This is a genomic window from Flavobacterium sp. YJ01, assembly GCF_029320955.1.
Lineage (GTDB): Bacteria > Bacteroidota > Bacteroidia > Flavobacteriales > Flavobacteriaceae > Flavobacterium.
The window spans coordinates 57,672-173,014 of the sequence record NZ_CP119757.1 but is presented as its reverse complement, the minus strand read 5'-3'; the positions used below and the strand labels follow the sequence as shown (position 1 = coordinate 173,014).

Genomic DNA, 115,343 nt, shown 5'->3' with positions numbered 1-115,343 from the left:
GGCACGGTTTGGTGTCAATCCGATTTCGAAAACTTCATCATTCGCTATTTGAAAAACTTCAGAAGCTGGAGTTCCAGGCACTAAATCTTCAGCCAAAACCATAATTCCGTCATGGCTTGTTCCTAAACCTAATTCATCTTCAGCACAGATCATTCCGTGACTTTCTTGTCCGCGGATTTTTCCTTTTTTAATGGTGAATTCTGCACCATCTTTATCATATAAAATTGTTCCGATTGTAGCAACTGGTACTTTTTGTCCCGCAGCCACGTTTGCAGCACCGCATACAATTTGTACAGGAGCTTCTAAACCAATATTAACTGTAGTAACTTTCAATCTATCAGCGTCAGGATGTTTTTCGCAAGTAATAACGTGTCCAACAACAACTCCTTCTAAACCACCTTTTATTGATTGGTATTTTTCAACAACTTCAACTTCCAGACCTAAATCTGTAAGTAATTCTGAAGTTTGTTCAGATGTCCAATCTGTTTTAATAAATTGTTTTAACCAATTGTAAGATATTTTCATTGTAACGATTTAATTCTTGAATAAGGTTACAAATATAAGGATTGCGCTTTGGAGTAAGAAAAAATTATTGGCTTTTTTCTAGCTGATTTTTATTGGAAAGAAAATGCTATCTGCTAAGTTTTTGATAATTTATCTATTAAAATTTTATTAATTAAATATTATAATTAGCTAAAAAAATCGAATGTGTAATTTTTGTGCTACAAGATGAACGAATAGTGCTATTCTGTTTCTTATTATGAAACTAAATTTGGAGTAAATCAAAAAAAGAACATTATGAATACCACAGCAAAAAGACCTGAATTTAAGGCACAATACGATAATTATATTGGTGGAAAATTTGTAGCACCAATTGCAGGAGAATACTTTGATGTAGTTTCTCCAATTGATGGAAAAGTGTTTACAAAAGCAGCACATTCTGGAAAAGCGGATTTAGAATTAGCAGTAGACACGGCTTATGAAGCATTTAAAACGTGGGGAAAAACTTCTGTAACCGAAAGAAGTATTTTACTAAATAAGATTGCACAAAAAATTGAAGATAATTTAGAATATATAGCAACAGTTGAAACAATTGATAACGGAAAACCAATTCGTGAAACACTTGCAGCTGATATTCCATTGGCAATAGATCATTTTAGATATTTTGCTGGTGTAATTCGCGCAGAAGAAAGTTCAATCGCCGAATTAGATTCGCAAACCGTTTCTATCGCATTAAGCGAACCTCTTGGTGTTGTAGCACAGATTATTCCGTGGAATTTCCCAATTTTAATGGCCGTTTGGAAAATTGCGCCAGCACTTGCTGCAGGAAATACAATCGTTTTAAAACCTGCTGAAAGCACGCCAATTTCTATTATGGTTTTAATGGAATTAATTGGAGATATTCTTCCTCCAGGAGTTCTAAACATCGTTAATGGTTTTGGAGCAGAATTAGGACGTCCGTTGGTTACTAATAAAAAAGTAGCGAAAGCAGCATTTACAGGTTCAACTACTACAGGACGTTTAGTAATGCAGTACGCGACTGAAAATATTATTCCAGTTACTTTGGAACTAGGCGGAAAATCACCCAATATTTTCTTCCCTTCTGTGGCAGATCACGACGATGATTTCTTTGATAAAGCGATTGAAGGAGCAGTTTTATTTGCTTTAAATCAAGGTGAAATCTGTACTTGTCCTTCAAGATTATTAATTCACGAAGATATTTACGATAAGTTCATTAAAAAAGTAATCGAAAGAACAGAAGCGATTGTAGCGGGGAATCCGTTGGATAAATCCACTATGATTGGTGCGCAGACTTCGATTGTTCAGAAAGAAAAAATCATGTCCTATATTAAATTAGGAAAAGAAGAAGGTGCAGAGGTTTTAACTGGAGGAGATGAAAACAAATTAGGCGGAGAATTAGAAGGCGGTTATTATATTAAACCAACGCTGTTTAAAGGTCATAACAAAATGAGAATTTTTCAAGAAGAAATTTTCGGACCTGTTCTAGCAGTTACGACTTTTAAAACTACTGAAGAAGCAATTGAAATTGCTAATGATACGATGTATGGTTTAGGTGCAGGAGTTTGGACTCGAGATGCACATGAAATTTATCAGGTTCCAAGAGCAATTCAATCGGGTCGTGTCTGGATTAATCAATACCATTCTTATCCGGCAGGAGCGCCTTTTGGAGGCTATAAACAATCTGGAATTGGTCGTGAAAACCACAAAATGATGTTAAGCCAATACCGTCAAACTAAAAACATGCTGATTTCTTATGACAAAAAGAAATTAGGATTCTTCTAAAGAATATAAACCTGGGAATAGAAAATTAATCAGGTTTTCTATTCTCGTAAAACCATAGAATTATGCTTCCTAAAACAATGAAAGCCGCGGTCGTTAGGGAATTTGGATCTCTTTTAAAAATTGAAGAGGTTGAAGTAAAACGTCCAGGCAGAAATGAAATTCTTGTAAAAGTAATTGCAAGTGGCGTTTGCCACACCGATTTACATGCTGTAGATGGAGACTGGCCTGTTAAACCAAAAATGCCATTAATTCCTGGACACGAAGCTGTTGGTTATGTTGCCGCAGTTGGTCAGGATGTAAAAAATGTAAAAGAAGGCGATGCCGTTGGTGTGCCTTGGCTTTACAGCGCGTGCGGTGGATGCGACCATTGCATTACAGGTTGGGAAACTTTATGCGACAGCCAGCAGAATGGAGGTTACAGTGTAGATGGCGGATTTGCAGAATTTGTTATTGCAGATGCCAGATATGTTGGAATTTTACCTTCAAATGTGAATTTTATCGAAATGGCTCCAATTTTGTGCGCTGGTGTTACTGTTTACAAAGGATTGAAAGAAACTGAAGTTAAACCTGGCGAATGGGTAGCAATTTCTGGAATAGGAGGTTTAGGGCACGTTGCAGTGCAATATGCAAAAGCTATGGGAATGAATGTTGCAGCAATAGATATTGGTGATGATAAATTGGAACTGGCAAAAAAATTAGGTGCAGATTTGGTTGTAAATGCCAAAAATCAAAACCCTGGAGAATTCTTAAAGAAGGAAGTCGGTGGTATGCATGGGGCATTGGTTACTGCAGTTTCTCCGATAGCTTTCAAACAAGGGCTTGAAACATTGAGAAGAAAAGGTACAATGGCATTAAACGGACTTCCTCCAGGCAATTTTGATTTGTCTATTTTCGATACGGTTCTTAATAGAATTACCATTAGAGGTTCAATTGTGGGAACTAGAAAAGACATGAAAGAAGCAATAGAATTTGCTGTCGACGGAAAAGTCAAAGCGACAGTTACTACTTCTAAATTAGAAGATGTAAATACTGTTTTTGATAAAATGAAGAAAGGTGAAATTGAAGGTAGAATTGTGTTAGATATAGCACAATCTTAACTAGTTGGTTATGTTGAAGCAGTAGACTCCTAAAAAAAGTTTACTGCTTTTTTTAAATATGAAAATGATGATTAGACGAATTGATGCCACAGAAAAAGCAATAGAATTAATAAAAGTTCTAAAAGAGAAACATGGAGATTTAATGTTTTATCAAGCTGGAGGTTGTTGCGAAGGAACACAGCCACAATGTTTTGAAAAGGGAGGTTATTACCAAAGAACCGGAGATGTTTGTATTGGAACTGTAGAAGATACCGAGTTTTGGGTAGACAAAGATCTATTTGAATATTGGAAACATGCACATTTTACTTTAACTGTAATTGATGCATTTGGAGTTGGAGGTTTTTCCTTAGAAACGCCATTGAAAAAAACATTTCAAATAGAGTATAGAATTTTCACTCCAGAAGAAGAAAAAGATTTAGAATCTGTTTTTAGGATTGAATAGTTTTTTTTTAAGGCTCAAAGGTTCAGAGTTACAAAGATGCAGAGGTTTTAAGTAATGAGAAAAAAAGCCTTCATTATAGTTTACATTATATTTTATAAATTGAATTTTTGACAAAGAAATAAACCTTTGTACCTATGAACCTATGTCCCTTTGTACCTAATTAATATAAAGTAACTGATACTGTTTCGGTGTGATTCCTTCATATTTTTTAAATAATCTGATAAAGTAATTGGCATCTTCAAAACCAGCTAAATAACAAACTTCGTTAATTTGTAAAGTTGGATTTTTCAATAAATTTTTAGCACATTTTATTTTTTCATTCAAGATATATTCAATCGGACTCATCCCAAGTTCGCGTTTGAAGAAACGATAGAAAGAAGTGGTGCTCATGCAAGCTTTTTCGCTCAGCGATTTTAAGCTCATATTTTCTTTTAAATTCTGTTTAATATATTCTGTAACTTCTTTGATTGGATTGTTACTTTCAATAAATTTTCCTTCGTCTAAAGATTTTACTGTTTGTGTCTGAATAATTCTAATCAATAATTCTTTTAAAGTCAAATCGGCTAAAACATCTTTGGTAATCGACGTACTCATACATTCTTTAATAAGCTTATTTATGGTTGTCGCCATTTCAACATTATTATAAAAGAAATAATTTTGATAGTTTAATTGCCAAAACATATTATTTCCTTCTTTAGGATATTGTTCGTTAAGGAAATTTAAGATTTCGGTAATTTTTGCGTGATCAATAGCTAAAGCAAGGCATTGTGTCGGGTTATTTTTAGAAGCTTCAGGAAAATCTATTTTCATTTCTACATTCGAAGGAACAATCACTGTTTCGCCTGGCAGATATTCAAATTCTGGATCATCAAAAAGATGCATGACTTTTTTGCCGCGAAGCATGCTTGTCACAACCAAATCATTAAATTTCAGAGGAACCATTTTGGTTGATTCGTATGTTTCAAATAAATTTAATTCACAATGGCTCAAATTGTAAATTGTTCGATTTTCAACAAGAGTTTTTAATGATTTTTCTTGTGATAATTGAAGTGGATTAACTAGAAATCGCTGGCTATTCATCGAAATTTAAATTTTTGGTGAAGACTTTAAATTTAATGAAAATAAGAATATAAAAGGCAGATTTAACGTTTTATTAAATCAGTTCTTCTACATGTTTTTTGATGTTTTCCGATATCTTTTTCGTCGGAAGATCATTTTCATCGTCGCCAAACGGATCTTCAATTTCTTCGGCAATTAACTCCAAACTCGCCAAAACGTAAAAGATAAAAACTACGACAGGAGCAACAAAATATCCTAAACTTACAGAATATCCAAATGGAAGTGTCATCGTATAAAAAAAGATGAATTTTTTGATGAAAGCGCTGTAAGAGTAGGGAATAGGTGTATTTTTAATACGTTCGCAAGCACCACAAATATCTGTAAAAGCAACCAACTCATCATTTAAAGTAATCAGCTGATCGCCAGAAATCTTTTCAGCATCATACAAATCATTAATTTTGTGATACATGATTCTTTTTAACTGATTTGGTTTGTGTTTGTGATTATCCAATTCTAGATAAACATCTTCAAACAGCATTTTACTAGTTTCTTCATCTTTTAAATGTTTGTGCAAAATGTCAGCATACATCGGAATGTATTTTCTAAAAAACTTTCTGTCATTTTCTTCTTTTAAAATTGCCGAAAGTTTAATAGCAAAATTACGGCTGTTATTTACAAGTCCACCCCAAAGTTTTCGGCCTTCCCACCAGCGATCATAAGCAGTATTGGTTCTAAAAACAAGTAAAAGAGAGATAACAAAACCAAGCATTCCGTGCATGATTGGAATGTTGTGGATATAATCGTTTTTTGTAACCTTAAAATATTCAACTTCAAGATATCCGACAACAGCAGAATAAATTCCGATGGCAATCATAATCGGAAACAGTTTGCGAACGGTATCTGATTTATGAAAATGAAAAATAAAAGTAAACCAATCCTTGGTGTTGTACGAAATCATTTAAGTTTGTTTTGAAACAAATTTAAATTAAAAATCGACCTAATTTGGCTTAGAGTAAAAAAAAATCTGCTAAATCTGCGAGAGTAAATTTAGCTCGCAGATTTAGCAGATAATATGATAAATTAAAAACTAACGGAAATCAAAAAGTAATATTTCCAGCTAATTCCTTTAAGGCAATTTCAGATAATTTTGCTTCGTATTGCGCATTGCTATAACGTACTTTTGCATTGACATAATTCAACTGAGCGGTTCTAAAATCTAGAGTGGTAATGGTTCCGATTTTGAATTTATCAAGCGTAATATCTAAATTTTGTTTCGCTATTGCTTCATTATCTTCTTCCAAATCAATTAATTCTAAATTGGTTAAATACGTTTGAAAAGCCGTACTCAATTGTGTATTTAAAATCATGTTTTGCTGTTCTATGGCAATTTGCGTATTTTCTATCTGCATTTTAGCCACTTTTTCATTTCGATGCTGATTGAAACCATCAAATATGTTCATTGAAGCATTGAATCCATAATTTAAACCTCGTGATGAATTTTCACTTGTAAAACCTAAACTTGATTGGCTTTCGGCAAAGTTATAACCGGTAGTTAATCTAAGAGTAGGGTATCGGTCAGCTTTTACTTGTTTTAATTGTAATTCAGCTATACGTTTATTGATGATTTGCGATTCTAACGCTGGATTTTGTTTTTGCGCCAGATCCATTAAATCTGCTAAAACTAATTTATTATCAACAGTAACTTCGTTTGTTACTTTGAAATCAATTTTTGGATCTCGAGCTAAATATTGATTTAATAAGATTTTTGCGTTGGCATAAGATTCTTTTTGTCTCAGCATAGCTACTTGATCAGTATTTAAATCAACTTGTGCGTTTAAAACTTCTAATTTGGACGCTTTTCCAATGCTAAATCTATTCTGAGCCAAAGTTAATCTTTGCTTAGAAATTACAATTGTAGTATCTAAAGCCGCCAATTGATATTGTTGCTGTACCAAATCATAATAAGCGGAGTTTACTTGACCGATTTTAACTAAAATAGTTCTTTTAAGTTCTGCGTCGCCTAATTTTTGAAGTTCCTGCAATTGATCATATTTAGCAAACATTTTCATTCCATCAAAAACGGTCCATCCTAAACTTACACCATAATTTAAGCTATTATTTTTGGCGTTATTTAATGTAGTTGAAGTACCATCTTGACGAACCTGCGTTGAGTTTGTAAGGTTATTATTGTCAACAATAGAAGCAGTTGCTGTTGGCAGCATTCCAGCATTTCCAATAGTTACGTTAGTTTCGTTTATTTTGGAATTATTTTTAGCGATTTTAATCTCAAAATTATTTTCCAAAGCTATAGTCATAGCTTGTTCAATAGTTAGAACTTCCTGTGCATTCGCCTGAATAATGCAAGCAAACAGAATTAGTAAAGTGAAGTATATATTTTTGATATTCATGTTTATTTTCTTTTACCAGAGAATCACGAGTTTTATTTTGTAAAAATCGTGATTTTTAGGTTTCTATTTTATACTTTCTTTTTCGTATTCGTCAATATGGTCAAATTCTGGATAATGTTTTCTAGCTCTAGACCACATAAAATAAATGGCAGGAATTACGAAAAGTGTTAGTGCAAGTGAGAAAATAGTTCCTCCCACAATTACAACTCCCATACCAATTCTACTTGTTGACGCAGCACCTAATGACATAGCAATTGGAAGCGCTCCCAAAGCAATTGCCAAACTCGTCATTAAAATTGGACGTAAACGTGCTTCTGAAGCTTCTAAAATAGCTTCTAATTTCGGTTTTCCTTGTTCTCTTAATTGGTTGGCGAATTCTACAATCAAAATACCGTTTTTAGTTACCAGACCAATTAACATTACGGTACCAATCTGACTAAAAATATTCCACGTTTGGTTGAATAACCATAAAGAAAATAAAGCTCCAGCAACCGCCATTGGAACCGTCAAAATGATAATAAAAGGATCAATAAAGCTTTCAAACTGTGCAGCTAAAATTAAGAAAATCAATAGTAAAGCTAATCCGAAAGCGAAAGAAGTATTAGAACTACTTTCTACGAAATCTCGAGATTCTCCAGCTAAATCGGTTGTAAAAGTTTCATCTAATACCTTAGCTTTAATTCTGTCCATTTCCTGAATACCGTCGCCCATACTTTTTCCTGGCGCTAAACCAGCGGCAACTGTTGCAGACATGTAACGATTGTTGTGATATAATTGTGGCGGATTACTTTGCTCGTATACATTTACAACGTTATCCATCTGAATCAATTCTCCATTTTTGTTTTTCACAAACATTGATGTCAAATCCAAAGGTTTCGATCTGTCTTTTTGATCGAACTGACCAATTACCTGATATTGTTTTCCATTTTTAATGAAATATCCAAAACGCTGTCCACTCAAGGAAAGCTGCAAAGTTTGCGCAATATCTAAAATCGAAATTCCTAAACTTTCTGCTTTTGCACGATCAATGGTTACGTTGATTTCAGGTTTGTTAAACTTCAAGTTAACATCTGTTGTAGAAAAAACGTCGCTTTTTCCAACTTCTGCCATAAACAACGGAATTTTTTCTCTTAGTTTATCAAAATTAGGAGCTTGAATAATGTATTGAATCGGTAAACCTCCACGTCTGTTTACAGCAATTGTTGGCTGTTGTGTAACCGAAGTTTTAGCATTTGGATATTGTTTAGTCCATTTAGTTAATTTGTCGGCAATCTCTTTTTGAGATTTTTCTCTTTCATCAACATTTTTCAAAGTCAAACGAACCAATCCGCTGTTTACAGAATTCGAACTAAATCCTGGAGATGTAATTACTAAAGCTACTTTTTTCTCTGGAATTGAATCATCAATCAGTTTTGAAATTTCCTGCATAAAACGGTCCGTATACTCGTATGAAGATCCTTCAGGAGTTGTCATACGCATGGTTACAGAACTTCTATCATCATAAGGAGCAGTTTCTTTTGGAAGAATAGTAAAAAATAGATAAATCAATCCAAAACAAGCAATAAGAATCGGAAAACTAATCCATTTTCTATCCATAAATTTCGTTAGCGCTTCAGCATAACTACTATTCATTTTTTCAAAAAACGGTTCTGTTTTAATATAGAATTTTGATTTTTTCTGCTCGCCGCCTTTCATTAAATAAGCATTCAACATTGGCGTTAAAGTCAATGATACAAAGGCAGAAATTAATACAGCAGAACCAATTACAACACCGAATTCCCTAAATAATCGTCCGACGAATCCTTCTAAGAAAATTACAGGTAAAAATACCGCAGCCAAAGTAACTGAAATAGAAATTACAGCATAAAATATTTCATTGGAACCTTTAATAGCGGCTTCAATAGGAGACATTCCTTCTTCAACCTTTTTGAAAATATTTTCAGTAACAACAATACCATCATCCACGACCAAACCTGTGGCCAATACAATTGCAAGTAGTGTTAAGACATTAATAGAAAAACCAAACATCCACATAATGAAGAATGTAGCAATCAAAGAAACGGGAATATCAATTAAAGGTCTGAACGCAATTGCCCAGTCTCTAAAGAACAAATAAATAATAATAATTACCAGAATAATCGAAATTCCTAAAGTTTCAGCAACCTCAAGTACTGATTTCTTTACGAAAATGGTATTGTCAAGAGCGATATTCAGTTTAATGTCTTTCGGAAGATCTTTTTGTAAAGCTTGGTATTTTTTGTAAAATTCTTTAGAAATATCTAAATAATTTGCTCCAGGCATTGGCACAATCGCCAAACCAATTAAAGGAAGTCCAGATTGGCTTAATTTTGTTTCTAGATTTTCTGGACCTAATTCGGCACCTCCAATATCACTCAAACGAATAATTTTATCTCCGTCTGTGCGAATGATAATGTTGTTAAATTCCTCTGCTTTAGAAAGATTGCCAACTGTTTTAACGGTTAATTCAGTGCTGTTTCCAGTTAATTTTCCTGAGGGCAATTCAACGTTTTGAGCATTTAAGGCCGTACGAACTTCTGCAACAGTACAACCATAAGCGGCCAATTTAGCAGGATCAATCCACAAACGCATGGCGTAGCGTTTTTGCCCCCAAATTTGAACGGCACTTACTCCAGGAATTGTTTCTAATCTTTGCGAAATAACATTTTCAGCATAATCACTTAATTCTAAAGAACTTCTTGTGTCACTTTGAACGGTCATCGAAATAATCGCCTCACTATCAGCATCTGCTTTTGAAACAACAGGCGGGGCATCTATATCTTGCGGTAAACTTCTGATGGCTTGCGAAACTTTGTCACGAACATCATTTGCAGCTTCCTCCAAATCTTTATCAAGATTGAATTCGATTGTAATATTGCTGCTTCCTTGGTTACTAGAAGAAGTAATATTTCGAATTCCGTCAATTGCATTTACTGCTTTTTCAAGAGGTTCTGTAATTTGTGATTCAATAATATCAGAGTTCGCACCAGTATAATTGGTACGAATGGAAACCTGTGCAGGATCAATCGAAGGAAATTCTCGAACACCCAAAAAAGTATAACCAATAAGACCGAAAAGTATAATTAACAGATTCAGTACAATGGTTAAAACAGGTCTTTTTATACTTGTAGTTGATAAACTCATATATGATTTATGATTTTAGAGTTCAGATTTTAGATTTGTTAATGAGAATTTTAAAACTCTTAACTCATAACCCAAAACTGATAACTTAAATGTTATTTAGTAACTTTTACTTTAATTGGCGCTTCGTTTTTTAAAGACATAACGCCACTTGTAATTAAAGTGTCTCCAGCTTTCAATCCTGCTAAAATCAAAATAGAAGAATCGGTTCTTGTTGTTGCGTCAACCATTACTTCTTTTGCTTTTCCGTGATCTGCTACAAAAACTTTTTTACCGTCTTGGACAGGAATGATAGCCTGAGAAGGTACAACAATTGCATCTTTAATAATATTTAATGGCAATTTAATATCTGCGAAAGTTCCAGGGAAAAGTTTTCCATCTGTGTTGTCAGCAATTGCACGAATTTGCAACGTACGAGTAGCAACAGCAACTTCTGGTTCTATAGCGTAGATTTTTGCAGAGTACGTTTTATCAGATCCAGAAACGGTAAAATCAATTGTAGAACCTGATTTAACTTGTGATGCATATTTTTCAGGAATCGAAAATGTGATTTTTAGTTTACCCGTATTTACCAATTTTGCTACTAAAACAGTCGGCGTAATATAAGTTCCAGGTGAAATAGAGCGCAAACCGATTTTTCCGGAAAAAGGAGCTCTTACAGATGTTTTAAAAATTTGAGCTCTAATTAATTGACTTTGAGCTTGAGCCGACGCGTGATCTGCTCTTGCAATATCGGCTTCTTCTTGGCTAATTGCCTCTTTTTGAAGAAGTAATTTTGCTCTTCTTTCGTTTTCTGCTGCTAAACCTTCTTTGGTTACAGCCTGTCTCAATTGAGCTTTTAGTTCAATATCATTTACTTTAAAAAGCACTTGTCCTTTGTTTACAAAAGTACCTTCGTTAAAAAATATTCCTTCAACAATTCCAGAAACCTCACTATGAATTTCTATTTGTTCGTTTGCTTCAATAGATCCCGTAAGTGATAAATTATTGTCAAAAGTGGCAGTTTTTATTACGATTCCATTAACAGTTGTTGGAGAATCTTTATCATTAAATTTTTTAGAGTCATCGTTTTTACTCTTGTTTGATATAATTCTGTAACTGATAAAACCACCAATTGCAATAATTAAAAAGGTGTAAATGAGGTGTTTGAGTTTCATAAAATTGAGGTGAATATAGATTTTAGGTTTGTGTTTTTAGTAAGCTTGCAAATTTAACTTTTTGTTGTGAAATCAAAGGCTCTTGGCTTTTATTTAACATTTGTATGTACAAAGGTTTGCATTTAGACTAATAGTAGAATAAAAGGTTTAATTAATGGTTAATTTTTTTTCTTTGAATAAAAGTTTGTAAGATAATTTATTCAGCTTTGAATTAGACTTTATATTCCTGCTTAAGTCAGAGATTTTCTATCTAAAAATAAATTTAATGTATTTTGTCTGATTTTTTTTGCACTTTATCGATTTTATTTGTAACATTGATACGTTAAACAAAAACATCGATTTTAACAGAAATGCTCGTGTTTAGCACCCTTATTTATGTTAAAATGTAAGAATGGAAATTGGTTTTTAGATTTTTTAATGAATTTACAGGTTTTTATTGTTAACAAGTGTTTACTTTTTTGGTGTTTTGATAATTAAAAAATAATTTATGAAGAAAACATTACTCTTAAGTTTATGGTTTACATTATTAGTTCTTGCAATTGGATATTTGTTTTGGCAGAATGAATTCAAATATAGTCTTCCAACACCAATTCCGAAAAATTATCACGCAATAGCAATGGGTTCTAAAATTGAGTTAGGCGCATGTTGTGCATTTGATAACAAACCTGTTTTTATACATTTCTTTAATCCAGATTGTCCTTGTTCCCGTTTTAATGTTCCTCATGTTAGTGATTTGATTAAAAAATATGGGGATCAGATCAATTTTAAAATTGTGGTTTTAAATAAACAAAAGAATTTTACTATCGCTGAAATTCAGGAAAAGTTTGATGCTAAAATCCCTGTTTATTTTGACGAAGCTATTGCTAAAAAATGTGGAGTTTTCTCAACGCCTCAGGCAGTTTTACTCGATCCTTCTCATAATTTATACTATCGCGGAAACTACAATAAAACCAGATATTGTACAGATACCAAAAGCAATTATGCCCAAATGGCAATTGATTCTTTATTGAGAAAAAAATACAGCCCTACTTTTAATGCTTTGGCTCTTAAAGCCTACGGATGTTCGTTACCAAAATGCACTAAATAAATCTATCCAAAACCCAAAAACTTAAATCTATGAAACCAAAAGCTAGTTTGAATGAACAGGATTACCTGCACAGTTTTATGTCTACAATGACACAAAAGTCAGATACAATTATCAATTATGTTCTTGCCGTTTATTTTCTTCTCGGTATAGGATTGTCTTTTAAATACGATACTTTTGAAATTGGTGTCGGAGTAGGAACACTGAATCTTCTTGCGTATTATTCGGCTAAATTTTTCATGAAAAACTCTAAGTTTTATCAATATGTTTTGTCTGTTGTGCTAGCTATTTTTATGGCGCAATATATTTACCAGATGCACGGAATGTTCGAAATGCATTTTACAGTATTTATTGCTAGTACAATTCTAATTATTTACCAAAACTGGAAACTTCAGATTCCTTTAACCTTACTAGTTGTATTGCATCACGCGGGATTAGCCTATTTACAGAATTATATTTATAATGATGCAACAGGGCTTCAAGTGTACTTTTCTCAAGTTAATTTTGATATTGAAACTCTTGCAATTCATACTGTTCTGGCAGCTGTTGTGTTTTTTATGAATGGTTATTGGGCTTATTATTTTAAAGAACATAGCGAAAATCATATTTCTAAAATTTCAGACGAATATGAATTGGAAAATATGAAATTGGCTTCTGCAAAATACAGCTCAATGTCGGCTACAAAAGATTACAACGATTTTATTCATAGAACAACTTTAGATCTTAAACTTCCAGTTAATTCAGTTTTAAAACTTATCGATGTTTCTAAAGGACATACAGATAATGATAAATTGCTTTCTTACCTTGAAATGATGCGAGAAAGTGCCAAAAAAATTGATGATTTGGTTAATGATATTCATGTAAAATCTACAAACAGTAGAAATTCAAATTAAAAACATTTCCCAAACCAACAATTAATTATATAACCGCTGTATGTTTAAGCATGATTTTCCGACAGCAGTGCCAACGCTGCATAATTTAAAGAGAACTATTGATGATTTTTTAAGAGAAAGTATAACGTTAAATTCAATCGACAAAATTGGTGCTGAAACCGAATTTGCTCATGAAGTTGCTGAAATTTTAAAAATTCATAAAAATAATTCTCAAGTACAAAATCTAGATTTTCAATATAAAAAGTTAATTCAGATTACCAGCGATATTCATCGTCTTGATTTGTTAGTTGATAATGAAATACCGGAATGGCTTGAAAATGAGTTAGAAACTGTTTTTCATAAAATCAGAAATATTCTGCTTGTTTTAGAAATTGAATTGAACTAAATCTTGTTATTAATGGTGTATTAACTTAAATACAAAAATTTATGGATACCAGAATAAATCGTCCAACGCCTTCAGACAGAGAAGTAGATTGGAATAAGAATAAAGTACTGCTTAGTAAAACCGACAAAAAAGGAACCATTTTATATGCCAATGAAGACTTTATAGATGTTTCTGGTTATGACGAATTTGAACTTATTGGCCAGCCGCATAATATTATTCGACATCCAGACATGCCAAAAGTTATTTTTAAATTTCTGTGGGACAGTATTAAATCGAGTGAAAATATTCATGTAATTATTAAAAACATGGCTAAAACGGGCCGTTATTACTGGGTTATTACCGATTTTAAAATCGTTGCAGATACTGATGGCGAAATAGTAGGCTTTTTTGGAACAAGAAAATCTGTTCCAAATGAAATTATCGTAAAATTTATAGAACCATTGTATAAAAAATTATTGCAAATCGAGGAAACTAGCGGTATTCAGGCTTCTGAAGAATATCTTGTTGGTTTTCTAGAAGAGCGAAAAAAAACTTACATGGAATACATCGATCATTTGATAGCCACTGGAAAAGACGACAAAAACAAGATAAGCAAAGGCTTATTCAGTGGTCTTTTTGAAAAGAAAAACGATTCCAAAAAATAAATAGAAATACTTCATTGTGTCAGCTGAAATTATTCAACCTTAAATTTGCCCCCCAACAAATCTAAATCACCTGAATAAAAACTTAACAAATGTTTTGAGTCTGATGCAGTGAAGTTTTTTTTTGAAGTTGCAAAGCGACAAAGGTTCAAAGGTTCAGAGGCTTACTAGTTTGACTTGTAACTTTGTCCCTTTGAACCTTTGTTCCTTTGAACCTTACGAAATATAATTCCAAATATTTTTCTTCTTAGTCAATTCGATGAAAATAGCTCTTAGAATGGCATTTTCTGGTTTTTGCAATGCAGAATCTTCTTTTAAGATTTTCATAGCGTAGTTACGAGCTAAAGATAAAATTTCTCTATCTTTTACAATATCTGCAATCTGAAGATTTAGAACACCGCTTTGCTGGGTTCCCATTAAATCACCTGGTCCACGAAGTTTAAGATCTACTTCGGCAATTTCGAAACCGTCATTGGTCTGAACCATAGTTTCCATTCTGGTTTTGCTGTCAGAACTTAATTTATGGCCTGTCATTAAAATACAATAACTCTGTTCGGCGCCACGTCCGACACGTCCGCGTAATTGGTGCAATTGCGAAAGTCCAAATCTTTCTGCACTTTCAATAATCATTACACTGGCATTTGGTACATTTACTCCAACTTCAATAACCGTTGTGGCAACCATGATATTGGTTTTCCCTTCAGAAAAACGTTTCATTTCAGAATCTTTGTCGGCAGGTTTCATTTTTCCATGCAAAATGGAAATCGAATATTGAGGAAGCGGAAAATCACGAGAAATACTTTCATAACCGTCCATTAAATCCTTATAATCCATTTTTTCAGATTCCTGAATCAACGGATAAACAATGTAAATCTGTCTGCCTTTTGCAATTTCATCACGAAGAAATTTCCAGACTTTCAAACGATTCGAATCAAATCGATGAACGGTTTGAATTGGCTTTCTTCCAGGCGGTAATTCATCGATTACAGAAATATCCAGATCGCCGTATAAACTCATTGCCAATGTTCGCGGAATCGGCGTTGCTGTCATTACTAAAACGTGTGGTGGAATATCATTTTTCTTCCATAATTTGGAACGTTGTTCAACTCCAAAACGATGTTGCTCATCAATTACGGCAAGTCCCAAATTCTGAAATTTTACTTTATCTTCCAATAAAGCATGAGTTCCGATTAAAATTTTAAGTTCGCCACTTTCTAATTCTTCATGAATAATCTTTCTTTCTGAAGTTTTAGTAGAGCCAGTCAGGATTCTAATATTGATATTTAGTGTTCGAGCAAATTCCGACAAACCAAGAAAATGCTGATTGGCCAAAATTTCAGTTGGTGCCATCAGGCAGGCTTGAAAACCATTATCAATTGCTAATAGCATGCTCATAAAGGCGACAATTGTTTTTCCAGAACCAACATCTCCTTGCAAAAGACGATTCATTTGGGCATTGCTTCCCATATCGGTTCGAATTTCTTTGATTACTCTTTTTTGAGCATTTGTTAAATCAAATGGCAAATGATTTTGATAGAACTCATTAAAAAGTTCTCCAACTTTAGCAAACGGATGTCCCTTTATTTTATGTTTTCTAATTAGATTTTTAGTAATTAACTGAAGCTGAATGAAAAATAATTCTTCAAACTTTAATCGGAATTGTGCTTTAGCTAAAATTTCTGCACTCTTCGGAAAATGAATATTAAATAATGCCGCTCTTCTCGGAATCAATTTTAGTTCTTCGATTAAAAAAGGAGGAAAGGTTTCTGTAAACAAAGCTTGTGTTTCTAGAAAAAGCTGTTCCATTATTTTATTAATAGTCCGGTTTGAAATGCCTTTATTCGCCAAAGCTTCCGTTGAAGGATATACGGGTTGCATTGCCGAACGAAGGCTTTTTTCATGTTCGCTTAATAATTCAATTTCAGGATGCGCCATACTAAATTGGCTTCCGTAAAGAGAACATTTTCCGAAGATTACAATCGTTTCATTTAGTTTTAAACTTTCTCGAATCCATTTATGGCCTTGAAACCAATTTAAATCAATTTGCCCCGTATCGTCTACAAAAGTAGCAACAAGACGCTTTTTGTTTTTAGCAAATTCAACCGTCTTGATGTGAATTATTTTTCCAATAATCTGAACTTCAGAACCTGTATTCTGCAATTCATTAATCTTATAATAACGTGTTCTGTCAATGTATCTATTTGGAAAAAAATTGACTAAATCTCCGTATTTATGAATGCCCAATTCCTTACGAAGCAATTGCCCGCGACTCGGACCAACGCCTTTTAAGTATTCAATTGGAGTTTCAAGGAGATTATTAGACATGGAAAAATTTTAGTTTTTTTGACTTTAGATTTTAGATTAAAGGGAATTGGGATTTAGATTTTTTTATTGGAATTTAATTGGAAAGCGAAGATAGATTTTAATTAGGAAATTTGAAAATGAATTCTATTTTCAGAACTTGAATCTTTCATTGTTAAAATTTTCATTTCAGACGCAACCTTTTGTAAACAGTGCAATCTTAACAATACATTATTTAAACAATGCTTACTAATTCAAATTGTTTAAGGCTCCGTTAATTTTTTTTGGCGGAGTTTTTTTTTGATTCAATTTGAAATGCAAACGAGATTTTCAACTACTTGAATATTATCTTATTGTTAAGTTGCAATGTAGTGACGCAACTATTTTAAGGAAGTAAAATCTTAATAATAAACGAATCCTTAAAACTTGTAAAAATGAAAAAAATTGGACTATTAATTGTATTACTGATTTCACTTATCTCTTGCTCTAATGATGATAATGACAATACGCCAACTGCAGATTACCATGGTAAATGGAACTTAACAAGCATGAGTAGAAATAAAAATCCCTCAGCAAATTCGATAGATATTATGGAATGGCAGGAAAGCTATATTTTTAGTTCTAGCGGTAAGTTTTCTAAAACAAGAATTAAAGACAATAAAAAAACTACTGTTTTTGGCACTTATACTGTTGTTGAAACTTCAGAACAAACTCAATTGACTTTAATTTATGGTGCGCAAAACGATATAATAGGAACTTGCACTGGAAATTTAACAGAAAATCTATATATCATTAAAACCGTTGGAAAACTATTCAGCACTTGGGGGATTTGCGATGGACCTTTGCTTAGCTATGATAAATCAAACTAAAAACTAGTAAAAATGAAAAAAAATGGACTATTAATTGTATTACTGATTTCACTTATCTCTTGTTCTAAAGACGATGCCTCTCCTAATTCAATTTATTACGGAAAATGGATGGAGGTTCCAGATCCTGCTGCTAATTCTATTGCTGGTTTCGAGGTTTATTATGTATTTAAAAAAGATAAAAAGTTTGTTAAAACAATACCTTCTACTAATGGTAATAAATCTCTATCGGGGCAATATGAGATTATAAAAAATGAAACTGGAACCAGTTTTGTTTTAACTTATCCGAGCGCTAACGAATCGATATCAAATTGCACGAGTGGTGCATTAATTGAAAATTATAAATTACAAGAAACTGATTATTTGGTGGATCAGGCATCAGTATGCGGGAGATATAAGGCATTTAAGAAAGCAAAATAAAAACCGTAAGTTTGCGTAGAATTAAAAGTATTCAGTTTAAGAATTGAATACTTTTTCTTTTTTAATAAATTTAAGATCATGACAACACACTTAGCACTTTTACGCGGAATAAACGTTTCGGGACACAATATGATGAAAATGGAAGCTTTGAAAGCAATGTTAGAAAATATTGGTTTTCAAAATGTTAGAACGTATATGCAATCTGGAAATGTTTTTATTGATAGTGAAGAAGAAGCTTCGAAAGTGGGTTTTATGATTAAACAGGAGATTTTTAAAGTTTTCGGACATGAAGTTCCTGTTGTTATGGTTACCAAAGAAAACCTGGAATCTTGTTTTGCAAATAATCCTTTTTTGAAAGAGAAAGATATTGATAACAAAAAGCTTTACGTTGCTTTTGTTTCTACAAGTTTAAAAAAAGAAATCATAAATGATTTAAAAATCAGTCAGTTTAAACCAGATGAAGCAAGTATTGACGAAAACAGAATTTTTGTTAAATATGCTGTTGGAGCCGGAAAAACTCGATTTGATCAAAAATATATTGAGAAAAAACTAAACGTAACTGCTACAATGCGTAATTGGAATACAGTTACTAATTTGCTTAAAATGTATTCAGAATAAATACTATTTAGAAACTAAATCGCAATACCAAAATCCAAAATCAAAAGCAGTTTCTTCATTTGTGTCGCATGCAGTATTCGAAGAATCTGTTTTTGGTTTTTCATATTTACGATACACAATTTCACCAATTTCAAACTCAATTGGTTTTGAAAAAATAGGTCCGTCGAACGCAAAAGTGTGAAATTCACCATTTTCGCCGCAAACATCAACATTTTCAGGCAAATCATTTATGAAATCCTGATCGATTATTCTGCCAACAAAACTTTTGTCCAAATATTTTTCGTTTACGCAAACCACAATAGTTTTAAATCCTAGCGAAATAAATTCTTGAATTAATTCTTTTGTTGGAATTTTCCAAATTGGAAAAACGTCTTTAAAATCGATTTTTGCTAATTGATTTTCTCTATATTGACGTAAATCTTCCAAAAAAATATCACCAAAAACAGAATGTGTTATGCCATTATTTTTTAATTCGGATAATGTTTCGGTCATTACATTTTCATAAATTTCCATTGTTGGCATTTCTGGAATTTCCATTATTTTTAACGGAATTCCAATACTTTCTGCTTGTGCCTTTAATAAGTCAACACGAACGCCGTGCATAGAAATTCGCTGATAATGTTGGTTTACACTTGTTAGTAAACATTCAATTTTATAAGCAGGATTTTGAAGAATTTTATACAAAGCAAGAGCAGAATCTTTTCCGCTGCTCCAATTAAATAAGGCTTTTTGAGGTACAGACACAATTTGGAATTTTAATACGGTAAACTTACAAATTTCATTCTATTTGTTGATGAAAGGTTTGTAACTTTGGAATTTCGCCTTCAAAATTCTTTTCAATGAAATACATTTTTCTATTATTTACCAGTTTTCTTTTTGCACAGCAAACTCAATGTGTTGATTTTAAATCTGTTTCAGGTCAATTGTCTTTAAATTCAAAAGAAAAAACAATTTCTGGAACGGTTGATTTTGAATTTGAGGTTTTAAAAGACTGCGATACCATTTCGCTTGACGCAAAAAACATGGAATTTTCAAATGTGAAAATCAACGAAAAAGAGATCGTTTTTATAAATACAACAAAGCAATTAAAATTGGTTTTTCCTTTCAAAAAAGGACAAAATAATTTGACTTTCAATTATATTGCAAAACCAAAACAGGCGTTGTATTTTGTTGATATTGAAAATAATGAAGTACAAATCTGGACACAAGGACAGGGCAGATACACCAGTAATTGGTTTCCAAGTTTTGATGACGTGAATGAAAAACTAATTTTCAATCTCGGAGTTTCTTATGACAAAGATTATCAGGTGGTTTCAAACGGACTTTTAAAAGAAAAAACAACAAACGGAAACCTGAATTTTTGGCAATATCAAATGCAAAAACCAATGAGTTCGTATTTATTAATGTTGGCGATTGGAAAATTTGATAAAAAAGAATTTAAGTCGAAAACTAGAATTCCGTTAGAATATTATTACGAGCCTAAAGATTCAGATCGTTTTGAGCCAACGTACCGTTATTCTAAACGAATTTTTGATTTTTTAGAAAAGGAAATTGGCGTAAAATATCCGTGGCAGATTAATAGACAGCTTCCAGTTAGGGATTTTTTATATGCAGGAATGGAAAATACAACATCAACACTTTTTGCAACGCGTTACGTGGTAGACTCCATCGGATTTTGCGATAGAAATTACACCAACGTAGACGCGCACGAATTGGCACATCATTGGTTTGGAGATTTAATTACAGCCGAAAGCAGCACGCATCATTGGCTTCAGGAAGGTTTCGCGACTTATTTTGCTTTGCTTGCCGAAAAAGACATTTACGGAGAAGACTATTTTTATTCAAAATTATACGATACAGCGCAACAGATAAAGTTTGCTTCAAGAACAGATACAATTCCGGTTTTGAATGCAAAAGCAAGTTCACTTACTTTTTATGAAAAAGGAGCGTGGACATTATTCGTTTTGCACGAATCAATTGGCGATAAAGCGTTTAAAAAAGCTATTAAAAATTATTTAAACAAATACGCTTATCAAGCGGTAAACACTCAAAATTTCTTTGATGAAATACGAAAAGTTTCAGATTTTGATTTGGATAAATTCCAAAAAACTTGGTTAGAATCTACCGCTTTTGATACTCCGACAGCCAACGCTTTATTGAGTAAAAATAAAACGATTCAGAAACGATTAGAAATCGACAAATTGAAAAAAACGCCTTTAGCAGATAAAATAGATGTTTTGAAAAATGTTCTAGAATCTGATTTTTATGAGTCTGTTAAAGAAGCGGTTGTTGATCAGTTGGAGAATGAAAAATATGAAGCCAAGAAAGATCTTTTGCTTTTAGCTTTAGAAACGAATAATGTAAAAGTTCGTCAAAACGTGGCAGAAATATTAACTAAAATTCCAGAAGATTTTAGACAGAATTACGAAACTTTATTAAACGATAAATCATATCAAACTCAAGAAATTGCATTGTATTGGTTATGGAGAAACTTTCCCGATCATAGAACAGAATATTTAGACAAATCAAAAAATTGGATTGGATTCAACGACTTTAATCTGCGTACTTTATGGCTTTCTTTGGCCTTGTCAACAAACGGTTACAGTAATGATTCAGAATCTTTAATCAATGAATTAATAGCATTTTCATCCACAAAATATGAAGCTACAACAAGACAAAATGCGTTAGAAAAACTTATTGCTTTTAAAATTATTAACGATCAGGTTTTGAGTAATTTAGTAAAAGCCACAACGCATCATATGTGGCAATTTTCAAAGTTTGGAAGAGATACAATTCGACTTCTGTTAAAAAATCCTGAAATGCGTGCGTCATTTAATAGAATTTTGCCTAATTTGACACCCGATGAACAGTTTCAATTAAATCGTTTGTTGAAAGAATAGAAAATAGAGAAAAGAATATAGAAAATAGAGCGAGTTGAAGTCTTTATTCTATTTTCTATATTCTTTTCTCTAAAATAAAATCCAAAAACAAAACCTACATTACAATTTATGAGAGCATTGGTTATTTCTGGTGGTGGCAGTAAAGGCGCTTTTGCTGGCGGTGTTGCCCAATATTTAATTGAAGAAAAAAAACACGAATATGATTTGTTTTTAGGCACTTCAACAGGAAGTTTATTAATTCCGCATTTGGCTCTCGGTCATATCAAAAAAATTCATTCTGTTTATACCAACGTTACCATGGCAAGTATTTTTAATATTTGTCCGTTTGTGGTAAAAAATAAAGACGGTGTCGACATTGTCACTATCAATCACTTTAATGTTCTGCGTCAGTTTTTTAAAGGAAAACGAACTTTTGGCGAAAGCAAAGGATTGAAAAAATATATTCAGAATAATTTTCTGCTTTCAGATTTTAATAAGCTTAAAAAATTAAAGACCGATGTCATTGTAACCGTTACTAATTTTACAACAAACGAATCAGAATATAAATCGATAAAAGATTGTACTTACGAAGAGTTTTGCGAATGGTCTTGGATATCAAGTAACTATGTTCCGTTTATGAGTTTGGTCGAAAAGAATAATTGCGAATATGGTGATGGCGGATTTTCTAGCTTGGTTCCGATACGCGAAGCAATTAATAGAGGCGCTACTGAAATTGATGTAATTGTGCTTGAAACAGAAGTGAATACAACAAAAACTGTAATTGGTAAAAATCCGTTTTCATTAATGATCGATTTGTTCCGAATTGCTTTAGATCAAGTCGAAAAACATGATATTGCTATAGGAAAACTTATGGCAAACAATAAGAATGTGAAACTTAACTTATATTACACGCCAATAAAATTAACCGATAACGCTTTGATTTTTAACAAAGATGTTATGAAAGAATGGTGGGAACAAGGTTATGAATATGCTCAGAATAAATCGGAAGTTATGAGTGATAACAAGATATTGATTTAAGATTATAGTTTTTCCCATTCGATTAATTGCTTTAAAACTAAAATACAAGTTGCGTAAAAAACAAGTATAAAACCGAATTGGTATCTAATATTTAAAAGTTTTAAATGGTTGAATTCTGTTTCACTAATCTTTCTAATAATTTCACCTCTGTATTTTAGAACAAACTCATTGTTTAGAAAAACTGGATCACCACTTTCCATGCTAAACATAAAAGAAGCACTGATTGCTGTTCCTATAAAACTAACAAAGAATATTGTTAGCAACCACATCGAACAATTCTCAAAAAATGGAATTAACGAAATTGAGTTTGAGTTAAACAAACCATTGCTATTGTTTTCATTGAATTCTTCTAAGCGAGAATTGTTTTTGGCTATAAAAAAGGAAGGAATAAAAACCACAAAAACAGCTGGAAGTAAAATCAATAAAAATGGCATTGTTTTTAGCAAATTAATGTTTAGAAAACTCAAGGCAACTATAATAATACATAGCGACCAGCCAATAATTGAGATTAAGAAAAGCGTCTTTTTCATTTTTTAATTAATACCAAAGGTCAGCAACTTCACTTTTTATAAAACTCAAAGCAGCATTACTTGGCGATTGTTTCTCTAATAAATCGTTTAAAATTACTTCTCGAAGTTTGTCTGCATTATCCACTTTATCGCTCATAGCAGCTTTACGTATCATTTGGATTGTTGCATTTTTTGCAGTTGTAATAATTGTCCAACATTCGTCAGACATATAAATTTGTTGAGTCAAATTATGTTCAAATTCTTGTTCGATTTGATCGATTACGAAGTTTTCATAATCGTGTTTATTTTGTGAAATCGGAGAAACTCGAATCAATAATTTCGTCAAATTAATACGTTCCAAAAATAAAGTCATACGCTCGTAAGCTTGTAAACGAACTGGAAGCGATTCTTTATGAGCTTGTTTGTTTAATAAAAAAGCGCGTTTTCTGTCATTATTTTTAATATGCAATTCGAAAAAACGATATGCTACAACTCCTGTAACTAAAGCTGGTAAAGTATAACTTGCAAGTTCTATAATCTTATTGAAATCCATTTGAATAATTTTTGAACAAAAATATACTTTTTGAGGAGAAATCCACTTTAAATTTATGCTAATAAACAAAAAGGAACACCTACTTTTGCAACTTGTTTTTTGTATGTTCGAAATATCTTTATAATGGATTTGTACATAATATTTTTTCTTTGTTTAGCAGCTTTTGCAGCAGGATTTATTGACGCCATTGTTGGCGGCGGCGGCTTAATTCAGACTCCAATGGGATTAATTCTTTTGCCAAATCTTCCCGTTTCAACAGTCATTGGAACCTTAAAAATTCCAGCTTTTAGCGGAACAGCTTTTGCAGCTTTTCAATATTTGAAAAAAGTTGTTATTCAATGGAAATTATTAATCATAATGATGTGTTTGGCAGTTCCTTCTGCTTTTCTCGGTTCTACAATTTTAACGCTTGTCAGTAACGATTTTATGAAACCACTTTTGTTAGTCGTTTTGTCGTTTTTGTTTATTTATACTTACGCAAAGAAAAACTTCGGACAGCATGTTGCTAAAGATCATTCAGAAGCCACTCAAATAATTTACGCGGTTGTAATTAGTATAATTATCGGTTTTTATGACGGATTTATTGGTCCAGGAACGGGAAGTTTTTTTGTTGTGGCTTTTATTGCACTTTTAGGTTTTGATTTTCTTCACGCTTCCGCGAATGCGAAAATGGTGAATCTGGCTACGAATTTTGGTTCGATTTGCTTGTTTATGATTAAAGGAAAAATAATTTGGACAATCGCAATTCCGATGGCAATTAGCAACGGACTTGGAGGTTGGCTTGGAGCAAAACTAGCAATTAATAAAGGAAATGGTTTTATTAGAATTTTCTTTCTAGTTGTCGTTGTCGGAACTTTGATCCGTTTTGCTTATGATGTGTTTTTTAAGTAAGTTACTAAGGTTCTAAGATATTAAGTTGCTGAGCTTTTCCTTTTGAACTTATAGTTAAAGTTGTTTTTTGTAACTATAAATTGACTATTTTTGTGTCATATTTTGATAATTTAATTTACATGAAATGATAGAAATAGTTGAAAATTATGAGAAATATGTTAATTCATTACCTGAACTAATAGATAAATCATATTACAAAACGGAATTTTTTATTCAAAAACTAGGATTAAAACATGCAACTTATTATAGAAAATTGAAGGCGAATAGTTTTACACATCAAGAAGTAAAGCTAATTACTTCTTTACTGTTTCCCGAAGAAATTTTAATGCAAGAATTACAGAAAAGCCAAGAAGATATAAAGGCTGGAAGAACAGTAGACTTTGAAGATTTTAAACAAAAATTAAGAGCTAAGTATAATATCTAATTCTAGCGGATTTCTTTTATTGTCCCAGAATAAAGCAATGTAAATTGTTTGTTCTTCTATTAGATAAAATAAAAACACTTGATTTGATATTGGAAACTTTCTATAGGAAGTTTTTTTATATTTAGAACCTATGAAATTATTCTGAATAATTACTTCTATTGTGAAGATGGTTTGATTTGAAAACTTAGCAGCTTTTTGATCATTATAGTTGCTAATAATTTGCGAAAATGTTTTTTCGGCATTTTCTGTTAATTTTACTTTCATTTGCTTCTGCATAAATTTGGAAATACAAGATAATTTTAAAGAATTTTCTTTCAATAAATTCCAGAAAAAATGTTTGAATCTAGCCCCGATTGAGGCGATATCCTCGTAGCGGAGCGAAGAGATAAAGCCGAAAGCGGGAAACCATGTCTAATAAAATGCCAATTGTTTGGCTTCAAAAAAAACTTAGTTCCTTAGCGTCTCAGCATCTTAGGAACTTTCTTTTTTAATTCTTATTTTTGCATAAAAGGAGAAAAATTACATGCAGAAATATATTGACCAGCTCAACGAAGCGCAGAGAGCGCCTGTTTTAAAGAAAGACGGGCCAATGATTATTATTGCTGGTGCAGGTTCGGGAAAGACTCGTGTTTTAACAATTAGAATTGCTTATTTAATGCATCAGGGAATTGATGCGTTTAATATTTTGTCGCTGACTTTTACCAATAAAGCGGCAAGAGAAATGAAACACAGGATTTCGGATATTGTGGGAGCATCTGAAGCAAAGAATCTTTGGATGGGAACTTTTCACTCTATTTTTGCACGTATTCTTCGTGCAGAATCTGATCATTTAGGATATCCTTCCAATTTTACTATTTACGATTCTCAGGATTCGGCGAGACTGATTTCTTCCATTATTAAAGAAATGCAGTTAGACCGTGATATTTACAAACCTAAACAGATTTTAGGACGAATTTCGAGTTATAAAAACAGTTTGATTACGGTTAAAGCCTATTTTAATAATCCAGAATTGGTTGAAGCCGATGCAATGGCGAAAAGACCACGATTGGGAGAAATTTATCAGCAATATGTAGAGCGTTGTTTTAAAGCAGGTGCGATGGATTTTGATGATTTGTTGTTGAAAACCAACGAATTGTTAACTCGTTTTCCAGAAGTTTTGGCTAAATATCAAAATCGTTTCCGTTATATTTTGGTTGATGAGTACCAAGATACAAACCATTCTCAGTATTTGATTGTGAGAGCTTTATCTGATAAATTTCAGAATATTTGTGTGGTTGGAGATGATGCACAGAGTATTTATGCTTTCCGTGGTGCGAATATCAACAACATTTTGAACTTCCAAAAGGATTATGAAGGCGTTGTAATGTTCCGTTTAGAGCAGAATTACCGTTCGACTAGAAATATTGTGGAAGCTGCAAATACAGTAATGGAGCACAACAAAACGAAACTGGATAAAGTAGTTTGGACAGCCAATGACTTTGGCCCGAGAATTAAAGTCCACCGAAGTTTGACAGATGCTGAAGAAGGACGTTTTGTAGCGAGTACCATTTTTGAACAGAAAATGCAGAATCAATTGCATAATGGTGCTTTTGCAATTTTATATCGAACGAATGCGCAATCGCGTGCAATGGAGGATGCGCTGAGAAAACGTGATATTCCTTATAGAATTTATGGAGGATTATCTTTTTACCAACGTAAAGAAATTAAAGACGTTTTATGTTATTTGCGTTTGGTTCTGAATCCGAAAGATGAAGAAGCTTTGATTCGTGTTATTAATTATCCAGCACGTGGAATTGGTGATACAACTGTTGAAAAATTGACAATTGCCGCTAACCATTACAAGCGCTCTATTTGGGAAGTAATGGTTAATATTGATAAAATTGATCTTAAGCTAAACGCTGGAACTAAAAACAAATTGAAAGATTTTGTTACGATGATTCAGAGTTTTCAGGTTATCGATCAGAATCAGGACGCTTTTTATATTACAGATCACGTTGCTAAGAAAACGGGTTTAGTTCAGGAATTGAAGAAAGATGCAACTCCGGAAGGAATGGCAAAAATTCAGAATATCGAAGAGCTTTTAAATGGTATTAAAGATTTTACCGAAGGACAAAGAGAAATTGATGGAGCAAGAGGTGCACTTTCTGAATTTATGGAAGATGTAGCTTTGGCAACAGATTTGGATAAAGATACAAATGATGAAGATCGTGTCGCTTTGATGACGATTCACTTAGCAAAAGGGCTTGAATTTCCACATGTTTTTGTGGTGGGAATGGAAGAAGATTTATTTCCAAGTGCCATGAGTATGAGTACGAGAAGCGAATTGGAAGAAGAACGTCGTTTATTTTACGTGGCCTTAACACGTGCAGAACATCAAGCGTATTTGACTTATGCTCAGTCTCGTTACCGTTGGGGAAAATTGACAGATAGTGAACCTTCTCGTTTTATTGAAGAGATTGATGGGCAGTTTTTAGAATACTTAACACCATCTGAAACTAATTACAGATACAAATCGCCAATTGATGGTGATATTTTTGGAGATGTAGATAAATCTAAATTAAGATTGTCAAAACCGGTAGGAGGAACGCCACCAAAACATATTACAGATAATAATCCGAAACCAGATCTTAATATTAGAAAATTAAAACCCGTTGCCGGAACGAATCCTAATGCAGTAAGTGCGCCAAATTTATTTGATAGTAAACTGACTGTTGGAAATATTGTTATGCACGAACGTTTTGGAAAAGGAGAAGTGATTAATCTTGAAGGCGTTGGAGCAGATAAAAAAGCAGAAATTAAATTTGAAGTTGGTGGAATTAAGAAACTTCTGTTGAGATTTGCTAAATTAGATGTTGTTGGTTAAAAGAATAAAGAATATAGAGAAAAGAAAATAGATAGTTAATATGTTGGATAAAGCACTTTCAAAAAGGCTCACTTTTATTGAAATTTACCAGTTTTTTGGAGGACTTGTTGGTTTATTACTAACAACTTATTTATTATTGACAACCAATCCTGGTAAATACAAAAATCCGTTTTTTGTTCCTTTAATTCTTCCTTTTATTTTTTTTGCTTTTTGTATTTATTCAGCATGGTTATTAAATAAGAAAAAATATTTGAGAGGATTAAATTTGGTTCTCGTTTCATTAATTTTACAACTGGTTGCTTTCGAATTTTGCGGAATATTTTAGAATAGCTGTAAATTTCACTCTAGATCTAACTAATGATTTGTTAGCAGGATTCGACTTTCAACCTTCACAATTTTTTGCAACATTAAATGGCAGCAACGAAACTTTGAAGTTTAAAATTAATCTGCTTGCTTTTGCAATGTTGTTTTTTGTGTCAAAAACTAAAAAAGAAATAAAGAGTAGTCTTTATTCTATTGTCTAATGTCTTTATTCTAAAAATAAAAATGGCCGAATTCATAAAAATATACCCAGATAAACCTAGTGAAGCTGCAATTGCAAAAGTTGTAAAAGTGCTTCAGAATGGTGGATTGGTAATTTATCCAACAGATACTGTTTACGGTTTGGGTTGTGATATTACCAATTCGAGAGCTTTAGAAAAAATTGCAAAAATAAAAGGTGTCAAATTGGAGAAAGCAAATTTCTCTTTTATTTGTCATGATTTAAGTAATCTATCAGATTACGTTCGTCAGATCGATACCTCGACTTTTAAAATTTTAAAGAGAGCATTGCCAGGTCCTTATACATTTATTTTGCCAGGTAATAATAATTTACCTAAAGAATTTAAAAAGAAAACTACGGTTGGTATTCGTGTGCCGGATAACAATATAATTTTAGAAATTGTCCGTCAGTTGGGAAATCCTGTTGTTTCTACTTCTATTCGTGATGAAGATGATGTAATTGAATATACAACTGATCCAGAACTAATTTTTGAAAAATGGCAAAACCTTGTAGATTTGGTTATCGATGGCGGTTACGGAGATAATGTCGGTTCAACTATCATTGATTTGTCTGAACATGAACCTGTAATTGTAAGAGAAGGAAAAGGCGATGTGGATATTTTGTAAAAAAAAACTTTAATTGTATTACAGTTTAAAAATTATGCCTAACTTTATTATAGTTAAAATTTAGTTAGTTAATTTAAAATAATGCATTCTTGATTTGTATTTAATTGGTTATTAAAAGGTAAATTAAGAATACAAAAAAAGCAGGTCAATCGACCTGCTTTTCTGTTTTAAAGCTATTTGAAAACAAGAATTATTTAGCTTGTTTTTTCATTTCTTTTTCAATCATATCATAGAATTGATCGATTTTTGGCATAACCACAATACGAGTTCTTCTGTTACGAGCTTTATTCTCAGCAGAATCATTAGCAACTAATGGTACGTAAGAACTTCTACCTGCAGCAATTAATTTAGCTGGGTTAACACCAAGATCGTTTGTTAATACACGAACGATAGAAGTAGAACGTTTAACACTTAAATCCCAGTTGTCTAAGATAACTCCGTTGCTTTTGTAAGGAACGTCATCTGTGTGTCCTTCAACCATACATTCGAAATCTGGTTTGTCATTTACAACTTTAGCAACTTTAGCCAAAACAGATTTGGCTTTATCACTTACGTCGTAGCTTCCGCTTTTAAATAATAATTTATCAGCGATAGAGATAAATACAACTCCTTTTTCAACATTGATTTCGATGTCTGGATCGTTGATTCCAACTGCTCCTTTTAAGCTTGTAACTAATGCTAAAGTAACACTGTCTTTTTTAGTTAAAGCATCTTGAAGTCTAGAGATTTTTAAATCTTTTTCTTTTAAGCTTTCAAGAGATTTTTCAAGGTTTTCAGCACCTTTAGTAGTTAAGATAGTTAAATCTTTTGAACTATTGATTAAGTCTTGATTATGTTGTTTGTAGCTTTCAGCAGTAGCAGCTAATCCAGCTTTTTCTTCTAAGCACGTATTTAATTTTACAGTACAAGAGTTTAACAAATCTTGAGTCTCTTTGTTTTTTGCTTCCAACTCAGCATATTTCTTTTTAGAAACACATGATGTTAGGGCCATTAATACTGATAGTGCGATAACTATTTTTCTCATAAATTTAATTTTAATTAGACTTGATTACAAATTTAGTTTTTAATATTTTGAATACTGTTAAAGATTTCTTTAAATACGGTCAATTTCCTTATATAATAAAGGAAAACGATGCTTTTTACCATATAGTATTGCTGTATTTGAAAATCTTTTCGTTTTCCGAGATATTTTAAAGATAAGCAATAAAATGAAAAATGTGCCTTTAAAATGGCAAAAGTATGCCCAAATTTTCCTTGTGTAAGAAAACGGATACCCGCAATTCCGTCTAAAACCATTCTGAAAAAAATCACCCAGAATAATCCTCTTTTTGGCAGATTTTTGACAAGCATTAATAATGAATTTCTAAAATTCAAATAGGTTTTTTTAGGATTACCTTGTTGTAAAGTTGCTCCTCCAACATGATAAACTACAGATTGAGAATTATACTTTATAATATGACCTTCATTTGCGGCGCGCCAGCATAAATCAATTTCTTCTTGATGAGCAAAGAAGCTTTCGTCAAAACCTTTTAATTCGTGATAAACATTTTTACGGATGAAGAAACAGGCGCCTGAAGCCCAGAACAATTCAATGTTATCATTGTATTGTCCATTGTCTTTTTCGACTGTATCAAATATTCTTCCTCTACAAAATGGGAATCCATATTTATCTATGAAACCACCCGCGCCTCCAGCATATTCAAAATATTCTTTGTTCTTAAAATCGAGGATTTTAGGCTGGATAATGGCTGTTTGTTTTTCGCTATCGAAAGTTTCGAGAATAGGTTTAAGCCAATTTTCGGTAACTTCAATATCCGAATTTACTAATGCATAGATTTCGGCATCAATATGTTGTAAAGCATCATTGTAGCCTTTTGCAAAGCCATGATTACCCGAGTTTTTTACAATTTTTACAGTAGGAAAATTTTCTGCGACGAATGCAATAGAATTATCTGTAGAAGCATTATCTGCTACATATATTGATGCACCTTCAGAAAATTGAATAACAGAAGGTAAAAACTGCTCAAGCAATTTTACCCCGTTCCAATTTAAAATGACAACTGCTATTTTATCCAAAAGTACCTAGTTCTTTATTATTTATTAATGGTTTTCTTTATAGTCAGGCAGGTTTCTCAAAAACTCATATTTTTCGTTTTCAAAATCCATTTGACAATAAAAATGGTTTAGTCCGTTTGTGACATTCAAAAACCGTGCCTGCATTGTCATATTGTAACGTGCAATTTGATCAAAAGTTGCTTGAGAGATTCTAACTTCGGGCGCTTTACATTCTACCAATATATGTATAGAACCATCTGAGTTAAAAACGACAACATCATATCTTTTTCTTAACCCGTTGACTTTTAAAACTTTCTCTACGTTAATTAGCGATTTTGGATATTTTTTTTCGTAAATTAGGTAATGAACAACGTGCTGACGAACCCATTCTTCGGGAGTAAGAATTATAAATTTTTTTCTTATTTCATCAAAAATAGACACTTTATTTTCGTTATTTTTGAACCGAAAACTATAGATTGGGAAATTTAATCGCTGCATAAAGCAAAAATATAAAATAGTTTCAGGTTTCTCCCGAAGTCTCGGGATAAAGTTTCAAGTTTTGAAACTACAACTGAAACTTTAAACTTGAAACAAAATTTAAATGGACGAAGTTGTAAAAATCGTTAATGATATAAAAGCCGGTAATATTAAGCCGATTTATTTTTTAATGGGTGAAGAACCGTATTATATAGATAAATTGTCTGAGTATATTGAACAAAATGTTTTAGCAGAAGAAGAAAAAGGATTTAATCAAACTGTTTTGTACGGAAGAGATGTTTCTGTAGATGAAATAGTTTCAACAGCTAAACGCTATCCGATGATGGCTGATCGTCAGGTTGTTATTGTTAAAGAAGCACAAGATTTATCGCGAACAATTGATAAAATTGAATCGTATGTAAATAACCCAATGGAAACCACGGTTTTGGTTTTTTGTTACAAATACAAAACGTTAGACAAGCGTAAAAAAGTAACCAAATTATTGGCTCAGAACGGAATTGTTTACGAAAGCAAAAAATTGTACGAAAATCAGGTTGGAGACTGGATTAAAAGGGTTTTAGCCGGAAAAAAATATACAATTGATCCAAAAGCAAATGCAATGTTAGTTGAGTTTTTGGGTACAGATTTGAGTAAAATTAATAACGAATTAGAGAAGCTTCAAATTATTTTACCGCAAGGAACCATGATTACTGCGGAACATATTGAAGAAAATATTGGTTTCAGTAAAGATTATAATGTTTTTGAACTTCGAAAAGCAATTGGAGAACGTAATCAATTGAAAGCATATAAGATAGCAGAAAATTTTGCTCATAATCCAAAAGAATATCCATTGGTAATGACAACTGGTTTGGTTTTCGGATTTTTTGTTCAGCTTTTAAAATACCACGGATTAAAAGACAAAAATCCTAAAAATGTTGCCACTGCACTTGGTGTAAATCCTTATTTTTTAAAGGAATATGATTTGGCTGTCAAAAATTTTCCTATGAGAAAAGTAAGTCAGATTGTTGGAGCTTTGAGAGACATCGACGTAAAGAGTAAAGGTGTGGGAGCCAATGCTTTGCCACAATCAGATTTACTTAAAGAAATGCTTTATAAAATATTTAATTAAGCCGTTAAAATTCACGATATTTGCGTTTCTAAAAATTTTACTACTTTAAAATAATTACACAATTATGGGAATGAATAAAAACACCATTTTAGGATGGGCTACTTTTATAATGGTACTTATGGGATTGTTGCTTATCGCTCTAGGAATCTTTAGATATAGTGATGTTTCTGGTTGGGGATTTGGTGCTGTTGGAGTTGGTTTTTTTGCTAATGCATGGGTATTCAACGCATTGAAAGGTAGAGTTTAGTTTAGATTTAAATTGAAAATTATAATAATTAACATAATAACATAAAAATGTCAGACGATAAGAAAGTAATTTTCTCAATGCAGAAATTGAGTAAAACCTATCAGGGAGCAGACAAACCAGTGCTTAAAAATATTTATTTGAGTTTCTTTTACGGAGCTAAAATTGGTATTTTAGGTCTTAACGGTTCTGGAAAATCTTCTCTTTTAAAAATTATTGCAGGAGTTGATAAAAATTACCAAGGTGATGTGGTTTTTCAACCTGGCTATACAGTTGGTTATTTGGAGCAGGAACCAATTCTTGATGATTCAAAAACGGTTATCGAAATTGTTCGTGAAGGAGCTGCCGAAACTATGGCAGTTTTAGAAGAATACAATCAAATTAATGATTTATTTGGTCTTGAAGAGAATTATTCAGATCCAGATAAAATGGATAAATTGATGGATCGTCAAGCCGCTTTACAAGACAAAATTGATGCTCTTGGCGCTTGGGAAATCGATACAAAATTAGAAATTGCGATGGATGCATTGCGTACTCCAGAAGGAGATACGCCAATCAAAAACCTTTCAGGAGGGGAGCGCCGTCGTGTAGCTTTATGCCGCTTGTTATTGCAACAACCAGATGTATTGTTACTAGATGAGCCTACCAACCACCTTGACGCTGAGTCAGTTCTGTGGTTGGAGCAACATTTAGCGCAATATTCAGGAACTGTAATTGCAGTAACGCACGACCGTTATTTCTTGGATAATGTAGCTGGATGGATTTTAGAGTTGGATAGAGGAGAAGGTATTCCATGGAAAGGAAACTATTCTTCTTGGTTAGATCAAAAATCAAATCGTTTAGCTCAAGAAGAAAAAGTAGCATCTAAACGTAGAAAAACTTTAGAGCGTGAGTTGGACTGGGTTCGTCAAGGAGCAAAAGGTCGTCAGACAAAACAAAAAGCTCGTTTACAGAACTATGACAAATTGTTAAATGAAGACCAAAAACAATTGGATGAGAAACTAGAGATTTATATTCCAAATGGTCCTCGTTTAGGAACAAATGTTATTGAAGCCAAGAATGTTGCAAAAGCTTTTGGTGATAAACTACTTTATGATAATTTAAATTTTACGTTACCACAAGCTGGTATTGTTGGAATTATTGGACCAAACGGTGCTGGTAAATCTACTATTTTCAAAATGATTATGGGCGAGCAAGCTACTGATAGCGGAGAATTTTCGGTTGGAGAAACTGTAAAAATCGCTTATGTGGATCAGTCGCACTCTAATATTGATCCAAATAAATCTATTTGGGAAAATTTTGCCGATGGTCAAGAATTGATTATGATGGGAGGAAAGCAAGTGAACTCTAGAGCTTATTTATCTCGTTTCAATTTTGGTGGTGGCGAGCAAAATAAAAAAGTTGCTATGTTGTCAGGTGGTGAGCGTAACCGTTTACACTTAGCAATGACTTTGAAAGAAGAAGGAAATGTACTTTTGCTGGATGAGCCAACAAACGACTTAGATGTAAATACACTTCGTGCCCTTGAAGAAGGTCTAGAAAATTTTGCTGGTTGTGCCGTAATTATTTCTCACGATAGATGGTTCTTGGATAGAATTTGTACACACATTTTAGCTTTTGAAGGAGATTCTGAAGTTTATTTCTTTGAAGGAAGTTTTACAGATTACGAGGAAAATAAAAAGAAACGTCTTGGTGGTGATTTAACTCCAAAACGTTTGAAATACAGAAAATTGATTAGATAATTTTTCTAATAAATTTAAAAATAAAAAAATCCCAAATTCCAATTGATGAGAATTTGGGATTTTTTTTGAGACAAAGTATTGTCTTTTCGAGGAACGAGAAATCACACTCGGGACTATACAAAGATTAGAGATTGCTATACGGAATTTCTATTGTGATTTCTCGTTCCTCGAAATGACAATATTGAGCTAAATTGGAATTTGTAATTTTCAGTTTGGAATTTCTCTTAAAGAAATTTAGATTTCAATTCCGGAGTAGGAATCATACAACTTTCTTTTTTACCATACCAATTGTATCTATTTTTAGCAACATAATCATAAACTCGGTCACTTATGAAAATCGGTACGATTCTAAAAATCAAAAGCAGTTTCCAAAAGCCGCCAAAATTTTTCGCGATTTCTATAACTGCTGAAGATTTATAAAAATAAGCTGTTCCTGGATTGTATAAAATAATGCTATCCATTTTTGAAAAACTAATTCCTAGATTTTTACAAATTTTGATTCCTAATTCTGATTGCAAAGCGACAAATCTGAAAACATCTTTTTTGTCATGTTTAATTATAAACTGTACAGCTGAATCACAGAGGTTGCAAACTCCATCAAAAAGAATAATTTTTTTATTTTTTGGAAGATTTTCCATTGCAAACAGAATTTAAATTTGAAATTTCAGGCTTTATTCCATTGAAAAAGCACAAGAATGAACGTGAATAATAGTTTAAAAATCGTGGTATTTTAAAAATTTATAAATATTTAAATTTGTATAAATTTTACTTATCAAAATAGACTTCAATAAATTGTTTTAAATGTGTTTTTAAAAATAATTGAACTGTTATATTATCTGAAAAATTATCTTTTCTTAAATCGCTTTATTTTAATTTTTACCGTTTTTTGCTAATTTTTAGATAAAAACTGCTACTGCGACTGAAAAACTTATTTTTTAACAGCTTCAACTAATTCTAATTCCTCTAAACTAACTTTCGAAGTGAAAATGCCATAATTTACAGTTGCTTTATTTTTTTCGATCGAATCGATACTTCCAACAGATCTTCCATCAAGCATTCTAACTCTGTCACCAACTTTCAAAATTGGTTTTGGTTTTTCAATTACAGGTTTTAATTTTTTTTCTTTTTTCTCTTTTCGAATTTCTTCAACTTTTACCTGTACTTCAGCAATAATTTCTTTTTGTTTTTCAACTTTTGCTTTTACTTCTTTTGGTGTTGCTTTTTTACGTTTTGAATTTTCAATCTCAACAATTTTCAAAAATTCACCAATAAGTTCTTTTTTATTTTTGTTGTTGAAATATTTCTCAGCAATGTCATCAATCTTTTGTCCGATGTAAATTATCTTTTGATTGCTATCGTATAATTCTTGATAGCTTTCTAATTTTTGCTGGATTTTAGTATTGATGTTTTCCATCTTTTTACTTTCTTCGCGTGCACGAGTTTCCTCCTCTTTTAAATTCAAAGAAGTCTTTTCTAATTTTGAACGCTCTTTTTGAAGAGTAGCAATAGTTTTGTCAAAACGAACTTTTCCAACTTCGATTTTCTTTTTTGCACGATTGATCAATCCAAAAGGAATTCCATTTTTTTGTGCAACTTCAAAAGTAAACGAACTTCCAGCTTGTCCCAAAGCTAGCTTATACATTGGTTCCAAAGATTTTTCGTCGAACATCATATTAGCATTTGTCGCGTACGGTAATTCGTTTGCTAAAATTTTTAGATTTGAATAATGTGTCGTAATAATTCCGAATGCTTCACGGTGGTAAAATTCTTCTAAGAAAATTTCTGCCAATGCACCTCCCAATTCAGGATCAGAACCTGTACCAAACTCGTCAATTAAAAACATGGTTTTCTTATTGCATTTTTTTAAGAAATAGTTCATGTTTTTTAATCGATAACTGTAAGTGCTCAAATGATTTTCAATAGATTGATTATCACCAATATCAGTTAGGATTCTGTCGAACAAGAAAGTTTCGCTTCTTTCGTGAACCGGAATCAAAATTCCAGATTGCAACATTAATTGTAATAAACCAACTGTTTTTAAAGAAATGGTTTTTCCTCCGGCATTTGGCCCAGAAATTACAATAATTCTATTTTCTTGTTTTAACTCAATGGTTTGCGGATAGGTAACTTCTTTTTTTTGCTTGTTATTCAAATACAAGATTGGATGATATGCTTCTCTAAAGAATAATCTTCTTTCTTCGGTAATTGTTGGCAAGATTGCATTAATACGATTTGCATATTTTGCTTTTCCTGCAATTACATCAATATCACTTAAAAAGTCTTGATACTCAATTAACAAAGGAAGATAAGGTCGAATTACATTTGATAAATTTTTTAAAATTCTTGTAATTTCTTCTTTCTCTTCGTATTCTAAATTTGCCAATTCACGCGAATATTTTAAAGTCGCTTCTGGCTCAATATAGGCAATACTTCCCGTCTTGGAACTTCCTAAAATTGAACCTTTTACTTTACGGCGATACATTGCTAAGACAGCTAAAACTCTACGGTTTTGCACAAAACTTTCTTTAATGTCGTCCAAATATCCTAGGCCATTGTATTGTGTTAAAGCTGAACCAAAACTTTGATTGACTTTTCCGCGAACCAAATTCATATTTTGGCGAATACCGGAAAGGGCAGGAGAAGCATTGTCTTTTATTTCTCCATATTTATCTACAATTGCATCAATTGCAGAGATAATATCTTTGGTCAATTCTACTCGAGAAGCTCTTGCATTTAAGTTTGGATAATAGTCATCGAATTTTTTAAGGAAATTCAATAAAACATTTGTCGTCGCAGAAAGATTGGCAATTTTTCTGAAACTTCCTACTTCAAGAAAGCTGTCTTCAATAGCTAAGAATTTAATTTCGTGAGAGATCGCATCAAATCCGTGATTCGGAATTGCGTTGTTATTTTGAAAAGAAGAAACATATTCTGACGTCTGCATTAATGACTGCATCAATTCTTCTTTGCCTCTAATTGGTTTTATTTGTAAAGCCTTTTCTTTTCCAATATCAGTATTGCATCCTTCTGAAATGGTTTCTAATACGGTTGGAAATTGTAAGTCTTGTAATGTTTTTTCGGTAATACTGATCATTTAATAACTTTATGAAAGTAAAGGCAAAAGTACAAAAACATTATCATTGAAATCTAAATTTATATCTGTATAAATATGATTTTTAGTATTAATTCCTGAAATTCGCAAAAAAAAGTTATGGACGTAAAAATGCATTTTTCTTGGAAACCTATTTTGAATGAAGAATTTGAAAAACCATATTTCAATACATTAATTGATTTCGTAAAATCAGAGTACGCGACTAAAGTTTGTTATCCAAAAGGCAACCAAATTTTTTCTGCTTTTGATCATTGCCATTTTGACGAAGTGAAAGTTGTTATTATCGGACAAGATCCTTATCATGGACCAAACCAAGCAAATGGATTGTGTTTTTCTGTAAATGACGGAATTCCATTTCCGCCATCTTTGTATAATATTTTCAGAGAAATAGAATCTGATTTAGGAAAACCAATGCCAAAAACAGGAAATTTGGAACGATGGGCAGATCAAGGAGTTTTTCTTTTAAATGCAACTTTAACAGTTAGACAATCGGAAGCGGGAAGTCATCAAGGAAAAGGATGGGAAAAATTTACTGATGAAGTTATCAGGCAAATTTCTGCTGAAAAAGAAAATGTTGTGTTTTTACTTTGGGGTGGTTTTGCTCAAAAGAAAGCTTCTTTGATTGATGCGTCAAAACATCATATTTTGAAATCGGGACACCCTTCGCCTTTGAGCGCCAATAGAGGATTTTGGTTTGGAAATAAGCATTTTAGCCAAACAAATGAATTTCTGAAATCTAAAGGATTGAAAGAAATTGAATGGTGATTCTTTTAAAGAAACAAAGTTTCAAAGTGACAAAGAGGCAAAGTGAAAGGCTTTGTGAAAAATACTTTAGTTGAAATTAGATTAATTGTCATTTCGACTGAAAGGAGAAGCACTAGAAACGCTACAAAGAATAAATTTTACTTTGCGAAAATTCTAGTGCGATTTCTCCTTTCATTCGAAATGAAAAAACTTTATTTTTTAATAATTTCTTCTAAAACAGCTTTATTTTCATAATTAACCACTTTTAGAATAATCTCTTGATTTTTTACAGTTTTTCCTTCAATAATATAAAGTTTTCCTTTGTTCATTGGAACATTGCTTTTATCAAAATCAACATCTCCATAAGTTAATGTGTTTTTAATATCTGCAGTATCAACCCATTTTTCATTTAAAGTCTGAATAGCTTTTTCGGAATATTGAAAAGGTTTTGTTCTTAGATTGTTTAAAACTCGGGCATTTGGAAAATAATTACAACGAGTGTCTTTTCCGCTAAAAATAGCTGCTACAACAAAACATCCCATTACAAGACCAATTAAATAATATGCAAAACGGTGTACGAACTTCATGAAATAATTTTTTTGCAAAGGTACATTAAAGTTCCTTTAAAAAACAAGTAAATTAATATCGTTGTCCGGAAGATCAAACCAGTCGCCAATAGCTTTATTTGTTAGAATTCCATGATATAAATAAATTCCGTTTTTGAGACCTTTATTGCATCTAATAGCACTTTCAATTCCACCATCTTCGGCTATCTGATGAAGATATGGCGTTAAGATATTACTGATTGATAATGAGGCAGTTTTAGAATATCTTGAAGGTATATTTGGTACACAATAGTGTAGAACGTTGTTCTTGATAAAAGTTGGTTTTTCGTGAGTTGTCACTTCTGAAGTTTCAAAACAACCACCAGTATCAATACTAACATCGACAATTACGGCTCCTTTTTTCATATGTTCTACCATAGTTTCGTTGACTACAATCGGACATCTTTCTTTTCCGCGCATAGCTCCAATTGCGACATCACAACGTCTCAAAGCTTTTAAAAGTCCTTTTTGCTGAATAGTAGAAGTGAAAATTCTTTGATTTAAATTGTTTTGCAAGCGACGTAATTTTGTAATCGAATTATCAAAAACTTTTACGTTTGCACCAAGTCCAATTGCAGTTTTTGCAGCAAATTCGCCTACAGTTCCAGCTCCTAAAATTACAACTTCAGTAGGAGGGACGCCTGTAATGTTTCCAAATAAAAGCCCTTTTCCAAATTCATCAGTAATCATTAATTCGGCGGCAATTAGGATAGAAGCTGTTCCTGCAATTTCGCTTAAAGATTTTACGGCAGGATAAGAACCGTCTTCGTCTTTAATATATTCAAAGGCTAAAGCAGTAATTTTCTTTTTTGCTAAAGCTTCAAAGTATTCTTTCTTTTTGGTTTTAAGCTGAATGGCTGAAATGATAACAGTTTCTGGATTTATCATTTCTATTTCTGCTAATGTTGGCGGTTCAACTTTTAAAAGAAAAGGACAGCCAAAAACTCTTTTTGCGTCTTTTGTAATTTCTGCGCCAGCATCTGCATATTCCTTATCAGTATAACTCGAACTTTCTCCAGCTCCAGATTCAATCATAACGCGATGACCAGCATAAGTAAGTGAATTTACAGCGTCTGGAGTTAAGCAAATACGACGTTCTTGGTAACTTGTTTCTTTAGGAATTCCTATAAAAAGTTCTCTTTTAAAACGACCAACCTCAAGTTTTTCTTCTTGCGGCAGTAATTGTTGTTTTGTAAATGGAGTTAATGTGATTGACATGGATTGTGCAAAAAATTAAGAGTACAAATTACGTAAAAAGTTTTAGAATTAGTGTAAAAATTCTGCTAATACTATATATTGGAATGTTAAGATATTTTTTGTGTTTCTTTATTAAAATTGTTCAAGATATCTAAACGTTGTTTTATTTTGTAAAGATTCTCAAAGTTTTTATAAAATTCACAAATATTCTAATTCAGTTGCAACTCTCTTTTTCCGTCTTCTAATAATTGAATATTTATTGTAGAATGGTCTTCGGGAATTAAACTTGCTATTTTTTCAGACCACTCAATAAAGCACCAATTACCAGAATACAAATAATCATCAACTCCCATATCAAGAGCTTCTGTCTCTTTGTTTAATCTGTAAAAATCGAAATGATAAACTATTTGATTATTAGAAGTATAATATTCATTAACTAAAGAAAAAGTCGGACTGCTTGTCGCATCTTCAACACCCAAACTTTTGCATAATTGTTTAATTAATGTTGTCTTTCCAACTCCCATTTCTCCATTAAAAAGAATGATTTTTTTAGGATTTGAATCGATAATCTGCTGCGCAACTTCTTGAATTTGATCTAATGAAAAAACGATGTTCATTGTATGTTTTATTTTTGCCACGAATTTCACGAATTTTCACGAATTAATTTTTCTTTTAAATTAAAATTAGTGGAAATTAGTGAAATTTGTGGCGATATACTTTTATTTAGGATTAAAAACAAGAAACGGAATAATCATTTCTTCTAACGAAATTCCGCCGTGCTGATACGTGTTTTTATAATAACTCACATAATGATTGTAGTTGTTTACATATGCTAGAAAGAAATCATTCTTAGCAAAAATAAACGAACTGCTCATGTTTATAGCAGGAAGACCAATTGTTTTAGGTTCTTTAACTACATATACATCTTTTTGTTCGTATGTTAAACTACGTCCAGTTTTGTAACGCAAATTTAGACTTGTATTTTTATCTCCAACAACTTTAGACGGATTTTTTACATTAATTGTTCCATGATCGGTTGTTAAAATCAGTTTGAAACCTAAAAGTTGTGCTTGCTGAATAATTTCTAACAAAGGCGAATTTTTAAACCAGCTCAATGTTAGCGAACGATAAGCTTTATCGTCTGAAGCTAATTCTTTAACAACTTCCATTTCGGTTTTAGCGTGCGAAAGCATATCAACGAAATTGTAAACTACCGTTACTAAGTCGTTTCCTTTTAAGGCCTTGAAGTTTTCGGCTAGTTTTTTGCCACCAGAATAATTAGTGATTTTAAAATAATCTTCTTTAATATTTAAGCCTAATCTTTTTAATTGAGCAGATAAAAATTCAGCTTCGTAAAGATTCTTTCCGCCATCCTCAACATCATTTTTCCAATATTCCGGAAATTGTTTTTCCATTTCTAAAGGCATCAAACCAGAAAAAATTGAATTTCTTGCGTACTGCGTAGCGGTTGGAAGAATAGAATAATAAGGGACTTCTTTTTCTAATTTGTAATAATTTGACACAACAGATTCAAAAGATTTCCATTGATCGTAACGAAGATTGTCAATTACAACAAAAAGAATTGGTTTGTCTTTCTTTTTAAGTTCAGGAACAACCAATTCTTTAAATAAAGTATTGGATTGTATTGGTTTATCTGCTTTTGGCGCGAACCAGTCTTCGTAGTTTCTTTCGATAAATTTACCGAACTGAGAGTTGGCTTCTACTTTTTGAGATTCTAGAATTTCGATCATCGCTGTATCATTGATGTCTTCTAGTTTTAATTCCCAAAAAAGTAATTTTTTATACAATTCAATCCAATCTTCATAAGAATTTACCATGGCTAATTCCATAGCAATTTTCCTAAATTCTTTCTGGTAATCTAAAGTCGTTTTTTCGGTAATTAATCTAGAATCATCGAGATTTTTCTTCAAACTTAACAAGATCTGATTCGGATTTACAGGTTTAATCAGATAATCGGCGATTTTAGAACCAATGGCTTCTTCCATAATATATTCTTCTTCGCTCTTGGTAATCATAATCATAGGAATAGCAGATTTTTTTTCTTTCATTTCAGAAAGTGTTTCCAATCCGCTCATTCCAGGCATGTTTTCATCCAAAAAAACAATATCGAAGTTATTTTCTTCAAACAAAGCAATAGCGTCAAGTCCGTTATTGCAGGTTGTAACTTCGTAATTCTTTTTTTCTAGAAATAATATGTGGGGCTTTAAAAGATCGATTTCATCATCAACCCAAAGTATTTTTATCTTATCCATAAATCAATTATAATTTTTACTGCAATTTAAAGTTATAGAACTTAAAAAGTATTAAAAATAGTATAAAGTTCTCAAAGTCTGGCTATGAATTTATTTTAAATTTTAACATTTTTTAGTCTATTTTATTGATAATCATTATAATTTCGACTTTCATTTTTAAATAAAAAACACCAATCTCTTTATACTTATTTACTTATATTTGTTGACCTAAAAAATATCGCAATAGTGACTCAGATCAATAAACTAAAAATATTCAACGATCCCATATATGGTTTTATAACGATTCCGAATGAGCTTGTTTACGATTTAATTCAGCATCCTTATTTTCAGCGTCTTCGTCGAATCTCACAAATGGGATTGTCTTATTTGGTATATCCAGGCGCTAATCATACTCGTTTTCATCATGCTTTAGGATGTATGCATTTGATGAAAAAAGCAATTGATACGCTTCGTTTTAAAGATGTTGTCATTTCTGATGAAGAAGAAAATGCCTTATTGATAGCAATTTTATTGCATGATATTGGACACGGACCATTTTCTCATGCTATGGAAAGAAGTATTGTTGAAGATGTTCATCATGAGGCGATTTCATTATTATTTATGAATCAGCTAAATGAAGAATTTGATGGAAGATTGAGTTTAGCAATTCAGGTATTTAAAGGAGAATATCATAGAAAATTCATGTTGCAATTGATTTCAAGCCAATTAGATATGGATCGAATGGATTACTTAAAACGTGATAGTTTTTATACAGGAGTTGCAGAAGGAAATGTGAATTCTGAACGCTTGATTCAGATGATGAATGTTGAAAATGATGTATTGGTTATTGAAGAAAAAGGAATTTATTCTGTAGAAAAATTTCTGCTTTCAAGAAGATTAATGTATTGGCAGGCTTATTTGCATAAAACGAGTTTAGTTGCCGAATTAATTCTGATGAAAGTTTTGAAAAGAGCCAAAGAATTAATCTTAAAAGGAATTGATCTTCCGTGCAGCGAACCACTTTCTTATTTCATGCATAATAAAATAACACTTGAAGATTTTGATGCAGAAAAGCTTGATTTGTTTGCGCAATTAGATGATTTTGATATTATAAGTGCCTTGAAAGCTTGGCAGAGAAATGATGATTTTGTGTTAAGTACTTTGAGTAAAATGATCATAAATAGAGATTTACTGAAAATTAAAATGAGTGCTGAAAAAGTTTCTGTAGAAGAATCTCAAGCTTTAAAAGAGAAATTTGCAAGTCAGCATCATATTAGTCAATTAGATGCAGGTTATTTTATTTTTAGAGGAAAAATAAAAAATCAAGCCTATAGCAAAGAAGCAGAACCTATTCGAATTTTGAAAAAAGATAAAACAATTGAAGATGTTGTTGAAGCTTCTGATCAGCTGAATTTGAAATCGTTATCTAAATTGGTAACAAAATATTATATCTGTTTTCCAAAACAACTTATCTAAAATTAACATTTAAAATCTATTTTTTATATTTTTGTCGCGATGAAATTTACAGCAGAACAAATAGCAGGAATTTTAGAAGGAGAAGTTGTTGGGAATCCCAATGCAGAAGTTTCTAAGCTTTCCAAAATCGAAGAAGGCGAAAATGGATCGCTTACTTTTTTGGCTAATCCAAAGTATATCAATTATATATACAGCACAAAAGCGACTGTTACAATTGTTAACGAGAGCTTTGTTCCAGAACAAGAAATTACTACTACATTAATAAAGGTAGAAGATGCTTATGCGGCATTTTCTAAGCTTTTACACTTTTATAATCAGGTTAAATTAAATAAAACGGGTATCGAACCTCAGTCGTTTATGTCTGAAGGAACTAAATATGGCGAAAACTTGTATTTAGGAAGTTTTAGTTATATCGGACAAAATGTTGTTCTGGGCGATAACGTGAAAATTTATCCAAACAGTTTTATTGGAGATAATGTTGTTATTGGTAACAATGTATTCATTTTTGCTGGTGCAAAAATTTATTCAGAAACTGTTATTGGTAATAATTGTACAATTCATTCAGGCGTTATAATTGGAGCTGATGGTTTTGGCTTTGCTCCAAATGAAAATGGAGAATATAGTAAAGTACCTCAAATCGGAAACGTTATCCTTGAAGATAATGTTGATGTTGGTGCTAATACTACAATAGACAGAGCAACTCTTGGTTCTACAATTATTAGAAAAGGAGTGAAATTAGACAATCAGATTCAGATTGCTCATAATGTAGAAATTGGAAAAAATACTGTGATAGCTGCTCAAAGTGGTGTTGCAGGTTCTACTAAAATTGGAGAAAACTGCATGATTGGGGGGCAAGTAGGTATCGCAGGTCATTTAATTATAGGTAATAATGTTAGACTTCAGGCACAGTCTGGAGTTGCTAGAAACATTAAAGATGACGAAGTTCTGCAAGGAACTCCATCACTTGGATATACTGATTTTAATAAATCGTATGTTCATTTTAAAAATTTGCCTAAAATTGTGGCCGAAGTTGAAGAATTAAAAAAACAAATAATAAACCCAAAAAATGGAAATAATGGTTAAACAGAAGACCATCAAAAATGAAATTTCGCTAACAGGAGTTGGTTTACATACTGGAAAAGAAGTTACAATGACTTTTAAACCTGCACCCGTTAATAATGGTTTCACTTTTGTAAGAGTAGATTTGCAAGGTCAACCAGTCATTGAAGCTGATGCTAATTATGTTGTTAATACTCAAAGAGGTACTAATCTTGAGAAATTAGGAGTTAAAATTCAGACTCCAGAGCACGTTTTAGCTGCAGTAGTTGGCTGCGATTTGGATAATATTATTATTGAATTGAATGCCTCTGAACTTCCAATTATGGATGGTTCATCAAAATATTTTGTTGAAGCGATTGAAAAAGCGGGTATTGAAGAGCAAGATGCTCAACGTAATGTATATGTAGTTAAAGAAGTTATCTCATTTACGGACGAAGCAACAGGAAGCGAAATTCTTGTAATGCCAAGCGATGAATATCAAGTAACAACAATGGTAGATTTTGGTACAAAAGTTTTAGGTACTCAAAATGCTACACTTAAAAGTCTTTCTGACTTTAAACAGGAAATTGCAAGCTCAAGAACTTTTAGTTTTCTGCATGAATTAGAATCTTTATTAGAACATGGTTTAATTAAAGGTGGAGATTTAAATAATGCAATTGTGTATGTAGATAAAGAAATCTCTGAGTCTACAATGGAAAATTTGAAGAAAGCTTTTGGTAAAGATGAAATTTCTGTAAAACCAAATGGAGTTTTGGATAACTTGACTTTGCACTATCCAAACGAAGCTGCAAGACACAAATTGCTTGATGTGATTGGAGATTTATCTCTTATCGGAGTTCGTATTCAAGGAAAAATCATCGCAAATAAACCAGGACATTTTGTAAATACTCAATTTGCTAAAAAATTAGCGAAAATTATTAAAATTGAGCAAAGAAACCATGTTCCTACTTATGATTTACATCAAGAACCTTTGATGGATATTCATAAAATTATGGCAATGCTTCCTCATAGACCACCATTCTTGTTGATTGACAGAATTATAGAAATGTCTGATCGTCATGTAGTTGGTTTGAAAAATGTAACGATGAATGAAAATTTCTTCGTAGGACATTTTCCTGAAGCACCAGTTATGCCAGGAGTTTTAATTGTTGAAGCAATGGCGCAAACAGGAGGAATTTTAGTTTTAAGCACTGTTCCAGATCCTGAAAATTACTTGACTTACTTTATGAAAATTGACAATGTGAAATTTAAACATAAAGTATTGCCAGGTGATACGTTAATTTTTAAGTGCGAATTAATTTCTCCTATCAGAAGAGGAATTTGTCATATGCAGGCAAATGCCTATGCAAATGGTAAATTAGTAACTGAAGCAGAATTAATGGCACAAATAGCAAGAAAACAATAATAAATTATCAAATTTATTGTTTAGGTTTGTTGCCTCAAATCGAAATATTTTAATTAAAAATATAAAACATACAGATGAATCAACCATTAGCATATGTTCATCCAGGCGCGAAAATCGCTAAAAACGTTGTAATAGAGCCATTTACAACAATTCACAATAATGTTGTTATTGGTGATGGTACTTGGATTGGTTCAAACGTGACCATTATGGAAGGAGCTCGAATTGGTAAAAATTGTAATATTTTTCCAGGAGCAGTAATTTCTGCAGTGCCACAAGATTTAAAATTTGGAGGTGAGGATTCTCTTGCTATTATCGGTGATAATTGTACAATTAGAGAATGTGTAACTATAAATAGAGGCACAATTGCTTCTGGTCAAACTGTTATCGGAAATAATTGTTTAGTAATGGCTTATGCGCACATTGCACACGACTGCGAAATTGGAAATAATGCAATTATTGTAAATGGTGTTGCTTTGGCAGGTCACGTTGTTGTTGGTAATCATGCTGTTATTGGAGGTTTAGCCGCGATTCATCAATTTATTCATATTGGAGATCATGCTATGATTTCTGGAGGATCATTGGTTAGAAAAGACGTTCCTCCATTTACAAAAGCAGCAAAAGAGCCGTTATCTTATGTGGGAATTAATTCTGTTGGTTTAAGAAGAAGAGGATTTACAACTGAAAAAATTAGAGAAATTCAGGAAATCTATAGAATTTTATACCAAAAGAATTACAATACAACTCAAGCTTTAAGCATTATTGAAGCAGAAATGGAAGCGACTCCAGAAAGAGATGAAATTCTAGATTTTATCAGAAATTCTTCTCGAGGAATTATGAAAGGTTACTCAGGGAACTATTAATTTTAGAGTTTAGATTTCTGATTTTAGATTTCTAAGCTATAATTGAATAATAAAAAATAAAAAAATGAAGATTGATTCTTTAGCAGAATCTAAAATCTACATTCTAAAATCTAAAATAAAAAAAAATGGCATCTACATCAGATATTAGAAACGGATTGTGTATTAAATTTAATCACGATATCTATAAAATTATCGAATTTCTTCACGTAAAACCTGGAAAAGGTCCAGCTTTCGTAAGAACGAAATTAAAAAGTTTAACTTCAGGAAAAGTATTAGATAATACATTTTCTGCAGGTCATAAAATTGACGTTATTCGTGTTGAAACACATACATTTCAGTACTTATATCCAGAAGGTGATGAATTTCACTTTATGAATGCTGAAACGTTTGAACAAATTTCTTTGAATAAAAACATTTTGGATGCTCCAGATTTGTTAAAAGAAGGAACAAACGTAATGGTTCAAATTAACACAGAAACAGATTTACCATTATCTGTAGATATGCCTACATCTGTAATTCTTGAAGTTACTTATGCTGAGCCAGGTGTAAAAGGAAATACAGCAACTAACGCTACAAAAAATGCAACTGTAGAAACTGGTGCAAATATCAATGTTCCTTTGTTTATCAATGAAGGAGATAAAATTAAAATTGATACAGCTTCAGGTTCTTACATGGAGCGTGTAAAAGAGTAGTTTCTTAATTAAGATAATTTGACAATGAGTCAGTTAGATAACTTGTGAATCGACAAAATTTTGTATATTCATATTCTAATTGACTCATTTTCTAATTGACAAATTCTCTAATTATAACATATGAAATTTCAAAAGAGTCATTCTTTACAAGAAATTGCAAATTTGCTTAACTGCAAATTTATTGGTGACAAAGACTTTCAAGTTTTAGGCATGAACGAAATACATGTAGTTGAGCCTGGTGATATTGTTTTTGTTGACCACCCAAAATACTACGATAAAGCTTTACAATCGGCAGCTACTATTGTTTTAATAAATAAGGAGGTAGAATGCCCAGAAGGTAAAGCACTTTTAATTTCTGATGATCCATTTAGAGATTTTAACATTCTAACGAGACATTTTAAACCTTTTCAGTTTGCGAATGTAGCAATCGCTCCTTCTGCAGAAATAGGAGAGGGTACAGTGATTCAGCCGAACAGCTTTATTGGTAACAATGTTAAAATTGGGAAAAACTGTTTAATTCATTCTAACGTTTCGATTTACGATCATACTGTAATTGGCGACAATGTAATTATACATGCTGGAACAATTTTAGGAGCCGATGCTTTTTATTACAAAAAACGTCCAGAAGGTTTCGATCAGTTAATTTCTGGCGGGAGAGTTGTTATTGAAGACAATGTTGGCATTGGTGCACTTTGTACTATTGATAAAGGTGTAACTGGAGATACAACTATTGGCGCAGGAACAAAATTAGATAATCAAGTTCATGTTGGTCATGATACTGTTATTGGAAAAAAATGTCTGATAGCTTCGCAAACTGGTATTGCTGGATGCGTAATTATTGAAGACGAAGTAACTCTGTGGGGACAAGTTGGAACAACAAGCGGAATCACAATTGGTGCAAAAGCTGTTGTAATGGGACAAACAGGTGTTACTAAATCAGTTGAAGGAGGAAAATCGTACTTTGGTACTCCAATAGAAGAGTCTAGAGAAAAATTGAAACAATTAGCCAATATTAAGAAGATTCCTGAAATTTTAAGTAAATTGAAGTAATATGTCTATCAAAGAGTTTGTTCAGAAATTTTATAAGTCAGATGCCTTAATCGATAGTGAAATTTTAAAAACATATCTGCATCCCGACGTGATACTTGAGTGGAACAGCAGTAAAGGTTTCATTCAGATGGATTATGATTCGATAGTAGAAATGGCAAATGAACTAAGTCGAGCATATGTGCGTTCGAAAGTAAGAATTAGCCATATTATCAGTGAAAATGATTTAGTATCAGTACGTTACTCTCATTTTGTAAAAACTATCGAAAATCCAAGAGAAGAAATGCTTTTAGCTCATTTTTCAACCATTTGGCAGATTAAAGATGATAAACTTTACAGAGGTTATCAAATGAGTCAATTTTCTTAATATTTTTTTGACAATAAAAGAGGCAAAATACATTACAAAACCTTATTTTTGCAACACAAATTTAAAAACTACATAAAATATATATCATGAGTGTTTTAGTTAATAAAGATTCCAAAATAATTGTTCAGGGATTTACAGGAAGCGAAGGAACTTTCCACGCTTCTCAAATGATTGAGTACGGTACTAATGTTGTTGGTGGTGTTACTCCAGGAAAAGGAGGGACTAGCCATTTAGATCGTCCGGTTTTTAATACAGTAAAAGACGCTGTTGATCAAGCTGGAGCTGACACTTCTATCATTTTTGTTCCGCCAGCTTTTGCTGCTGATGCAATTATGGAAGCTGCTGATGCTGGAATTAAAGTAATTATTGCTATTACAGAAGGGATTCCTGTAGCAGACATGATTAAAGCAAATAATTATGTTAAAGAAAGAAATTCAAGATTAATCGGCCCTAACTGTCCAGGTGTTATTACTCCAGGTGAAGCTAAAGTTGGTATTATGCCAGGTTTCGTTTTCAAAAAAGGAACTGTTGGAATCGTTTCTAAATCAGGAACTTTAACTTACGAAGCTGCTGATCAAGTTGTAAAACAAGGTTTAGGAATCACTACAGCAATCGGTATTGGTGGAGATCCAATTATTGGAACTACTACTAAAGAAGCTGTTGAATTATTAATGAACGATCCAGAAACCGAAGCAATCATTATGATTGGTGAAATTGGTGGTCAACTTGAAGCTGATGCTGCAAGATGGGTAAAAGCTGATGGAAACCGTAAACCAGTTATTGGATTTATCGCTGGAGAAACTGCTCCTGCTGGTAGAACAATGGGGCACGCAGGTGCTATTGTTGGTGGTTCTGATGATACAGCTGCTGCTAAAAAACAAATCATGAGAGACAACGGAATTCACGTTGTTGATTCACCAGCTGAAATTGGTAAAAAAGTAAAAGAAGTACTTGGATAATTTCCAAATATTTAAAATAATACATTCAAAAAAGTCTCAATTTATGTTGAGACTTTTTTACATTTTGTAATACTAAGGATATAAAGAAAAAACTTAGCATCTTAGATCCTTAGTATCTTAGAAGCTTAAAAGAAAAATGATGAGTAAAGATTTAGAAAAATTTAAAGTGAGCAACAGTTTTGCTTTTACAGTAGAAGATAGTTTAGAACAAGCTTGCAATGCTCCAGAAGGAAGTGCTGGAATTTTTATTGTTTATGCAGTTGAAGGTGAAGAAAAAGAATTAATTATGGTTGGTTCTACGGGAACTGTTCAGAATGATGGAACTTTAAAAAGCAAAAATGGTGGGTTATACGATAAAATTGTAAACGGACACCAGTTTGCAAAAACGGGTAGAAAATATTCTTGGCCAGCACAGATGAAATTAGAAAATATTTCTGAGTTAGAAGTTGTGTGGTATGAAACTTTTACCGGAGATGTAAAAGCAATTCCAACAGCGGTTGAAGGGCAGGTTTTGCAAAATTTCTTAGATGAAAATGGAAAATTACCTAGATGGAATGTAGCTTTTTAAAGTTTTTATTTTATTGAAATATTTAAAGCCTTACTAGTTTATTAGTAAGGCTTTTTTTTATGTGAATATTTATATTAAATGAAATAATAAGCATTAATTGTTTTAAGATATAATTTTTAAAAACTAAGTTTCTTTTAATACATCAATTTTGTAGGAATTGAAATTTAGGTAGCAAAGAGCTTTTTGGAGCCCAATTAAACAATCCTTTTTAGTTAATTAAAACTTAACATATAGTAAATTTAAGATTAAGTAAAAAAAATACCGCAAATACTGATAAATTTAGAAAAAGCTTCTTTTTTTTATAGCTAATTGGTTTTTTAACATTTGCTTTTCTATATTTATCACACAAAAACAAAAAATATTGTTAAAATTTGATTCATTTTGTATGAATTTAAGCTACTCAGAAATGTAAAAATCCTGTTTAATTTTTGTTAAATAAATGATTGCGTTTTTAAGGTTTATTTTAAATGAATTTGAAATTTTATCAGCATTAATTTCTTCAATAGAATTTATTTTATTTTAAGAAACATTTTTTAAGATGATTTGATTTTTACATCTCAAAGTTGAATTTAATATGAGCCAAATTTTAAAAAACAAAATGCTAGATGATTTTATTCTTTGGAATAATTTAAAGAATGGTGATGAAAGATCTTTCTCATTACTTTTTGAGAAATATTATCGTGATTTAATTAATTACGGCAACTCACTTTGTCCATTTGCTGAAAAAGTACAAGATTGTATTCAGGACGTTTTTGCTGATATTTGGCTTTATCGTAATTCATTGCAAGACAATGTTGTCGTAAAAGCTTATTTGCTTTCTAGTGTTAGAAAAAGAATTGCTCGTCTTCACGAAAGAGATCATGTATTTAGAAAAACTGCAACTACAGATGTTTTAGAATTTTTATTTGATTTTTCTATAGAAAACAATTTAGTAGAAGATGAAATAACTGCTGAACGAGTTTTGCATCTTAATAAATTACTAAATGATTTGCCTGAACGTCAGAAAGAAGCTTTGTATTTACGCTATCATCAAGGTTTGAGCGTAGACCAAATAGCAGATTTGTTAGACGTTAATTATCAATCTGCAAATAATTTATTGCATCGTGGTTTATTAAGTTTGCGTAAAGAGTGGAAGGGAAGTATTCCTTTGTTAATCCTTATATATTCAGGGGTTTTGTAAAATTTTAAGAAAAAATCAAAAAAAAATCTTAAATAGGTGAGTATATAATAAAAAAAGTGTCCTCTATGTTTTTGTAACCTTAATAGTAAGATGCAAAAACGTAACAATTTTACCGAAATAGAAGACTTCTTAGCTGATGAATCTTTTCAATTATGGATTTTATCTAAAGTTGATGAGCAAGGCTGGGAAGAATGGACTTTAGAAAATCTTGAAAGAGCCAAATTGGTCGAAGATGCAAGACTTTTGTTGTTAGCAATGAAAGTTCCTGATTCTAAATTAACTTCAAATGATGTTCATGAAGCTTTAAAGAAAACTTGGCTAAAGATTGAACATAGAGAATTAGCTTCTCTAAAAACTTTAAAAATTAAAAAACTAAAAATACAGCGCTACTGGATAAGTGGTATTGCTGCTGCTATTCTTGTCGGTGTTTTTTCGGCATGGTTTTTCAAAAGCGATATGTTGCCACAGGATAATGTAGTTACATACAAAGAACTTGTCGAAGAAAACGATGAAGGTTTGGTAGAACAAACCAATAACACTGAAAAATCTCAAACTGTTACTTTATCTGATGGAAGTTCAGTTTTATTACAGCCAAATAGTAAATTAAGTTACCCTAAAATCTTTACCGGAAATGAAAGAAAGGTGTATTTATCCGGCGAAGGTTTCTTTGAAATTAGTAAAAATCCAAAAAAGCCTTTCTTCGTTTATGCTAACGAGATAGTGACAAGGGTTGTTGGTACAAGTTTTAGAATTAAAGCTTTTCCAGACCAGCAAAACGTGGAAGTTCTAGTTCGTACCGGTAAAGTAAGGGTAAAATCTAATGATTTAATTGGCTCTGATAAGTCCCAAGAGATTGTTTTGCTTCCTAATCAAGCTTTGCGTTTTGTTCGTAAAGATTTTGTTTTCAGTAAAATAACAAATATTACCGAAGATCCGATTTTGGTAAATAGCGTTAGAAATATTGAGCAATTGAGTTTTGAATTTACGGATATTCCAGTTGCACAAATTTTAGAAACTATTGAACAGGCTTATGTGGTTGATATTGATTATCCGAAAGATAAATTAAAAGATTGCCGACTAACAACTTCTTTAAGTGACCAGCCTTTGGCAGAAAAACTTAAAATTATCTGTAAAAGCATTGGCAATGACAGCAATTATGAAATGAATGGAAATCAAATTGTAATTACTACTTCTGGTTGTAATTGATTTTTGAGATTCAATAAAATAAAGAAACCAAAACCGAACTGATTGTCCAAAAAAAAAATATTTAACTGCCTATGTAAAAAATCGATACATAAAAAAAGTGCCGAAAATGCTGTAACATGATCGACACTTAAATAGATTAAATCACTCTCTGTAAAGAGTAATTTATGATGTTTCTTAAAATACACTCGAATAGTATTAATCAAAACAAACCAAAATTATGAAAAAACCTGTTGTCAAGCAACGATTACTTCACCAAATCATGAAAATAACGCTGTTTCAGTTTGTGTTAGCACTTGTCTTTTCAAGTGTTACATTTGCAAATAATGTAAACGGGCAGAAAAAACTAGATACTAAAGTTACAATTACACTTGAAAATCTAACTTTAGACAATGCTTTATCAAAAATCGAAAAATCTGCTCGTGTAAAATTTTCTTATAATTCTAGACTTCCTCAACTTGCAGAAAAAGTAAGTATAGAAGCGAATCAAGAAACTCTAGCTAGTATTCTTAGCAGAATATTAGTGCCTTTTAATATAACTTTTTCGGAGGTTAGCAATCAAATTGTGCTTCAAAAAAGTTCGGTTGCTTCTTTTTCGAATGCCAATAATCACGATTCATTATTTGAACTTTTGACTTTTGGTCCGATCATTAAAGGAAAAGTAACAGATCAAACTGGAAGTCCGCTTCCTGGAGCAACTGTTATGGCAAAAGGAACAAAAACTGCTGTATTAACAGATTTTGATGGAAATTTCGTTATCGAAATGCCAGCTAATGTTACGCGTCTTGTAATTTCTTATGTTGGTATGGAAACTAAAGAAATTGGAATTGAGAATAATACACCAACTGTTGTTTTAACAGAAGCTGGTCAAGATCTTAAAGAGGTTGTAATTACAACTGGTTACGAAAAGACTTCAAAAAGAACGTTTACAGGAGCTATCAGTAAAATTTCTGGTGCTGAATTAAAAGTTGATGGAGTAGTAGACGTGAGTAGAATGATTGAAGGAAAAGCTGCTGGGGTTACTGTACAAAACGTTACAGGATCTTTCGGTGCAACTCCTAAAATTACTGTCCGTGGTTCTTCTTCAATTTTTGGAGATACAAAACCATTATGGGTTATTGATGGTGTTGTTCAAGAAGATATTATCAATGTAACTTTTGCAGATTTAGCTTCTGGTAACTCAGCGACATTATTAAGTTCTGCTGTTGCGGGATTAAATGCAAATGATATTCAAAGTATTGAAATTCTTAAAGATGCATCTGCTACCTCAATCTATGGTTCAAGATCTTTAAATGGAGTTGTTGTTGTAACAACTAAACAAGGAAGAAGAGATTCTCCTTTAAAAATTAATTATTCTGTTGAAAACACGGTTAGAAGCGTACCAAACTACACGCAATACGATATCTTAAATTCTCAAGAATCTATGAGTGTTTTTCAAGAAATGAGAGCAAAAGGCTATTTGGATCAAAGCTCTTCTTTAACGGCTAGATTCAGTGGTGTTTATGGTATTTTGGCTAAACAAATTAATTTATACGATAGTTCTAATGGTCAATTTGGTGTTAGAAATGAACAGCCTTATATCAATGAATTTTTGAAAAAATACGAATTAGGAAATACAGATTGGTTCAAAGTTTTGTTTAGACCATCTATTACTCAAAACCATTCATTAAGTTTTTCTGGCGGAGGAAAAAATAATACATTTTATGCTTCTTTAGGTTATTATACAGATCCAGGATGGACTTTGGCAGATAATGTAAAACAAATTTCTTCTAATATTAAAGGAACATTTTATATCAATGACAGATTAAACATTACATTATCTACACTAGGATCTATTCGTGATCAAGAAGCTCCTGGTACTTACGAAAGTAAAAATGATGTTGTATTTGGTAAAATTACTAGAGATTTCGATATTAACCCATTCAATTATGTTTTAAGTACAAGTAGAACACTTAGACCTTATGATGAAAATGGTAATTTAGAATATTACCAAAACAACTGGGCTCCAATGAATATTCTTAATGAGTTAAAAAATAATACTCTTGGAATTAAAGTAAAAGACATTCGTTTTCAGGCAGATTTAGAATATAAATTAGCTAAAAATTTAACTTACAACTTTACAGGTTCTGCTCGTTATGCTAATACTTCAAGAGAACATAAAATCTACGAAGGTTCGAATGTTGTAGGAGCTTACAATGCGGGTGTTGGAGAAACTTTAAATACTCAGATTCAAAGAGATAACGTATTTTTATACCAAAATCCAAACGATTTAACTGCACCTAAAGTTTCAGTATTGCCTTACGGTGGTTTCTTAAGAAAATATACTAATGATATGACTTCATATAATGTTAGAAATAGTGTTACTTATAGAAATACATTTAGCGATAAACATGAATTAGAAGGTTTCTTTGGAACAGAGTTTAGATCAGTTGATAGAAATAATGACAACTTTACTGCTGCTGGAATTCAATTTGAAAAAGGACTTAGTGCTTTTATCGATCCTAAAATGATTGAAAAATTGGTAAATGAAGGAAACTCTTATTATGAATTTGGAGCTGAAAGAGAGCGTACAGTTGGTTTCTTCGGAAAAGTAGGATACACATACGATCGTCGTTATACAGCTTCTGTTACAGGTCGTTATGATGGTTCTAACAGACAAGGTGATACAGGATCTTCAAGATGGTTGCCAACTTATACTGTAAGTGGTAAATGGAACATCAAAGAAGAAAATTTCATGAAAAATGTTGAAGATATCAATACTTTGGCACTGAGAGCTTCTTATGGTTTAACTGCTACTGCGGGACCTGCAACTAACTCATTAGCAATTTACAAAAGTTATATAGCTAATCGTTTTCAAACTAGCGATAGAGAAAATGCAATTCGTATAGAAGATTTACAAAACAAAGATTTGACTTGGGAAAAACAATATGAAACAAATATTGGTTTAGATCTTGGAATGTTCAACAACAGAGTACAACTTACTACAGATGTTTACCAACGTAAAGCTTTTGATTTGATCGATTACGTAATTACTTCTGGAGTAGGAGGAGAATCTGTTAAACAAGGTAACAACGCAGACATGGAAACTAAAGGGGTTGAGCTTGGTATTACAACTCAAAACATTAGTTCAAAAGATTTTAAATGGTCGACTACATTAAACTTTTCTGTTTACGACCAAAAAATTACTAAACTGGCAAACAAACCAGCAGTATTTGATTTAATTGCGACTAATGGTGGAAATACAGTTGGGCATCCTAGAAACTCATTGTATTCTTATCAATTTACAGGATTAAACAACGAAGGATTACCAACTTTTAAATTACAAGATGGTGCTGATAATAACATCACAGATGCTAATTTCCAAGATACTAACGATGTAACTAAGTATTTGAAATATGAAGGTTCTGTTGAGCCAAATAAATCAGTTGGTCTTGCAAATACATTTACTTACAAAAGCTGGTCTTTATATGTATTTGTAGTTGGATCAGGTGGAAACAAAGTGAGATTAAACCCAGTTTACAGTAATACTTACAATGATCAAACTGTTTTTACGAAAGATTTTGCTAACAGATGGATTAATCCTGGTGATGAAAACTTTACAAATGTTCCAGTTATCGCGGATAGATTACTAAATAGAAATTATGGAGCTAATGATTTACAAATTGCTTATAATACTTATAATTTTTCTGATGCTAGAATTGCAAGCGGTGATTTCGTAAGATTGAAAAATATCTCTCTTAGCTGGGAATTTCCAAGCGAATACAAAAGAAAGTTAGGTTTAGCAACATTTAATTTAAAAGGTTCTGCAGTAAATCCATGGTTGATTTATTCAGACAAAAAATTAAACGGACAAGATCCTGAATTCCGTAATACTGGTGGGGTAGCTTTCCCAATCACGGCACAATATACTTTTGCAATTAATCTTTCATTCTAAATAATAAATTGATTATGAAAAATATAAAAATAACACTATCATTATTATTGCTAGTTGGTTTTAGTAGTTGTGATGATTTTCTTTCAGAAATACCAGACAACAGAACACAAATAGATACTCCTGAAAAAATATCAGAATTATTAGTAACTGCTTATCCAAATAGATCTTATTTCCCTATTGCAGAAGTTATGTCTGACAATGTTTACGATACAGAAGTTCAATCTACAAGTATCATAAACGAAGAAAGTTACAATTGGGAAATGCAATCTCAAATTGGATTGGATAGCGAAAATGCATTCTGGATGGCGTCTTATGAAGCTATTGCCGCGGCAAACCAAGCATTAGATGCTATTGAAAAATTAGGAAGTCCAGCAACTTTAAATCCGCAAAAAGGTGAAGCTTTAATTGCTAGAGCTTACAATCATTTTATGTTGGTTTCATTGTGGTCAAATCGTTATAATCCTGCAACAGCAGCGACAGATTTAGGTGTTCCGTACATTACAAAGCCAGAAACAGAATTGTTGGTAAAATACAAACGTAATACTGTTCAAGAGGTATTTACTTTTATCGAACAAGATCTTACGGAAGGTATGAAATATGTAACAAATGAGTATAAAGAACCTAAATACCACTTTACGATTGATGCTGCAAAAGCTTTTGCTGCTCGTTTTTATCTGATAAAAGGAGACTGGGATAAAGTTCTTGAATTTACCGAAGGACTTGGTTCTAAACCAACAAAACTTAGAAATTATCCAGCTTTTTATGCTGCTGCTTTTGCTCAAATGCCTATTGAATATTCAAGAGTAGAACAAGAAACTAATTTATTGGTTGATTACCCGAATTCAATCGCTAATAGATCAGCTTCTTACAGATTTGCTCTTCCAGGAAATAAATCAGATGAGATATTTGGTGTTCAAACTAATATTTGGGCTAAAGCGAATGTTATTAGACCAAATGGGCAATATTATGGAGGTATAAATGTATTTGTTCCTAAACTTTATGAGTATTTTAAATATACCAATTTAACTTCACGTACTGGAGAACCTTACACTGCTACAGTATTGTTTAGTAATGACGAAATGTATTTAAACAGAATCGAAGCTTTAGTGATGAAAAACAGATTTGCTGAAGTGAATACAGAATTAGGATACTTTTTAGGAACTAGAACTACTGGTTATAATGCAACAACAGATATATTGAATGAAACTGTTGTAACAAATAAATTCCCTGTAATTGCAAACGAATTTACGCCATATTATTCATTAACACCTCTTCAGACTTCTTACATTAAAGCAATTGTTGAAGCAAGAAGAAGAGATTTTATTCGTGAAGGTTTAAGATGGTTTGATATTAAGCGTTTTAATCTTGTTGTAACACATAATACTCTTGAGTTTGGAAAAGTGGTAAGAAGTAATGTCTTGGAAAAAGATGATAAAAGAAGAGCATTGCAAATTCCGCTTAGAGCGTCTGATAATGGCATTGAAAAAAATCCTAGATAATTTTTAATTTGAAAGTAGTATGAAAATATTTAAAACATATAAAACAGCAATAATCGCAGGAGCTTTATTAATGGCTTCTTGTGCTCACGAAGATCAACCAAAAGAAAGTCAATTAGATTTTTCTACTCCAGTAAAAACAGATTTGGATAAATGGATTGGCACTAACTTTTTAGATCCTTACAACATTAATGTTTATTACGAATGGAATCAGAATTTGGTAGATAATAATAAATATTTGTATCCGCCTCTTGTTTCAAAAGTGCAACCAGCAATGGAAGTGGTTAAAAAAATCTGGATTGATAGTTACACGACTATTGGAGGAAAAGAATTTGTTAAGAAAATCGCACCAAGAGAATTTGTACTTGTAGGTGGTGTAAACTTAAATACAAATGGTACCGTAACATTAGGACTTGCCGAAGCTGGTCAAAGAGTTTCTTTGTTTCAAATAGACAATTTAAACAAAAAAAGTAGAGCAAGCGTGACACAATTTATTCATACAATTCAGCATGAGTATGTTCATATTTTAAATCAAACAAAACCTTTTGATGAGCAAGCTTGGGCAAAGTTAACTCCATCAGGATATACTTCAAGCTGGTATGTAGAGGCAATTGCAACTTCAAGATCTTTAGGATTTATAACCAGTTATGCTAGATTGAATATTTACGAAGATTTTGCAGAAACTGCTGCAACAATCTTAACAAGTTCAAAAGCAGAATATGATGCAATTTTAGCAGGTGTTACAGATGCAACCGCAAAAGCAAATATTAAAGCAAAAGAAGCACTTGTAGTTAAATATTACAAAGAAGCATTCAATATCGATTTTTATGCTTTAAGAGATGAAGCTCAGAAAAACACAGATATCGTAATAAATAATTAAGGACGAAAAATTATTATAAAAAATACTATTATGAAAGCAAAATATATATATAAGTGCTTATTGATTTCTTTCGTAGCCTTGCTTTTGGGATCATGTTCAAGTCCGGAAGTAGATGCAAAATTTGATGAAAATGCAACAGACAGATTAAGCGGGCGTCAGAAAGAATTAAACGATTTATTACTTTCATCAGCAGATGGTTGGAAAGCAGTTTATTATACTGATAGTACACAATTAGGAGGATGGACACATTTATTTAAATTCTTACCAGGAGGAAAAGTAGATATGGCATCAGACTTTACAGGTAGAGATGGCGAAATTGACACGAAAACATATCAAAGTCAATACAATATTCAAGTTGGAAGCACAGTAAGTTTAGTTTTTTCGACACAAAATAGAATACATCTTCTTTCTGATGCAAATAATTATCCAACAGCTGCACTTTTGGCAAAAGGATATTTAGGAGATTTCCAGTTCTATTACTACGGACAAAAAGATGGCAATATCATTTTTAAAACAAATAGAAATGGCCACATGCTTCGTTTTATAAAAGCAACACCAAAAGACTGGACTGATTTGCCTAAAAATGTTCCGATTATCAAAAACATTACTGGAGATATGAATAGTCCATTATTTAGATTGTTAGAAATAAATGATGGTACAGCAACCAAAAACTATGATTTTAGTTATAATACTAGCGCACGTTTTGGTACAGGATATTCTTTAGATCCTGCAGTTAATACAAGTTATGATCTTGCGCTTTCATTTAATCCTTTAGGCGTTTATTCAAAACTTCCATTGGATGTAAAAGGTCAAAAACTTACAGATTTTGTTTATGATACTCCGACAAATTCTTTTGTGGCAACTGGAAAAGATGGTGTAAAAGCAACTATTAAATATACAAATGCACCGCCAAGACTTACAGAAGATTATAAAGTAACGTTACCAGCAGCAGGAGCTCCATCAACAGCTTACGGTTATATTGCGGCGAATTTATCTGCTGCACCAACTAACTCACAATTGTGTCTGTTCTTGCTTAATGAGATTAATAATGCATCGGCTGCAAAAGTAAACAGAGTACAATTTACTTTCTTCAACAATCGTACTGTAGACATTATGTACAGCTTTACAGGTGGAAAAGCAACTGTTTATCATAGAGCAACTATTACAGAAGATGCAGTTAATAAAACAATCATCTTAAAGCATTCACTATGGCATAATGGAACTACTGTAATTGCAGCAGATCCTTTAGTGAAAAATCTTGATGATAAATTAATGGATCCTAAAGGTTTATATGTAACTAGAGAAAGCTTTAGAATACAGTTTAGTAATACAATTTACACTTTTACAGCTGCATCAAGCAGTTTTAGAATTACAACTTACGCATTCCAATAATATAGAATAATTTTTATTCATAAAAAGCAACTCATTTTTTTGAGTTGCTTTTAAAATTTTAAACTTGGTTAGCCCCTTATTGATAAATTATGATTAAAAAAAAATTAACTCCTGCAACAATTGCAATTTTTTTCTGGGGAATAGGTCTTCTTATTGTTAATCAGCAATATTATGAATACCTCAGATATTATTTGTATCTATCTATTATCATAGCTTTTCCAATTATGATATTGAATATGATAAAACAAAGAAAAAATGATAAGGTAAATGGAACAAAAGAGTTTCATCACTCGATTAATAGAATGATGATTTTTGCAGTAATTCTAGTTATTATGTTTGCCATAACAAAACAGAATCACATTTAATAATTTTTAGTTTTTATTTTTTTATTCAGGTGGAAACAGCTCATTTATTGAGCTGTTTTTTTTATTTAATTCTAAACCAATTTTTGTATCACAAATTTTATTAAACGCCCAAATACGCTATATTTGTATTTCAAAAAATAAAAACGAATACCTTAATATGAAATTACTAGAAGGAAAAGTTGCAATTATTACTGGTGCAAGCCGTGGAATTGGAAAAGGAATTGCTGAAGTTTTTGCTAAACATGGCGCAAACGTTGCTTTTACATATAGCTCATCTGCTGCATCTGCAGAAGCTTTAGAAGCAGAATTGAATAGTTTAGGAGTAAAAGCGAAAGGATACCAATCAAACGCAGCAGATTTTAACGAAGCTCAAACTTTTGTTGATGCTGTTTTAGCTGATTTTGGAACTGTAGATATTTTGATCAACAACGCCGGAATTACAAAAGATAATTTGTTAATGCGTATGTCTGAAGCAGATTTTGACCAAGTAATTGATGTGAATTTGAAATCGGTTTTTAATATGACAAAAGCGATTCAAAAAACTTTCTTGAAACAAAGAGCAGGTTCAATCATTAATATTAGCTCAGTAGTTGGAGTTTCTGGAAACGCTGGACAAACAAACTACGCAGCTTCTAAAGCAGGTGCAATCGGATTTACAAAATCTGTTGCTCTTGAACTAGGTTCTCGTAACATTCGTTGCAATGCAATCGCTCCAGGTTTTATCGAAACTGAAATGACTGCAAAATTAAGCGAAGATGTAGTTAAAGGATGGAGAGAAGGTATTCCGTTGAAACGCGGAGGAACTACAGAAGATGTAGCAAATGCTTGTCTTTTCTTAGCTTCAGATATGAGTGCTTACATTACAGGTCAAGTTCTTAATGTTTGCGGAGGAATGCTTACTTAATAAGTTGATTGTTGATGGTTTTTAGTTTATAGTTAACAGCCATAAACCATAAACTAACAACCAATAACTAAAACAAATATGACTACAAACACAATTCTTTTATTATTGCTTTCTTTAGTAATTGCTGGTGGTTTGTCGTATTTTCAATATTTTTTCAAAGCCAAAAGTAAATCCAATGTGGTTATACTTTTGGCTTTTTTGCGTTTTTTGGCCATCTTCGGATTATTGGTTTTGCTGATCAATCCGATAATTTCTAAGAGTTCGTTAGAAATTACAAAAACGCCTTTGGCAATTTTTGTCGATAATTCGAGTTCGATAGTTGCTTTAAAATCAGATAAAAAAGCTGTTGAATTATATCAAAAATTAGTTTTGAATCCCGCTTTAAAAGAAAAATTCGAAATTCAATCCTATCAATTTGATAACGATTTTAAAACTTCTGACAAATTTGATTTTAAAGGAAATCAAACCAATTTAGATGAAGCGGCAAAAAATCTAAAAAGCATCAATAAAAATCTGATTTTCCCAACAGTTATTATTACCGATGGAAATCAAACTACAGGAAACGATTATGTCTATCGTTTTGATCCTGTCAATAAAGTTTATCCTTTGGTTGTGGGAGATACAACCACTTTTCTCGATTTAAAAATCAATCAGTTAAACGTAAATAAATACGCTTTTCATAAAAATAAATTTCCAGTTGAAGTTTTTCTGCAATACGCTGGAGATAAAACTACAAACGCTGAATTTACCATTTCACAAGGAAATACAATTGTAGCAAAAGAAAAACTTTCTTTTTCAGCTTCCAAAAAAACAGCTTCTCTAAACTTGCTTTTACCAGCAGATAAAGTTGGATTGCAAATTTATAAAGCAAGCATTCAATCTTCTGCAAAAGAAAAAAACAGCTATAATAATATAAAGAATTTTGCAGTCGAAATAATAGATCAAAAGTCTACAATTGCAATTGTTTCGGCTATAAATCATCCAGATATCGCAGCTTTAAAACGTTCTATTGAAGTTAACGCACAACGTAAAGTAATATTAGTTAAACCGAATCAAATTAATGATTTACAAGACGTATCTGTTTTGGTTTTGTATCAGCCAACAACAGCTTTTAAAGTTATTTTTGATAACAGCAAACTAAAGGGAACAAACACCTTTATTATTACAGGAAACAATACCGATTTTAATTTCTTAAATCAACAGCAGAATAATTTAGTTTTTAAAATGAGCGGGCAACGCGAAGATTTTTTAAACGAATTTCATTCTGATTTTAATCTTTTTGCAATTGACGATATTGGCTTTGAAAATTTTCCACCATTGCAAAATCCATTCGGTAATATAAATGTTAATGGAAACGTATCAATTTTACTTTCATCAAAAATTAGAAACGTTTCTACAAATGCGCCATTATTGGCTTTCGCCGAAAATCAAGGAAAAAGAACCGCTTTTCTTTTAGGAGAAAATAGTTGGAAATGGCGTTTGCAAAGTCACATTGACAATCAATCCTTCGAAAAATATGATATTTTTATTGACAAAATTATTCAATATTTAGCATCTTCAAATTCAAAAAAATCTTTAGTGGTCACACATGAAAGTTTTTATAATTCTGGAGAAGAGATTATTATCAACGCGCAATATTTTAACAAAAATTACGAGTTTGATGAAAAAGCGAGACTTACAATTAGTGTTGTAAATGCTGCGACCAAACAAACCAAAAATTACGATTTACTAAAGGGAAGCAATTCTTTTTCAGCGAATTTAGAAGGACTTCCAGCTGGAAAATATAACTTTATAGTAAAAGAAATAAACTCAAATACTTCATACACAAGTCATTTTGAAATTCTAGATTTTGATATTGAAAAACAATTTGTAAATCCTGATGTCGTAAAACTACAGCAATTAGCACAACAGACGGGAGGAAAAGCTTTCTTTGAAAATCAAGCAGATCAATTGATTAATACACTTTTAGAAAATTCAGAATACAAATCAATTGAAAAGAATATTTCTAGCAAAACGCCAATTATTGACTGGGTTTGGTTATTAATTTTAATTGCCATTTTATTGACTATAGAATGGTTTGTTAGAAAATATAATGGATTGCTTTAATTAAGTTGCAAAGGTTTAAAGAAGAAAAAAAATTGTGTCGTTTTTGAAATCGCATTTAAAGACGAAATGAAGATAAATCGAGAATGAGTTTTATATAACTTAAATATGAAACATATGGAAGGAATACAGTTGTTTGAGGAGAAAAAAGTTAGAACCGTTTGGAATCAAGAAGAAGAAAAATGGTATTTTTCAATTATTGATGTTGTTGCTGTATTAACAGAGAGTGTTGATGCATCTGCCTATTGGCGTAAGCTGAAACAACGATTAAAAGCAGAAGGAAATGAAACTGTGACGAATTGTCACGGTTTGAAAATGAAGGCTGCTGATGGAAAAATGCGAATAACAGATGTTGCAGATACTGAACAGCTTTTTCGTTTAATACAATCTATTCCATCAGCAAATGCGGAGCCGTTTAAATTATGGCTTGCTCAAATTGCATCAGAGCGTTTAGATGAAATGCAAGATCCTGAACTTTCAATAGATAGAGCATTAGAACAATATCTAAATTTAGGTTATTCTGAAAGCTGGATTAATCAGCGATTAAAAAGTATAGAAGTTAGAAAAGAATTGACTAACGAATGGAAAAATAGAGGTATTAGCGAAGGAATTCAGTTTGCTACTTTAACAGATATTATTTCTAAAGCTTGGTCTGGAAATACAACTAAAGAGTATAAAATACTTAAAGGACTAAAGAAAGAAAATCTTCGTGATAACATGAGTAATACGGAGCTGATTTTAAACATGTTAGCAGAAGCTTCTACTACAGATATTTCAAAAGCAATAAATCCGGAAAGTTTTGAGGATAATATGTTAGTTGCGGAACAAGGAGGAAATGTAGCAAAGGTAGCATTAAAAGAATTAGAATCTAAAACTGGAAAAAAAGTAGTTACATCCTTAAATGTTAAAAGTTCTTTAGGCCAAAAAAAATCAGATGATAATTCTGAAATAGAATAATAAAAATAAAACCAATGGATTTCAGGCTAAAAGTATTTTACACCGTTGCGCTCCGCCTTAATTTTACTAAAGCGGCAACAGAATTGTATATTACCCAGCCAGCAGTTTCCAAACATATCCAAGAACTTGAAGAAACTTATAAAACCAAACTTTTTGAACGAAACGGTTCTAAAATTGCTTTAACTCCAGCAGGAAAGATTCTGCTAAAATATACCAAAAGTATTTTTGATATTTACCGAGAAATAGACTTTGAAATGAGTTCGTTTAACAAAGAACGTCAAGGTTTATTGAGATTAGGAGCGAGTACAACTATTTCACAATACATTATATCTCCAGTTTTGGCGAGTTTTCATCAAAAGCAAAAAGACATAAAAGTCAATTTGCTGAATGGAAATACGGAACAAATCGAAAATGCCTTAATCAACAAAGAAATCGAAATCGGAATTGTTGAAGGACAATCTAAGAATCAGTCGATAAAATATATTCCCTTTTTAAAAGACGAATTGGTTTTGGTTTGCAATAGTAAAAATCCATTCGTAAAGCAAAATGAAATTTCAATAAACGACTTAAAATCAATGAAATTCATCACTCGAGAACGTGGTTCTGGAACACTTGAAGTTATAGAATTTGCATTAAAAAAAGCTGGAGTGAAATTTACAGATTTACAAATCGAAATGCAGTTAGGAAGTACAGAAAGCATAAAATCATATTTGCTTAATTCTGATTGTTTTGCGTTTATGTCAATTCATGCTGTAAGTAAAGAATTGAAAAATAAAGAATTAATCGTTTTAGATGTAGAAGATTTATCAATCGAGAGATATTTTTACATCATCACTTTACAAGGAAAATCAGATTCTTTATCAGAGCTTTTTATTCAGAATTTAGCAAGTCATTATAACTTGAAGTTATAGTCAATTGTAATTTACGATTGGCGTTTTCAATATAAACGATGGAACTTTGCAGGGTAAATATCAATTACCTTTATTTTGAAAACAAAACAACACTCAGCATCACAATTATTCGAAATTAATCACTTTTTGCAGCAAGCGCTTTTTTTGGCTGTAATTCTGTTAAGCATTTTTTCAATAATTTCACCTCCAATAGCATTATTATTGGGAGTTGTACTTGTGAACGTCTTCGGAAATCCTTTTGCTGAATTTAATAGCAAAGCCATCACATTTTTATTGCAGTTTTCTGTTGTCGGTTTGGGGTTTGGTATGAATGCAAATAGTGCAATATCAGCAGGAAAAGAAGGATTTGTTCTAACAATATTCTCAATTTTCAGTACTTTAGTCTTCGGTTTTCTATTAGGCAAATGGTTGAAAACCGATAAAAAAACATCTCATTTAATTTCTTGCGGAACTGCAATTTGCGGTGGAAGTGCAATTGCTGCAATTACACCGGTTATAAAATCAAATGAAAATCAGACTTCTATTGCTTTGGGAGTGATTTTTATATTGAATTCTATCGCTTTGTTTGTTTTTCCTTTTATCGGACATCAATTAGATTTATCTCAAAAAGATTTTGGTTTGTGGTGCGCGATAGCCATTCATGACACGAGTTCGGTTGTTGGAGCGGCAAATAAATACGGTGCAGAAGCTTTGCAAGTGGCAACAACAGTAAAAGTGGCAAGAGCCTTATGGATTATTCCGATTTCTTTGCTGACGGCTTTTCTCTTCAAGAAACAATCCCGAATCGTCGGAACAAAAATAAAAATTCCATATTTCATTGGTTTGTTTATTCTGGCAATGCTCTTAAATACTTATTTTCCCGCAACGGCAATTTTTTCTGCGCATCTTGTAGGTATTGCTAAAATCGGATTAACAATTACGCTCTTTCTGATTGGAGCAACTTTAAATTTTACAACTTTAAAAAAAGTAGGAGTGAAGCCTTTCTTGCAAGGAGTTATGCTTTGGATATTTATTGCTGTTTTAGCTTTGGTATCAATTGTTTATCTAGGGTAATTATTTCACATTAGAGAATTTGACAATTGGTTTGTCTATCATTTTATAAAATTTACTTTTAAACACAAAACGTCTTTCAATCTCAAAATTAAATGCCTTTTTGGTTTTTGCCATAGTTGCAATTTCTTCAGGAAATTCAACGTCAAATTCATCTTCGCCTCTTGCCTTTATGTTATAAGTTCCTTTTGTGGTAATGATGATGTCTCTAAAATGTTTCTTAGAATTATCATTTACAACTTTATAAGATCCGCTCCAAGCGATAAAAGAAGAATTGGTTAACTGATAATTATTGACTTCTAAAATTGGTTGATATTTTCCGCCAAAACCAGCAATGAGGTAAAGATAACCTTCGTAAGCGCCGCCAGCACCACCATTTGCATGAATTAAAGTAAAAGCAAACTGATCTTCTCCGATTTCAACTAATTTTGGAGTCGGACATTGTGCAAAAGCACCAAAAGCAGCAACTGCAGGCTGAAAAGATCTCATTTCCCAAGAATTGCCATTTTTTGCAAATTTTGCCAAACCTAGTAATCCGCCAGAAAAACGTCCAGTTTGAAGTCCGTCTTCATCATGAACAGAATGGTTGAAAGCTAATATTTTGAATTGATTTCCCTTAGAATCTGAATAATCAATCGTAGTACGAAGTCTCGTAGCAACACCTTCTGTATATGGAAATAATTGATCGCCTTCGACACCATTTACATCTAGAAAAGGTGATGGACTGCAGGATTTGCATTTCCAGCTTACAAAAGTATTTTTATCGGCAAGATGGTATAAGTTGCCAGGAAATAGCATTTGCATTGTCTTTTCACTATTTAATGGATCGGAAACTTTGAGAATTCTTTTTGGGTTTAATATAGTGTCGCTGACGTTTTTAAGTTGTAAATCATTTTCTTGTGCAAAAGATAGAGCAGAAATTAGCAGAAATAAGTTTAAAATAATCTGGCGCATAAAATGGTGTCATTTAATCAAAACAAATGTATGAAGAAAATTATTGTTAATTTGAACTTATGCTACTTTCAGGAATCAAAAAACTCAAAAAGTGAAATTAATATAATCTTAATAACAGTATTTTTTGCGTATTCTCTAATTAAAGCTAAATTTGCTCCCTCTAATAAAAAAAACAAATGAAAAAAATCCAAATGAGACCAAAATTAATAGCGTTGTGTGCTTTAATTGTTGGTTTTTTTACTTTATCCTGGGGAATTGTAGGACATGAAAGAATTAATAAAGCAGCTGTAATGGCATTACCGCATCCTCTTCAGACTTTCTTTTATAATCACATTGATTTTATCACACAGGAAGCTTCAGTACCAGATATCCGTAAATACGCTTTAAGTTATAAAGATGAAGGTCCAAGACATTATTTTGATATGGAAAATTTTGGCTCGGCAGATAGTTACCCAAAAAATTTAGAAGAAGCAAAGAAAAAATATGACGCTAAATTTTTGAGCGATAACGGAATTTTACCTTGGTATATTGAAGATATGATGGTGAAATTGACAAAAGCTTTTAAAGACAAAAATAGAGCGGAGATCTTATTTTTGGCAGCAGATTTAGGCCATTATATTGGTGATGCGCACATGCCACTGCATACTTCTGCAAATCACGACGGGCAATTAAGCGATCAAAAAGGAATTCATTCTCTTTGGGAGAGCAGACTTCCAGAATTATTTGCTAAAAATTATAAACTGAATGTGCCTTATGCTCATCATTATGAAGATGTTCACAAAGCAATTTGGGATATGATAAACGATACACACAGTTTGGCGCAACCTTTATTAGATATTGATAAAAAACTGAGAACCGCGACGCCAGAAAACCAAGTTTTTAAAATGGATGCGGAAGGCAAAGTATTGAAAAGTAAATACAATACAGCTGTTTTCTCTGATGAATATGCTAAAAAACTGCATGAGCAATTAAACGGAATGGTAGAAAGCCAAATGAAAAAGGCAATAACAGCAACGGCAAGTTTCTGGTATACTGCGTGGGTAGATGCTGGAAAACCTGATTTAAGTGATTTAGATTCTCCTGAAGTAACAAAAAGAAATGCTAAAGCATTAAAGGAAGACTGGGATCTTTTTCAAAAAGGAGATTTGTTCGGAATGAGAAATCAAAATGATTAATTTTTATTTCTAGTCTAACTGAAAATAAAAATAAAAGCCTCAAATTCTTAATGATTTTGAGGCTTTTTCTATTAATGAAGTTTTGCGTATAACTTAGCATTTTTGGCGTTTAAACTTAAGTCTTTTAGCTGATATTCTTTTTCTTTCAATACATAAGAAGCTGATTGATAATATGAAATGGTTTCATTTATTAAATCTTTGTTTTCAACTTTTAACGGAATTTCGTTGTAATGGATTTGATATTCAGGAGAAAGATTAACATCGGGTTTTAATTCTAATTGAAATTGTTTTATTTGCTGTTTAGGAGATAAAATCGTCAAAATATTGTCTTTTATCAATCCTAAATCCTGATAGGTCGCAATAAAAGCCCTAGGTTTATAATCAGATTCAAAAACATCATGTCCGAAAAACTTACTTTGGTAATCAAAATTTAATAAACCAAATAAAGTTGGCATAATATCAATTTGCGACATTAATTTATTGCATTTTTCAGGTTTAGAAGTCGGATCGTAAATTAAAGCCGGAATTCGATATTTATCTAACGGAAGTTCTGTTTTTCCAGCACTTGACGCGCAATGATCTGCAACAATCACAAATACAGTATTTTCGAACCATGCTTGTTTTTTAGCTTGATTAAAAAACTGGCGCAAAGCATAATCAGTATATTTTACACCGCCATTTCTTGATTTAATATCTCCAGGAATATCAATTTTATTGTTAGGATAAGTAAAAGGTCTGTGGTTGCTAACCGTCATTATATGATTGAAAAAAGGCTTATTTTGCTTCGCTTCAACGTTCATGATTTTGATTGCTTTGTTGTACATATCTTCATCACAAACTCCCCAAACATTAGAAAACGTAATTTCGTTTGGCTTAAAACTCGATTTGTCTATAATTTGATAACCGTTTCCAGAATAAAAATCCTGCATGTTATCAAAAAAAGCATCTCCGCCATACATAAATTTTACATTATAACCCTTTTTTTGAAAAACAGATCCTGTAGAAAATTTATTTTTATTGTCTTCTCTTTTCACAACACTTTCACCAGCCGTCGGAGGCAAACACAAAGTAACCGCTTCAAGTCCGCGAACGGTGCGGTTTCCTGCTGCGTATACATTGGTAAACAATAAGCTTTTTTGTGCTAAACTATCCAGAAATGGCATGATATTTTCTTTGTTTCCATACATTTTCATGAAATCAGCACTTAAACTTTCCACTGTAATTAGAACTACATTTTTACATTTTTCGATAGAATCATCTTTTATTTCACGTAAAGTATTTTGTCCAGAAATCGCTTGTAATTGCTGTTTTAAAAGTGCAAAAGCTTCATTATTTGGGATTGTTTTGTAGAATTTGAAATAGTCTAATTTGTTATTCTGAAAGGCTAAATAGAATTTGTAAATACCATTTGCCTGCAATTCATTCACAAAAATATTTTTAGAATTTTCCGTCTTTGCCAATGATGGAATCGCAAATATAGAGGCTAAGAATAAAACACCATAAATTGCTGTAATTTTAAGCTTTTCTTGAATTGTCGGAATCTCTTCAATATAGTTCTTTGATTTCTTAATAATGAAAAAAGTAATAATTCCAGTGATAATAAATAATGCAGAAAATATTGGAATAACCGGATAAGACTGCATAATGTTTCCAATTACTTCATTTGTGTAAATCAAGTAATTAACTGCAATAAAGTTGTATTTTACTCCAAATTCATTCCAAAAGAAAAACTCGCTTATAGCATTTTGAAGAATTATCAAGACGTATAAAAAGATCACAAAAGCAAAAAGCCAAAATCTTATTTTATTTTTAAATTTTGGCGCAAAAAGAAAAAGTGCAAATAAAGCAGTTTTGATTGAAATAAAAATCAGAACGATTTTAGGCAAAGCGCCTCCATATTCATCAAAAATACTTTTTCCCGAAGCCACATAAATTAACGCTAGAACAAAACCAGCTAGAATAAAATAACCGTAAGGTTTGTTGTATTTTGAATTTGAAATAAAAATAAGATACAGCCATAAAAAGGAAGCAGAAAGTACAAATACAAAAAAGTCTGAAATTAAACCTAAACCAAAGATTTTCAAACTTTCAGAAAAAGTAAAAGAACTTTGCGTTATAGGATGAAACAAAAGAACTATTCGAAGGGTGAAACTTACAATAAAGTACAATAGGGCTAGATTGTAAAAAGGTGAAAGTTTTTTGAAAATATTCATTGTATTTATTTTTTTACAAAATTAATTTGTATTGATTAACGTCAGATTAAGTTAGACTTTAACCTTACTTAGCATTATCTTAAAGTTTGCTTAAGATTATGATATTATTAGGTTCATCAGTTAAATCTTAATTTTCAACTTTAAAAATCTTTATCTTTGACTTACAAAAAATGAAAACGAATCTTAATTAAATACGATAGATGCATATTTTAATAGTAGAAGACGAATTAGGAATTGTTCAGTTTTTAAAGCAAGGTCTACAGGAAGAAGGTTATCAAATAACCACTGCAAATGATGGTTCTAAAGGTTTTGAACTGGTTCAAGAACAGAAATTTGATTTGATTCTTTTAGATTGGATGCTTCCAAAAATAAATGGATTGGATTTGTGTAAAGCGATTCGAGTTAAAGATCAAATTACTCCAATTATTTTTTTGACTGCAAAAGATACTGTTCAAGAAACAATTGAAGGTTTAAAAGCAGGAGCAAATGACTACATTAAAAAACCATTTAGTTTTGAAGAACTTGTAGAACGCATAAAAGTTCATTTTAGAAATAAAATCAAAACGGAAATCTTAACGCTTGGAACAATTACGATTGATTTATCAAAACATATTGTCTTGAAAGGCGAAGAAGAGATTTCTTTAACGCAAAGAGAGTTTGAATTGCTAACATATTTGATTCAGAATAAAGGGAAAGTATGTACTAGAAATCAGATTTTGCGAGATGTCTGGGAAATTAATTTCGAGTATGATACTGGTGTTATTGATGTTTTTATGAATGCGATTCGTAAAAAACTAAACCTTAAAATTGAAGAAGATTATATCAAAACTATTCGCGGCATTGGTTATATCGCCAATGATTAATAAATGACATCACTATCTTTTAAAAATCGAATTGCTTTAAATTACATTGTTGGAACCGGACTTTTGGTTTTGGCTGTTTTTTCGGCTATTTATTTCATTGTAAAACTTACTGTTTACAATCATATTGACGAGAATTTAAGAATCGAAATTGAAGATCACTTAAAAGAAATCAGAATTGAAAAAAAAGTAATAGTCTTTATGGATGCCGAAGAATGGGAGGAAAGGGAACATAATTCTGTTGATGTAAATCCTGTTTTTGTCCAATTTTTAGATTTGAATAAAAAGATTATCGAAAAGTCTCCTAATTTGAAAAATGAAAAATTAGTTTTTCATGAAAATAAAGACCATTTTCAGCTTTTTGATACCAAATTATTAGGCAATAAAATTCGTCAAATTCAAGTTCCGCTTCATTTAAAATCGAAGAAAATCGGTTATCTGATTATTGCGATGTCTCTTTCTGATTCTTCAAAAGTTTTAGAAAATCTGTTGGATACTTTGATGATTACTTTTCCAATTATTCTTTTAATACTGTTTTTTCTAGCTCGATTTTATGCAGGAAGAAGCATAAAGCCAATTAATGATATAATTTATACTTCTAAAATTATCACAAAAGATAATCTGAAATCTAGAATTCCGCTGCCAAAAACAAGAGATGAATTGTTCACGCTTTCTAAAACAATTAATAATCTTTTAAATCGAATTGAAGACGCAGTAGAACGTGAAAAACAGTTTACTTCAGATGCTTCGCACGAACTTCGAACACCTTTAACAGTTATTAAAGGAACACTTGAAGTATTGATTCGTAAAACGCGCGATAGTAAAGAATATGAAGAAAAAATTAATTACTGTATAAATGAAGTTGATCACTTAAATTCTCTTGTAGATCAATTGCTTTTAATGGCACGTTTTGAAAATCAAAAGCAAAATATCAAGAAAGAAAATGTTTATTTAAATGCTGCAATTCTAGACGTTCTGACATTGAATGCTGAGAAAATTAAAGTTAAAAAGCTCAATGTTGAATTAGAAGCTGTTGAAGAATTTGGTGTTTATTCTGATAACTATTTAACCGTTACAATTCTTCGAAATATTATTTCAAATGCTGTGAAATATTCTAAAGATGGAACTAGAATTAAAATTTCTTTATCTAGAGAGAAAAATAAAATAAATTGTCTTGTTTCTGATGAAGGAATTGGAATTGCAAAAAAGGATTTGGAATCAATTTTAAATCCATTTTTTAGATCTGATTCTCTAAATCATTCTGAAATTAAAGGAACTGGATTAGGTTTGTTTATTGTAAAAAGAATGACAGATCTTCTACAAATTAAATTTAAAATAGAAAGCGAAATAGGAAAAGGAACCAAAGTTTTATTGGTTTTTGACGAATATGATAATTCATTAAAATAATTTCAAAATCATTGCAATATAAGCGGCTCAAAACGTTTTTTAACAATAAACTATCGTTAAGTTAAAATAAAAATTGCTTTTTAATTAATTTATCTATTATATTTGCAACCGAATCAAAGAAGTAAAAAACAAAACAAAATCATGATTTCAATTCAATTACATCATCATCATTTACATTATTGCTCTCAAGCGATGTGTTAATGATATGCGTGTAAATCATCATATTTTAAAACCCGTTTGAGTACATCAAACGGGTTTTTTAATTCTAACTCTCTTTGTACTCAAACTATAAACCAACAAACAACTAAAAAAAATGAGTACTTTAAAAATTGCAATTCAAAAATCAGGTCGTTTAAACGAAGACAGCATTCAAATCTTAAAAGATTGCGGTATTTCAATCAACAATGGAATCGATCAATTAAAAGCCGAAGCTTCTAATTTTCCTCTAGAAGTTTTATACTTAAGAAATTCTGATATTCCTCAATATTTAATTGACGGAGTGGTAGATTTAGCAATCGTTGGCGACAATCTTTTGGTAGAAAAAGGAAAAGGTATTGAAGTAGTTCAGAAATTAGGATTCTCGAAATGTAAAGTGTCAGTTGCTGTTCCTAAAACTTTCGAATATAATTCAGTTCAGGATTTAGCTGGTTTGCGCGTTGCGACTTCTTATCCAAATACAGTTAATGAATTTTTTGGTAAATTTGGATTGACCGTAGATATTCACCAAATCTCTGGTTCTGTAGAAATTGCTCCAAATATTGGTCTTGCCGATGCTATTGTAGATATCGTTTCTAGCGGTAGCACTTTGTTCAAAAATAACTTAAAAGAAGTTGAAGTTATTTTGAAAAGTGAAGCAGTTTTGGCAGTTTCTCCAAAAGTTTCTCCAGAAATTCAAAAACACATTGATACTTTAAAATTCAGAATTCAAGCGGTTTTAAGAGCTAGAAATTCAAAATATATCTTAATGAACGTTCCAAACGACAAAATTGATGCCGTTGGAAAAATTCTTCCAGTTTTAAGAAGTTTAACCGTTTTACCATTAGCACAAGAAGGCTGGAGCAGCGTTCACTCTGTAATTGATAAAGATACTTTCTGGGACGTAATAGATCAATTGAAAGAAGTTGGTGCAGAAGGAATTCTAGTTTGCCCAATTGAGAAAATGGTTCTTTAGGGCTTCGCCCGCTTTAGGCTTTAGGCAGTAAGCTTTAAGCCAAAAAAATATAAAGTAAGGAAAGCTTAAAGCCTAAAGCTTATAGCATAAAGCATAAAAAAATGAATAAAATAGATAATCCAAAACCAGAAACCTGGTCAGAAATACTAAAAAGACCAACTCAAACCATTGATGATATTGAGGTTACGGTAAAAGAAATTTTTAGAGAAGTACAGAAAAAAGGAGACGAAGCAGTAGCAAAATACACTTCTATTTTTGACGGAATTTCTCAAGATAATTATGAAGTTTCTTTAGAAGAAATAAACGAAGCAATTGCGTTGATTCCGAACGAATTAAAAAAAGCAATTCAATTAGCGAAAGACAATATTTATAAATTTCACAGAGCGCAAAAAACAGATCGAGTTGAAGTAGAAACAATCGAGGGCGTAAATTGCTGGCAAGAAAAAAGACCGATTCAGAAAATAGGTTTGTATATTCCTGGAGGAACAGCGCCTTTGTTTTCTACGGTTTTAATGTTGGCAGTTCCTGCAGAAATTGCGGGATGTAAGGAAATTGTATTGTGTTCGCCTCCCGATAAAAAAGGAAAAATTAATCCAGCTATTTTGTATGCAGCAAATTTATGTGGCGTTACTAAAATTTTAAAAGTTGGCGGAATTCAAGCCATTGCTGGAATGACGTTTGGAACACAATCTATTCCGAAAGTATATAAAATCTTCGGACCTGGAAATCAATTTGTAACAGTAGCAAAGCAATTAGCGACACAATTTGGCGTGGCGATTGATATGCCGGCAGGACCATCAGAATTACTAATTGTAGCTGATGACACAGCGGTTCCAGCTTTTGTTGCGTCAGATTTGCTTTCTCAAGCAGAACACGGAACAGATAGTCAGGTGATTTTGGTTTCTACTTCTAGAAAATTAATCAGCGAAGTAGAGCAAGAAATTCAGTCACAATTAGAAGTTCTTCCTAGAAAAGCTATTGCAGAAAAAGCGATAGAAAATTCGAAATTGATTTATGTAGAAAGTGATCAAATCGCTTTGGATTTAATTAATGAATACGGGCCAGAACATTTTATAATCTGTTCAGAATATGATGATTTCTATTGCAACGGAATTGTAAATGCTGGTTCGGTTTTTATTGGAAATTACACTCCAGAAAGTGCAGGCGATTATGCTTCTGGAACCAATCATACGCTGCCAACAAACGGTTATGCAAAGAATTACAGCGGTGTAAATCTGGATAGTTTTATGAAATCAATGACTTTTCAAAAAATCTCAGAAAAAGGAATTCAGAATATCGGAAAAGCAATAGAATTGATGGCTGAAGCTGAAGGCTTGCAAGCGCATAAAAACGCAGTTACTTTAAGATTGAAGAGTTTAGAATAAATAAAAAGAACAAAGAGTATAGAACAAAGAATATAGAAAAATTTTCAAATCAGATGACTAGTCTATTCTCTTTATTCTGTTTTCTATATTCTAAAAATTAAGATAATGAAATTCGATATAAATACAATAACACGTGAAAACGTAAAATCATTAAAACCGTATTCTTCAGCAAGAGATGAGTTTGAGGATTTTGACACAGCCGAAATGATTTTTTTGGACGCAAACGAAAATCCTTTTCAAAATGGAGTAAACCGTTATCCAGATCCACAACAGAATTCTGTTAAAGCAATTTTGGCTAAAAATAATTTAACAAAACAAAGTCAGATTTTATTAGGAAACGGAAGTGATGAAGTTTTGGATTTGCTTTTTAGAGCTTTTTGCGAGCCAAATAAAGATAATATTATTTCGCTGCCACCAACTTACGGAATGTATGGTGTTTTGGCAAATATTAATGCTATAGAAAATAGAGAAGTTTTGTTAACAACTGACTTTCAGCCACAAGTAGAAAAGATTTTAGAAGCAGTTGATGAAAATACAAAAATCATCTTTTTATGCTCGCCAAATAACCCAACAGGAAATTCTTTTTCAGACGAAAGTGTGGTAAAATTGCTTCAAAACTTTAAAGGCTTAGTGGTAATTGATGAAGCTTATATTGATTTTTCAGATAAAGAAAGCTGGTTAGTAGAAATAGATGCTTATCCAAATTTAGTGATTACCCAGACACTTTCTAAAGCGTATGGTTTGGCAGGAATTCGTTTAGGAATTTGTTATGCTTCTGAAGCAGTGATTTCGATTTTAAACAAAATTAAACCGCCTTATAATGTTAACGAATTAACGCAGCAAAGAGCAAAAGAACGTTTAAAAGATTCTGAAAAAATAAAACAAGAAATAGCTTCTATTATTGAACAAAGAGAAGAGTTACTTAAAGTTTTACTAGAAGTTAATTTTGTAGAAAAAGTATATCCAACGGAAGCTAATTTTATTCTAGCAAAAGTCGATGATGCCAATAAAAGATACAGTCAATTAATTGAAAAAGGAATTGTTATCAGAAACCGAACCACGCAGCCTTTATGCGAAAACTGTCTTCGTTTCACAATTGGAACAAAAGAAGAAAATGCGGTTGTAATTAAAGAATTAAAGTTGTTGAATTAAAGAATATAGCCACAGATTTCACAGATTAAAAGGATTTTTTTATCTGTCTGAGTTTGTTTTTCGCCACGAATTTCACGAATTAGCACAAATTAAATTAGTGAAAATTAGTGTAATTCGTGGCAAAAAAAAATCATTTTAATCCTTTTAATCTGTGGCAGAAAAAATTATAAAGCATGAAAAAAGTACTTTTTATCGATCGTGATGGAACGATTGTCTTAGAACCAGAAAATTTACAATTAGACAGTTTAAATAAACTAGAATTTTATCCAAAAGCGTTTCAATATTTGGCTAAAATTGCTAATGAATTAGATTATGAATTAGCAATGGTAACCAATCAGGACGGATTAGGAACGGATAGTTTTCCGGAAGATACGTTTTGGCCAACGCAAAATTTCATTTTAAAGGCTTTTGAAAACGAAGGAGTTGTATTTGACGAGATTTTTGTTGACAGAAGTTTTCCGGAAGAAAATGCACCAACACGCAAACCTAGAACTGGAATGCTTACAAAATATTTGAATAATCCAGAATATGATTTAGAGAATTCTTTTGTTTTAGGAGATCGTTTAACTGATGTTGAATTGGCTAAAAATCTAGGTGCAAAAGCTATTTTTATGAATGACACAGATGGAGCGGGAAGCACTGAAATATCATCGAAACGTGAAGAACTAAATGAAACAATTGTGTTGCAATCAATGGATTGGAAAACGATTTACGAGTTTTTAAAATTAGAAGCACGTTCGGCTTCTATTACGCGTAAAACAAACGAAACGGATATTTATATCAATTTGAACTTAGACGGAACTGGAAAAAGTAAAATAGATACCGGAATTGCCTTTTTCGATCACATGTTAGATCAAATTTCGCGTCATGGCCAAATGGACTTAGAAATTTTGGTAAAAGGCGATTTAGAAGTCGATGAACATCATACAATCGAAGATACGGCAATTGCTTTGGGAGAAGTTTTCGCGAAAGCGTTAGGAAATAAATTAGGAATCGAACGCTACGGATTCTGCCTTCCAATGGATGATTGTTTAGCGCAAGCTGCAATTGACTTTGGAGGAAGAAATTGGCTGATCTGGGAAACGGAATTTAAACGTGAAATGGTCGGTAAGATGCCAACTGAAATGTTTTATCATTTCTTTAAATCATTTACAGACGGTGCAAAAGCGAACTTAAATATCAAAGCAGAAGGAATCAACGAGCATCATAAAATTGAAGCAATCTTTAAAGCTTTCGCAAAAGCGATAAAAGTAGCCGTAAAAAGAGATACCGAAAAAATGATTTTGCCTTCAACGAAAGGAATGCTTTAAATTAGTCAAAAGTTGAAAGTCATAAAGTCGAAAGTTTCGCTATACTGCGGATATGCAAACGACTTTAAGACTTTAGACTTTAGACTTTAAGACTAAAATTAAATGAAAATAGTAATTATAAATTACGGAGCAGGAAATATTCAAAGCATTATGTTTGCTATTGAAAGATTGGGTTTTAAGGCAGTTTTGAGTAATAATCCAGACGAAATTAAATCGGCAGATAAAGTGATTTTTCCAGGTGTAGGAGAAGCAAGTTCTGCGATGGCTAAACTTCGTGAAAGCGGTTTACATAGTTTAATTCCCGATCTGAAACAGCCAGTTTTAGGAATTTGTTTGGGAATGCAATTGATGTGCAATAAAACTGAAGAAGGAAGTACAGAAGGTTTAGGAATTTTTGATGTTGATGTTTTGAAATTTTCAAACAACGTAAAAGTACCGCAAATGGGTTGGAATCAGATTTATGATTTAAAAACCGATTTATTCAACGGAATTTCAGAAAATGAGTTTATGTATTTGGTTCATAGTTTTTATGCGCCAAATTGCGATGAAGCTATTGCTACAACGAATTATGATGTAGAATACGCGTCAGCTTTGCAAAAAGATAATTTTTACGGAACTCAGTTTCATCCAGAAAAAAGCGGAGATGTTGGAGAAAAGATTTTGGGAAATTTTTTAAAAATGTAAATATTTCAATATCAAAAATCAATTTCAATATCAAAAATCAATAAAAATATTAATCGGTTTTGGAGAATAAAAAATCTAAAATCGTTAATCTAAAATCTAAAATCAAATGAGAATAATACCAGCTATAGATATCATCGACGGGAAATGCGTTCGTTTGTCAAAAGGTGATTATGATACCAAAATAATTTACAACGAAAATCCACTTGAAGTGGCGAAATCATTTGAAGCACACGGAATCGAATATCTGCATTTAGTAGATTTAGACGGTGCAAAATCGAGCAAAATTGTCAATTATAAAATATTGGAGCAAATCGCAACGCAAACTAGTTTAAAAATTGATTTTGGAGGCGGATTAAAATCGGATGATGATTTAAGAATCGCTTTTGAAAGCGGTGCAAATCAAATTACAGGCGGAAGTATTGCTGTAAAAAATAGAGCAATTTTCGAAAAATGGATTTCAGAATATGGTTCAGAAAAAATTATTTTAGGAGCAGATGCAAAAGATGAAAAAATTGCTGTTTCTGGTTGGTTAGAAGAATCAAATGAAGATTTAGTTCCTTTTATTCAAGATTATCAAAGTAAAGGTATTCAGTACGTTATTTGTACCGATATTGCAAAAGACGGAATGCTTGAAGGTCCAAGTTTTAATTTGTACGGTAAAATTTTAGAAGAAGCAAAAGGTGTAAAACTAATCGCTTCGGGAGGAATTTCAACTTTCGACGAATTACCCAAATTGGCTGAATTAGGTTGCGAAGGAACCATAATTGGAAAAGCTATTTACGAAGGGCGTATTACATTAAAGCAACTTGAAAATTATATTTTAAATAAATAAGATTATTTCGCAAAGATGCGCAAAGCAAAACGCAAAGATTCACGAAATTTTGCGTAGCTCTGAGAATCTTTGTGAATCTCTGTGAAACAACAAAGAAAAATGCTTGCAAAAAGAATAATACCTTGCTTAGATATAAAAAACGGAAGAACTGTAAAAGGTGTTAATTTCGTTGACTTGCGCGATGCTGGAGATCCTGTAGAACTGGCAGAAATTTATTCAGCTGAAGGCGCAGACGAATTGGTTTTTCTGGATATTTCTGCAACAGAAGAAAGACGCAAAACTCTTGTAAATATGGTGAGAAGCGTGGCAGAGAAAATCAATATTCCGTTTACAGTTGGTGGTGGAATTTCATCTGTTGAAGATGTTGATATTCTGTTGAATAACGGCGCAGATAAAGTTTCGATTAATTCATCAGCAGTGAAAAATCCGCAATTGATTAACGATTTGGCTCAGAAATTCGGAAGTCAATGCGTTGTCGTTGCAATTGACGCCAAACAAATTGATGGACAATGGATTGTGCATTTAGTTGGCGGAAAAGTGCCGACTGAATTAAATCTTTTCGATTGGGCTGTAGAAGTTGCAAAACGTGGTGCAGGAGAGATTTTGTTTACTTCTATGGATAATGACGGCACAAAAAATGGTTTTGCAAATGGAGCTTTGGCTAAACTTTCAGAATTGGTAAATATTCCGATTATTGCTTCTGGTGGAGCTGGAAATATGCAGCATTTCGTGGATTCGTTTAAAGAAGGAAAAGCTGATGCGGCTTTGGCTGCAAGTGTTTTTCATTTTAAAGAAATCGAAATCAAGGCTTTAAAACAAGAATTAAGAAATAATAATATAGAAGTTCGATTATAGTTTTGACTTTAAGACTTTGGACTTTACAACTTTAGACTAAAATTATGGAAATCGATATCAAAAGCGCACACGGATTAATTCCGGCTATAATTCAGGATTCAGAAACAAAAAATGTTTTGATGCTGGGTTATATGAATGAAGAATCGCTTCAAAAAACAATAGAAACGCAGAAAGTGACATTTTTCAGCCGTTCAAAACAAAGACTTTGGACAAAAGGCGAGGAGAGCGGTAACTTTTTAAATTTAGTAAGTATTAAAAATGATTGCGATGGCGATACACTTTTAATTCAAGCAAAACCAGTCGGGCCAACCTGTCACACTGGTGCAGACACTTGCTGGCAAGAACCAAACGATGCAAATTATGGTTTTATTTCTCAGTTAGAAAATACAATCAAAACAAGAAGAGAAAATGCCGATTCTGAAAAAAGTTATGTTGCTTCTTTATTCGAAAAAGGAATCAATAAAATTGCTCAAAAAGTAGGTGAAGAAGCGGTAGAAGTGGTTATTGAAGCAAAAGATAATAACGATGATTTATTCCTTAGCGAAAGCGCCGATTTGCTTTTCCATTATTTGATTCTGCTTCAAGCAAAAGGCTTTCAATTGAATGATGTTATTGAGGTTTTGAAGAAACGTCAAAAATAAAACAACTTGTCATTTCGACCAAAGGGAGAAATCGCACTAGAAATTCCGCAAAGAATATCTCCAATCTTTGTCGATTAACTAGTGCGATTTCTCCTTTTGGTTAAAATGATAAAAAAATATATTATTTTAGTATAAATAATATTTCTATGAAATTATTTGTATGCTTGTTTTTGTTTTTGGTTCCGACTTTAAATTATGGCTTTAAAAAAAATGTTACGCCATATTCCATTGTAATTTCTAAAGCTGTTTTAATAGTTGACGGAACTATTTCTAAAGTGTTCCAAAATGATTATCAATTTACGATAAATGAGTTTGTAAAAGGAAAATCAAGTCCTAAAATTAACGTAACTATTTGGAAAGAATGGATTTGCGATCCTAGAATTAAAGAATTAAAGGCAGGGCAGAGATTAATTTTGTTTTTAGAAAAATCACCAAATGGAAATTATTATCCAATTAATGATAGTACAGGTGAATTGTATGTAGATAAGAACGCTTTTATAGACATATTCCTTCCAAAAGATTTCACAAATCCAACAGTCTTAAAAAAAGGCATTTCAATGTTTTTAGAAACATACAAATGCCATGGAAATTTAAGTGACAGATTTTATTCTAATATGTATTTTGTTAGAAATAAATCAATTTTTGAAATTTATGAAATGAAAATGACGAATTCATCCTTCGCTCATTTAGTCGATGATGCCGAATATTATAGAGTAACCGAATTTCAGCAATTTCAATTCATTAAAAACTATTCTCCAAACTCAAAAACAGCAAACTCAGCTGGCTGATGAAAGCCAAATTTTAAACTCTTATATGGTTGTAATGCAAGGTATTCAATCGTGTTACCGTAATCAATTCTAAAAGCATTTGCTTTCCATTTTGTGCCTGTTTTTGGCATCTCAAAATGACCGTTTTTAATTTTTTCAAGACTAGAAAATGGAATTTTAATTTCTACAGTATATCCTTCAGGATTTATTTTACTGACTGTTTCCATTCCTTTTATATCAAAATCTGTTGTAGTTTTCCATCCGCCGCATTCTGGCGAAATACATTTTAATAGTAAATCATAATTAGTCGAAAAGGCATTTACTCCAACTTCAATGTAGTTTTTTCCATCTCCGTCTGGATCTATAAAAATTTCTATTAAATCGTCAGTATAAAAAATCTGGGAATCTTTCTTTTGAGATGTTCCAATAATTTTAGAATCTTTACAATTATAAGCTATAAAGAAGTTTTCTTCATTCCACGAAAGTGAAACAAAAGTGTTTTGTGTTGCTTTTTCACCTGAATTATGAATCACAAACGGACCTAAAAATGGTGTTTCCCAATCTGATAAATTTCCATCAACTACTATTTGTTTTTTAGTTTTATGAACTGGAATATTTTGGGAATTTGAAGCGGCCGAAAATAGTACAATTATAAAAGGAACGATTGCTTTAAATCTCATATTGTGAATTCTACAGTTTAAAAGCACTAAAATAGAGAAGAATAATGAATTTGATAACATTTTTTTTATTTTCAAAATGACAAAAAAACAAAATTATTGATCTGAATGTGTACATTTGTTGAAGATTAAGCGGGTTTAATTACCTTATTTATTACAAATTTATAAATAATGAAAAAATACTTCGGTGGCGCATTTATCGCCTTTTTAGTTGGTTTTACTGCAAATGCACAAGGACTTTTAAATAAATCTGAGACTGCTTTTACACATCAAGACACCTTACGCGGAAGCATAACAAAAGAAAGAGCTTGGTGGGATTTGAAATATTATCATTTGGATGTGAAAGTTAAACCTTCTGAGAAATTTATTTCGGGTTCAAACACAGTTCGTTATACTGTTTTAACAGAAAACAACAGAATGCAGATTGATTTGCAGCAGCCAATGAATATTACGAAAGTAACTCAAAACGGAAAAGAATTGAAGTTTGAAAGAGATGGAAATGCTTTTTTTATAACTTTAATTGAAAAACAAAAAGTTGGAGATACAAAAGAGATTGTAATTTCATACGAAGGAAAACCTAAAGAAGCAGTTAGAGCGCCTTGGGACGGAGGTTTTTCTTGGAAAAAAGATAAAAACGGCAAAGATTTTATTGCTACATCTTGTCAAGGTTTAGGAGCAAGTGTTTGGTGGCCTTGCAAAGATCATATGTATGATGAAGTGGAGAGTATGCTTATTAGTGTAAATGTTCCTGGAGATTTGACAGAAGTTTCTAACGGAAGATTGAAAAGCGTAAAAAAGGAAAAAGACGGAACAAAAACCTTCAATTGGTATGTTTCGAATCCGATTAATAATTATGGTGTCAACATCAATATCGGGGATTATGTGAATTTCTCTGAAGTATTTAAAGGAGAAAAAGGCGATTTAGATTGTAATTATTATGTTTTAAGAGACAATTTGGCTTTAGCAAAAGAACATTTTAAGGACGCTCCAAAAATGCTAAAAGCGTTTGAAAATTGGTTCGGACCTTATCCGTTTTATGAAGACAGTTATAAATTAGTTGAAGTTCCATATTTAGGAATGGAACATCAAAGTTCTGTAACTTATGGAAATCAATATAAACAAGGATATTTAGGACGTGATTTAAGCGGAACAGGCTGGGGATTGAAATTTGATTTTATCATTATTCATGAATCTGGACACGAATGGTTTGCGAACAATATTACCTACAAAGACATCGCAGATATGTGGATTCATGAGAGTTTTACCAATTATTCTGAAAGTCTTTTCTTGGAGTATTATTATGGTAAAGATGCTGGTGCAGAATATGTAATTGGTTGTAGGAATAATATCGAAAATGATAAACCAATTATTGGCCATTACGATGTAAACAATGAAGGTTCTGGTGATATGTATCCGAAGGGTGCTAATATGCTGCACACAATTCGCCAAATTGTAAATGATGATGAGAAGTGGAAATCGATTTTGAGAGGTTTAAATAAGACTTTTTATCATCAAACGGTGACTTCAAAACAAATTGAAGATTATATTAACGAACAAGCTGGAGTTAATTTTAATAGAGTTTATGCACAATATTTAACGACTACAAAAATTCCTGTTTTCGAATACATGTTTAAAAACGGAACTTTAGGATATCATTGGACAAACTGTGTTTCTAAATTTGATATGCCAGTAAAAGTTAAAATTAACGGTGTTGAAACTTGGCTAAAACCAACAACAGATTGGCAATCTATTAAAACTGAAAATGAAGATAGAAAATTGGAAGTAGATAAAAACTTCTATGTTACGACTTCTAATATTGTGGAATAAGTTTTAAAGAAATTCTAATTAAAAAATCCTAAATTCCAAATTATTGGAGTTTGGGATTTTTTTTGCTTTTAGTAAATCCGACAGATTTTTAAAACTTTTCGACTTTGTTTTTTTTCTCTTAGTTTGTCATTTCGACGGAGGAGAAATCTTCGTAAGTAGCTCGACAAAGATTGAAGAATTGCTGCACGGAGTTTCTCGTGAAGATTTCTCCTTCGTCGAAATGACAAAAATGGCGTTAAGATTAATTCTTAACGCCATTTTTATTGGAATTTGTATTTTTAAAAATTGGAATTTTTATCTGTTGTTTAACTTCGCTTTCTCCCTAATTATATCAGCAATCTTTCGGTTTTCAATTTTGCTTTCAAGCCATGAAATAATGTCTAGATATAAGAAAGCTCTTTTTTCATAAGTATTCTTTTCTAGCTCTACAAAACGAGCGTGCATTTTTTTGAATTCCTTTTTAATATCAGCAGGATAAAAATTATTTAAGTTTCTCAAGAATTTGATAATTTCTTTTTGAACTTCGTGTAAATCATTCATTTTCAATAAGAATTTATAAGTGCTTTTTAAATGATTTTCTAAATAATAATCTTTTCCAAGTTCATAATGTGCAATCAAAGATAATAACCTCGCAAAACACATTAAATCTTCGCGCATGGTTAAGTTCTTGTTATTTATGATTTTATCTAAATAGTTAATGCATTCGTTGTATTTTTCATTTCCGAAATAAATAGAGGCAAACTTATAAAAGAATAACATTTCGTGATGTTCATCTAAATGTTCGCTGTGAATTTTCAGTTTTTCTAGAATTTCAGGAATCAAATATTCGCTTTCGGCAAAAGTGCCTTCTAAAATATGAAGATTTAGCTTATTGTTATAAACGTAAAGAAACGACAAAGAAGCAATGTTGTCATTTGCAGGAAATTTTGGATCAGAAATCGTTTCTTCCAAAAGATTCAAGTATTTCTTGAAATTAGATTTATACTTTAACATATAAAGCGATTCTAAGAAATAGTGATTTCCTTTTAAGAAAAAGACCGGATTTAAATAAATCATGTTCGGATTATCATAGAAAAGCTGAACCCATTTGTAAGCATATTTATAACTGGCCAAAAAGTCTTGAACCAAAAAGCTTCGCCACAGATTAGCATTGTAAAACCAGTATTTTTCGCGAAAGCCAAATTTACTTTCGTCCAATTTTGCAATATGTCTGTTGAAATAATCGTCTATGTATTTGTATTCCTGATCATTTTTTACATAACCAGTTTTCAGCATTATTCCGTATAACTGTAGCGATAAATTGGATAATTTACTTGAAATAGTATTTCTGTAATTCAATTCTTTTGCTTGAATTACCAATTCGTCGGCGCGGCCTTGAATACTTCGGGTAATATATTGTGATTCGATTAGTTTTTCGAATTCAACAATTTCATACGCCATATATTTTTCGTCATTTTCAAGAGCTTGCTGTTTTGTTTTGTCTAAGATTTTTAAACTCTGCTTATAAAGTCCTTTATTATAAAGAATAACAGCAAAATCCATTTGTTCGCGCAGCTGATATCGAATATTCTGGCTAGGAATATTCAATCTAATGCTTACGAGAATTTGTTTGTATAAATATGATTTTAAGTTAGATAGCTGTACTTTTTGAATTACACCACTTTTAAGAATGAGCTTTTCATCATAAACTTCAGATTTATCTAAAATATTAAATAATTCGATAAATTTTGTGTTTGAACTCGTCTCTAATCGGCTTGCAAAAATTTTAAACTGTCTTTTTTCTGATTTCGAAAGTGATTTGATTAAAACAAATAAGAAATCTTTTTGATGGTTAGCCATTGTAAAAAATAATAATGTAACTTATTGATAATTAAGTTTTTAATAAGGTATAAATCGTTTTATGAACAGTATAATTTCATTAAAATGAATTTCGTACTGCGATAGTACAATATATATTTGTTATCAAGATGTGAAATTACATTAAATTAATGAATATGAATAGAGAGAAAGTTCAAATTTTTGACACCACTTTGCGAGATGGTGAACAAGTTCCAGGATGTAAGTTAGATACTAAGCAAAAATTAGTTATCGCAGAACGACTAGACAAAATGGGAGTTGACATTATCGAAGCAGGCTTTCCTGTGTCAAGTCCAGGCGATTTTTTATCGGTCTCTGAGATTTGTAAAATTGTAGAAAATGCAACGGTCTGCGGACTAACAAGAGCCGTAAAAAACGACATTGATGTTGCTGCAGCTGCCTTAAAGCATGCTAAGAAACCTAGAATCCATACTGGAATCGGAACTTCACAATCTCATATCCTCCACAAATTACAAACTACGCCTGAAGATATTATTGCAAGAGCAAAATATGCTGTAGCACACGCAAAATCGTATGTAGAAGATGTAGAATTCTACGCAGAAGACGCAGGTAGAACAGACAATGCATTCTTAGCAAAAGTTTGTGAGGAAGTGATTAAATCTGGTGCAACTGTATTAAATATTCCTGATACAACAGGATATTGCCTTCCAGAAGAATATGGAGCTAAGATTAAATACCTTAAAGAAAACGTAAAAGGAATCGAAAACGTAATCCTTTCATGCCACTGTCATAATGATTTAGGAATGGCAACTGCAAACTCAATCGCAGGAGCTATAAATGGTGCAAGACAAATTGAGTGTACTATTAATGGTATTGGTGAAAGAGCTGGAAATACTGCGCTTGAAGAAGTGGTTATGATTTTCAAGCAGCATCCTTACTTAAACTTAGATACAAACATTAATACTAGAGAATTAAACGAAATGAGTCGTTTGGTTTCTGAAAGTATGGGAATGATTGTACAGCCAAATAAAGCTATCGTTGGAGCAAATGCTTTTGCACACAGTTCTGGAATTCACCAAGATGGTGTAATTAAAAACAGAGCAACTTACGAAATTATGGATCCGCTAGATGTTGGAGTAAATGAATCTTCAATTATTTTGACAGCTAGAAGCGGAAGAGCGGCTTTGGCTTATAGAGCTAAAAAAGTTGGTTACGAATTGACAAAAGTACAATTGGATATCGTTTATGTTGAATTCTTGAAATTCGCAGATATCAAAAAAGAAGTTTTAGACGAAGATATTCATCAAATTATTGAAGCTTCTAAAATAGAAGGAGATTTAATCAGAAGTTAATATTAAAAAATAAGTTAGGAACAATAAGGATTTAAAGACATAAAATAGCGAGGGATTATGAATTTAAAAATTGCAGTTTTACCAGGAGATGGAATTGGGCCTGAAGTAATTTTACAAGCTAAAAAAGCTTTGTATGCCATTGGCGAAGTGTACAATCACGAATTTGTTTTTGAAGAAGCCCTAATGGGAGCGGTTGCTATCGATAAAACAGGAAGTCCTTTACCGGAACAAACGCTCAATCTGTGCTTAAATACAGATGCAGTTTTGCTTGGTGCAATTGGAGATCCTAAATATGATAACAATCCGAATGCAAAAGTCCGTCCGGAGCAAGGATTACTGAAACTGCGAAAAGAATTAGGCTTATTTGCTAATATCCGTCCTATAAAACCTTATAAAGCCTTAATAGAATCTTCTCCTTTAAAAAGAGAAATTATTGAAGGAGCTGATTTTACCATTTTTAGAGAATTAACTGGTGGAGCTTATTTTGGAACTAAAACACTAAATGAAGAAGGGACACACGCTTCAGATTTATGTGAATATTCAGAAGAAGAAATTACTAGAATTGCACATCTAGCTTTTCAATCGGCACAAAAACGACGCAAAAAGCTAACAATGGTTGACAAAGCAAATGTTTTAGAAACTTCTAGATTGTGGAGAAAAGTAGTTCAGAAAGTGAGCGAAAATTATCCAGATGTTAAACTTGATTTCTTATTTGTTGATAACGCAGCAATGCAGCTGATTTTGAATCCGAAACAATTTGATGTGATTTTGACTGAGAATTTGTTTGGAGATATTTTATCAGATGAAGCAAGTGTAATTACAGGTTCAATTGGATTATTGCCATCTGTATCTTTAGGAGAAAAAAATGCTTTGTTTGAGCCAATTCACGGATCGTATCCGCAAGCAAAAGGTAAAAATATTGCCAATCCTATTGCTTCGATTTTAGCAGCGGCGCTTTTGTTAGAGCATTTTGGGTTAACTAAAGAAGCTAATGTTATTTATAAAGCAGTAGAAAAAGCAATTGAATACAAAGTAGTTACAGTTGATTTGAAACCAGATTCTAAATTCGGTACAAATGAAGTAGGAGAGTTTGTTTCTAATTTTATTTTCAGTAAAGACGATTTACTGTATTTCAATAATGATAATGTTAGTATTGGGCAATCGACAATTGTTTAATATTTTTTGTTAAAAAGTGAAGATAATCACAAGAAGTATTTGAAATGTTGAGATTTTATTTTTTTAGTTTCTAAAGTTTATTTACTTTTGTAACACTAAAAAAAATAAGCGATGCAAATCTCAATTATTATTACTTCTGTCGTTGTTCTCAATGTGATTCACACATCTGCATCGGGAATGTTATAAATATAATTGAAAAACTATATTACAAACCTTCCAAATACTGGAAGGTTTTTTTTTGAATAAAAAATTAAAAATAAAAAAGAATAATGGAATTAAATAAGTACAGCAAGACCATCACCCAAGATCAAACACAGCCTGCCGCGCAAGCGATGTTGTACGGAATTGGTTTAACTGAAGAAGATTTAAAAAAAGCACAAGTTGGAATTGTGAGCATGGGTTACGATGGTAATACTTGCAACATGCACTTGAACGATTTAGCAAAAGATGTTAAAAAAGGTGTTTGGGATGCAGATCTTGTCGGACTTATTTTTAATACCATTGGTGTTAGTGACGGTATTTCTAACGGAACTGAAGGAATGCGTTATTCATTAGTTTCTCGTGATGTAATCGCAGATTCTATCGAAACAGTTGCTGGAGCACAATGGTACGATAGTATTATTGCAATTCCTGGCTGTGATAAAAATATGCCTGGAGCGTTAATCGCAATGGGAAGATTAAATCGTCCGTCGATGATGGTTTATGGAGGTTCAATTCACTCTGGAAAATGGAAGGGAGAATCTTTAAATATCGTTTCTGCTTTTGAAGCTTTAGGAAAAAAAGTAAAAGGCGAAATTACTCCAGAAGATTTCAAAGGTGTTATTCAAAATGCTTGTCCAGGAGCTGGTGCTTGCGGTGGTATGTATACTGCAAATACAATGTCTTCTGCAATTGAAGCATTAGGAATGAGTATGCCTTACAGTTCTTCAAACCCTGCTTTAAGTCAGGAAAAAAGAGACGAATGTCTTGCTGCAGGAGCTGCAATTAAAATTTTATTAGAAAAAGATATTAAGCCAAGAGATATTATGACTCGTAAAGCTTTCGAAAATGCTATTACAATTGTAGCGGTTTTAGGAGGTTCTACAAACGCTGTTATGCACTTAATTGCAATGGCACATTCTGTTGGTATCACAATTACTTTGGATGATTTTCAGGCGATTAATGATAGAACACCAGTTCTTGCCGACATGAAACCAAGTGGTAAATATATGATGGAAGATATTCATGAAGTTGGAGGTATTCCGGGAGTAATGAAATATTTATTGAAAGTTGGATTGATTCACGGAGATTGTTTAACTGTAACAGGAAAAACAGTTGCTGAAAATTTAGCTTCGACTCCAGATTTACAAGACGGACAAGAAGTTATCCACGAAATTCAAAAAGCATTAAAACCAACAGGAAATATTCAGGTTTTATACGGAAATCTTGCTTCTGAAGGTGCTGTAGCAAAAATCAGCGGTAAAGAAGGAGAATATTTCGAAGGGCCAGCTGTAGTTTTTGAAGGTGAATTTGAAGTAATTCCAGGTCTTCAAGCCGGAAAGATTAAACCAGGTAATGTAGTCGTCATCAGAGGTTGTGGACCAAAAGGTGGTCCGGGAATGCCTGAAATGCTGAAGCCTACATCTGCTATTATTGGTGCTGGATTAGGAAGCAGTTGTGCACTAATTACAGACGGTAGATTCTCGGGCGGTTCGCACGGTTTCGTGGTAGGTCACGTTACACCAGAAGCATATGACGGTGGAGGTATTGCACTAGTAAAAGATGGAGATATGATCGCTATCGATGCTGTGAAAAATACAATCGATCTGAAGATATCTGACGAAGAATTTGCAGCTAGAAAAGCAGCTTGGGTTAAGCCAGCTTTAAAAGTTGACAGAGGAGTTTTGCTTAAATACGCTAGATCGGTGTCAAGCGCTTCTACAGGTTGCGTTACCGATAATTAATTTTAAAACAATAATATCAAGAATCAATTAAAAAATTGAAATTGATTCTTGAAAAACAATATACTATGAGAATATCAGGGGCAGAAGCCGTTATAAGATGTTTGTTAGAAGAAGGAGTAGATTTGGTTTATGGTTATCCAGGTGGAGCAATCATGCCAGTTTACGACGAGTTATATAAATTTCAAGATCAGTTACACCACGTTTTAGTACGTCACGAACAAGGTGCAACGCATGCAGCTCAAGGTTATGCAAGAGCTACAGGAAAAGTAGGAGTAGCAATTGCTACTTCTGGACCAGGAGCAACTAATTTAGTTACGGGAATCGCTGATGCTCAGATTGATTCAACTCCAATGGTTTGTATTACAGGACAAGTTGGAAGACATTTATTAGGTTCTGATGCATTTCAGGAAACGGATATTATCGGAATTTCAACTCCGGTTACTAAATGGAATTTTCAGGTAACTGAAGCTTCTCAAATTCCTGAAATTATTGCAAAAGCATTTTACATTGCTCGTTCTGGACGTCCAGGACCTGTATTGATTGATATTACTAAAAATGCTCAATTTGATGAGTTTGATTTTAGTTATGAAAAATGCACTGGAATTAGAAGTTATGTTCCAGTTCCGAAATTAAATTTAGAAAAAGTTGCTGAAGCTGCTGCTTTGATCAATAATGCAAAAAAGCCATTAATCGTTTTTGGACAAGGAATTATACTTGGAAAAGCAGAAGAAGAATTTAAAGCGGTAATTGAAAAATCTGGAATTCCGTCTGCATGGACTATTTTAGGACTTTCAGCTTTACCGACAGATCACCCGTTAAATGTGGGAATGTTAGGAATGCACGGAAATTATGCACCTAATTTATTAACTAACGAATGTGATGTTTTGATTGCTTTCGGAATGCGTTTTGATGACCGTGTTACGGGCAATCTAAACACGTATGCAAAACAGGCAAAAGTAGTTCATTTTGAAATTGATCCTGCTGAAGTGGATAAAAACGTTAAGACAGAAGTTGCTGTTTTAGGAGATGTAAAAGAATCTTTGGCTGCTTTATTACCATTATTAGATGCAAAATCGCATGATTTATGGCTTAACGAATTTAAAGCTTTAAGAGAAGTTGAATTCAATTCTGTAATTAAAGAAGAGTTGAATCCAACAAACGGCAAGGGAATTTCGATGGGAGAAACTATCGAAATGATCAATAAACATTCAAAAGGAGATGCAATTATCGTTTCAGATGTTGGACAACACCAAATGTTTGCTTGTCGTTATGCCAAATTCAATTCAACCAAAAGTAATATCACTTCTGGAGGATTAGGTACAATGGGATTTGCGCTTCCAGCAGCAATTGGAGCAAAAATGGGTAAACCTGAACGCGAAGTTGTAGCGATTATTGGTGATGGTGGTTTCCAAATGACAATTCAGGAATTGGGTACCATTTTCCAAACTCAAGTTCCGGTTAAGATTGTTATTTTAAATAATGAATTTTTAGGAATGGTGCGTCAATGGCAAGAATTGTTTTTTGACAACCGATATGCGTCAACAAAAATGATTAATCCAAATTTTGTTGCCATTGCAGAAGGATACCATATTAAATCTAAAAAAGTAACAAGTCGCGATGATTTAGACGAAGCAGTAGCAGAAATGCTTGCTTCTAAAGAATCTTACTTCTTAGAAGTCATGGTGGAAAAGGAAAATAACGTTTTTCCAATGATTCCAACAGGAGCGTGTGTTTCAGAAATTAGATTAAGCTAAAGAAAAAAAGTTTCAAGTTTCAGGTTAAAAGTTTCAAGTTAAAGTTGGAACGTGAAACCTGAAATAAGAAAAACTTTAAACAAAAATTACATGGAAGATAAAACATTTACCATATCGGTATACTCAGAAAATAACGTGGGATTGTTGAATAGAATATCTGGAATATTCTTAAAGCGTCACATTAATATATTAAGTCTAAATGTTTCAGAATCAGAAATAGAGAATGTTTCAAGATTTATCATTGTAGTAAATACTACAGAGAAGTGGGTTCAGAATATTGTAGGCCAAATTGAAAAACAAATTGAAGTTATAAAAGCATTTTACCATACGGATGAAGAAACAATTTTCTTAGAAAATGCTCTGTTTAAAATTGCTTCAAGTTTGTTGTTTGACGAGAAACAAATTCAGAATATCATCAAAGAAAGCCAGTCTACAATTGTAACGGTTTCTCGTGATTTCTTCGTGATTTCAAAATCAGGAAGACGTTCTGAAATTGAAGAATTATACGAAAAATTCAAACCATACGGAATTATGCAGTTTGTACGTTCGGGAAGAATTTCAGTTTCAAAACAAAAAATGGAGATTTCTGCTTTGTTAGAAACCTTTAAATAATAAAAAAATCTTAGTTATATATCAATTATAAAATTTCATTTCATTAAATATTAAAACAAAAATGGCAAATTATTTCAATACATTACCACTTAGATTACAATTAGAACAATTAGGAGTTTGCGAATTTATGGAGCAATCAGAATTTGCAGACGGAATTGCAGCATTGGCTGGAAAAAAAGTTGTAATTGTTGGTTGTGGAGCACAAGGTTTGAATCAAGGATTAAACATGAGAGATTCTGGTTTAGATATTTCTTATGCATTACGTGCAGATGCAATTGCTGAAAAAAGAGCTTCTTTTAAAAATGCTTCTGAAAATGGTTTCAAAGTAGGAACTTACGAAGAATTGATTCCAACTGCAGACTTAGTTTGTAACCTTACACCAGACAAACAACATACAGCTGTGGTAAATGCTATTATGCCATTAATGAAAAAAGATTCTACTTTGGCTTATTCTCACGGATTCAACATTGTAGAAGAAGGAATGCAAATTCGTAAAGACATCACTGTAATTATGTGTGCGCCTAAATGTCCAGGTTCTGAGGTTCGTGAAGAATATAAAAGAGGATTTGGAGTTCCAACTCTTATTGCTGTTCACCCAGAAAACGATCCAAACGGTTTAGGTTTAGATCAAGCAAAAGCTTACGCAGTTGCAACTGGAGGACATAGAGCTGGAGTTTTAAGATCATCTTTCGTAGCTGAAGTAAAATCAGATTTAATGGGTGAGCAAACTATTCTTTGTGGTTTATTGCAAACTGGATCTATTTTATGTTTTGATAAAATGGTTGAAAAAGGAATCGATGCTGCTTATGCTTCAAAATTAATTCAGTTTGGATGGGAAACTATCACTGAAGCTTTGAAACACGGTGGTATTACAAATATGATGGATCGTTTAAATAATCCTTCAAAAATTGAAGCTTACGAATTAGCTGAAGAATTGAAAGATATCATGCGTCCATTATTCCAAAAACACCAAGACGATATCATTTCTGGAGAATTCTCAAGAACGATGATGGCTGATTGGGCTAATGATGATGTTAACTTATTAAAATGGAGAGCTGCAACTGGAGAAACAAACTTCGAAAAAACAGCTCCACAAGAAGCTCCAATCTCAGAGCAAGAATATTTTGACAACGGAGTATTAATGATTGCAATGGTTAAAGCTGGTGTAGAATTAGCTTTCGAAACAATGACAGAAGCTGGAATTATCGAAGAATCAGCTTACTATGAGTCATTGCACGAATTGCCATTAATTGCAAACACAATCGCAAGAAAGAAATTGTTCGAAATGAACCGTGTAATTTCTGATACAGCTGAGTACGGATGTTATTTATTTGATCATGCTTGTAAGCCATTATTGACTGAATTCATGAAAAAAGTTGAAACTAACATTATCGGAAAACCATTTTCAACTTCAAACGGTGTTGATAATGCTGTATTAATTGCTGTAAACAAAGAAATTCGCCAGCATCCTATCGAAGAAGTAGGAGCTTGGTTGAGAGAGTCTATGACAGCAATGAAGAAAATTGGATAATTAAGAAATTGGGAATTCCCGTAGAATTCGATTTTACGGGATTTGCACTGTATCAATGATTTATAATATTTTGAATTAGTAAGCACTTATTAAAATTAATAGATATAGATGCATATTGCATTCACTTAACTTCTGAAAAGTAAGTTAAGTGAAGCTAATCCCTTATAATGGGGTATATTTGATAAAATATACTTGTTGAAATTTCTATTGTAATTAATAATGATGCTGCTATTTCAAAGTGTATAAAAGCATTTGTAATGCAGTTTTACAAAATTAATTGTTATTGAAATTTGTTAAATTAAAAAGGCATAATATCTATTTATTATGCCTTTTTTTTCTTTTAACTTGTTTTAAAAACTAAAGATTTAAAACAAATGCAAATAATTATCATATTTTATTAAGAAAATGTTTTTTTTTGATAAAATTTATGAATTAAATTATTTTAAGAATACGTTCAGATTTAATACATTTATAAAAAAATTCAACAAAAGATGAGCTATTACAAAATTGAAAATTTAGAACAATATTTCAAACATTACAATAAGTCAATAAGAGAGCCAAGAAAATTTTGGGGAAAAATAGCCGAGGAAAATTTCACATGGTACCAACAATGGGAAAAAGTAGTTGATTTTAATATGGCTGAAGCTGAAGTAAAATGGTTTACAGAAGCTAAAGTTAACATTACTAAAAATTGTATTGATAGACATTTAAGCAAAAGAGGAGATAAAACGGCAATTATTTTTGAACCTAATGATCCTTCTGAAGAAGCTTTACATATAACGTATAATGAATTATACGAAAGAGTATCAAAAATGGCAAACGTTCTTCGCGAGCAAGGAGTTCGCAAAGGAGATAGAGTTTGTATTTATTTACCAATGATTCCAGAATTGGCAGTTTCTGTTTTAGCTTGTGCTAGAATTGGCGCTATACATTCTGTTATTTTTGCTGGGTTTTCTGCATCAGCGGTTTCAGCTAGGATTAACGACTGCGAATGTAAAATGGTTATCACATCAGACGGTGGTTATAGAGGAAACAAAACAATTGATTTAAAAGGAATTGTTGATGAAGCTCTTGAAACTTGTCCATCTGTAACAAAAGTATTAGTTGCTAAAAGAACTAATACTGATGTAAAAATGAAAGAAGGTCGTGATGTTTGGTTACAGCCACTTTTAGATGTTGCTTTAGATAATAGTGTTGCAGAAATTATGGATGCTGAAGATCCTTTATTTATTTTATATACTTCAGGATCAACAGGAAAACCAAAAGGTATGGTTCATACCACTGCTGGATATATGGTTTACACGGCATACACTTTTAAAAATGTTTTCAGTTATGAAGAAAATGATATTTTCTGGTGTACAGCAGATATCGGATGGATTACTGGTCACTCATATATATTATACGGACCATTATTAAATGGGGCAACAACTGTAATTTTTGAAGGAGTTCCTTCTTATCCTGATTTTAGCCGTTTTTGGGATATTATTGAAAAACATAAAATCACACAATTTTATACAGCGCCAACTGCAATCCGTTCGTTAGCAAAAGAAAGTTTAGATTATATTCAAAAATATCCTCTAAAATCTCTTAAAGTTATTGGATCTGTTGGAGAGCCAATTAACGAAGAAGCTTGGCACTGGTTTAATGACCACGTTGGAGATAAGAGATGTCCAGTTGTGGATACTTGGTGGCAAACAGAAACTGGTGGAATCATGATTTCTCCAATTGCATTTGTAACGCCAACAAAACCAACTTATGCAACATTGCCATTACCTGGAATACAGCCAGTTTTGATGGATGAAAAACGTAATGAAATCGAAGGAAATCAAGTAGTTGGAAGTCTATGTATTAAATTCCCTTGGCCTGGAATTGCTAGAACTATTTGGGGTAATCACGATCGTTACAAAGAAACGTATTTCTCTGCTTTCCCTGGAAAATATTTTACAGGTGACGGAGCTTTAAGAGATGAAGTTGGTTACTACAGAATCACAGGTAGAGTAGATGATGTTGTAATTGTTTCTGGACATAATTTAGGAACAGCTCCAATTGAAGATGCAATTAACGAACACCCAGCTGTGGCAGAATCTGCAATTGTTGGATTCCCACATGACATTAAAGGAAATGCTCTTTACGGTTACGTTATTTTGAAAGAAACTGGAGAGGTTAGAAATAAAGAAAACTTGTCTAAAGAAATCAACCAATATATTGCAGATCACATCGGACCGATTGCAAAATTAGATAAAATTCAATTTGTTTCTGGTTTACCAAAAACTCGTTCTGGAAAAATTATGCGAAGAATTTTACGTAAAATTGCAGAAGGAGATTTCTCTAACTTCGGAGATACTTCAACTTTGTTAAATCCTGAAGTTGTAGAACAAATTATGAAAGAAAGAATTTCTTAAGTAAAAATATAAATCAACAAAAAATGCCTCTTAATAATTTATAAGAGGCATTTTTTATTATTTTAAAATGAAATAGACTTCGACTTCGTTTAGTCTGATAATGGTATGTTATATCTAGTCCTTGTTTTTTAAAACTTTAACAAAGATTATTTAATTTATTTAATTCCCAATCGAGATTTTAATTTAAGAAATAAAAGTCCGATTCTGTAAGCATCTTCAGAAGAAGAATTTCTATCGCTTTTTGGAATTTTATAAATTTCGCATAAATCGTCTAACGAAAATTGTTTATCATTTATATCCGTCAGTTTTCTATACATCATATCTACGTCTAAAGCCTCATTTTTCAATCGGCCACAATCTAAACGTTCCAAAGCTGCATTTAGCATTTCGACATCAAAATTGATATGATGTCCAACCAAAATAGAATTGCCAATAAAATTAACCAAAGCCTCAAGTGCATCAGGTTCAGGCATTTTCATCATTTTGCTCTCAATGATAAATTCGTTTGAAAGTCCGTTGTCTTGTAAATATTTATATTGCAACAAAACTGTTTCAAAATTTTCTTTAATAACAATACTGTCATCTATTACAGAAAATGCTCCAAGAGAAAGAATAACATCTTTATCCGGATTAAGCCCAGAAGTTTCTGTTGATAAAACAACAAACTTATTAGGTTTAGTCTCGAATTTAGTTAAATAGTCCTTCCAGAATTCTGGATAGTCTTTGTTAATGTTTTTTAACCAGTCTAGCATATTTATGAGAATTGTGTCAATTGAAATTTACTCTTAATTAGTTCCTCAAGGTCTTTCATTGGGGCTAAAGCATTTTTTAATTTCTCTTTGTCTGTTTTTGACATTTCTCTTAAATTAATATATTGGCCAGAGTCGTCATTTTTTAATCCTTCAACAGTTCTAAATTTCGAAAGTGTTAAGAATGCCTCTGCACAGCTTAAGTATATTTCGGCATTTTTAGAATCTGTTATTGCTAACTGCTTGAATCTTAAATAGGTGTTTTGAATTCCTTTTATATTGGCATTTAATATCAGTAAACGAGCTCCATCAATTAATGGCATTAAGGCACGAGTTTTAATATCGAATTTATCTTTGTGTGGTCCTTCTTCTTCAACAATAAATTTCTTGAAAAAGCTTAAAGGAGAATTTCTTTTTAAAGCATCATTTCCTAAAAAATCAAAAAACAATGTGTTATTTACAGCATTTTTGAAAATCACGTTTTCGATAGCTTCTTCAATTTTTCCTTCTCCAAAAACAATTTCATAATCAAAGAAAATACTACTCAAGTCATTGCTATTTTCACCTGGGGTATTCATCCAACTATTATATTGTTTTGTCCAGTCACTCAATGATTTACACCAGAGCATATTGCTTCCCATGTGTCCATTTGGGCAATATTCGTAACCAACTTTTTCTAAGATAGAAGTAGTGCGCTTTGCTAATCTTAAGAAATAATCTTTCACTTCACGATATTTCTCAGGAGTAACATCTTCAAAAATCAAAATACTGTCCTGATCTGTAAGTAAAAGTTGTTCTTTACGCCCTTGACTACCAATGCTTAACCATGCAAATCGTGCAGGAGGGGAGCCTAAATCTAAAATTGAAAGCTCTACTGCTCTTTTTATAATGGCTAGATTAATTTCACTTGCAATATTACTGACATGCGAAATTGGAATATTTTTTTGAATTGAATTTTGAATCAAATCTGATAAACGATCACGAATCTGTTTTAAATCTTTTGGAAGTTGCGAACGTTTTATTTCTTTAATTAATACACCTGGGTTACTTGCTTGAGCAACAATAAGATCGTGCTCAGAAATAATTCCTTTTACTACAGATTTGCTAGTTCCGTCTTTTGTAACACATAAATGTGTAACATTGTGTTTTAGCATCAATAATTGTGCTTCGGCTAGAGATACATTTTCTATAACCGTTACTACTGGCGAAGACATGATTTTGTCAATAGTTTCGGTAATAGGATATCGTCCAGTCGCGATTTTTGAGGATAAATCGGCATTTGTGACAATTCCAATTGGGTGATTTTTTTCGCAAATTACGATATTGTCAACCATAGAATCTGTCATTAAAATAGCAACATCTTTAATGATAGAACTTGCTTCGGTTGTTAAAGGCGAATTATTGTAATTTAGTGATTGAATGTATTGCATTTCTGTCTGCTGATCTAAGAAATCAGTGTCAGAAATCAATTTGCCATTAGAACTCATACTGTCTTTTGTATGGCGTGAATTCACAGCAAAACTCTCTAAAAGAAAGTTCAATACATCAGAATTATTAGCTACAAAAGGTCTGAATACAGCAATCGGAATAGCATAAATTATACTTTCTTCACGTGCTTTTGCCGTCATCATATAATTATTCTTAGCAAAAAACGGGCGCAATCCAAAAATATCGCCTTCGTGACATTTGTTTAAAATCGTTTCTTCGGCGTCAGCAATCGTTGTTAGATTAATTACACCAGAAGCTACAACATAAAAACTATCATGAAGCGGATCATTATTTTGAAATAGTACTGCATGTTTTTCTAAGTTAATGACACGAATATTCGTAGCAATATCTGATAATTCTTGAAAAGTTAGATTATCAAATGGTTTGTATTCTTTCAAAAAATCTGCAATATGTTCAGCGACTGTATTCATATATGTGATAATTTATTTTTAAAGTATCGAATGTAAAAATACTAAAATAAAGTCTTACAATGAAAGTATCTTGAGCAGAATATAATTATTTTAAAGAAATGTTAAGAATTACTGATAATAAGGCGTTAAAAGGTTTTTTTTGGATTAAAAAACTCAAATCTGTTATTTTGATTTGACTTACAATTAAGGATTCTGAAAATCGTATAAAAGCAAATTTATTTATTTTTTTCTGAATTATTCGATTCTCGTGAATCGTATATTTAAAGTCATCTGGAAAATTAGGCAATCGATTTATAAAAACGAATTGCTGAGAATCGCATAAAATTAATTTTCTTGATAATATTTCGGAATATGAGATTCTCGCGAAATATTTTTTTCTTTTTTCAATAACAAGAAATGTAAAATTTAGATACAAAGAAGCAAAAGCAGACAGACTGAGTAAAGTCAAATGTTCTATTTTACATAATATAAATTATAGTTCATTTGTGATATAACTAATTAACAATTACAAATGGCTTTAAAACGTTCCTCTTTAGAGAATTATACGCTATTACTTGTTGAATTAAACAAGATGCGTCACACAAATTTTAGTGCAAAAACATTTTTGAAAAAAATGCGCCCATTTTGCAAAACCTCGCATTTAAAATACAAAACATTATTCCTAAGAATCCGCGGTTCAAATATAGGAATTACGATTCAAGTTTGTACGGATTGTTTTATAGTTACTCAATCTTTTTGTGTACATGAGTTTACATTTTACTGTAATTCAATGAAAACATTGCTTTCAAAACTTCTTAAACATAATCTTCTTATACCTTAATATATGTCTACAATTATACTTTTAATTCAAAAACGTGAAAATTTGATTTTTGAACTTGCTAGTTTGAATTTTGACTTAAATGAATATTCTAAGCATCCAGTTGAAACTGTTGATTTAATTCAATTAAAATTTCAACACGATTTTCTAATTAGAGAAATTCAGCAACTTGCTCATAAAATAAATATTTTATTCAATTCTCAAGTAACTAATTATAAAACCAAATTTTTAGAATCTGAAAAGAAAATTTCAGAAGTGATCTCTAAAAAAGAATTTACTGTTAATGATTTACCAAGAAATCATTATTCGTTGTGGCAAAACACCTAAAAAAAACATTTTACCACTCCCCTTTCGATTTTTCACTTGTTGCCGTAGGGTATAACGGCAACTAACTCACTCAAACCTACTAAAAAATAATGATTTCATATAAAGAAAGGCATCAAGCCCAAACTAAATTCAAAAACAATAATTTAAAACCTACTCTTATAAATATAGACTACTTAATTATTAATCTCGAGGGTCAACCGTTCGGAGAATTTCCTGAACATTCAAAATTTCGTTTAAAACCATACGAATATGGAACTAAGATTTTTGAGATTAGAGCAGATTTATATTATGAAGATTTAAAAATTGGAATTTATACTGCAAGACCGCGTTCTGCAATTATGAGTGAACAATTTGCTCAACTACAATTTGAAAACAACCTATTTTATACATTATCAAACGATGCCTTAAGAGGTGTCATTAATGCTTTCTGCGATGAAACGAACTACTTTTTTAAGTCTGTTAATAGACTGGATATATGCCTTGATAAGTCTGATATCAACAATTCTTACCGTAATTTATATAGTAATGTGGTTGCAGGTAATTACCTTATTTCTGGGCGTCCAAAAAATTTACAAAGCTATTTTGAAACCTACAAAGGAAAATCAATACTTAACGGTTTCCAAATCGGAAAAAGAACATCGGATAAAATAATACGATGCTATAACAAAACTCTCTCTTTGCAATTGACCGAAAAGCCATATATAAATGAATATTACGCAAATAACGGTTTGAAAAATGACAATGTTTGGCGTTTTGAATATCAATTAAATTCAGCGTTTTTTAGAGGTTTGAATGAGCATTCTAAAGTAGATGTAAATATCAGTCAGGCAATGACTTGGGGTATATTTGATAAAGCAAATCTTTATGAGTTATTGAAGATAGCAAATAAAGGTTTTTTTGAACTTCGTGAGAATACGGGAAAAAGTCAAATCAATAAAGAAAAGCTTATAACTCTATTTGATTTTGATTTTTTACAATCCCAAATAACAAAATTCAATCCTATAATCAAGCGTTTAAAAAAGGTTGTTCTTTCTTCGACAACAATAAAAAAACGTCTTGCAAAATCTCTGTTTAGAGAATATTACGCAAACAATCAAGATATATCTTATATCGTTGCTTTAAATCTTTTACTAGAAGATTTAGACATGATTACGGAAAAACCACTTATAAACTGGTTCAATAATAAATTACATTTTTATCTGCACGAATTTAGAACAAAGGAAAAATTAGTAAATGATTTTGATTCTGAATTATTCCACGAACATCAACTTTTATTTTTATAAGCCATGAAAACACAGAATACAAGCCAAAAAGTTACAAAAACTCAATTAATGCACATTCTTGAAGTCAGCTATCCGACTGCAAGAAAAGAGTATCAAATCATCTTAGATAGTCTTGCATTAAAACGGAAATACTTAATGATTTCTGATTTAATTGAGTACAAAATTCTTTCTTAAAATCGAAAAATTTAGAAAAAATTCGAAAGGAATGGAAAGAATTAGAAAACGTCAAATAATAGTTGTAATAACCTTTGTGAAAGAAATTTAAACAAATAAAATTTATAACAAATGAAAATTGCAACTATTACAGGCGTTACAAAATCGCCAGAATTACAAGTAACAAAAGCAATCGGTGCTTTGATTATTTCGAGTGATGTGCCTTTATCAGGCTTAAGTACTGAAAAAATTAGCATTTATATTGAACGTGGAAACGGCTCAAATGTCATTTTAGCAAATAAAGTTTTGCTTAAAGATTTCATTTTAGCAAGTACCTACGGAACAGAAAACACGCAATCCGATGATAATAATGCTATGATAGCATTATGTGAATTGGCAGATGAAGGTTCAATTTATCTTGCAGATAAAGAGAGTATTAAAATTACTCTTGAGGATTTACTTGCAGATAATCGTTACGATTTGCACGGTATTGAAGAACCACAACAAACAAACAATTTATTTTTCTTCGAACAAAAATCTGTTGCATCTGAGGAGTTCAACAAAAAAATTGATGTTCAGGGATTTGATTTGGCTGTCATGACTGTTGACGATTCAGTAAGCGATTTGTCTTACCAGTACTCAAATGGTCAGGTTGTAAAATATCTTCCATTCGAATTGCAAACTTTAAGCCGTGATATTGACCCAATCCAAGCAGTTCTTAGAGATGGAAAAGTAGTTCAAGGTTTAACGGATAGATTAACCTTGCCTTTAGTGGCTGTTGTTGGTATTGAAATCAATAAGTCGCAAGGCTCTATTATTAATTTCGTCGTAAGATGTTTAAAAACTGTGTAAAGTATGGGATTCTTTAAAAAAATTGGACAATCCATTAAAAAAAATGTCTCGTTCAAAAACTTGGTAAAAGTTGCGACTACTGCCGTTGGTTTTGTGCCAGGTGTTGGCGGGATTGCTCAGCAAGTAATTGGAAAAGTCACTGACGCGGTAGAAGCTAAAAAGCTTGCAAAAGAAGCTGAAGCACAAGGAAAACAAGCCGAAGCAGATTACTGGAATGCTCAAACAAAAGCTTTAGAACAAAGTTCTGCTAATACCGTTGGTACTGTTGCAGGTGCAGGTGCTAATATCTTCGCAAAATCTGTTGCTACTGGAATCAATGATGGTTTAAGTGCTGGATTTGTAGAGGGAAGCGGTCAGGTTGGTGCTACTGTAGTTAGCTCAACAATTAAGGTTTGGTTTCAAAGAAATTGGAAAATTGTTGTTGGAGCTGTTTGTGGGCTTATTGCATTGATTTGGTTTTTAAGAAGCGATCGCAATAATTCAGGTAAAAGAGTTGCGAGAAAAAGATAGCAAGCCCAAAAATTACTATCGAATCTATCTTATTGTATTTCTGATAGATTCGGCAGTAATCATAGTAAAAAAATTGGCTGAAATCATATTATTAATTAAACACATTATAAAATAATGGCAAATTATAAAAAGAATTATAATTCTAATAATCAGAATTATAACAACAATAAGCAGAAAGTAAAACATTCAGGTGCAAAGTCTACAACTTACACTCCTAACTCGGGTCCAAACAAAGGTGTAGAACAACATTTAACAACTGGTTGGAGATTAGCAAAAGGAGAATTGATTGCTATTAAATGTGTTACAACAACAAAATCTAATCTTTCTGAGAAAGGTTGGTTTGGTTCTGTAGCATGCACATTTACAAATACAAAAACGGGTGTTCAATCATTTCATTGGGGAACAATGCAAAAGAACGGCGGTAAAGTTGTAATTGACAGCATGGCGTTTGTAATTAATCCACGTGCAAAAAACGGAGGTTATGCGGGTACATTTATTCGTTCAAACTAATGTTTAAGGTAATATTAAAGTTTCTCCCTCTTATACTTCATGAGGGAGTTGATTTACTCAAAGAGTATTTAGAGAAAAGAAAACAATTAAAACAAAATAAGTCATGAAAAATTTGAAAGGAATTGTTTCGATAATTGCAATTATCGTGAAATATGGTGCGGTTGTAACTGCTATTCTAAAAGGTATTCAGGTTGTATCTGATGAATTAGGTAAACTTGATTTTGGAAAAGACGAACCGCAAGAACCTGTTAAATCATTAACTACCGAGGAAAATGAGTAGTTTCTTAGGTAGAAAGGATTTAACTCGAGGGATTCGAAATAATAATCCGGGTAACTTGGTTTTAACAAACATTGCTTGGCAGGGAAAAATCCCAAATAGTCAAAATACTGATAAACATTTTGAACAGTTTACAGAAATAAAATACGGTATTCGTGCGATGCTCAGAGATTTAACGAACGACATTGACAAGGGCAAAAATACAGTAAGAAAACTGATAACTGAGTATGCACCGCCTTTTGAAAATGATACGCAAAAGTATATTGAGGTTGTGTCAAAAGCTGTCGGTTTAGCCCCCGACCAAACTATTAAAATCGTAGATGCAAAGTTTTATTTAGTCATTGCAAGAGCAATTATCAAACATGAATGCGCCCCTGACCATAATTTAATATATGATTCAGATATTCAGGATGCTATTGATATAATGGGAGATTACAATCTTTCAGGTGTTACGGTAACGGCTAAAAAGAAATTCAGATTCAATTATTTGATAATTCCCGTGCTACTTTTTTTTTATACTGTTTACAGCGTTACAGTCTAAACAAACGCCCAAAACGATAAAAATTATTAATTCAAAATTTAAACAAGATGTTAGATAAAATCAAACTTTTTTACGCAAACAATAAAACTATTGCAAATGTTGTATTAGTTGCTTTAGCAGGACTTTTAGCTTATAAATTATTTAAGAAAAAATAATTATGGTTCAAAGAGAGATAGTTAATAGAACAAAGAGCCAAGCCAATACTGTTTGGCTCTTTGACTTTCTGCAAAAATACTGGCTTTTAGTTGTAGGTATCATTGTGTGTTATCCATTATTGAAAAAATGGTATTCTAAATTCACGCAAGATGCTGAGGAAAAAGCTTTGGAAGATGCAGAAAAAGATTTAAAAATTGCGGTTTCTAATCCAATGACAAAAGAAATTGAATTGAATAAAATTACACCACGTAAAGAAGTTCATGACATAGCAGAATCTTTAGCAGTTTGGTTAGGAACAAATAAGCAAACAAAAGACGCTCCTTGGTACACTTGGATAACTGAACCTTGGTCTAATTTCGAAAACGAAAAAGAAACCATTAACGAGTTATTGAAAGTCAAGCAAGTTATTACTGTACCATTAGTGATTGGCTGTTATTATGTTATTACAAGACGTGATTTAAAAGCTGATTTAAAGAAATATTTATCAAACTCGGACTTAAAAAAAGTTCCACTATTTAGTTAATTATGAATACAAGACATTATGTTCAATATATAGATGAAAGTTATGCTTTAAAAGTAAAAGAATTAACTTATTTCCCTTATTATGATGATTGGGATAATGACGTACATTTGGGCGCTAATTATTTGTTAGAGGGAATAGATGTTCAATTTTTTATTGTTGGTGTTTTTATAAATAATAAAAGAGAAGATCGTATCGAGTTTATTGGTATTGATAATTTATTTATGACATCAGTAATTAATGATTTAGAGATGTCGGATTTAAATACGATTCCGTTAAATCACTTTTTTGAAGCTAACAAAAAGGTAAGATTTGAAACTACTAACGTTGGTGTTCCTGTAACATCTGTAAATGTTAATTCGATTCCTCGTCACGATGTAGACGTTAAAACTATGGTGCGTCATCAAGTTGATGTTATGACAATGCCAAGTCCGATTGCAAAACCTGATTTAATAATTTATGACCGTCCTAAACTAGTATTAAAGTCTTTTATTGGAGGTTCTTTAAGTTCAAGGTATGATTCTGCTTCTATACTTGCAAAAGTTACTATCAAGATTTTTTTAGATGGTTCTTACGATATACTTGATAATACGGTTATTTCAAATTTGATTCCTTATAACTACACCACTTTAAATACTGCTACGAGGATTGATGCAGGAAAATCATTTCCTTTTTTCAATTTTTTTATTAAACCAGTAAACTTGTCTGCTGGTGCTTATGCTAGTACGAATTATACGCAATTAGAAATTTTCTTTAATTTAAAAACCAAAGAATTCGCAGTTGCGCATAAAAAATATACAGCTAATATTCCGAGTGTTGAAGTTGAACTTTTTTATAATAACATCATCCAGTTTTACACAGGAGATAATGATAGCGTTACTGTTAAAAGTCCTGATGAATTGGTAGAATTAAAAGTATCAAATAAATACATTTAATGGCTAACACTACTCCAACACCTTACAGCTGTACAATCTTTAATAAAGATAAATCTATAAGACCTATAAAAATTGAATTTTGTAAGTCTATATTTTACCTACATAATTGGTGTAAAAATGTTGGATTTGATTATCATTACATCAATATTTACAATCGAAAAACTGGTAATTATATTTCTCGACAATATTTCAATGATTATATAATAGATAAGCCTTTGTATTAATTTTACAAAGGCTTTTTAATAAATTACTTATGTTTTGTTAATTCAATGTAAACCTGCCAAATAGCATAAAGACCTGCGATAATTGCACCAGTAGCGGTTATAATGTTGTATATGTCTTCTTTAATGCGTTTCCTTTTTTTATCACGTAATTGTGCTTTATAACCACCCTCCTGAAAAAACAAAATCCCTTCATAATTAATTTTAAACATCCACTGATTTGACTCTAATCCATCAACATAACCATCGGAATTTAATTTTACCATAATCAGGTATGCTTCGGCTGGTGGTACGTTTAATTTTGCTAGTTCACAAATAGCTTTGCTATGAAGATATAATATATGTCCTTCTTTGTATCGTTCATAAAGAGATTTAAGTATGTGGTCTAATTTACTTTCAGGTGTCATCGTTTTATGTTAATTATTGCTAATATAATTAAAAACTTTTATAAGGTATAATTATTTATTCTTTTATAGCAATTGACAAAGTGAAATTAAAATTATTGGCATTATATTTGAAAATATTTAATAACCATAACCCCACAAAATAATACACATGAAAAAAACTACTTTATTGAAAATTTTGATTGGATTAGTAAGTATTCTTATTGTTCTCGTTTCTTTATCTTTTATTAACTCTCAATCTACTAATGATTATAAAGAAAAAATTGGTGAAATAGATGTCGAGAGATACTCAGATTCAATTGTGGTGTCTAGAAATGAAGATGCAGATTTAACTATTAAGAATAGAGAGATAAGAAATAATTGGAATAATTATTTTAAAGTCAGTAATAATAATTTTGATTACTATGATATTGGAGGTATTGAGAATTTACAAATTTCTTTTGAAAATGATTCTGATTATGTAGTTAATAATGCCTATGTAGATGTATGTTACATTATTGACAATGGAAGTTGTTATAAAACTGAAAGCGTTCTTTTTAAAAACATACAGCCTCATTCTATTGTTACTCAGAATGCTCCAAATTCTTCTAGGGGGAAAAAGATTCGTTTAGATTTTTCTCAAATATATTCAGACGATTTAAACTTTCTGTATGGTCAAAACATTGTTGGTACAAGATCTTCTATTGACCCTTATTTTTCAAAGGATTAATAATTAGTCTTATATCTATTAGATGAAACCAAATAAAAAGTTCTATTTTATTAATGAAAAAGTAATGACGTAAAAGAATAACTAAAAAATATAAATATGTATACTTACAATGAAGCGGTAAAAATCTTTAAATACTATTCAGATAAAGTAATTGGTAAGAAGATAGATGAAAAAAAAGCAAAAGATTTGCTTGTTACACACATGAAAATTGAAGATTTAGGAAATAATAAATTTGATGTTTATTGTTATACGAAAGCTAATATAAGTATACACTTTTATAGAAATATTGCTTCTGTAGCCAACGACTTAGATTTATTATCTCCGAGTGATGTATTAGAGGAATAAAACATAAAAAATCATAATAAATAAACCCCAATAAAACGGGGTTTTTTTATGTCCATATTTTTTTTATACCTTTAGATTTCTACAAAAGGGGTGTTAAAATCGATGTTGATAAAGTTGTTAACATCTTCTTGGACATACTGCAAATCATACTATAAATTATGATTCAAATTGAAATAACTTCAAAATAGAAGCTATTCATATAATTTGCTTAGAATGATTTCTTTTGGAACTAAATCTGCACCGCCACGTTTTGAAAATTGCAATGCTCCATCGTTTGCCATTAAAACTGCACTTGAAGAAATTCCGTCTTTATCTTTAAGTTTAATCTGCGCTTTATCGCCAAGCGGATAAACATATCCGGAAACTTCTAAAATTCCTGAATTTAATTCTTTATGATCACTTGTAATTTCTGCCGTTCCAAAAATCGCAGAATTAGATTGCGCTATGGTAATTGTAAAAATATATTCTTTCTTGCAGTCTTTACATTTTTCATTGCTCCAGGTTCCTGAGAATCGATTCTGTGAAAAAGATTTTGCGGAAATTATAAATACGAGCAAAAGAATGATTTTTTTCATTGTAGAAATTTAATTAGAATTTGAATCAAATATAAACTAAAAAAGCACCATAAAATTATGATGCTTTTTTGAAATTAAATAAAACTTATAATTTTTTCAAATAAACTGATTTTCCGTTTATAGAAACATCAATTTGATTTGTTTTTTCGTTAAAAGTTGTTCTTAATGCATTTCCATTAAAAATAGTAACGTCGCCGTATACGTGACCTGCTTCAGTTGAAGTATAATCAAATTTAACTTTTTTGTTATCAGGTTCGATACCTAATTTATAACTAGAAAATTTTGTTCCTCTTAAATCAAAGTCCTGCTGTGTATCGATGATATTTCCATCTGCGTAAAAATTTGTGACAGATTTACTAAGTGTAATATCAGGATAATACTGATTTACTTTTTTTAAGAGCTCATATTGCGCTGAGCTTGCATCTTCTTGTTTAGATGTAATGGTTTGGGCAAATGAAATTGATGTAAATAGAACTGCGACTAATAAAAGGTACTTTTTCATAATTATTTTTAATTTAAAGATTAATAAATAGTTATGCCAAAAAAATCAGGCATAAACTTTAATTTATTGTTATAAACTTCGAGAAGTTATATAACAAGGTATGAAATCTTTACCTTTGCAAAAAATTAAAAGCCGTTTTTTAAGAAAATGACAACAAAAAAATATATTAAACTTATCCTTATTTTAGGTTCTTTAACCGCTCTTGGTCCTTTTTCAATTGATATGTATCTGCCTGGTTTTTCTGGAATTGCAAAAGATTTAAATACAACTGTCGCAAAAGTTTCGATGAGTTTATCAAGTTATTTTATCGGAATTTCTGCTGGGCAATTGCTTTACGGACCTTTATTAGATCGTTTTGGACGAAAAAAACCTTTATTTATTGGTCTTCTTGTTTACATATTAGCTTCTTTAGGTTGTATTTATGTTGCTGATATTGATGCTTTTATTTTCCTTCGTTTTATTCAGGCTGTTGGAAGTTGCGCCGCGACTGTGGCTTCTGTGGCAATGGTTCGAGATTTATTTCCTGTAAAAGATATACCAAAAGTATTTTCGCTTTTAATGCTTGTAGTTGGACTTTCACCAATGCTTGCGCCGACAATTGGTGGTTATGTGACGGAAGATTTAGGTTGGCACGCTGTTTTCTTTATATTAATGTGTATGGGAATTGCGATTTTAATAGCTTCACAAATCGGACTTCCAAATACCTATAAACCAGATACGTCTATTTCATTAAAACCAAAACCAATTATCTCTAATTTCTTATTAGTTCTTAAAGAGCCTCAATTTTATACCTACGCTTTTACAGGAGCAATAGCATTCTCTGGATTATTTTCTTACGTAGCAGCTTCTCCTCTAATTTTCATGGATATTTATAAAGTTGACGCTAAAACTTATGGCTGGATTTTCGCTTTAATGTCAGTTAGTTTTATTGGTTCTAGCCAATTGAATTCTATATTATTAAAGAGGTTTTCAAGTGAACAGATGATTTTTGGAGCTTTGATTTCGCAATCTGTTATTAGTATAATCTTTTTGATTTTAGCTTTGAATGATCTTTTAGGATTGTATGAAACTATCGGAATGTTATTTTTATTCTTAGCTTGTTTAGGAATTTCAAACCCAAATACAGCTGGATTGACGCTTGCTCCTTTCGCTAAAAATACTGGAAGTGCTTCTGCCTTAATGGGCGCTATCCAATTAGGTTTGGGAGCTTTAGCATCATTTGCAATCGGTGTTTTTGTAAAAGATTCTGTAGCGCCAATGGTCGCTGTAATGACCACAACAACAATTACAGCTTTTATTATTTTAAATATCGGAAAACGTTTTATAAAAAATAAAGTAACGATTTCTGATAGTGATGATGTTATGATTGCGCACTAAATATGAAAAACTAAATATTTATCATAATAAATAAAAAGCCGAAATCAATGATTTCGGCTTTTCTTTTTATAAAGTATTTTTGAATTTTTAATTCTGAAGTTTTTTATCTGGTCTAATAATCATTCTAAGAGATTGATCTTTTGCAAAATAAGCAACCATCCAGTTCCAAAAAGTGTTTAATCTATTTCTATATGTTATTAAAGAAATTAAGTGAATAAACAACCAAATAATCCAAGCAAAGAAACCTTTAAAATGCCATTTCGGACTCGGTAAATCTACAACAGCTTTTGCTTTTCCGATAATTGCCATAGAGCCTTTATCGTTGTAAGCAAATGGTTTAAGGGGTTTATTTGCTACCATTGCTTTAAAGTTTTTTGCCAGATTTAATCCTTGCTGAATTGCAACCTGTGCAACTTGCGGATGACCGTCTGGAAAATTTTTATCTCCGGCTGTAATCGCAGTATCACCAATGGCATAAATATTGTCTACACCATTAACTTTATTGAATTCGTCTGTTGCCATACGTCTTCCGCGACCATAGCTTTCTTTCGGAATTCCTTCAAAAATTTTAGCAGAAACTCCTGCAGCCCAAATTAAGTTTTTAGTTTTAATGGTTTCACCATTTTCAAATACTACTGTATCATCGACATAATCAACAACTTTAGTATTCAATTTTACTACAACGCCTAATTTTGTTAGAGCCTCTAAAGTATCTTTTTGAGATTCTTTGCTCATTGGTGCTAATAAAGCATCACCACCATCAACTAAATAAACGTTACTTGCAGAAGTGTCTAATTCTGGGTATTCTTTTAAAAGGATATTTTTACGCATTTCGGCAAACATACCAGAAACCTCCACTCCTGTCGGCCCTCCTCCTGCCACAACAATCGTAAGTAATTTACGTCTTTTGCGCATGTCTTTGCATATTGCAGCTTTTTCGAGGTTTTTAAGCAGTGTATTGCGCATTACGATGGCATCATTTAAGGTTTTCATCGGAATCGCATTTTTCATTACGTTTTCCATACCAAAATAACTCGTTTCTGCTCCAGTTGCAAAAACAAGATAGTCATATTCTAAATCTCCGTTGCTTAAAGTTATTTTCTTTTCGGCTGGAGAAACAGAAATTAATTCTCCTAAACGAAAGCTAAGATTCTTTTTACCAGCAAAAAATTTTCTGAAAGGATAACTAATGCTCGAAGGTTCTAAAAATGCCGTAGCAACTTGATATATAAGTGGTGGGAAAAAGTTATAATTATTTTTGTCTACAAGTGTTACTTGTATTTGAGGCTGATTTACGAGCTCTTTTGCTAGATTAATTCCCGCAAATCCACCTCCAATAATGACTATTTTCATATATGTTGTAATTAATAGGATTATAGAATAATTCCTTATAAAAGTACAACTTTAATATGCAATGACAAAAGTCATATTATTTACTTTTTGAATTTTTTAACTGTTTTTTCAACTATATCGATTTTGTTCTGTAGGACATAACTTGCCATTAATTTCTCGATTAGTTCTTCTTTAGTTAAATGATGAAAAACCGTTTTTACTTTCGTTTTCAATTCAGCCGAAAGATCATGATTGGGTTTTGTTTTGAAGATTTGTTTCGCCCATAAAAGCATATTATTTTCTTCGAGACTTGCTGCAGTTGGTTTTTTAAACTCAGAAAATTTGATTCCCAATTCTCTTTCAAAATCGGCAATTTCAAAAACTTCTTCTTGTTGTAAAACAGTCAAAGAAAGTCCCTTTGCTCCTGCCCTTGCCGTTCTTCCGCTTCGGTGCACATAGTTTTCATAAGTATCAGGCAAGTGATAATTGATTACGTATGAAATCTCTTTTACGTCAATTCCTCTAGCAGCCAAATCGGTTGCTACTAAAATATTGATATGTCCTTCGCGAAATTGTTCCATTATTCTATCACGAATTCCTTGCGTTAAACTTCCGTGAAGCGCTCCAGAAGAAAATTTATTTATAGCCAGATTTTTAGCTAATTTATTAACTGCGGCTTTTGTTTTACAGAAAATAATTCCTCTTTCACCATCTCTCGAATTTAAGAAGTGCATTAAAACTTCCAATTTTTCAATCGGATCTACAACAATATATTCGTGATCAATTCCTTCGTTACCAACCGTTTCCATGTTAGCACTTATTTGAACTACATTTTTATTCAAATAATTCTGTACCAATTGTTTTATAGCGCCCGGAAGTGTTGCAGAAAATAATAAGGTACGACGTTTCTTAGGAAGCTCTGCAACAATTTCGTCTAAACCTTCTTTTAGAATAGCAATCATTTCGTCTGCTTCATCTAAAACTAAATATTCGGTAGTTTTTAAGTCGATTGCTTTTCTCTGAATTAAATCGATCAAACGTCCTGGCGTTGCTACAACAATCTGAGCACCTTCTTTCAATCTTTCGATTTGCGGTTTTATTGGAGTTCCTCCACAAATTGAAGCAATTGATATACTAGGAATATATTTTGCAAAACTCTCTAAATTTCTAACAATCTGCTGTCCTAATTCTCTTGTAGGCACAAGAATAACAGTTTGAACTGCAGTAGATTCTGGTTTAATTAATTGCAATAATGGTAAACCAAATGCTGCTGTTTTTCCAGTTCCAGTTTTAGCTAAACCTACAATATCATGAGTTTCAGATAATAAAAGCGGAATTGTTTTTTGTTGAATTTCAGTTGGTTCAACGATGTTTAATTCGCCTAAAGCTTTTAGAATTGGCGCTGAAAGTCCTAATGTTGAAAATTGTTTAGACATTTTTTTAGTTTTTTTGTTTAAAGTTTCATGTTTCAAGTTACATAGAAACTCAATAAGTTGAAAGGAGAAATTACATTTCTTTTGAAATGCTATTTCTCCTTTTGTATTATAAATAATGTTTTAGATTCCAGTAACTTGAAACATGAAACCTGAAACAATTAAAACTTAATTATTATCAATCTGGTTCGTTCATGATTTTCTCACGATATTTTTTACCAATTAATAACGTTAATCTTTGCTTGTAATCATCAACCAGCCATTCGCGGTAGTTTTTACTGCATTGACTTAGACATTTCGAATATCGTTTGATACGATCTTCAATATCATCATCTAATTCTTTAGCCAACATTTTTGCTTCCTGAAGCGTTTCGGTATTATCTACGCACATGGCAGAATGCTGTTCTAAAGATTTGTCAAGAACTACTTTTGAACGAAGGTTTTGTTTTATAATTAATTTATGTTCTTCATCAACATCAAAACTAACATCGGCAGTTTTACTGAATTTTGCTCTTAATTCAGCTGGCATGCTGTATTTGAAAAACATTTCGATTTCATGGTCGTCACGCAGATTTTCTAAATAAAACTCTGGAGATTTAAAAATATGCTGCCAGTTTACAGGATCACTCCATAAACCAAAACGAGCGGCATTGTTTCCTAAATCGATTACTGTAAATTCATCTTTTCCAGGTAATTTACGAGAACCGCGACCAATCATTTGGAAATATAAAGTCAACGATTTTGTTGCTCTGTTCAAAATGATAGTTTCTACCGTTGGTTCGTCAAAACCAGTTGTCAAAATTCCAACAGATGTCAAAATTGCATCTGGAGTCTTTTTAAACCATTGCAAAATATCCTTACGTTCTTCTGAACTA

104 protein-coding genes (2 of these 104 cut by a window edge) are annotated in these 115,343 nt (G+C 31.9%); 72 read left to right on the top strand and 32 right to left on the bottom strand.

The annotated features are described in order from the left end of the window. Positions 1–525 carry the beginning of a phenylalanine--tRNA ligase subunit beta gene (gene pheT, locus P0R33_RS00835; protein WP_276173689.1) on the bottom strand. 1,896 nt of this gene lie to the left of the window's left edge, so the window shows 525 of its 2,421 coding nt (coding positions 1–525); its start codon is at positions 523–525; the stop codon falls past the left edge of the window. A 273-nt stretch (positions 526–798) separates the two neighbouring features. On the opposite strand from pheT, the gene P0R33_RS00830 reads away from it, so the two are divergent. From P0R33_RS00830 to P0R33_RS00820, 3 genes are all read left to right on the top strand, one after another. Further along, positions 799–2,304, top strand: a complete 1,506-nt coding sequence (locus P0R33_RS00830) for an aldehyde dehydrogenase family protein (RefSeq protein ID WP_276173688.1) — start codon at positions 799–801, stop codon at positions 2,302–2,304. 62 nt (positions 2,305–2,366) lie between these two features. Then, positions 2,367–3,401, top strand: coding sequence for an alcohol dehydrogenase AdhP (gene adhP / locus P0R33_RS00825; protein ID WP_276173687.1), 1,035 nt, complete (start codon positions 2,367–2,369; stop codon positions 3,399–3,401). A gap of 67 nt (positions 3,402–3,468) precedes the next feature. After that, the gene (locus tag P0R33_RS00820; RefSeq protein WP_276175680.1) at positions 3,469–3,843 is read left to right on the top strand and encodes a DUF779 domain-containing protein; all 375 of its coding nucleotides are present in this window, start codon (positions 3,469–3,471) and stop codon (positions 3,841–3,843) included. Positions 3,844–3,999: 156 nt separating this feature from the next. Here the strand turns inward: P0R33_RS00820 and P0R33_RS00815 are convergent, their stop codons facing one another. From P0R33_RS00815 to P0R33_RS00795, 5 genes are all read right to left on the bottom strand, one after another. Then, positions 4,000–4,923 (bottom strand): AraC family transcriptional regulator, encoded by a 924-nt coding sequence (locus tag P0R33_RS00815; protein ID WP_276173686.1) that lies wholly within the window; start codon positions 4,921–4,923, stop codon positions 4,000–4,002. 73 nt (positions 4,924–4,996) lie between these two features. Next, positions 4,997–5,860 (bottom strand): bestrophin family ion channel, encoded by an 864-nt coding sequence (locus tag P0R33_RS00810; RefSeq protein ID WP_276173685.1) that lies wholly within the window; start codon positions 5,858–5,860, stop codon positions 4,997–4,999. Positions 5,861–5,999: 139 nt separating this feature from the next. Continuing rightward, positions 6,000–7,310 carry a TolC family protein gene (locus P0R33_RS00805; RefSeq protein ID WP_276173684.1) on the bottom strand — a complete coding sequence of 437 codons (1,311 nt, stop codon included), beginning with the start codon at positions 7,308–7,310 and terminating at the stop codon, positions 6,000–6,002. Between the two features lie 63 nt (positions 7,311–7,373). Then, positions 7,374–10,472 (bottom strand): efflux RND transporter permease subunit, encoded by a 3,099-nt coding sequence (locus P0R33_RS00800; RefSeq protein ID WP_276173683.1) that lies wholly within the window; start codon positions 10,470–10,472, stop codon positions 7,374–7,376. 92 nt (positions 10,473–10,564) lie between these two features. Next, positions 10,565–11,626, bottom strand: a complete 1,062-nt coding sequence (locus tag P0R33_RS00795; protein WP_276173682.1) for an efflux RND transporter periplasmic adaptor subunit — start codon at positions 11,624–11,626, stop codon at positions 10,565–10,567. Between the two features lie 487 nt (positions 11,627–12,113). Between P0R33_RS00795 and P0R33_RS00790 the strand changes: the two genes are divergently transcribed. From P0R33_RS00790 to P0R33_RS00775, 4 genes are read left to right on the top strand one after another with little or no spacing between them, the layout of a single operon-like run. Continuing rightward, positions 12,114–12,713 (top strand): thioredoxin fold domain-containing protein, encoded by a 600-nt coding sequence (locus tag P0R33_RS00790; protein ID WP_276173681.1) that lies wholly within the window; start codon positions 12,114–12,116, stop codon positions 12,711–12,713. Positions 12,714–12,742: 29 nt separating this feature from the next. Then, on the top strand, positions 12,743–13,603 hold the full coding sequence (locus P0R33_RS00785) for a hypothetical protein (RefSeq protein ID WP_276173680.1): 861 nt from the start codon (positions 12,743–12,745) through the stop codon (positions 13,601–13,603). 40 nt (positions 13,604–13,643) lie between these two features. Next, the gene (locus P0R33_RS00780) at positions 13,644–13,988 is read left to right on the top strand and encodes a hypothetical protein (RefSeq protein WP_276173679.1); all 345 of its coding nucleotides are present in this window, start codon (positions 13,644–13,646) and stop codon (positions 13,986–13,988) included. 41 nt (positions 13,989–14,029) lie between these two features. Beyond that, complete coding sequence (locus P0R33_RS00775; RefSeq protein ID WP_276173678.1) at positions 14,030–14,632, top strand: PAS domain-containing protein; 603 nt, start codon at positions 14,030–14,032, stop codon at positions 14,630–14,632. A gap of 213 nt (positions 14,633–14,845) precedes the next feature. Here the strand turns inward: P0R33_RS00775 and recG are convergent, their stop codons facing one another. Next, positions 14,846–16,954, bottom strand: a complete 2,109-nt coding sequence (recG, locus tag P0R33_RS00770; RefSeq protein ID WP_276173677.1) for an ATP-dependent DNA helicase RecG — start codon at positions 16,952–16,954, stop codon at positions 14,846–14,848. 410 nt (positions 16,955–17,364) lie between these two features. Here recG and P0R33_RS00765 point away from each other — a divergent pair, with 410 nt between their 5' ends. The 3 genes from P0R33_RS00765 (at position 17,365) to P0R33_RS00755 (ending at position 18,834) form a co-directional block, all read left to right on the top strand. After that, entirely contained in the window at positions 17,365–17,799 is a 435-nt protein-coding gene (locus P0R33_RS00765; protein WP_276173676.1) for a hypothetical protein, read from the top strand. A gap of 12 nt (positions 17,800–17,811) precedes the next feature. Next, the gene (locus P0R33_RS00760; RefSeq protein WP_276173675.1) at positions 17,812–18,216 is read left to right on the top strand and encodes a hypothetical protein; all 405 of its coding nucleotides are present in this window, start codon (positions 17,812–17,814) and stop codon (positions 18,214–18,216) included. A 78-nt stretch (positions 18,217–18,294) separates the two neighbouring features. Further along, complete coding sequence (locus P0R33_RS00755) at positions 18,295–18,834, top strand: DUF1697 domain-containing protein (protein WP_276173674.1); 540 nt, start codon at positions 18,295–18,297, stop codon at positions 18,832–18,834. Positions 18,835–18,837: 3 nt separating this feature from the next. Here P0R33_RS00755 and P0R33_RS00750 read toward each other — a convergent pair whose 3' ends face one another. Next, on the bottom strand, positions 18,838–19,578 hold the full coding sequence (locus P0R33_RS00750) for a diphthine--ammonia ligase (RefSeq protein ID WP_276173672.1): 741 nt from the start codon (positions 19,576–19,578) through the stop codon (positions 18,838–18,840). A 95-nt stretch (positions 19,579–19,673) separates the two neighbouring features. Between P0R33_RS00750 and P0R33_RS00745 the strand changes: the two genes are divergently transcribed. Next, entirely contained in the window at positions 19,674–21,734 is a 2,061-nt protein-coding gene (locus tag P0R33_RS00745; RefSeq protein ID WP_276173671.1) for a M1 family metallopeptidase, read from the top strand. Between the two features lie 108 nt (positions 21,735–21,842). Then, positions 21,843–22,751: a patatin-like phospholipase family protein gene (locus P0R33_RS00740; RefSeq protein ID WP_276173669.1), complete on the top strand. Its 909-nt coding sequence runs from the start codon at positions 21,843–21,845 to the stop codon at positions 22,749–22,751. Positions 22,752–22,753: 2 nt separating this feature from the next. On the opposite strand, the gene P0R33_RS00735 is transcribed toward P0R33_RS00740, so the two are convergent. After that, positions 22,754–23,281, bottom strand: coding sequence for a hypothetical protein (locus P0R33_RS00735; protein WP_276173667.1), 528 nt, complete (start codon positions 23,279–23,281; stop codon positions 22,754–22,756). Between the two features lie 7 nt (positions 23,282–23,288). After that, entirely contained in the window at positions 23,289–23,813 is a 525-nt protein-coding gene (locus P0R33_RS00730) for a hypothetical protein (RefSeq protein ID WP_276173666.1), read from the bottom strand. A 123-nt stretch (positions 23,814–23,936) separates the two neighbouring features. Between P0R33_RS00730 and P0R33_RS00725 the strand changes: the two genes are divergently transcribed. Together P0R33_RS00725 and P0R33_RS00720 are read left to right on the top strand one after the other, a co-directional pair. Next, complete coding sequence (locus P0R33_RS00725) at positions 23,937–24,704, top strand: TSUP family transporter (RefSeq protein ID WP_276173665.1); 768 nt, start codon at positions 23,937–23,939, stop codon at positions 24,702–24,704. Positions 24,705–24,828: 124 nt separating this feature from the next. After that, a complete protein-coding gene (locus P0R33_RS00720; protein WP_276173664.1) occupies positions 24,829–25,128 on the top strand; it encodes a hypothetical protein in 300 nt (99 codons plus the stop codon). On the opposite strand, the gene P0R33_RS00715 is transcribed toward P0R33_RS00720, so the two are convergent. Continuing rightward, a complete protein-coding gene (locus P0R33_RS00715) occupies positions 25,105–25,392 on the bottom strand; it encodes a hypothetical protein (RefSeq protein WP_276173663.1) in 288 nt (95 codons plus the stop codon). The genes P0R33_RS00720 and P0R33_RS00715 overlap by 24 nt on opposite strands. A 259-nt stretch (positions 25,393–25,651) precedes the next feature. Between P0R33_RS00715 and P0R33_RS00710 the strand changes: the two genes are divergently transcribed. Beyond that, positions 25,652–27,991: a UvrD-helicase domain-containing protein gene (locus P0R33_RS00710; protein WP_276173662.1), complete on the top strand. Its 2,340-nt coding sequence runs from the start codon at positions 25,652–25,654 to the stop codon at positions 27,989–27,991. Between the two features lie 546 nt (positions 27,992–28,537). Further along, a complete protein-coding gene (locus P0R33_RS00705) occupies positions 28,538–29,158 on the top strand; it encodes an L-threonylcarbamoyladenylate synthase (protein WP_184165910.1) in 621 nt (206 codons plus the stop codon). Positions 29,159–29,348: 190 nt separating this feature from the next. Here the strand turns inward: P0R33_RS00705 and P0R33_RS00700 are convergent, their stop codons facing one another. From P0R33_RS00700 to P0R33_RS00690, 3 genes are read right to left on the bottom strand one after another with little or no spacing between them, the layout of a single operon-like run. Next, on the bottom strand, positions 29,349–30,182 hold the full coding sequence (locus P0R33_RS00700; protein WP_276173661.1) for an OmpA family protein: 834 nt from the start codon (positions 30,180–30,182) through the stop codon (positions 29,349–29,351). A 32-nt stretch (positions 30,183–30,214) separates the two neighbouring features. Then, entirely contained in the window at positions 30,215–31,234 is a 1,020-nt protein-coding gene (locus P0R33_RS00695) for a glycosyltransferase family 2 protein (RefSeq protein WP_276173660.1), read from the bottom strand. 24 nt (positions 31,235–31,258) lie between these two features. Then, positions 31,259–31,711: a type I restriction enzyme HsdR N-terminal domain-containing protein gene (locus P0R33_RS00690; RefSeq protein WP_276173659.1), complete on the bottom strand. Its 453-nt coding sequence runs from the start codon at positions 31,709–31,711 to the stop codon at positions 31,259–31,261. Positions 31,712–31,814: 103 nt separating this feature from the next. On the opposite strand from P0R33_RS00690, the gene holA reads away from it, so the two are divergent. From holA to ettA, 3 genes are all read left to right on the top strand, one after another. Next, positions 31,815–32,819: a DNA polymerase III subunit delta gene (holA, locus tag P0R33_RS00685; RefSeq protein WP_276173658.1), complete on the top strand. Its 1,005-nt coding sequence runs from the start codon at positions 31,815–31,817 to the stop codon at positions 32,817–32,819. A 64-nt stretch (positions 32,820–32,883) separates the two neighbouring features. After that, positions 32,884–33,066, top strand: a complete 183-nt coding sequence (locus tag P0R33_RS00680) for a CAL67264 family membrane protein (protein WP_184165917.1) — start codon at positions 32,884–32,886, stop codon at positions 33,064–33,066. A gap of 47 nt (positions 33,067–33,113) precedes the next feature. Further along, positions 33,114–34,805 (top strand): energy-dependent translational throttle protein EttA, encoded by a 1,692-nt coding sequence (gene ettA, locus P0R33_RS00675; RefSeq protein WP_276173657.1) that lies wholly within the window; start codon positions 33,114–33,116, stop codon positions 34,803–34,805. Between the two features lie 224 nt (positions 34,806–35,029). Here ettA and P0R33_RS00670 read toward each other — a convergent pair whose 3' ends face one another. Beyond that, on the bottom strand, positions 35,030–35,443 hold the full coding sequence (locus tag P0R33_RS00670; RefSeq protein WP_276173656.1) for a thiol-disulfide oxidoreductase DCC family protein: 414 nt from the start codon (positions 35,441–35,443) through the stop codon (positions 35,030–35,032). 290 nt (positions 35,444–35,733) lie between these two features. Next, on the bottom strand, positions 35,734–37,899 hold the full coding sequence (locus tag P0R33_RS00665; RefSeq protein WP_276173655.1) for a DNA mismatch repair protein MutS: 2,166 nt from the start codon (positions 37,897–37,899) through the stop codon (positions 35,734–35,736). Between the two features lie 117 nt (positions 37,900–38,016). Between P0R33_RS00665 and P0R33_RS00660 the strand changes: the two genes are divergently transcribed. After that, positions 38,017–38,682 (top strand): uracil-DNA glycosylase, encoded by a 666-nt coding sequence (locus P0R33_RS00660; protein WP_276173654.1) that lies wholly within the window; start codon positions 38,017–38,019, stop codon positions 38,680–38,682. Positions 38,683–38,873: 191 nt separating this feature from the next. Here the strand turns inward: P0R33_RS00660 and P0R33_RS00655 are convergent, their stop codons facing one another. The 4 genes from P0R33_RS00655 to P0R33_RS00640 form a co-directional block, all read right to left on the bottom strand. Next, positions 38,874–39,248 carry a DUF4258 domain-containing protein gene (locus P0R33_RS00655; RefSeq protein ID WP_276173653.1) on the bottom strand — a complete coding sequence of 125 codons (375 nt, stop codon included), beginning with the start codon at positions 39,246–39,248 and terminating at the stop codon, positions 38,874–38,876. A 36-nt stretch (positions 39,249–39,284) separates the two neighbouring features. Next, positions 39,285–40,484 carry an alanine dehydrogenase gene (locus P0R33_RS00650; protein ID WP_276173652.1) on the bottom strand — a complete coding sequence of 400 codons (1,200 nt, stop codon included), beginning with the start codon at positions 40,482–40,484 and terminating at the stop codon, positions 39,285–39,287. A gap of 188 nt (positions 40,485–40,672) precedes the next feature. After that, the gene (tsaE, locus tag P0R33_RS00645) at positions 40,673–41,080 is read right to left on the bottom strand and encodes a tRNA (adenosine(37)-N6)-threonylcarbamoyltransferase complex ATPase subunit type 1 TsaE (protein ID WP_276173651.1); all 408 of its coding nucleotides are present in this window, start codon (positions 41,078–41,080) and stop codon (positions 40,673–40,675) included. A 102-nt stretch (positions 41,081–41,182) separates the two neighbouring features. Then, the gene (locus tag P0R33_RS00640; protein WP_276173650.1) at positions 41,183–42,736 is read right to left on the bottom strand and encodes a bifunctional response regulator/alkaline phosphatase family protein; all 1,554 of its coding nucleotides are present in this window, start codon (positions 42,734–42,736) and stop codon (positions 41,183–41,185) included. 225 nt (positions 42,737–42,961) lie between these two features. On the opposite strand from P0R33_RS00640, the gene P0R33_RS00635 reads away from it, so the two are divergent. The 20 genes from P0R33_RS00635 to P0R33_RS00540 all read left to right on the top strand — a co-directional run bounded on the left by P0R33_RS00635 (position 42,962) and on the right by P0R33_RS00540 (position 67,526). Further along, a complete protein-coding gene (locus P0R33_RS00635) occupies positions 42,962–44,191 on the top strand; it encodes an HD domain-containing protein (protein WP_276173648.1) in 1,230 nt (409 codons plus the stop codon). Positions 44,192–44,230: 39 nt separating this feature from the next. Continuing rightward, on the top strand, positions 44,231–45,274 hold the full coding sequence (gene lpxD / locus P0R33_RS00630; RefSeq protein WP_276173647.1) for a UDP-3-O-(3-hydroxymyristoyl)glucosamine N-acyltransferase: 1,044 nt from the start codon (positions 44,231–44,233) through the stop codon (positions 45,272–45,274). Next, positions 45,267–46,655: a bifunctional UDP-3-O-[3-hydroxymyristoyl] N-acetylglucosamine deacetylase/3-hydroxyacyl-ACP dehydratase gene (locus tag P0R33_RS00625; RefSeq protein WP_276173646.1), complete on the top strand. Its 1,389-nt coding sequence runs from the start codon at positions 45,267–45,269 to the stop codon at positions 46,653–46,655. Before lpxD ends, P0R33_RS00625 begins: the two co-directional genes overlap by 8 nt. 74 nt (positions 46,656–46,729) lie before the next feature. Beyond that, entirely contained in the window at positions 46,730–47,515 is a 786-nt protein-coding gene (gene lpxA / locus P0R33_RS00620) for an acyl-ACP--UDP-N-acetylglucosamine O-acyltransferase (protein ID WP_091497682.1), read from the top strand. Positions 47,516–47,640: 125 nt separating this feature from the next. Beyond that, positions 47,641–48,207, top strand: coding sequence for an elongation factor P (efp, locus tag P0R33_RS00615; protein WP_276173645.1), 567 nt, complete (start codon positions 47,641–47,643; stop codon positions 48,205–48,207). Between the two features lie 120 nt (positions 48,208–48,327). Next, positions 48,328–49,257, top strand: a complete 930-nt coding sequence (locus P0R33_RS00610; protein WP_276173644.1) for a UDP-3-O-(3-hydroxymyristoyl)glucosamine N-acyltransferase — start codon at positions 48,328–48,330, stop codon at positions 49,255–49,257. A gap of 1 nt (position 49,258) precedes the next feature. Then, the gene (locus tag P0R33_RS00605; RefSeq protein WP_276173643.1) at positions 49,259–49,621 is read left to right on the top strand and encodes a nuclear transport factor 2 family protein; all 363 of its coding nucleotides are present in this window, start codon (positions 49,259–49,261) and stop codon (positions 49,619–49,621) included. 86 nt (positions 49,622–49,707) lie between these two features. Then, a complete protein-coding gene (gene sucD, locus P0R33_RS00600) occupies positions 49,708–50,580 on the top strand; it encodes a succinate--CoA ligase subunit alpha (protein WP_057118027.1) in 873 nt (290 codons plus the stop codon). A gap of 139 nt (positions 50,581–50,719) precedes the next feature. Beyond that, complete coding sequence (locus tag P0R33_RS00595) at positions 50,720–51,148, top strand: hypothetical protein (protein ID WP_276173642.1); 429 nt, start codon at positions 50,720–50,722, stop codon at positions 51,146–51,148. A 574-nt stretch (positions 51,149–51,722) separates the two neighbouring features. Further along, positions 51,723–52,328, top strand: a complete 606-nt coding sequence (locus P0R33_RS00590) for a sigma-70 family RNA polymerase sigma factor (RefSeq protein ID WP_276173641.1) — start codon at positions 51,723–51,725, stop codon at positions 52,326–52,328. Between the two features lie 90 nt (positions 52,329–52,418). Next, positions 52,419–53,534 (top strand): FecR family protein, encoded by a 1,116-nt coding sequence (locus tag P0R33_RS00585; protein WP_276173640.1) that lies wholly within the window; start codon positions 52,419–52,421, stop codon positions 53,532–53,534. 217 nt (positions 53,535–53,751) lie between these two features. Further along, positions 53,752–57,465: a SusC/RagA family TonB-linked outer membrane protein gene (locus tag P0R33_RS00580; RefSeq protein WP_276173639.1), complete on the top strand. Its 3,714-nt coding sequence runs from the start codon at positions 53,752–53,754 to the stop codon at positions 57,463–57,465. A gap of 14 nt (positions 57,466–57,479) precedes the next feature. After that, entirely contained in the window at positions 57,480–58,964 is a 1,485-nt protein-coding gene (locus P0R33_RS00575; RefSeq protein WP_276173638.1) for a RagB/SusD family nutrient uptake outer membrane protein, read from the top strand. Between the two features lie 19 nt (positions 58,965–58,983). Continuing rightward, a complete protein-coding gene (locus P0R33_RS00570; protein WP_276173637.1) occupies positions 58,984–59,841 on the top strand; it encodes a putative zinc-binding metallopeptidase in 858 nt (285 codons plus the stop codon). 30 nt (positions 59,842–59,871) lie between these two features. Further along, on the top strand, positions 59,872–61,233 hold the full coding sequence (locus P0R33_RS00565) for a DUF4302 domain-containing protein (RefSeq protein ID WP_276173636.1): 1,362 nt from the start codon (positions 59,872–59,874) through the stop codon (positions 61,231–61,233). 522 nt (positions 61,234–61,755) lie between these two features. Next, a complete protein-coding gene (gene fabG / locus P0R33_RS00560; RefSeq protein WP_071637930.1) occupies positions 61,756–62,502 on the top strand; it encodes a 3-oxoacyl-[acyl-carrier-protein] reductase in 747 nt (248 codons plus the stop codon). Between the two features lie 78 nt (positions 62,503–62,580). Further along, positions 62,581–64,608 (top strand): hypothetical protein, encoded by a 2,028-nt coding sequence (locus tag P0R33_RS00555; RefSeq protein ID WP_276173635.1) that lies wholly within the window; start codon positions 62,581–62,583, stop codon positions 64,606–64,608. Positions 64,609–64,722: 114 nt separating this feature from the next. Then, positions 64,723–65,562 carry a Bro-N domain-containing protein gene (locus tag P0R33_RS00550; RefSeq protein WP_276173634.1) on the top strand — a complete coding sequence of 280 codons (840 nt, stop codon included), beginning with the start codon at positions 64,723–64,725 and terminating at the stop codon, positions 65,560–65,562. Positions 65,563–65,576: 14 nt separating this feature from the next. Beyond that, a complete protein-coding gene (locus P0R33_RS00545; RefSeq protein WP_276173633.1) occupies positions 65,577–66,473 on the top strand; it encodes a LysR family transcriptional regulator in 897 nt (298 codons plus the stop codon). A gap of 75 nt (positions 66,474–66,548) precedes the next feature. After that, on the top strand, positions 66,549–67,526 hold the full coding sequence (locus P0R33_RS00540) for a putative sulfate exporter family transporter (RefSeq protein ID WP_276173632.1): 978 nt from the start codon (positions 66,549–66,551) through the stop codon (positions 67,524–67,526). Here P0R33_RS00540 and P0R33_RS00535 read toward each other — a convergent pair whose 3' ends face one another. Continuing rightward, on the bottom strand, positions 67,527–68,477 hold the full coding sequence (locus P0R33_RS00535) for a hypothetical protein (RefSeq protein WP_276173631.1): 951 nt from the start codon (positions 68,475–68,477) through the stop codon (positions 67,527–67,529). 176 nt (positions 68,478–68,653) lie between these two features. Here P0R33_RS00535 and P0R33_RS00530 point away from each other — a divergent pair, with 176 nt between their 5' ends. Beyond that, on the top strand, positions 68,654–69,652 hold the full coding sequence (locus P0R33_RS00530) for a zinc dependent phospholipase C family protein (RefSeq protein WP_276173630.1): 999 nt from the start codon (positions 68,654–68,656) through the stop codon (positions 69,650–69,652). 71 nt (positions 69,653–69,723) lie between these two features. Here the strand turns inward: P0R33_RS00530 and P0R33_RS00525 are convergent, their stop codons facing one another. Beyond that, positions 69,724–71,865 carry an LTA synthase family protein gene (locus P0R33_RS00525; RefSeq protein WP_276173629.1) on the bottom strand — a complete coding sequence of 714 codons (2,142 nt, stop codon included), beginning with the start codon at positions 71,863–71,865 and terminating at the stop codon, positions 69,724–69,726. Positions 71,866–72,065: 200 nt separating this feature from the next. On the opposite strand from P0R33_RS00525, the gene P0R33_RS00520 reads away from it, so the two are divergent. From P0R33_RS00520 to P0R33_RS00470, 11 genes are all read left to right on the top strand, one after another. Next, positions 72,066–72,728 (top strand): response regulator transcription factor, encoded by a 663-nt coding sequence (locus P0R33_RS00520; protein ID WP_276173628.1) that lies wholly within the window; start codon positions 72,066–72,068, stop codon positions 72,726–72,728. Between the two features lie 3 nt (positions 72,729–72,731). Further along, the gene (locus P0R33_RS00515) at positions 72,732–74,132 is read left to right on the top strand and encodes a HAMP domain-containing sensor histidine kinase (RefSeq protein ID WP_276173627.1); all 1,401 of its coding nucleotides are present in this window, start codon (positions 72,732–72,734) and stop codon (positions 74,130–74,132) included. Positions 74,133–74,445: 313 nt separating this feature from the next. Then, the gene (gene hisG, locus P0R33_RS00510) at positions 74,446–75,303 is read left to right on the top strand and encodes an ATP phosphoribosyltransferase (RefSeq protein ID WP_223705863.1); all 858 of its coding nucleotides are present in this window, start codon (positions 74,446–74,448) and stop codon (positions 75,301–75,303) included. 101 nt (positions 75,304–75,404) lie between these two features. Continuing rightward, entirely contained in the window at positions 75,405–76,688 is a 1,284-nt protein-coding gene (gene hisD, locus P0R33_RS00505) for a histidinol dehydrogenase (protein WP_276173626.1), read from the top strand. 105 nt (positions 76,689–76,793) lie between these two features. Next, the gene (gene hisC, locus P0R33_RS00500; RefSeq protein ID WP_276173625.1) at positions 76,794–77,840 is read left to right on the top strand and encodes a histidinol-phosphate transaminase; all 1,047 of its coding nucleotides are present in this window, start codon (positions 76,794–76,796) and stop codon (positions 77,838–77,840) included. A 173-nt stretch (positions 77,841–78,013) separates the two neighbouring features. Then, complete coding sequence (gene hisB / locus P0R33_RS00495; protein WP_276173624.1) at positions 78,014–79,150, top strand: bifunctional histidinol-phosphatase/imidazoleglycerol-phosphate dehydratase HisB; 1,137 nt, start codon at positions 78,014–78,016, stop codon at positions 79,148–79,150. A 102-nt stretch (positions 79,151–79,252) separates the two neighbouring features. After that, positions 79,253–79,834, top strand: a complete 582-nt coding sequence (gene hisH, locus P0R33_RS00490; RefSeq protein ID WP_276173623.1) for an imidazole glycerol phosphate synthase subunit HisH — start codon at positions 79,253–79,255, stop codon at positions 79,832–79,834. 106 nt (positions 79,835–79,940) lie between these two features. After that, positions 79,941–80,666, top strand: a complete 726-nt coding sequence (gene hisA, locus P0R33_RS00485) for a 1-(5-phosphoribosyl)-5-[(5-phosphoribosylamino)methylideneamino]imidazole-4-carboxamide isomerase (RefSeq protein ID WP_276173622.1) — start codon at positions 79,941–79,943, stop codon at positions 80,664–80,666. Positions 80,667–80,765: 99 nt separating this feature from the next. Beyond that, a complete protein-coding gene (gene hisF, locus P0R33_RS00480) occupies positions 80,766–81,521 on the top strand; it encodes an imidazole glycerol phosphate synthase subunit HisF (RefSeq protein ID WP_276173621.1) in 756 nt (251 codons plus the stop codon). A 44-nt stretch (positions 81,522–81,565) separates the two neighbouring features. Beyond that, positions 81,566–82,162, top strand: coding sequence for a bifunctional phosphoribosyl-AMP cyclohydrolase/phosphoribosyl-ATP diphosphatase HisIE (hisIE, locus tag P0R33_RS00475; protein ID WP_276173620.1), 597 nt, complete (start codon positions 81,566–81,568; stop codon positions 82,160–82,162). 146 nt (positions 82,163–82,308) lie between these two features. Then, positions 82,309–82,950 (top strand): hypothetical protein, encoded by a 642-nt coding sequence (locus tag P0R33_RS00470; protein ID WP_276173619.1) that lies wholly within the window; start codon positions 82,309–82,311, stop codon positions 82,948–82,950. Here P0R33_RS00470 and P0R33_RS00465 read toward each other — a convergent pair. Continuing rightward, positions 82,911–83,669, bottom strand: a complete 759-nt coding sequence (locus P0R33_RS00465) for a carbohydrate-binding family 9-like protein (RefSeq protein ID WP_276173618.1) — start codon at positions 83,667–83,669, stop codon at positions 82,911–82,913. The two genes, P0R33_RS00470 and P0R33_RS00465, sit on opposite strands and share 40 nt — an antisense overlap. Positions 83,670–83,777: 108 nt before the next feature. Here P0R33_RS00465 and P0R33_RS00460 point away from each other — a divergent pair, with 108 nt between their 5' ends. Next, positions 83,778–85,433, top strand: coding sequence for a M1 family metallopeptidase (locus P0R33_RS00460; protein ID WP_276173617.1), 1,656 nt, complete (start codon positions 83,778–83,780; stop codon positions 85,431–85,433). A 294-nt stretch (positions 85,434–85,727) separates the two neighbouring features. Here P0R33_RS00460 and P0R33_RS00455 read toward each other — a convergent pair whose 3' ends face one another. Continuing rightward, positions 85,728–87,272, bottom strand: a complete 1,545-nt coding sequence (locus P0R33_RS00455) for a hypothetical protein (RefSeq protein WP_276173616.1) — start codon at positions 87,270–87,272, stop codon at positions 85,728–85,730. Positions 87,273–87,427: 155 nt separating this feature from the next. Here P0R33_RS00455 and P0R33_RS00450 point away from each other — a divergent pair, with 155 nt between their 5' ends. The 7 genes from P0R33_RS00450 (at position 87,428) to acs (ending at position 98,021) form a co-directional block, all read left to right on the top strand. Continuing rightward, positions 87,428–88,603: a 2-isopropylmalate synthase gene (locus P0R33_RS00450; RefSeq protein WP_276173615.1), complete on the top strand. Its 1,176-nt coding sequence runs from the start codon at positions 87,428–87,430 to the stop codon at positions 88,601–88,603. 57 nt (positions 88,604–88,660) lie between these two features. Beyond that, complete coding sequence (leuB, locus tag P0R33_RS00445) at positions 88,661–89,779, top strand: 3-isopropylmalate dehydrogenase (RefSeq protein WP_276173614.1); 1,119 nt, start codon at positions 88,661–88,663, stop codon at positions 89,777–89,779. 269 nt (positions 89,780–90,048) lie between these two features. After that, complete coding sequence (ilvD, locus tag P0R33_RS00440) at positions 90,049–91,722, top strand: dihydroxy-acid dehydratase (RefSeq protein WP_276173613.1); 1,674 nt, start codon at positions 90,049–90,051, stop codon at positions 91,720–91,722. Positions 91,723–91,787: 65 nt separating this feature from the next. Next, positions 91,788–93,476: a biosynthetic-type acetolactate synthase large subunit gene (ilvB, locus tag P0R33_RS00435; protein WP_276173611.1), complete on the top strand. Its 1,689-nt coding sequence runs from the start codon at positions 91,788–91,790 to the stop codon at positions 93,474–93,476. Between the two features lie 90 nt (positions 93,477–93,566). Then, positions 93,567–94,088, top strand: a complete 522-nt coding sequence (gene ilvN / locus P0R33_RS00430) for an acetolactate synthase small subunit (protein ID WP_144212769.1) — start codon at positions 93,567–93,569, stop codon at positions 94,086–94,088. 61 nt (positions 94,089–94,149) lie between these two features. Further along, complete coding sequence (ilvC, locus tag P0R33_RS00425; protein ID WP_276173610.1) at positions 94,150–95,619, top strand: ketol-acid reductoisomerase; 1,470 nt, start codon at positions 94,150–94,152, stop codon at positions 95,617–95,619. A 491-nt stretch (positions 95,620–96,110) separates the two neighbouring features. Then, on the top strand, positions 96,111–98,021 hold the full coding sequence (gene acs / locus P0R33_RS00420; RefSeq protein WP_276173609.1) for an acetate--CoA ligase: 1,911 nt from the start codon (positions 96,111–96,113) through the stop codon (positions 98,019–98,021). 155 nt (positions 98,022–98,176) lie between these two features. Here acs and P0R33_RS00415 read toward each other — a convergent pair whose 3' ends face one another. Both P0R33_RS00415 and P0R33_RS00410 read right to left on the bottom strand, forming a co-directional pair. Further along, positions 98,177–98,773 carry a 3'-5' exonuclease gene (locus tag P0R33_RS00415; protein ID WP_276173608.1) on the bottom strand — a complete coding sequence of 199 codons (597 nt, stop codon included), beginning with the start codon at positions 98,771–98,773 and terminating at the stop codon, positions 98,177–98,179. 2 nt (positions 98,774–98,775) lie between these two features. Beyond that, positions 98,776–100,689, bottom strand: a complete 1,914-nt coding sequence (locus P0R33_RS00410; RefSeq protein WP_276173607.1) for a DUF294 nucleotidyltransferase-like domain-containing protein — start codon at positions 100,687–100,689, stop codon at positions 98,776–98,778. 823 nt (positions 100,690–101,512) lie between these two features. On the opposite strand from P0R33_RS00410, the gene P0R33_RS00405 reads away from it, so the two are divergent. From P0R33_RS00405 to P0R33_RS00365, 9 genes are all read left to right on the top strand, one after another. After that, positions 101,513–101,833: a hypothetical protein gene (locus tag P0R33_RS00405; RefSeq protein WP_276173606.1), complete on the top strand. Its 321-nt coding sequence runs from the start codon at positions 101,513–101,515 to the stop codon at positions 101,831–101,833. Positions 101,834–101,922: 89 nt separating this feature from the next. Next, the gene (locus P0R33_RS00400; RefSeq protein ID WP_276173605.1) at positions 101,923–103,116 is read left to right on the top strand and encodes a hypothetical protein; all 1,194 of its coding nucleotides are present in this window, start codon (positions 101,923–101,925) and stop codon (positions 103,114–103,116) included. A 285-nt stretch (positions 103,117–103,401) separates the two neighbouring features. Further along, a complete protein-coding gene (locus P0R33_RS00395) occupies positions 103,402–104,121 on the top strand; it encodes a hypothetical protein (RefSeq protein ID WP_276173603.1) in 720 nt (239 codons plus the stop codon). Positions 104,122–104,124: 3 nt separating this feature from the next. Beyond that, the gene (locus tag P0R33_RS00390; RefSeq protein WP_276173602.1) at positions 104,125–104,631 is read left to right on the top strand and encodes a hypothetical protein; all 507 of its coding nucleotides are present in this window, start codon (positions 104,125–104,127) and stop codon (positions 104,629–104,631) included. Positions 104,632–104,745: 114 nt separating this feature from the next. Next, positions 104,746–105,141: a hypothetical protein gene (locus tag P0R33_RS00385; RefSeq protein WP_276173601.1), complete on the top strand. Its 396-nt coding sequence runs from the start codon at positions 104,746–104,748 to the stop codon at positions 105,139–105,141. Between the two features lie 103 nt (positions 105,142–105,244). Beyond that, positions 105,245–105,421 carry a hypothetical protein gene (locus P0R33_RS00380; protein WP_276173600.1) on the top strand — a complete coding sequence of 59 codons (177 nt, stop codon included), beginning with the start codon at positions 105,245–105,247 and terminating at the stop codon, positions 105,419–105,421. After that, complete coding sequence (locus P0R33_RS00375; RefSeq protein WP_276173599.1) at positions 105,414–105,959, top strand: hypothetical protein; 546 nt, start codon at positions 105,414–105,416, stop codon at positions 105,957–105,959. The genes P0R33_RS00380 and P0R33_RS00375 overlap by 8 nt, the downstream gene beginning before the upstream one ends. A gap of 157 nt (positions 105,960–106,116) precedes the next feature. Beyond that, positions 106,117–106,638 carry a hypothetical protein gene (locus P0R33_RS00370; RefSeq protein WP_276173598.1) on the top strand — a complete coding sequence of 174 codons (522 nt, stop codon included), beginning with the start codon at positions 106,117–106,119 and terminating at the stop codon, positions 106,636–106,638. 2 nt (positions 106,639–106,640) lie between these two features. Next, on the top strand, positions 106,641–107,570 hold the full coding sequence (locus P0R33_RS00365) for a hypothetical protein (protein ID WP_276173597.1): 930 nt from the start codon (positions 106,641–106,643) through the stop codon (positions 107,568–107,570). 247 nt (positions 107,571–107,817) lie between these two features. Here the strand turns inward: P0R33_RS00365 and P0R33_RS00360 are convergent, their stop codons facing one another. After that, positions 107,818–108,198, bottom strand: a complete 381-nt coding sequence (locus P0R33_RS00360) for a hypothetical protein (RefSeq protein ID WP_276173595.1) — start codon at positions 108,196–108,198, stop codon at positions 107,818–107,820. A 148-nt stretch (positions 108,199–108,346) separates the two neighbouring features. On the opposite strand from P0R33_RS00360, the gene P0R33_RS00355 reads away from it, so the two are divergent. Then, positions 108,347–108,904, top strand: a complete 558-nt coding sequence (locus P0R33_RS00355) for a hypothetical protein (RefSeq protein WP_276173594.1) — start codon at positions 108,347–108,349, stop codon at positions 108,902–108,904. Positions 108,905–109,000: 96 nt separating this feature from the next. Then, a complete protein-coding gene (locus tag P0R33_RS00350; protein ID WP_276173593.1) occupies positions 109,001–109,249 on the top strand; it encodes a hypothetical protein in 249 nt (82 codons plus the stop codon). Between the two features lie 191 nt (positions 109,250–109,440). Here P0R33_RS00350 and P0R33_RS00345 read toward each other — a convergent pair whose 3' ends face one another. Then, a complete protein-coding gene (locus P0R33_RS00345) occupies positions 109,441–109,824 on the bottom strand; it encodes a hypothetical protein (RefSeq protein WP_276173592.1) in 384 nt (127 codons plus the stop codon). 85 nt (positions 109,825–109,909) lie between these two features. Further along, positions 109,910–110,326 (bottom strand): hypothetical protein, encoded by a 417-nt coding sequence (locus P0R33_RS00340; RefSeq protein ID WP_276173591.1) that lies wholly within the window; start codon positions 110,324–110,326, stop codon positions 109,910–109,912. A gap of 147 nt (positions 110,327–110,473) precedes the next feature. Here P0R33_RS00340 and P0R33_RS00335 point away from each other — a divergent pair, with 147 nt between their 5' ends. Next, positions 110,474–111,703 (top strand): multidrug effflux MFS transporter, encoded by a 1,230-nt coding sequence (locus tag P0R33_RS00335; RefSeq protein WP_276173590.1) that lies wholly within the window; start codon positions 110,474–110,476, stop codon positions 111,701–111,703. Positions 111,704–111,790: 87 nt separating this feature from the next. Here the strand turns inward: P0R33_RS00335 and P0R33_RS00330 are convergent, their stop codons facing one another. The 3 genes from P0R33_RS00330 to P0R33_RS00320 form a co-directional block, all read right to left on the bottom strand. Next, positions 111,791–113,056 carry an NAD(P)/FAD-dependent oxidoreductase gene (locus P0R33_RS00330; protein WP_276173589.1) on the bottom strand — a complete coding sequence of 422 codons (1,266 nt, stop codon included), beginning with the start codon at positions 113,054–113,056 and terminating at the stop codon, positions 111,791–111,793. Positions 113,057–113,136: 80 nt separating this feature from the next. Then, positions 113,137–114,471 carry a DEAD/DEAH box helicase gene (locus P0R33_RS00325; protein WP_276173588.1) on the bottom strand — a complete coding sequence of 445 codons (1,335 nt, stop codon included), beginning with the start codon at positions 114,469–114,471 and terminating at the stop codon, positions 113,137–113,139. Positions 114,472–114,646: 175 nt separating this feature from the next. After that, positions 114,647–115,343, bottom strand: the 3' end of a protein-coding gene (locus P0R33_RS00320; protein ID WP_276173587.1) for a DEAD/DEAH box helicase. The gene runs 842 nt beyond the window's last position; only the last 697 of its 1,539 coding nucleotides appear in the window; its start codon lies off the right edge, out of view; its stop codon occupies positions 114,647–114,649.

Coding starts and splice junctions, on each gene's coding strand:
- P0R33_RS00830 (WP_276173688.1), top strand. CDS start 799: ATGAATACCACAGCAAAAAGACCTGAATTTAAGGCACAATACGATAAT.
- adhP (WP_276173687.1), top strand. CDS start 2,367: ATGCTTCCTAAAACAATGAAAGCCGCGGTCGTTAGGGAATTTGGATCT.
- P0R33_RS00820 (WP_276175680.1), top strand. CDS start 3,469: ATGATTAGACGAATTGATGCCACAGAAAAAGCAATAGAATTAATAAAA.
- P0R33_RS00815 (WP_276173686.1), bottom strand. CDS start 4,923: ATGAATAGCCAGCGATTTCTAGTTAATCCACTTCAATTATCACAAGAA.
- P0R33_RS00810 (WP_276173685.1), bottom strand. CDS start 5,860: ATGATTTCGTACAACACCAAGGATTGGTTTACTTTTATTTTTCATTTT.
- P0R33_RS00805 (WP_276173684.1), bottom strand. CDS start 7,310: ATGAATATCAAAAATATATACTTCACTTTACTAATTCTGTTTGCTTGC.
- P0R33_RS00800 (WP_276173683.1), bottom strand. CDS start 10,472: ATGAGTTTATCAACTACAAGTATAAAAAGACCTGTTTTAACCATTGTA.
- P0R33_RS00795 (WP_276173682.1), bottom strand. CDS start 11,626: ATGAAACTCAAACACCTCATTTACACCTTTTTAATTATTGCAATTGGT.
- P0R33_RS00790 (WP_276173681.1), top strand. CDS start 12,114: ATGAAGAAAACATTACTCTTAAGTTTATGGTTTACATTATTAGTTCTT.
- P0R33_RS00785 (WP_276173680.1), top strand. CDS start 12,743: ATGAAACCAAAAGCTAGTTTGAATGAACAGGATTACCTGCACAGTTTT.
- P0R33_RS00780 (WP_276173679.1), top strand. CDS start 13,644: ATGTTTAAGCATGATTTTCCGACAGCAGTGCCAACGCTGCATAATTTA.
- P0R33_RS00775 (WP_276173678.1), top strand. CDS start 14,030: ATGGATACCAGAATAAATCGTCCAACGCCTTCAGACAGAGAAGTAGAT.
- recG (WP_276173677.1), bottom strand. CDS start 16,954: ATGTCTAATAATCTCCTTGAAACTCCAATTGAATACTTAAAAGGCGTT.
- P0R33_RS00765 (WP_276173676.1), top strand. CDS start 17,365: ATGAAAAAAATTGGACTATTAATTGTATTACTGATTTCACTTATCTCT.
- P0R33_RS00760 (WP_276173675.1), top strand. CDS start 17,812: ATGAAAAAAAATGGACTATTAATTGTATTACTGATTTCACTTATCTCT.
- P0R33_RS00755 (WP_276173674.1), top strand. CDS start 18,295: ATGACAACACACTTAGCACTTTTACGCGGAATAAACGTTTCGGGACAC.
- P0R33_RS00745 (WP_276173671.1), top strand. CDS start 19,674: ATGAAATACATTTTTCTATTATTTACCAGTTTTCTTTTTGCACAGCAA.
- P0R33_RS00740 (WP_276173669.1), top strand. CDS start 21,843: ATGAGAGCATTGGTTATTTCTGGTGGTGGCAGTAAAGGCGCTTTTGCT.
- P0R33_RS00735 (WP_276173667.1), bottom strand. CDS start 23,281: ATGAAAAAGACGCTTTTCTTAATCTCAATTATTGGCTGGTCGCTATGT.
- P0R33_RS00730 (WP_276173666.1), bottom strand. CDS start 23,813: ATGGATTTCAATAAGATTATAGAACTTGCAAGTTATACTTTACCAGCT.
- P0R33_RS00725 (WP_276173665.1), top strand. CDS start 23,937: ATGGATTTGTACATAATATTTTTTCTTTGTTTAGCAGCTTTTGCAGCA.
- P0R33_RS00720 (WP_276173664.1), top strand. CDS start 24,829: ATGATAGAAATAGTTGAAAATTATGAGAAATATGTTAATTCATTACCT.
- P0R33_RS00715 (WP_276173663.1), bottom strand. CDS start 25,392: ATGAAAGTAAAATTAACAGAAAATGCCGAAAAAACATTTTCGCAAATT.
- P0R33_RS00710 (WP_276173662.1), top strand. CDS start 25,652: ATGCAGAAATATATTGACCAGCTCAACGAAGCGCAGAGAGCGCCTGTT.
- P0R33_RS00705 (WP_184165910.1), top strand. CDS start 28,538: ATGGCCGAATTCATAAAAATATACCCAGATAAACCTAGTGAAGCTGCA.
- P0R33_RS00700 (WP_276173661.1), bottom strand. CDS start 30,182: ATGAGAAAAATAGTTATCGCACTATCAGTATTAATGGCCCTAACATCA.
- P0R33_RS00690 (WP_276173659.1), bottom strand. CDS start 31,711: ATGCAGCGATTAAATTTCCCAATCTATAGTTTTCGGTTCAAAAATAAC.
- holA (WP_276173658.1), top strand. CDS start 31,815: ATGGACGAAGTTGTAAAAATCGTTAATGATATAAAAGCCGGTAATATT.
- P0R33_RS00680 (WP_184165917.1), top strand. CDS start 32,884: ATGGGAATGAATAAAAACACCATTTTAGGATGGGCTACTTTTATAATG.
- ettA (WP_276173657.1), top strand. CDS start 33,114: ATGTCAGACGATAAGAAAGTAATTTTCTCAATGCAGAAATTGAGTAAA.
- P0R33_RS00670 (WP_276173656.1), bottom strand. CDS start 35,443: ATGGAAAATCTTCCAAAAAATAAAAAAATTATTCTTTTTGATGGAGTT.
- P0R33_RS00665 (WP_276173655.1), bottom strand. CDS start 37,899: ATGATCAGTATTACCGAAAAAACATTACAAGACTTACAATTTCCAACC.
- P0R33_RS00660 (WP_276173654.1), top strand. CDS start 38,017: ATGGACGTAAAAATGCATTTTTCTTGGAAACCTATTTTGAATGAAGAA.
- P0R33_RS00655 (WP_276173653.1), bottom strand. CDS start 39,248: ATGAAGTTCGTACACCGTTTTGCATATTATTTAATTGGTCTTGTAATG.
- P0R33_RS00650 (WP_276173652.1), bottom strand. CDS start 40,484: ATGTCAATCACATTAACTCCATTTACAAAACAACAATTACTGCCGCAA.
- tsaE (WP_276173651.1), bottom strand. CDS start 41,080: ATGAACATCGTTTTTTCATTAGATCAAATTCAAGAAGTTGCGCAGCAG.
- P0R33_RS00640 (WP_276173650.1), bottom strand. CDS start 42,736: ATGGATAAGATAAAAATACTTTGGGTTGATGATGAAATCGATCTTTTA.
- lpxD (WP_276173647.1), top strand. CDS start 44,231: ATGAAATTTACAGCAGAACAAATAGCAGGAATTTTAGAAGGAGAAGTT.
- P0R33_RS00625 (WP_276173646.1), top strand. CDS start 45,267: ATGGTTAAACAGAAGACCATCAAAAATGAAATTTCGCTAACAGGAGTT.
- lpxA (WP_091497682.1), top strand. CDS start 46,730: ATGAATCAACCATTAGCATATGTTCATCCAGGCGCGAAAATCGCTAAA.
- efp (WP_276173645.1), top strand. CDS start 47,641: ATGGCATCTACATCAGATATTAGAAACGGATTGTGTATTAAATTTAAT.
- P0R33_RS00610 (WP_276173644.1), top strand. CDS start 48,328: ATGAAATTTCAAAAGAGTCATTCTTTACAAGAAATTGCAAATTTGCTT.
- P0R33_RS00605 (WP_276173643.1), top strand. CDS start 49,259: ATGTCTATCAAAGAGTTTGTTCAGAAATTTTATAAGTCAGATGCCTTA.
- sucD (WP_057118027.1), top strand. CDS start 49,708: ATGAGTGTTTTAGTTAATAAAGATTCCAAAATAATTGTTCAGGGATTT.
- P0R33_RS00595 (WP_276173642.1), top strand. CDS start 50,720: ATGAGTAAAGATTTAGAAAAATTTAAAGTGAGCAACAGTTTTGCTTTT.
- P0R33_RS00590 (WP_276173641.1), top strand. CDS start 51,723: ATGAGCCAAATTTTAAAAAACAAAATGCTAGATGATTTTATTCTTTGG.
- P0R33_RS00585 (WP_276173640.1), top strand. CDS start 52,419: ATGCAAAAACGTAACAATTTTACCGAAATAGAAGACTTCTTAGCTGAT.
- P0R33_RS00580 (WP_276173639.1), top strand. CDS start 53,752: ATGAAAAAACCTGTTGTCAAGCAACGATTACTTCACCAAATCATGAAA.
- P0R33_RS00575 (WP_276173638.1), top strand. CDS start 57,480: ATGAAAAATATAAAAATAACACTATCATTATTATTGCTAGTTGGTTTT.
- P0R33_RS00570 (WP_276173637.1), top strand. CDS start 58,984: ATGAAAATATTTAAAACATATAAAACAGCAATAATCGCAGGAGCTTTA.
- P0R33_RS00565 (WP_276173636.1), top strand. CDS start 59,872: ATGAAAGCAAAATATATATATAAGTGCTTATTGATTTCTTTCGTAGCC.
- fabG (WP_071637930.1), top strand. CDS start 61,756: ATGAAATTACTAGAAGGAAAAGTTGCAATTATTACTGGTGCAAGCCGT.
- P0R33_RS00555 (WP_276173635.1), top strand. CDS start 62,581: ATGACTACAAACACAATTCTTTTATTATTGCTTTCTTTAGTAATTGCT.
- P0R33_RS00550 (WP_276173634.1), top strand. CDS start 64,723: ATGGAAGGAATACAGTTGTTTGAGGAGAAAAAAGTTAGAACCGTTTGG.
- P0R33_RS00545 (WP_276173633.1), top strand. CDS start 65,577: ATGGATTTCAGGCTAAAAGTATTTTACACCGTTGCGCTCCGCCTTAAT.
- P0R33_RS00535 (WP_276173631.1), bottom strand. CDS start 68,477: ATGCGCCAGATTATTTTAAACTTATTTCTGCTAATTTCTGCTCTATCT.
- P0R33_RS00530 (WP_276173630.1), top strand. CDS start 68,654: ATGAAAAAAATCCAAATGAGACCAAAATTAATAGCGTTGTGTGCTTTA.
- P0R33_RS00525 (WP_276173629.1), bottom strand. CDS start 71,865: ATGAATATTTTCAAAAAACTTTCACCTTTTTACAATCTAGCCCTATTG.
- P0R33_RS00520 (WP_276173628.1), top strand. CDS start 72,066: ATGCATATTTTAATAGTAGAAGACGAATTAGGAATTGTTCAGTTTTTA.
- P0R33_RS00515 (WP_276173627.1), top strand. CDS start 72,732: ATGACATCACTATCTTTTAAAAATCGAATTGCTTTAAATTACATTGTT.
- hisG (WP_223705863.1), top strand. CDS start 74,446: ATGAGTACTTTAAAAATTGCAATTCAAAAATCAGGTCGTTTAAACGAA.
- hisD (WP_276173626.1), top strand. CDS start 75,405: ATGAATAAAATAGATAATCCAAAACCAGAAACCTGGTCAGAAATACTA.
- hisC (WP_276173625.1), top strand. CDS start 76,794: ATGAAATTCGATATAAATACAATAACACGTGAAAACGTAAAATCATTA.
- hisB (WP_276173624.1), top strand. CDS start 78,014: ATGAAAAAAGTACTTTTTATCGATCGTGATGGAACGATTGTCTTAGAA.
- hisH (WP_276173623.1), top strand. CDS start 79,253: ATGAAAATAGTAATTATAAATTACGGAGCAGGAAATATTCAAAGCATT.
- hisA (WP_276173622.1), top strand. CDS start 79,941: ATGAGAATAATACCAGCTATAGATATCATCGACGGGAAATGCGTTCGT.
- hisF (WP_276173621.1), top strand. CDS start 80,766: ATGCTTGCAAAAAGAATAATACCTTGCTTAGATATAAAAAACGGAAGA.
- hisIE (WP_276173620.1), top strand. CDS start 81,566: ATGGAAATCGATATCAAAAGCGCACACGGATTAATTCCGGCTATAATT.
- P0R33_RS00470 (WP_276173619.1), top strand. CDS start 82,309: ATGAAATTATTTGTATGCTTGTTTTTGTTTTTGGTTCCGACTTTAAAT.
- P0R33_RS00465 (WP_276173618.1), bottom strand. CDS start 83,669: ATGTTATCAAATTCATTATTCTTCTCTATTTTAGTGCTTTTAAACTGT.
- P0R33_RS00460 (WP_276173617.1), top strand. CDS start 83,778: ATGAAAAAATACTTCGGTGGCGCATTTATCGCCTTTTTAGTTGGTTTT.
- P0R33_RS00455 (WP_276173616.1), bottom strand. CDS start 87,272: ATGGCTAACCATCAAAAAGATTTCTTATTTGTTTTAATCAAATCACTT.
- P0R33_RS00450 (WP_276173615.1), top strand. CDS start 87,428: ATGAATAGAGAGAAAGTTCAAATTTTTGACACCACTTTGCGAGATGGT.
- leuB (WP_276173614.1), top strand. CDS start 88,661: ATGAATTTAAAAATTGCAGTTTTACCAGGAGATGGAATTGGGCCTGAA.
- ilvD (WP_276173613.1), top strand. CDS start 90,049: ATGGAATTAAATAAGTACAGCAAGACCATCACCCAAGATCAAACACAG.
- ilvB (WP_276173611.1), top strand. CDS start 91,788: ATGAGAATATCAGGGGCAGAAGCCGTTATAAGATGTTTGTTAGAAGAA.
- ilvN (WP_144212769.1), top strand. CDS start 93,567: ATGGAAGATAAAACATTTACCATATCGGTATACTCAGAAAATAACGTG.
- ilvC (WP_276173610.1), top strand. CDS start 94,150: ATGGCAAATTATTTCAATACATTACCACTTAGATTACAATTAGAACAA.
- acs (WP_276173609.1), top strand. CDS start 96,111: ATGAGCTATTACAAAATTGAAAATTTAGAACAATATTTCAAACATTAC.
- P0R33_RS00415 (WP_276173608.1), bottom strand. CDS start 98,773: ATGCTAGACTGGTTAAAAAACATTAACAAAGACTATCCAGAATTCTGG.
- P0R33_RS00410 (WP_276173607.1), bottom strand. CDS start 100,689: ATGAATACAGTCGCTGAACATATTGCAGATTTTTTGAAAGAATACAAA.
- P0R33_RS00405 (WP_276173606.1), top strand. CDS start 101,513: ATGTCTACAATTATACTTTTAATTCAAAAACGTGAAAATTTGATTTTT.
- P0R33_RS00400 (WP_276173605.1), top strand. CDS start 101,923: ATGATTTCATATAAAGAAAGGCATCAAGCCCAAACTAAATTCAAAAAC.
- P0R33_RS00395 (WP_276173603.1), top strand. CDS start 103,402: ATGAAAATTGCAACTATTACAGGCGTTACAAAATCGCCAGAATTACAA.
- P0R33_RS00390 (WP_276173602.1), top strand. CDS start 104,125: ATGGGATTCTTTAAAAAAATTGGACAATCCATTAAAAAAAATGTCTCG.
- P0R33_RS00385 (WP_276173601.1), top strand. CDS start 104,746: ATGGCAAATTATAAAAAGAATTATAATTCTAATAATCAGAATTATAAC.
- P0R33_RS00380 (WP_276173600.1), top strand. CDS start 105,245: ATGAAAAATTTGAAAGGAATTGTTTCGATAATTGCAATTATCGTGAAA.
- P0R33_RS00375 (WP_276173599.1), top strand. CDS start 105,414: ATGAGTAGTTTCTTAGGTAGAAAGGATTTAACTCGAGGGATTCGAAAT.
- P0R33_RS00370 (WP_276173598.1), top strand. CDS start 106,117: ATGGTTCAAAGAGAGATAGTTAATAGAACAAAGAGCCAAGCCAATACT.
- P0R33_RS00365 (WP_276173597.1), top strand. CDS start 106,641: ATGAATACAAGACATTATGTTCAATATATAGATGAAAGTTATGCTTTA.
- P0R33_RS00360 (WP_276173595.1), bottom strand. CDS start 108,198: ATGACACCTGAAAGTAAATTAGACCACATACTTAAATCTCTTTATGAA.
- P0R33_RS00355 (WP_276173594.1), top strand. CDS start 108,347: ATGAAAAAAACTACTTTATTGAAAATTTTGATTGGATTAGTAAGTATT.
- P0R33_RS00350 (WP_276173593.1), top strand. CDS start 109,001: ATGTATACTTACAATGAAGCGGTAAAAATCTTTAAATACTATTCAGAT.
- P0R33_RS00345 (WP_276173592.1), bottom strand. CDS start 109,824: ATGAAAAAAATCATTCTTTTGCTCGTATTTATAATTTCCGCAAAATCT.
- P0R33_RS00340 (WP_276173591.1), bottom strand. CDS start 110,326: ATGAAAAAGTACCTTTTATTAGTCGCAGTTCTATTTACATCAATTTCA.
- P0R33_RS00335 (WP_276173590.1), top strand. CDS start 110,474: ATGACAACAAAAAAATATATTAAACTTATCCTTATTTTAGGTTCTTTA.
- P0R33_RS00330 (WP_276173589.1), bottom strand. CDS start 113,056: ATGAAAATAGTCATTATTGGAGGTGGATTTGCGGGAATTAATCTAGCA.
- P0R33_RS00325 (WP_276173588.1), bottom strand. CDS start 114,471: ATGTCTAAACAATTTTCAACATTAGGACTTTCAGCGCCAATTCTAAAA.